The organism is Alistipes sp. UBA6068, assembly GCF_949428155.1.
GTDB classification, from domain to species: domain Bacteria; phylum Bacteroidota; class Bacteroidia; order Bacteroidales; family Rikenellaceae; genus Alistipes; species Alistipes muris.
In genome coordinates this window covers 1-115,343 of sequence record NZ_CASQFS010000008.1, presented here as the reverse complement: position 1 = coordinate 115,343, position 115,343 = coordinate 1, and the positions used below count along the sequence as shown (strand labels likewise).

Here is a 115,343-nt window from a genome sequence, read left to right as displayed (position 1 = left end):
TGGTCGTCGGCAACGTATCGCAGTTGGAGTTCCGGGGCTATACCTACGATTCGCTCCGGCTCGACGGCCGTCTGCGCAACCGCGGGTTCGACGGCCTGGTCACGGCGCGCGACCCCAACCTCGATTTCGATTTCGCCGGAGCCGTCGACTTCAACGGCGCCGTTCCCCATTACGATTTCACGCTCGACCTGCGGCGTGCCGACCTGGCGGCGCTGCACGTCAATCAGCGCGATTCGGTGTCGGTGCTCGCCGCCCGGGTCGAGGCCAACGCCGGAGGGCGGACGCTCGACGACCTGAACGGCGTTATCCGCGTCACCGACGCGTCCTACCGCTACAACGACAAGGTCGTCGAGACCCGCAGCGCCGTGGTCACGGGCGAGAATTCGGCCCACAGCAAGTTCATCGAACTGCGTTCGGACTTCGCCGACGTCACGTTCCGGTCCAAGACCAGCTACCGCACCGTCTTCGAGTACCTGCGCCAGAGCGCCTGGAAATACCTGCCCCTGCTCGGCAAGGAGCGGCGGGGAGCCCGGTCGGCGACGCACGAAACCGCCGTGCCCGACGATTATTCGCTCCTGTCGGTTTATATCCGCGATTTCAATCCTGTGGCCGACGCCGTGTCGTCGGGATTGCAGATTGCCGACGGGTCGTCGTTGCAGCTGCTCTTCAACCCCGCCAGCGACCAGCTTTCGCTCAAGGCCGATTCGGAATTCATCGAGCGCAAGCGGCTGTTGGCTACGCGGCTCAACATCAACGCGTCCAACCGCGGCGATTCGCTCACCGTCTACGGTTCGGCCGAGGACCTCTACGCCGGACCGCTCCACCTGCCCCATTTTTCGGTCATGGGCGGGGCCAAGCAGAACCGCATGCAGCTTTCGACCGGATTCGAGGATTCCCTGCGGCGTTTTTCGGGGTTGGTGAGCGTGCGTGCCGAGGCCGACGACCGGAGCGACGGCGGACGGGTCGTCGACCTGCGGATTCTGCCCTCGCACATCACGCGCGACGACAAGCGGTGGCAGATTTTCGCCAACCGCATTCAGATAGACACCTCCCGCGTGCTTATCGACCGTTTCTTCGTCTCCCACCGCAACCAGAGTCTCCTGCTCGACGGCGTCGCTTCGCGCAGCCGCGACGATTCGCTCACGCTGCGCCTGCACAATTTCGACATCGCCCCTCTCTCGCAGATCGTCGAGCGGATGGGCTACCTGGTCGAGGGGCGCACCAACGGCGGGGCTACCATGAAGTCCGTGCTGCGCGGCGGGGAGTTCCATGCCGACATCGAGGTCGATTCCTTAGAGGTCAACGACATCCCCGGGCCGCCGCTGAGGTTGGTTTCGCGCTGGGACTTCGCCCGCAGCCGCGCCCGCATGACGGTGCTCAACCGGGCCAAGCACGATACGCTCGTGCGGGGGTACTTCGCCCCCGACCGGATGCGCTATTACGCCCGCATGAACGTCGACAGCCTCGACATGGGGTTGCTCGACCCGGTGCTTGCGGGGGTCGTTTCGTCGACACAGGGGGTCGCGTCGGCCGAGCTCGTCGTGCAGGGCGAGCGCCGCAAGGCCGAACTTACCGGGCAGATACGCGCCCGGGGGCTCGCTACGACGGTCGACTTCACGCAGGTGCGCTACCGCGTGCCCGAAGCCGTGCTCGACGTCAGGGGCAACCGTTTCCGGGCCGCGAACGTCCCGGTCTACGACCCCGAGGGCAACCGCGGGCGGCTCGATGTCGACCTCAATCTTCAGCACCTTTCCAACATCGCCTACGACCTGCGGGTGGCGCCCGACGAAATGCTGGTGCTCAACACCACGGCCGACGACAACGACTTCTTCTTCGGGCGCGTCTACGCGTCCGGCATGGCCCGCATCGCGGGCGACAAGGGGCAGGTCAGCATGGACATCGCCGCCCGCACCGACGACGATTCGTTCTTCTCGATGCCGCTTTCCAGCAAGTCCAATATCTCCTACGCCGATTTCGTCGTCTTCGAGAAGCCCGCCGAGGTCGATACGCTCGACAAGGTCATGCGCAAGAAGATGCTGTTCGAGCGGCGCCGCGACCGCAAGGACAAGCAGGACAGCCGCATGAACATCGCCCTTGCGCTCGACGTGCGGCCCAACGTGGAGGTCGAGATCGCCGTGTCGGGCAACGCCGTCCGGGCGCGCGGCGAGGGTACGCTCAACCTCCAGATCGACCCGCGGTCCAACGTTTTCGAGATGTACGGCGACTACACCATCCGCGAGGGTACCTACCAGCTTTCGCTGCAAAATATCATCAACAAGCGCTTCACCATCGAGAACGGTTCCACTATCCAGTGGACCGGGGCGCCGATGAACGCCATGCTCGACATCAATGCCGTCTACAAGGTCAAGGCGTCGCTGCAACCGCTGTTGCAGCAGTTGTTCCAGAACACAGCCGAGAACAAGGCCGGCACCGACCGGTCGGTGCCCGTCGAGTGCGTCATCCACCTCGGCGACCGGCTCTCCAATCCGTCGGTCGGCTTCGAGGTCCATGTGCCTTCGTCCGACCCCGAGACGCAGACGCTGATAGCCAATGCGCTGGCCACGCCCGAATCGACCAACATGCAGTTCCTCTACCTGTTGTTGTTCAACAGCTTCCTGGCCGAGAACAACGCCGCATCGGGTTCCGACATCGGCGCTTCGGTCTCGGCGGCCACGGGGCTGGAGTTCCTCTCCAACCAGTTGAGCAACTGGCTTTCGATGAGCGACTACAACCTGATGATCCGCTACCGGCCCAAGTCGGAGCTGACGGGCGAGGAGGTCGATTTCGGTCTTTCGAAGAGCCTGATCGACGACCGGCTCATCGTCGAGGTCGAGGGCAATTACCTGATAGACAACAAGCAGGCGGTCAACAATTCCGTCTCCAACTTCATGGGCGAGGCCTATGTGACCTATCTCATCGACCGGGCCGGAGCCCTCAAGCTCAAGGCTTTCACCCAGACTATCGACCGTTTCGACGAGAACCAGGGTTTGCAGGAGACCGGCATCGGTGTCTATTATAAGGAGGACTTCAACAATTTCCGCGACCTGCGGCGCCGCGTCCGCGAGCGTTTCACCAACAAGCAGCGGCAGGCCCGCCGTGCCGCGCGCCGCGCCGAAAGGGCGGAACAGGCCGCACGGGCTGCGCGGGAGAACCCGCCCGAGCCGGGGTTCGACGAGGAGCCCATCGAGGAGGACGACATCGAATTCGACAGATAAGGAAAAAACTTAAATAAATTTCACTACGTTATGATTCGTTTTTTGCAGGCTGCCGGGGCGGCGGCCATCAGTGAGGAGACCCGCATGGGGTTGTGGACCTTGTTCGTCAAGGGCGGTTGGTTGATGTGGCCCTTGTTGGTGCTGGGCGGCGTGACGATTTTCATCTTCGTCGAGCGTTTTCTGGCCATCCGCCGCGCTTCGGTCCTCGACATGAATTTCATGAACCGCATCCGCGATTACATTTCCGACGGCAAGATTGCCATCGCCGTGAGCTTGTGCCGCAAGACCGATACCCCCATCGCCCGCATGATAGAGAAGGGCATCGGGCGCATCGGGCGGCCCATGAGCGACGTGCAGACCGCCATCGAGAACGTCGCCAATCTGGAGGTTTCCAAGCTCGAAAACGGCCTGCCGTTCCTGGCCACCATCGCCGGCGGCGCTCCGATGATCGGTTTCCTCGGCACGGTGCTCGGCATGGTCCGCACGTTCATGGACATGTCGGCCGCAGGCGGTACCGTCGACCTCGGACTGCTTTCGAGCGGCATGTACGTCGCCATGGTCACCACGGTCATGGGTCTTATCGTCGGCATCCCTGCTTATTTCGGCTATAATTATCTCGTCGCACGCATCGAGAAGCTCGTGTTCCAGATGGAGGCCAATTCCATCGCGTTCATGGACATTCTCAACCAGCCCGTTCAAAAGTAGTTCGTCATGGCCATCAAACACGGTTCCAAGGTCGACAAGTCGTTTTCGGCTTCGTCCATGACCGATCTCATGTTCCTCTTGCTGTTGTTTCTGTTGATTGCCACAACGCTCATCAACCCCAACGCCTTGAAGCTCATGTTGCCCAAAAGCTCCAACCAGCTCAAGGACAAGGCCGTCACCACGGTCTCCATCCAGCAGGTCGGCACGGCCTACAATTATTACGTCGAGCTGGAGCGGGTCGACGGTTTGCAGGGCGTAGAGCAGGCTTTGCAGTCACGGCTCGAGGGGCAGAAGGAGCCTACCGTGTCGCTGCATTGCGACAAGACGGTGGCTGTCGACGAGGTCGTCAAGGTCATGAATATCGTCAACAGAAACGGGTACCGCCTGATTCTGGCGACAACAGCTAATTAGGCATGTTTCCCGATTCCCGCGACAGGGTGCCCCGGTGGGCGGCGATTGCGGCGTTGGTGTGCTACGCCGCCGGGCTGGCAGCCGCCTTTTGGTGGGTGTCGTTCGGCTTCGCCGTGACGGTCCGGCCCGCCGACACCATCTTCGTCGAGTTCGTCGAGCCGCAGCCCGAGCGGCCCCGGCCCACCGAGGCCGCCGCCGAGCCGAGGACGCACGACGAGCCCTCCAACGTCGAGCGTTCGGCCCAGGTCTCCGGCGACGCGCAGGTTTCCCGCTCGCCCAATCCCCGTGCCCTCTTCAACATGAACAAGAGCGGCACCGAGCCCGCCGATACCGGCAATCCCCACGTGCGCGAGGGGCGGCAGCAGGACGCCGGGCAGGGCCCCGGGTCGAGTTACGAGGGGCTCGATCAGGTCGACAAGGGGTTGCAGGGGCGCGGTCTGGTCGGCAATCTGCCGCGGCCCGCTTATCCCGGCGACCGGAGCGGCAAGATCGTTGTGCGGGTGGTCGTGGGGCCCAAAGGCAACGTCACCAGCGCCGCTTTCGAGCCCAAAGGGTCGACCGTCGGCGACCCTGGGCTTATCGAGGCCGCCCTCGCCGCCGCGCGCAAGGCCCGGTTCACCGAGAGCAGCGCCGCCGTGCAGGGCGGTACGATTACTTATGTTTTCAGCATGCAATGATTTCCGTTATGAAGTTGTTTCGGTTTTTACTCGTTTTCGTCCTTTTGCTCGGAGGGGCTTTTCCCGGCCGGGCTCAGACGCCGTGCGAACAGCCTGCCGAGAAGCAGGGGGCCCGGCTCGTCCTGCCCGTCGCCGCGCATAATTTCGGCGATGTCGCGCGTAAGGGCGGCAGTCTCGTGCACGATTTCGTCTTCCGCAACGAGGGTTCGGCTCCGCTGGTCGTCGTCCGCGTGCTCACTTCGTGTTCGTGTTTCAAGGCCACGTTTCCCAAGCGGCCCGTTCCGCCCGGCGGCGAGGGGATCGTCCGCGTCACTTACGAGCCGCTCAAAAGCGAGCCCGGGACTTTCAGCAAGGTCTTGCAGATTTATTCCAATTCCGTCACGGGTCGCGAGGTGATAACCGTGCAGGGCAATTCCATCGAATAACCATGTCAGTCCTTCTCTTCTCCAATGCCACCGTCCTGCCGATGACAGGCAGTGAGCCGCACACTTTTTGCGGTTCCGTCGGCGTCGTCGGCAACCGCATCGCGCTGGTCTCCGACGACCCCGCGGCCGAAACCGCTTTCCGGCTCGCGCATCCCGACGCCCGGGTCTTCGATTGCCGCGGCAGGCTCCTCATGCCCGGGCTCGTCGACACCCATTGCCACGCCGCCATGACCTTGCAGCGCAGTTATGCCGACGACATCCCCCTCATGGCGTGGCTCCACGACCGTATCTGGCCTTTCGAGGCCCGGCAGACGGCCGACGACGTGGTGCTGGGCATGACCCTCGGCATCGCCGAGATGCTGTTGGGCGGCGTCACGTCGTTCGTCGACATGTATTACTTCGAGAACCGCTGCGTCGAGACGGTCGACAGGCTCGGTATCCGCGCCATGCTCGGGTGCAATTACTTCGACACCAATGTCGAGGAGGTCATGCCGCAGATCGAGGAGGCCGCCCGGCTCGCCGCCGGACGCGACCGCATCCGCATCGCCGTGGCTCCCCACGCGGCTTATACCGTTTCGGCCGACAACCTCACGCGCGGCAAGGCGCTGGCCGATAAGCTCGGCCTGCATCTGATGACCCATATCGCCGAGACGCAGGACGAAACCGCCATTCTGCGCGAGCGTTACGGCACCACTCCGGTCCGTTACCTCGATTCGCTGGGGCTGCTCGACAAGCGGACCATCGGTGCCCACTGCGTGTGGGTCGACGACGAGGAGATAGCCATCCTGGCCGAACGTGGCGTCACCGTGTCGCACAATCCGCAGAGCAACATGAAGATTTCAAGCGGCGTGGCACCCGTGCAGCAGATGCTCCGGGCCGGGGCGCTCGTTACCGTCGCTACCGACGGGCCTTGTTCCAACAACGACCTCGACATGTTCGAGGAGCTGCGCACGGCGGCTTTCTTGCAGAAGTCGGCCACGGCCGACCCGCTCGCGCTGCCCGCTTACGAGGCGTTGCGCATGGCCACGGTCAACGGGGCCCGGGCCATGGGCCGCGAGGGCGAGCTCGGCATCGTGCAGGAGGGGGCTTTGGCCGACCTCATCGTGGTCGATTTGCAGAAACCCCACCTCCAGCCCCTTCACGACGTGGTTTCCAACCTTGTTTATTGCGGCAAGGCGTCCGACGTCGAAACGGTCGTCGTCGACGGGCGCGTGCTCGTCGAGGGGCGGCGGTTGCTCGGGGCCGACCTCCCGCAGCTGTTCCGCGACGTCGACGCTGCCGTCCGCCGGATTATTAATGGATAAAGGCCGTTGCTATCCTGGTTGTCATTCTGAGGAGCTCCTCCCTTTGTCATTCTGAGGAGCCCCTCCCTTTGTCATTCTGAGGAGCGCAGCGACGAAGAATCTATCTTTGAGCAGTCAATCGAAAAAATCATGCAGATTTCCCAAGCCGAATTCAAGTGTTCGTCCGAGCGCATTTCGCAGGTGCCCAAGGACGATTTGCGCGACATCGCCTTCATCGGCCGCAGCAACGTCGGCAAGTCGTCGCTCATCAACATGCTGACCAACCGCACCGGGTTGGCCAAGGTCTCCGGTACGCCGGGCAAGACGCGCTTGGTCAACCATTTCTGCATCGACAGGGCGTGGTACCTCGTCGACCTGCCCGGCTACGGCTATGCCCGCACTTCCAAGACCCAGCGCGGCGAGTTTTCCAAGCTGATTACCGATTACGTTCTGCGGTGCGAAAAGCTCCATTTCCTGTTCGTGCTCGTCGACATCCGGCTCGAGCCGCAGAAAATCGACCTGCGTTTCATCGAGATGCTGGGGCAGAACGGGGTGCCGTTCGGCATCATCTTCACCAAGGCCGACAAGCTCTCGCAGACCCAGGCCCGGCGCAGCGTCGAGCGTTTCCGCGGCGCCCTGGCCGAGCAGTGGGAGGAGTTTCCGCCCATGTTCGTCTCCTCGTCGGCCAAGGGGGCCGGGCGCGAGGAAATCCTCGCGTTCATCGGCCAGTGTCTCGGCGGTTGACCGTTTGTTGAAAAAACTCTCTCGCCGGGGCGTTTTTTCGGTTTTCTTATACTATTTTTGTAACGCTTTTGCACCACTAAACCCAACGATCCGCTATGGCAATCCACAAAATCAAGATTTTCGCGGGCCGCGCATCCGAATACCTGGCCTCCAAAATCGCCGCCAGCTTCGGTACCACGGTCGGCCAGTCCGAGGTGCTCCGGTTCAGCGACGGCGAGTTCCAGCCCTGTTTCAACGAGTCGATACGCGGCTGTACGGTCTTCATCGTCCAGTCGACTTTCCCGCCGACGGACAACCTCATGGAGTTGCTGATGATGGTCGACGCCGCCAAGCGCGCTTCGGCCCACCAGGTCGTCGCCGTGATGCCTTACTTCGGGTGGGCCCGGCAGGACCGCAAGGACCGTCCGCGCGTGCCCATCGGGGCCAAGCTCGTGGCCAACATGCTCAAGGCCGCGGGTGCCGACCGCATCATGACCATGGACCTGCACGCCGACCAGATACAGGGGTTCTTCGACGTGCCCGTCGACGCGCTCTACGCCAGCGGCATCTTCGTGCCTTATATCCGCAGTCTCAATATCGAGGACCTCTCCATCGCCGCGCCCGACATGGGGGGTGCCAAGCGCGCCAACACCTACGCCAAGTTGTTGGGTACGCCCATCATCATTTCGCATAAGGAGCGCGCCAAGGCCAATGTCGTCGGCAAGATGACGGCTATCGGCGAGGTCGAAGGGCGCAACATCCTCATCGTCGACGACATGATCGACACCGCCGGAACCATCTGCATGGCCGCCGACATGCTCATGGCGCGCGGTGCCAAGAGCGTTCGGGCCGCCATCACGCACCCCGTGCTCTCGGGGCCCGCTTACGAGCGCATCAACGACAGCGCCTTGCAGGAAGTCATCGTCACCGATACCATTCCGCTCAATCCCGATAAGAACCTGCATAAGTTCACGGTGCTCACCGTCGCCGACCTCTTCGCCGACGTCATCGAGCGCGTGCATAATTACAAGGAGATTTCCTCCATCTTCTTCAAGTAGGAGGGTTCTCCGCACAATGAAAGAGCCGCTGCTTTTGCAGCGGCTCTTTCGTTACTTCAGCGGGCTGTCCGGTTCGCGGGCCATGACCATGTAGAACATGCGGTCGAGGAACGCCGGGGCGAATTTCTTCACCAAGTGCGTCGCACGCCCTTCGGCTTCCATCAGGCACAGGCGTTTGCGGCGCTGCACGCCCTTGGCGATGATGCGCGCCACTTCGGCCGCCGTCATCATCTTCGCTTCGTTGCGCGGCGTCTCGCCTTGCTGCGTCCCGTCGGCCGTCAGCGCCGAGAAGCGTACGTTCGAGGCCGTGAATCCCGGGCAGGCTATCATCACATGAAGCCCTTTCTTCAGGTTTTCGATGCGCAGCGTCTCCAGGAATCCCGTCATCGCGTACTTCGACGCCGAGTAGCCCGTGCGGCCCGGCAGTCCGTGCAGTCCCGCTACCGACGAGACGCCCACGATCGAGCCTTTCGACGCCTGGAGGTAGGGCAGGGCGTATTTGCAGCAGTTGACCGTGCCCCAGAAGTTCACATCCATCAGCCGGTGCAGTACTTCGAGGTCCACATCGTCGAACAGCGCCCGCATCGAGAGCCCCGCGTTGCAGATGAGTACGTCCACTCCGCCGAATTCGCGTACCGCCGTCGCGATCAGTTCGCGGCATTCTTCCGGTCGGGTCACGTCCGCCCCGCAGTAGGCCGCCTGCCCGCCCCGGGCGCGGATTTCGCCTGCTATGAGTTGCAGTTTCTGTATGTTCCGGGCGCCCATGACCACCCGCGCGCCACGCGCCGCGAATTCGCGGGCCAGCGCTTCGCCGATTCCCGACGAAGCCCCCGTCACTACGACGGTCTTGTTCGTAAAGTCTTTCATTGTGGGTCGTTTATTTCTGTTTGCAGATTGTCGTATGCCAGGCGCACCCCTTCCGGCAGGGTCGGGTCGGTCGCCGCGTGCAGGCCGATTTCGTGGGACATGTGCGTCAGGTAGGCTTCGCGCGGGCCGACACGGCGGATAAGGGCCAGCGCTTCGTCGACGTTGAAGTGCGAATCGTGCGGCGCAAACCGCAGTGCGTTGACTACCAGTACTTCCACGCCTTGCAGCTTCGCGATTTCGCGGTCGTCTATCGTCTTGAAGTCGGTCAGATAGGCCAGTTTCCCGATGCGGTATCCCGTCACCCCGAAGCGCGGCGAGTGGAGCCCGGCTATCGGCACTATCCGCACTCCCTGGACCTCGAACGGCTGCGCCGGGTCGATTTCGTGCAGCGCGATTTCCGGCACTCCGCGGTATTTGTCCTGCGCGAATGCGTAGTCGAAATCCTTGCGCACTACGGCCGCCGCAGCCGGTGCCGCGTAGATGTCGACCCGGTGTACCGTCGGCGGGTAGTCCACGAAGTTGAACGCCCGCACGTCGTCCAGCCCGCCCGTGTGGTCCTTGTGTTCGTGGGTCAGCAGGATGGCATCTATGCGGCGCACGCCCGTGCGGAGCATCTGGGCACGGAAGTCCGGGCCCGCGTCGATGACCAGCCGTTTGCCCCCGGTCTCGACCATCGCCGAGGTCCGCAGGCGGTTGTCGCGCGGGTCTTCCGACCGGCATACTGCGCAGCGGCACCCGATAACCGGCACCCCTTGCGAGGTTCCTGTGCCCAAGAATGTCAGTTTCATAGTTGCAAAGATAAAGATAAAGACGGTTAATTTGTCAAGCGTGCCCCTATTTATCCGTGTTTCCCGGAGCTATCCGCATGGAAATCTGAATTAAAGCAATATCTTTGCACCTTGCGGCGTTGTGTCGTATGCGGGGCTTGTTTTTTGCAGCTCCGGCCGGCAGGTGCCGACAGAGAAGATAAAGAATCGGTCTTATTAATTTGTGCATGATGAATCAGCAAAAGGAGATTCGGCCCGAAAAGTTGTTGTTGCAGACTTACGCCGGTTATGCGCGGCGGGCGGGCGGCGGCCTGGCCCGGTGGTTCCGAGGGATTTCGCCGCGGTTGAAGCGTTGGGTCGCAGGGGCGGTTTGTGTCGTGGTCCTCGGCGTCTTCGCGGTCGTCTACGTGTTGCGGCACCGGCCCGTGGCCGAGATGTTGCCCGTCGTGGCCGTCGAGCCCGTCGTCACGCAGGACGTCAATGTCTACGGCGAGTATGTGGGGCGTATCCGCGCCCAGCAGTTCGTCGAAATCCGCGCCCGCGTCGAGGGTTACCTCGAACGGATGCTCTTCGCCGAGGGTACCTATATTAATAAGGGGCAGACCCTCTTCATCATCGACCCGCAGCTCTACCGTGCCCGCGCCAACCGCGCCCGGGCCCAGCTCAACAAGGCCCGGGCGCAGGCTTTGAAGGCCCAGCGCGACTTGAACCGTATCCGTCCGCTCTACGAGCAGAACGCCGCCAGCCAGCTCGACCTCGACAATGCCGTCGCCGCTTACGAGAGCGCCGCGGCCGACGTCGTCGTTTGCGAGGCCGACCTCACGCAGGCCGAGCTCACGTTGGGTTATACCACCGTCCGGTCGCCGGTGTCGGGTTACATTTCCGAGCGCAACGCCGACATCGGGGCCCTCGTCGGTCCCGGCGGGCAGTCGCTCTTGGCCACCGTCGTCAAGAGCGATACGGTGCGTATCGACTTCAGCATGACGTCGCTCGAATATCTGCGCTCCAAGGCCCGCAACGTCAATCTCGGGCACCGCGATTCCACCCGCACGTGGGACCCCTACATCACCGTCACCCTCGCCGACGGGTCGGCCTATCCCCTGCGCGGACTGGTCGATTTCGCCGACCCGCAGATAGACCCCAAGACCGGGACCTTTTCGGTCCGCGCTGAGATGCCCAATCCCGACCATGTTCTTCTGCCCGGGCAGTTCACGCGCGTCAAGTTGCTGATGGACGTGCGCGAAAACGCCGTCGTCGTGCCCGCCAAGGCGCTGGTCATCGAAAACGGCGGGGCTTACATCTACGTCGTGCGGCCCGACAGCATCGTCGAGAAGCGTTTCGTCGAGACCGGGCCCGAGGTGGGCAACAACACCGTCATCGAGCGCGGTTTGGTGCCCGGCGAATGGATTGTCGTCGAGGGCTTCCACAAGTTGTCGCACGGCATGAAGGTCGAGGCTCTGCCCGCCGAGCCTGCCAAGGTCGATGTCGTCACGGAGGAGGAGTAGGCCATGAAGCGCAATTTCTTCCTCGACCATCCCGTTTTTTCGACGGTCCTTTCCATCGTCATCGTCATCGTCGGGGCCATCGGGCTGTTCCTGCTGCCCGTCGACCAGTATCCGCAGATCGTCCCGCCCGTCGTGCGCATCGCCGCATCGTATCCCGGCGCCGACGCGCAGACCGTCACGCAGGCCGTTGCCACGCCCATCGAGCAGGAGCTCAACGGCACGCCCGGCATGATTTACATGGAGTCGTCGAGTTCCAATTCCGGCGGTTTTTCCGCCACGGTCACTTTCGACATCTCCACCGACCCCGACCTGGCCGCCGTCGACATTCAGAACCGGCTCAAGAAAGCCGAGTCGCGCCTGCCCGCCGAGGTCGTGCAGAACGGCATCACCGTAGAGAAGCAGGCCGCCAGCAAGCTCATGACCATCGTTCTGCTGTCGTCCGACCCCAAGTTCGACGAAATCTACCTCTCCAATTACGCTACGCTCAACGTGCTCGACCTCCTGCGCCGCGTGCCCGGCGTCGGCAGCGTCTCCAACGTCGGCAGCCGTTATTACGCCATGCGCATCTGGGTTCAGCCCGACAAGTTGGCCGACCTCGGGCTCACGGTCAAGGACTTGCAGTCGGTGCTCAAGGACCAGAACCGCGAATCGGCCGCCGGGGTGTTGGGCGAGGCGCCTATCGAGGGTATCGACGTCACCATTCCCATCACCGCGCAGGGGCGTCTGTCGTCGGTCGGCGAGTTCGAGCAGATCGTCGTGCGCGCCAACCCCGACGGGTCGATCATCCGTCTGAAGGACGTCGCGCGGATTTCGCTCGAAGCGTCGTCCTATTCGACCGAAAGCGGCATCGACGGCGGGAATGCCGCCGTGCTCAACATCAACATGCTGCCCGGCGCCAACGCCATGGAGGTCGCCGCCCGGGTCCGCGAGACCATGGAGGAGATCGGGCGGAGTTTCCCCGAGGGCATCAGTTACGCCGTTCCGTTCGACATGACGACTTATATCGCGTCGTCCATCCACCACGTTTACCAGTCGTTGTTCGAGGCGCTGTTGCTGGTCATCCTCGTCGTCTACCTTTCGTTGCAGAGTTGGCGCGCTACGTTGATTCCCGTCGTCGCCGTGCCTATTTCGCTCATCGGTACTTTCGGCGTCATGCTCGCTTTCGGTTTCTCGCTCAACCTGCTGACGCTCTTGGGTTTGATTCTCGCTATCGGCATCGTGGTCGACGACGCCATCGTGGTGGTCGAGAACGTCGACCGCATCATGCACGAGGAGGGTCTCCCGCCTTACGAAGCTACCAAAAAGGCCATGAGCAACCTCAGCGGCGCGTTGATCGCCATGTCGCTGGTGCTCTGCGCCGTCTTCGTTCCCGTGAGTTTCCTGCCCGGCATCACGGGCCAGCTCTACCGGCAGTTCACCATCACCATCGCCGTTTCGGTCATCATTTCCACCGTCGTCGCCCTCACGTTGAGCCCTGTCATGTGCGCGGCGTTCCTCCGGCCCGACAAGGGCGGGCGCAAGAACCGCGTGTTCCGGGCCATCAATTACGCTTTGGCCACGGGCAACCGTTTCTATGGGCGGCTGGTCGCGCAGACCATCCGCAGTTCGCGGCGCATGTTCGCCGTCTTCGGCGTCGCGCTCGTCGGTATCTGGCTCTTGAACGAGTTCGTTCCCAAGAGTTTCATGCCCAAGGAGGACCAGGGTTATTTCACCGTCGAGCTCGAATTGCCCGAGGGGGCTACCATCGAGCGCACACGCGCCGTCACCGAGAGGGCCATTGCGTTCCTGCAAGCCGATCCCGACGTGGGGCACGTGCTCAACGTCACCGGGTCCAGCTCCCGCGTGGGTTCCAACCAGGCGCGCAGCCAGCTCACGGTCATCCTCAAGCCGTGGGACGAGCGTTCGACCGACGGCATCGCCGCCGTCATGGAGCGGGCGCGGCGCGAGTTCTCGCGTTACCCCGAATCCAAGGTCTACCTCTCCACGCCCGCCATTATCCCCGGCCTGGGGTCGTCGGGCGGTTTCGAGATGGTCCTCGAAGCCCGCGGCGACGCCGCCTACGCCGATTTGCAGCGGGCCGTCGATACGCTGATGCGCTATGCCGCCGAGCGGCCCGAGCTCGCCGGGCTGTCGACTTCCATGCAGAACGACATTCCCCAGCTCTACTACGACGTCGACCGCGACAAGGCCCGGTTGCAGGGGGTGCCCATGTCGGACATCTTCTCCACCATGAAGGCCTTCACCGGGTCGCTCTATGTCAACGACTTCAACATGTTCAACCGCATCTACCGCGTCTATATCCAGGCCGAGGCCCCTTACCGGGCCCACCGCGACAACCTGCGGCTCTTTTTCGTCCGCGGGGCCGACGGGGCCATGATTCCCGTCACGGCGCTCGGTACCACCCACTATACCACAGGGGCGGGCAACGTCAAGCGGTTCAACATGTTCTACGCCGCTCCTATCACGGGCGAGGCTGCTTCCGGCTATAGTTCCGGGCAGGCTATGCGCGCGTTGGAGCGTATCGTCCGCGAGCATCTGCCCGAGAACATCGGCATCGAGTGGAGCGGTCTTTCCTACCAGGAGAAGCACGAAAGCGGCAATACGGGGTTGGTTCTCGCCTTGGCGCTGTTGTTCGTCTTCCTGTTCCTCGCCGCTCAGTACGAAAGCTGGTCGGTGCCCGTCGCCGTCATCCTCTCCCTGCCCGTCGCCGGGCTCGGGGCCTATCTGGGCATCTGGGTCTGCGGGCTCGAAAACAACATCTATTTCCAGATCGGTCTGGTCATGTTGGTAGGTCTCGTCGCCAAGAACGCTATTCTGATTGTCGAGTTCGCCAAGGAGGAGGTCGAGAAAGGGCGCGACGCCGTGTCGGCGGCCCTGACCGCCATGCACCTGCGTTTCCGGCCCATCGTCATGACCTCGCTGTCGTTCATCCTCGGCCTGCTGCCGCTGGTCTTCGCGTCGGGTCCCGGCTCTGCCAGCCGCCAGGGCATCGGTACGGGCGTATTCTTCGGCATGCTGGCCGCCATCGGCATCGGCATCATCTTCGTGCCGTTCTTCTTCGTGTGGGTTTATCGGTTGAAAGAAAAATTGAAACGATGAAACGGGTTCTCTCATTTCTCATCCCCTGCGCCGCGCTGTTCGCGGTTTCGTGTTCGGCCGTGCGGCACTGCAAGACCCCCGAGCTCGGATTGCCCGCGGCCATCGTGCCGGGCGCCGTCGATACGCTCACGCTCGCCGACATGGAGTGGTGGCGGTTCTACGGCGACAGCGCGCTTTGCAGCATCATCCGCCGCACGCTCGACCACAACAGGAACATCCGCGCTGCCGCCGCGCACGTCGAGCAGATGCGCCAGCTCTACCGCATCCGCAAGGCCGAGCGCCTGCCGTCGCTGGGCGTCAACGTGCTTGCCGACCACGAGACCAACGATTACTATGGCGAGAGTTCCAAGCTCGACCCCGAATTCGGGCTCAAGGCGACCATCGGCTGGGAGCTCGATTTGTGGGGCAACCTGCGCTGGGCCAAGCGCAAGGGCGAGGCCGAGTGGCTCGCTTCGGTGGAGGACGAGCGCGCCATGCGCATGACCCTCATCGCCGAGGCCGCGTCGGCCTATTTCCGGCTCGTCGCCCTGGACAGCGAGCTGGCCATCGTCCGCCGCACGCTCGAAACGCGCCGCGAGGGGGTCGCCAAGGCCAAACTGCGGTTCGAGGGCGGTCTGACTTCCGAAATCGTCTACCGGCAGGCGCAGGTGGAGTTCGCTTCCACGGCGGCGCTCATTCCCGATTTGGAAAACCGTATCGGCGTCACTCAGAATGCGCTGTGTCTCTTGATGGGGGCTTATCCCGGCGAGGTTGTCCGCCGCCGCGCCGTCGACATGCAGAGTTCGGTTCCCGATTCGCTGCCCGTGGGGTTGCCTTCGCAGCTGTTGCAGCGGCGTCCCGACGTGCGGGCCGCCGAGCAGCGGCTGCGGTCGGCCATGGGGTCGGTCGGCGTGGCCTATGCCGACCGTTTTCCGAGGCTCACCTTCACCTTGCAGGGCGGTTGGGAGAACGACGCGCTCAAAGGATTCTTCCGTTCGCCGTTTTCCTATGTCGCCGGGCAGCTGGCCGCTCCCGTTTTCGCGTTCGGCCGCAAGAAGGCCCGCTACAAGGCCGCTTTGGCCGCCTACGACGAGAGCCGTTTAGGCTACGAGCAGAAAGTGCTGGAGGTCTTCCGGGAGACCGTCGACGCCATTTCGACCTACCGCAAGCTGCGGCAGACTACGGTGCTGAAAATCCATTCGCGCGATGCCGCCCTCAAGTATGTCGAGCTGGCCCGGCTGCAATATCAGTCGGGCAGCATCAATTATATCGACGTGCTCGACGCCCAGCGCCGCTATTTCGATGCGCAGATAGGGCTGAGCAACGCCGTGCGCGATGAAAACCTCGCGCTGGTCCAGCTCTACAAGGCCCTCGGCGGCGGTTGGTAGCCGGTTCCTATGGAAATACAAAAGCGCGCGGCCCTCAAGGCTGCGCGCTTTGCATTCGTCATTCTGAGCGTAGCGAAGAATCTGTTATGCGGGGCAGGCTTGGGAACAGATTCTTAACTGCGCTGCGCTTGTTGACCTCCTCCTTGCATGACATAGCCTGCAAGCAGTCTCTGCGTATGCTGTGAGCGTCGGTTCGTCTTGCCCCTCCTCAGAATGACAGACCGAATTCTCTACTTCTTAGTATCCGCCTTCGATGTTCCAGACGAAGGCCCGGGAGCCCTGCATCTTCGTTGTGGCGTCCATCGCGCGGAACGCGTCCATGAGCGCCGCCACCTGCGAATCGTCCACGATGGCCAGCACGGAGGCGTTCATCGAGGGCCACGCGTGGGTGCCGTAGTGGGGTTCGCCGTCCACCGAGCCGCGGCCTTCGGTCAGGGCCCAGCGCGTGAACCCGCGGATGCCCTGTTCGTCCAATATGCGGTTCACCCGGTCGGTGAGCGCCTGGTTGTATGACAAAAATACTGCTTTCATATATCGTTGCCGTTTTCGCTTCCGCCCGAAGCTGCTTGTCGCAAAACTCCGGGCAGAAGCAAAATTCTTAATTATGAATTGTGAATTCTCAATTGTTCCCGCTCTGTTGTTCGGTGGCCAGCCGGGCCAGTTTTTCGCGCTCTTTGCGCTGTGCGCGGTTCACCATGATGGAGTAGAGCACCGGCACGATGAAGAGCGTCAGGATGGTCGAGAAAGTCAGACCGCCGATGACGGCGATACCCATCGGCTGCCACGTCTCCGAGCCCGCACCCGTGCCGATAGCCAGCGGCAGCATGCCCAGCACCGTGGTGAACGAGGTCATCAGCACCGGACGCAGACGGCTCTTGCCGCCCGCAATCACCGCGTCGAATACCCCCGAGCCGCGTTCGATAAGCAGGTTCATGTAGTCCACCATCACGATACCGTTCTTCGTTACGATACCCACCAGCATGATGGCTCCGATAAGCGCGATGAGCGACAGCGGCGTCGAGGTCATCCACAGCGCAAGGAACACGCCCGTGAATGCGAACGGGATGGTGAACATGATGATGAACGGGAATTTCAGCGACTCGAACTGCGTGGCCATCACAATGTAGACCAGCACCACGATCAGCACGAAGAGCGTCAGCAGGTCGCGGAATGCGTCGCCCTGGTCTTCGACCGTACCGCCGATTTCGAGGTCCACGCCGTCGGGCAGCGGATAGTCCGCAATCATTTCTTCGATTTCGCTTACCACGTCGCCCAGCGCCACGCCTGCACCCAAGGTCGACTGCACGGTGATTACTCGCTGGCGGTTCTCGCGCTGGATTTCCGGCGCCGCGTATTCTTCCTGCACCTTGCCCACTTCCTTGAGCTTCACCGGGCGGCCCTGCATGTTGTAGAGCGTGATGTTCTCCACGTCCTCGACCCGCGTGCGGAACGGTTCGGCGTAGCGGACGATGATGTCGTATTCGTCGCCGTCCTCGCGGTATTTCGAGGCCGTCAGTCCGTCGATGCGGTTGCGCACGGCCGTGGCCGCCGTCGCGCTGTTCATGCCGTAGTAGGCCAGGCGGTCACGGTCGAAGACCACGTTGTATTCGGGCCGCAGGTCGTCGCGCGAGAGCTGTACGTCGCGTGTGCCGTCGAGCGCCGCCAGCTTCTCCTTCAGGTCGTTGGCTATGGCGTTGGTCTGGTCCATGTTGTAGCCGAACACCTTGATGTCGGCCGTCGACGAACCGCTCATGCCGCCGCTCATGCCGCCCGGAGTGACGGTGTACTGGCGTACTTCGGGGATGTTGTCGAGGTCCTTGCGCAGCAGGTCCGAGATGACGAAAATCGAGCGGTCGCGTTCGTCGGTGTCGGTCAGGCGCATGTTGTAGTTGATGATGTGCGAACCCGTCGTCTGCATCGCCGCAAAGGCGTTGTCCGACGAGTTGGCGCCCGCCGAGGCCGATACGATGGTCACTTCCGGATACTTTTCGTAGAGGATGCTGTCTATCTGACGCGCCACCTGCGCCGTGTATTCCATCGAGAGGTTCTGTTCCAGCTTCACGGTCGCCGATATGCGGCTGTTGTCCGCGGGCGGGAAGAATTCGGTCGGCACCTGCGTCACCAGCCCCAGCGACGCCAGGAACAGCGCCATCATGCAGCCGAACGTGATGCGGCGGTGGTGCACTACCCAGTTCAGCGCGCGTGCATAGGCGTTGTCGAGCCATTCCAGCGCACGGTCGATGGGTTTGTAGACGATGCCGATGCCTTTGTAGTCGTGGATGCCGCCCTCCAGCTTGAGCAGGTAGGCCGACATCATCGGCGTCAGCGTGATGGCCGCCGTCGTCGAGACGCAGACCACGATGGTCACGATCCAGCCCAGCTCGCGGAACAGAATGCCCGCCATGCCCGGCACCATCGTCAGCGGCAGGAACACCGCTACCACCACCAGCGTCGTCGCGATGACCGACAGCCAGACTTCGTTGGTCGCATAGATGGCCGCTTCCTTGGGGTTCGAGCCGCGTTCTATGTGGCTCGTGATGTTCTCAAGCACCACAATCGCGTCGTCCACCACCATACCGATGGCTATCGAGAGCGACGAGAGCGAGATGATGTTGAGCGTCGAGCCCGTCGCGAAGAGGTAGATGAACGAGCATATCAGCGACACGGGTATCGTCATGCAGATGATGAACGTCGCGCGCCAGCGGCCCAGGAAAATCATCACCACCAGCACCACGAAGATGAACGCATACATGATCGTCTCCGACAGCGAGCCGATGGCGTCCGTGATTTCCTGCGACGCTTCGTAGATAAGTTCCATCTTCACGTCCTTGGGCAGCGAGCGCTGGATTTCCGGCAGGCGGTTCTGGATTTCGTGAACGATGTTCACCGTGTTCGAGCCCGATTGTTTCTGGAAGATGACGCGCACGCCGCGTTTGCCGTTCACGCGTTCGTCCATCGTGGCTTTTTCCAGCGTGTCGCGGATTTCCGCCACGTCGGTCAGCATGACCGTCCGGCCTCCTGCGTTCGAGACCACCACCTTGCGCAGTTCGTCCGAAAGTTTGAATTCGCCGTCGGCCTTGATGTTGAACGTGTTGTTGCCTATGTCGATGGTGCCGCTCGGGATGTTGACGTTCTCCGCCGCGATAAGTTGGCCCAGTTGTTCCACGGTCAGTCCGTAGGCGTCCAGCTTGGCCGGGTCTACGTTGACTTGGATTTCGCGTTCCGGTGCGCCCACGATCGACACGGCGCCTACGCCGTCCACCCGGTTCAGTACGTTCACCAGCTTGTCGTCCAGTATCTTGTTGAGCGCCGGATAGCTTTCGTCGGCCGTCACCGCCAGCATCATCACCGGAATCATCGACGTCGAGAACTTGAAGATCGTGGGGTAGTCCACGTCGTCGGGCAGCATCGACTGCACGCGCGACACCACGTCGCGGATTTCGTTGGCCCCTTCGTTGAGGTCGGAGCCGTACTCGAATTCCACCGTGATCATCGACACGTTGTCCTGCGACTTGGAGGTGAGTTTCTTCAGGTTGTTGACCGTGTTGAGGTTGTCCTCCAGCACACGGGTTATGTTGGTTTCTATGTCGGCCGCGTTGGCTCCCGGATACATCGTGATGACCGAAATCTGGGGGATTTCGATTTCCGGGTATTGGTCCACGGCCAGGTTCATCAGCGAGTATAGTCCGAAGACTATCACGCCCACGAACAGCAGTATCGTGGAGATGGGTTTGCGGACCGCGCTTTCGTAGATTTTCATAGCGGGGTGGGGTTTAGTCTTGTTTTACGGTCACTTTGGCGCCGTCGTAGAGTTTCGAGAGGGCCGTCACAGCCACTTGTTCGCCCGCTTCCACGCCCGACAGTACGTCGATGCGGTCGCCTATCTGGCGGCCCAGTTTCACGGCACGGCGTTCGGCCACCGAGTCGGAGGTGATTACATAGAGGTAGCGTTCGGCTGTGCCTACCTGTTTTTGCACTGCTACGTCGGGCACCATGATGCCCGGTTTTTCGCCCAGGTCGAAAATCGTGCGGGCGAACATGCCCGGGCGCAGGGTCCGGTTGGCGTTGGGTACGCGTACTTCTACCTTGAACGTGCGGGTCGCAGGGTCGAGCGCAGGGTATATCAGCGACACCGTGCCCGTGAATTTCTTGTCCGGGAATATGTCGACCAGCAACTCTACGGGCATCCCTACCTTCACGTTCGGGAAATATTGTTCCGAGATGTTCACGATTACTTTCAGCGGGTCGATCTGCATCACGTGCAGAATCGGCTGTGCCGCAAACAGGTCGCCCGATTCGTAGTTGCGGGCCGTCACCACGCCCGTTATCGGCGACTTCACCTCGATGTTCTTCTTCAGGTTGGCCACCGCTTCGCGCTGTACGTCCACTTGGGCTTTCGCCTGCTGGATTTGCTGGGCCGAGATGCCGCCCGCCTTGTAAACCGGCAGCAGACGGTTGTAGTCGTCTTCTACGGTCTTGAGCTGTACCCGCGCCTGCGTGTATTGCGTCGGGTCCAGCGTCACCAGCAGCTGGCCCGCCTTTACCTGGTCGCCCACGTCCACCAGGATGCGGGCGATGTGTACGCCCTGCGCCGCCGGGGTGATGTCGTTTTCCTTGTAGGGTTCGATTTCCGACGTGAATTCTTCCGTCAGCCTCACTTCGGCCGCTTCGGCCGCCGCGGTTTTCGTCAGCACGCCTTCGTCCGTCTTCGTTTGCGTCGTCTGCCGGTTCGTGCACGCAGTCAGCGCCGCGGCACCCAGCAGCAGGTACATCAGTCTTTTCATATTTTTCGTTTTGTCGTTTGTTTTCGTTTTACCGTTCCTTTCCCGCTATCCGGTCGTATTCCGCCTTGGCCGACAAGTAGTCGTATATGGCCTGCGAGTAGTTGAGCTGAGCCTGGGTCTGCGCCAGTTGGGCGCTGTTCAGTTCCAGAATCGTGCCTGCTCCCGCACGGTAGCGCGTGTCGGAGATGGAGTAGGCCTTGCGGGCCTGGGCTACGGTCTGTTCCTGCGCGAACATCTTTTCGCGGGCCGTCAGCAGGTCGTTCAGCGCCGATTGCATCTGTACGTTTATCTGTTGTTCGGCATAGGTGCGCTGCAGCGAGATTTGTTTGATTTGGTTCTTTATCTCGCGCGACTTGTTCATCTTCGTCAGCCCCGCAAAAATCGGCACCGACAATTGTACGCCCACGGTGATGGGGTGGGTCCAGAAGAATTTCGCACCGTCCGTCGAGCCCATGCCCATGAAAGGTTCCATGTCGTTTCCGGTGTAGGTCGCCGAGCCGAATGCTCCGAGGGTCGGCAGCCGGTTCGCGTTGGCTACCTTGAGCTGGCGTTGCAACAGTTCCTGTTGCAGTTCCAGTGTCCGCAGGTCGGAATTCTCCGTCACGTCGGCCGTCAGTCCGTCCGTGCCCGCCAGCACCTGGTCGCGCATGCCGTCCAGTTCGCCCTCCACTTCGATTTCAATATCTTCCGGTATCGAAAGGTACATCTTCAGCAGCAGTTTCGCCAGCTTGACCGACGTCTCCGTCTGCAGGATGGTCGGGTGCAGGTTGCTCAGCTGTACCTGCGCGGTCAGCAGGTCGTATTCCGACGCCAGGCCGTTGTCGTATTGCAGTTTCGTGTCGTCCACGGTCCGCTGTACCGTCGCCTGCGATTCGCGCAGTACTTCGAGCGATTGTTCGGCCAGCAGGATGTTGTAGAACGCTTTCTTCACTTCCGCCACCAGCGTGATGCGCGAGCCCCGGGCCGCTTCCACCGCCGCCGCCATCTGCGTGTCGTTCAGCTTCATCGTCCGGTAGATTTGCGGTGCAAAAAGCGGCAGCGACAGGTCGCCCTGCACGGCGAACGTGTTGTCCGCTCCGAACGAGATTCCGCCGCGCATTTCCGACTTGACGATCGAGCGCTGGTAGCTGCCCGACGCCGAGAGCTGCGGCAGCAGGTTGCCCCACGTCTGGCGTTTCACATAGTCGAAGCGTTCGATTTCGAGTTCGGCCACCTTGATGGTCGGGTTCTCGCTCAGCGCAAGGTCCACCGCTTCGCCGAGCGTCAGCCGCATCTGCGCCGCCGCGCCCCACAGGCCCAGCGTCGCAAAGCAGAGTGTCAGAATCGTTTTTTTCATATTTCGTCGTTTTGTCGTTTCAGAAATTCGTCGATGATCTTGAGTCCCTCGGCCGTCGATATGCCCCGGAAGAAGGTGCTCACTATCTGCGTGAAGGCGCTGCGTTCCGAGATTCCCTCGGGCAGCATCATGTCGCGGCGCATCGTTATCGCCGACGCCGTGTAGTAGAGTACCGTGATGGCCAGTTCGATGTTGATGTTGTCGATGAACAGGCCGTCGGCGATGCCTTGGGTCAGCATCGCCCGGAAGTCCTGTCGGTTGCGGTCGGTGCTTTCGTGGAGCAGTCTTTCGTAGACCGCAGGGTAGAATTTGCGGAGGTTTTCCAGCATCCGGCGCGTCGTCTCGGAGTGTTCCATCACCTCGTTCAGCACCAGAAACAGCCGTTCGAGTACGTTGGGGGCTTGCGCGCTCAGGTTTTCCCAGTTCCTGCGGTTCTGCTCGAAGTAGCAGACCATCGCCAGGTAGAGCAGGCTTTCCTTGTCGCCGAAAAGTTCGTAGAGCGTCCGTTTCGAGACGCTCAGCTGGTGGGCGATGTCGTCCATGCGCACGGCTTTGATGCCTTGTGCTACAAGCATCCGCATCGTCTGTTCTATGATTCGTTCTTTTTGCGACATCGTTTCTTCCCTACTTCGGTGTTCTATCTTTCGTTGTCATGTTAAGCGTCAGCGAGGAATCTTTTCCTCTAAATCCCGGCTCTTAGCCGGGCGGGCCGTAGCTTCCCCCTGCGGAGGCCCGTTGTGCTGTCTACGTCCCGAATGTCATTGCGTTCATTCCTCCTGTCATTCTGAGCGCAGCGACGAGGATTCTTCCTTCCCTCTCTCGGACGGGGCGCCTTTCGGTTCCGATTCTTTCCGGCCCGGTTTTCGTTCCGCCGTCCTGTCTCCTCCGTTGTTCTTTTTAATCCGGCCACAAATATAATGACGAAAACCTGCAAAACAAAAAAAGTTTTCTGTTTTTGCAGGTTTTCATCCTATTTCTACATTTCCCCGGAAAAATCCGACAATCGGTCCGAGTAATGAATAGGTCAGTCGTAGCCGTCTTGTCATTCTGAGGAGCCGCAGCACCCGCCGCTCGCGGGTCCGGCTGGGGTGGTCGCTCCATAGGCGCGGGCCGGGCGCCGCACAAGGTGTTGTCCCGCCGTTCTGAAAAGCTACAATTCTTTCAGCGCCAGCCGGACCAGTTCTTCGGTCGTGGCTCCGGGTGCGGTGCGCACTACGGTGCGCAGGGCTTTTTCGGCCGCCGATTTGTTGAATCCCAGCATCGTCAGCGCCGCCAGCGCTTCTTCGGTCTGCGCGGCGGTCGTGCCCGGCAGGGTCTCTCCCGGTTCCAGCCCCGTCAGTTTGCCGCTCAGTTCCACGATGATTTTCTGCGCCGTCTTGAGCCCCAGCCCTTTCACGTTTTTCAGCAGCACCGCGTTGCCCGTCGTGATGATGTTTTGCAGGTCCGCGGGCGAGTAGGTCGACAGAATCGTGCGCGCCGTGTTGCCGCCCACACCCGACACGCCGATGAGCAGCCGGAACAGCTCCCGTTCGGCCCGCGTCGCAAAGCCGTAGAGCACCTGCGCGTCTTCGCGGACTACGTAGTGCACGAACAGTTTCGCTTGCTGCGCACCCTCCAGCGCCGCATAGGTTTCCAGCGATATGTTCAGGTAGTAGCCCACGCCCGCAGCGTCGAGTACCGCATAGGTCGGGGTCAGTTCGGCCACCGGGCCGTTTATGTATTCGTACATGGATTCGTTTTTTACGGGGTTCCGGGCAAAAGTAAAGATTTTTTTTTACCTTTGCATTTCAAGCGGAAAATAATTCATCAAAACAGAAGTACCGATATGAAAAGAATCTTTTTTTCGGCCATGTTCGTTGCGTTGGCGGCCTGCGGTCCGAAGTCGCAGCCTGCCGCTGCGACCGGGGATGCCACCGACGAAGTGAAGTCCTACGACATCGCCTACATCCAGGTCGAGGCCGTCCTGGCCGAGAGCGACCTCTACAAGAAGGAGGGTGCCGCGCTCCAGGAGAAGACCCAGAAGGCGCAGAACAGCTGGGCCCAGCGCGAGAAGAACTTGCAGGCCGAGGCTGCCAAGTTGCAGGAGAAGTACCAGAAGGGGCTCATCACCACCAACGATGCGCAGGCTCAGCAGGAGAGCATCCAGCGCCGTGCCGCTTCGTATCAGAATTCGGCTCAGAAGGAGGCCCGCACGCTCGACGAGGAGAATTTCGTCTTCACCAACCGGGCGCAGGACCTTTTGCAGCGCGCTGTCGACGAAATCAACGCCGACGGGAAGTATAAGCTGATTATCAACGCTTCCGCGCTTATCGACGCCGATACTACGCTCAACATCACCCCCGCCGTCCTCGCCAAGGTCAACGAGCTGTACGCTGCCGACCAGGCCGAGAAAGCCAATAAAAAATAGCGGGTTTTCCGCTTCTTCGCGCTTCGGGCGCGCCGTTTCCGCCGGGTTCTGCCCGGCGGTTTTTCGTATAAAGTGGAAAGTTAAAAGTGAAAGGTGAAATGTCATTCTGAGCACAGCGCAGTTAATATACCGCTTATTCTATTTTGTAGATTCCTCGTCGCTTCGCTCACTCGGAATGACATATTGGATTCTTCACTTCGTTAATTTTTAATTCTTCATTTTTCATTCTTAATTATGCCCCTCCCTCTCTCCTCAAAAAAACTTTCCGGAGCTCCTGTGCAGGGGCTCCGGAAAGAACGTGAAATTCGGTAGGGTGGGTTATTCCGTCACCCGTTCCAGCCACTTCACCATGGCCAGCATCACCAGCATCGACACGCCGCAGACCGTTACGAATACGGCCCACGTCGCCGAGATGGATATGTGTTTGTAGAGAATCGGGCCGATGAACAGCAGGCCGTTGCCCAGCGCCGTCGCGCCGAGCCAGCAGCCCTGCATCAGACCTTGCAGTTTCTGCGGCGCCACTTTCGAGACGAACGACAGACCCAGCGGCGAGATGAAGAGTTCGGCTACCGTCAGTATCAGATAGGTCGCTACCAGCAGCCACGGCGTCACGCGCGCCGAGGCGTCCAGTCCGCCCATCGCTTCCACTTCCGCACGCCCCGGCAGGCCCAGCGAGCCTACGACCATCAGTACGTAGGCCGCCGCCGCGATGCCCATGCCGATGGCTATCTTCATCGGCGTCGAGGGTTCCTTGCCGCGGCTGCGCAGCCACGCGAATATCGCTATCACTATCGGCGTCAGCGCCACTACGCAGATCGGGTTCGCCGATTGGAAGATTTCCGCCGAAATCGGCATGCCGAAGATTTCAAGCCGCGTGTAGTCTTGTGCAAAGAGCGTCAGCGTCAGACCGTTCTGGTGGAACGAGAACCAGAAGAAGATGACCACCGCAAAGACCGCGAACAGCGCATACAGGCGCTGTTTGATTTCGCGCGCATCCTGTCGGATTTCGGCTTTGTCGATTTGCTTCTTTTCCGCCGTTCCCTGCGGGTCGGGCAGGTTTTTCTTGCTCAGTACGAATACTGCCAGCGAGAAGAGCATCGCCACAATCGCTACGCCGAACGCATAGTGGAATCCCGTGTTGAACGCCGTCAGATAGTCTTGCGCGAACGCTCCCAGGTCGGCTGGGGCTCCGTTCAGGCTCACCTGCGACGCCAGTTCCGCAAAGCGGCCGTTCGCCACTTCTTCGGTCATCTTGCCGTTGTTGTAGGCATGGCACAGCGCCGAAAGGTCCGAGTTGTAGAGGTAGCCCTGCGTGCGCAGCCACCAGTTGCGTACGCCCACCGCGGCGAACGGCGCCACCATCGCGCCGATGTTGATGAACATGTAGAAAATCTGGAATCCCGTGTCGCGCAGTTTGGCATATTGTTCGTTGTCGTAGAGCTGGCCCACCAGCGCCTGGAGGTTGCCCTTGAACAGACCGTTGCCGAACGCGATGATCATCAGCGCTCCGATGACCAGCGCCTGCGAGTCGATTTGCGGCATCATCAGCACCGTGTAGCCCAGCGTCATGACCAGTATGCCGGCGATGATCGTCCCCTTGTAGTTGCGCAGCCGGTCGGCTATCAGACCGCCTGCCAGGGCCAGGATGTAGATCGAGGTGTAGAAAAACGAGTAGATTTTGCCCGCCTGCTGGCCGTCGATGCCGAATTTCGACATCAGGAACAGCGTCAGGATGGCCATCATGGTGTAGAAGCCGAAGCGTTCGCCCGTGTTGGCGAGGGCCGCGGCAATCAGACCTTTGGGTTGTTTGAACATGATCCTTGTTTTTGAAGTGAGTAGGACAAATATAGGAAAATTTTTCGTATCTTTAACTTCGTATCTTCGTTGAAGATACTCCCGCTCGGCAAAATGCAAATGAATTTGCTTTTGCGCTCGCTTATTCGTATCTTTGATATGTCCGACAAACTCCTTTCCGCCATGAGCAAAACTTCTTCCCGCCTGCCCGTCGTCGAGCGCGACGAATGGCTCCGGCCCGTCGAGTCCGAAATGAACCTTCGCTGGGAGCGTTACCGCCGCAAGGCCGACGACATCGTGCGTTCGGCCGGGTCGCTCGCCGACTACGCCAACGGTTACCGTTACTTCGGCTGGCAGTGGGACGATACGCTCGACGGGTGGTGGCTGCGCGAGTGGCTGCCCGGGGCGCACGACGTCTACGTGTTCGGCGATTTCAACAATTGGCAGCGTACCGAAATCCGCATGCACCGCGACGCCGCAGGAGTTTGGAGCGCCTTTTTTCCGGCCGCCATGTATCGCGACCGCCTCACGCACGGTTCGCTCTACAAGCTCCACGTCCATGGCAACAACGGGTGGATGGACCGCATCCCCGCTTATGCCCGGCGCGTCGTGCAGGACGACGCCACCAAGAATTATACGGCCCAGTTCTGGGCTCCCGCCGAGCCGTTCGACTGGCAGGGCGATGCGTTCGACGCTTCGCAGATCGGCGACCTGCTCATCTACGAAGCCCACGTCGGTATGGCGCAGGAGTGCGAGGGGGTAGGTACTTACCGCGAGTTCGCCGACAAGATTCTCCCTATAATTAAAAAGGACGGTTACAACGCCGTGCAGCTCATGGCCATCGCCGAGCACCCTTATTATGGGTCGTTCGGTTACCACGTGTCGAGTTTCTTCGCCCCCTCGTCGCGCTTCGGCACTCCCGAGGAGCTCAAGGAGTTGATTCGCCGCGCCCACGAGCTCGGGCTTGCCGTCATCATGGACCTTGTGCACGCCCATTACGTCAAGAATCTTAACGAGGGCATCAACGAGCTCGACGGCACCGACCGTCATTATTCCCTCCCGGGCGAGGCGGGCAACCAGCCTTATTGGGATTCCAAGCTCTTCGATTACGGCAAGCCCGAGGTGCAGCACTTCCTGCTTTCCAACGTCAAATATTGGCTCGACGAGTTCCGTTTCGACGGGTTCCGTTTCGACGGCGTCACTTCGATGCTCTACCACCACCACGGTTATGTCGATTTCGATTGCCGCGAGCGCTTTTTCGATGCCGGGGTCAACACCGATGCCGTCACTTACCTCACGCTCGCCAACCGGCTCGTCCACGAGTTCCGTCCCGCGGCCGTCACCATCGCCGAGGATGTCAGCGGCATGCCCGGCATGTGCATCCCTGTCGCCGACGGCGGCATCGGGTTCGATTATCGGTTGGGGATGGCCATTCCCGACTTCTGGATCCGTTACCTCAAGGAGGTGCCCGACGAGGAGTGGAATATCTGGGAGATGTGGTCCGTCATGACCGGGCGCCTGCCCGAGGTCAAGACGGTCGCTTACGCCGAGTCGCACGACCAGGCGTTGGTCGGCGACAAGACGCTGGCGTTCCGCTTGATGGACAAGGAGATGTACTTCCACATGGACCGTGCGTCCGAGAATCTTGTCATCGACCGCGGTATGGCGCTTCACAAGATGATACGCCTGATGACCATTTCCACGGGCGGGCAGGCTTACCTCAATTTCATGGGCAACGAGTTCGGCCATCCCGAGTGGATCGACTTTCCGCGTGAGGGCAACGGTTGGAGCTATGCCCACGCCCGGAGGCAGTGGTCGCTGGCCGACAACGGGCTGCTGCGTTATTCGTGGTTGGGCGACTTCGACCGCGCCATGATTGCCCTCGTCAAAAAGTACGGGGTTCTTTCCGACGGGTACGCTTGGAACCTCCTGATGGACGAGCAGAACAAGACCATGGTCTTTTCGCACGGGCGGTTGCTGTTCGTTTTCAATTGGCACCCCTCCGCATCAATTCCCGATTACGAGTTGCCCGTGCAGGGGCCCGGGAAGTTCGTGCCCGTCCTCTCGACCGACGAAAAGCGGTTCGGCGGGCAGGAGCGGCAGGATATGTCCGGCGAGCATTTTTCGTTCTCCGCTTCCGACCCCGACGGCGCTCCCCGCATCCGTATCTACAATACCGCCCGCACCGCCACCGTCTTCTTGCAGGAGGAATAAAAAAACCGTGGTGTACACCACGGTTTTTTTATTATAGAAAAATTTGATTAATGAACCTTGTTTGCAATAAAACTTCCGATGGCTTTAATGTCTAATGCAGCACTGAATTTTACTTCAAAACAGCCTACACCGGAAAGCCAGATCTTGAAATCAGCATCCAAATCGAATGTGCCGGCAGTCTCAACTGAATACGAAGTGATTTTCGAGTAGGGAAAAAAACGAAAATCTTGTTTCTTACCTGTCAGTCCCTGAATATCCAATGCGATGATTTTATTGTCGGTGAATACGACTTTGTCGCGTACATTAGTAAATGCCAACTGGATTTTCTCGTCCGGAGCTAAAAACGGCTCGAATATAGTTTTTGCTTCTTCCAAATCAAGAGGCTTGATAACGCTGAACTTAGCAATTAAATCAAGTGCCATATTATATTATACAAGGTGTCGGTTTACTCTTCTTCGGCGGGGATTTCGGCCTGCGGCATGGCAGGCAGCTGGCCCTCGATGGTTTGTTCCTGCAGCGCTTTGGCGTCGTTCGATATTTCCGAGTTGCCTTCGTATGTGCCGCCGCCCATGGCTACCGTGGCCACAAGGCTCAGCACCGCAATCGAGATGGCCATCGTCCACGTGAATTTCTCCAGGAAGTTGGTCGTCTCGCGCACGCCCATCACCTGGTTCGACGCACCGAAATTGGCGGCCATGCCGCTCTTGGGATTCTGCACCAGCACGGCAAGGATGACAAGCACGCTCGCCAGCAGGGTCAGAATGATGCAAATCATAGATAACATATCCGTAGGATTTTAATTATTGTTTTCCGTTTTCGCAATAAGTTCGGCAAAGTAAACACTTTTTTCGGGATTTAGCAAACTTAATTTGCGATAAATCGCCGCCGCCCGGTCCCGCAGACCCTGTGCCAGATAGATTCGGGCCAGTTCTTCCGACACCACTTCTTCGGCGTCGCTCAGTTCGGGTGCCGTGCGGACTTCGGTTTCGGGTTCGCCCTCTTCGGCCACGATGCGCAGGTCGGTTTCTTGCAGGAAGCGGTCTATCAGTTCTTCCGACGGCACCGCCGCAAATACTCCGCCGTCGACCGGGCGTTGGCGCAGCGAGCTTTGGGCCCGCCACGGCGCCATCACTTCCAGCAGCGGGTCGGGGCGGCCCGTGTGGAGTTCGCGCAGTATCCGCACAGGCGCGCACCAGCCGTATTCGGCCACCAGCGCGTTGAGTTCTTCGGGCGTGTAGCTTTCGGCCCCGGAGGGCGTCAGTCCGGTTTTCAGTCGGTCCATCGGTTCGGGCGTTGGTCGGTTACCAGTTCGAGGCCGACGCCATGAAGATGTCGGTCGCTAATTTGTCAACGATTTGCGGTATCAGGTCGCCTTCGACTTCGGTCAGCAGCAGCGTCGAGTCGTAGTCTTCGTAGGCCGTGAAGGTCTTGTTCCACGACGCCGATTCGTCCACCGCGTTGGTGAAGCGTACCTTGATGGTGATGGTCAGGCGGTTCAGTACCGCGTAGTCGTCGCTCGATACCGACGCCGTCGTCGAGGTGTAGTTGACGATTTCGCCCTCGAAAGCGAAGTCGCCCCCCTCGTCCACCTGCATCAGGCGCGTGCGCCGCGAGAAGATGTCCACCAGTGCGTCGGTCATCGTCGAGCTCAGAATCGGCGAAACCATCGTCGCGTTGTTCGGGAAGTAGGCCACCGAAAAGGTCTTGGCGTCGGGCGGTATCGACGCTCCCGACAGCGAGTATTTCACCGTCACGCCGCAGCCCCCGAGCCCCAGCAACAGCGCAAGCGCACAAGTTAAAAAAATATGTTTTTTTGCGATGTTTTTCATGTTTTTCAGTTTCGGTTTGTCGCCTTTTAGTCCCCCTGCGAGGTTCTGACTTTGCTCACGCTCGGCAGAACTCACCTGAGGTGGTTTCTGCTCTCGCTTAATCGCAAAGTTCACCTTTCGCCGGCTTCTTCGATTCCTAATTCCTTGATTTTGCGGTAGAGCGTGCGTTCCGACATGAACAGGTCGCGGGCCGCTTCGCGTCGGCGTCCGTTGTTGCGGCGCAGGGCGCGTACGATTTGTTCGCGTTGCATGTCGGCCTTGGTCATTTCGCGCGGCGGGAAGTCGGTCACGTCTTCGCTCTCGGCATAGACCGGGGCATACGCTTCGTCGGGGCCCGGGCCGTAGGCCGCGCTTTGGGCCACCGACGGCAGCAGCGCCTTGATGTCGGGCGCCGGGTCGGTGCGGTGCAGGGGCGCGCCCTGCATCAGTTCGCCGATCATGCGCTTGAGGTCGTTGATGTCGGCCCGCATGTCGAAAAGCACTTTGTAGAGCAGTTCGCGTTCGGCCGTCATGTTGTCGTCCGGCCGCATCCCTCCCGCCGTCATGGGTGCGCCCGTGGCTTGTTCGGGCAGGTATTTGCTCAGCATCGCCGCCGAAATCACGCGGGTTTGTTCGATGGCCGAAATCTGTTCGGCCACGTTTTTCAGTTGGCGGATGTTGCCCCGCCAGTAGTAGTTCGTCAGCAGTTGCCGTGCTCCGTCGTCGAGCGTGACCGCCGGCATGCGGTATTGCACGGCTACGTCGGAGGCGAATTTGCGGAACAGCAGCGGGATGTCTTCCGGGCGTTCGCGCAGGGCCGGCACCGCTATGGGTACCGTGCCTAAGCGGTAGTAGAGGTCTTCGCGGAACCGTCCCGAAACTATCGCTTGCTGGAGGTCCACATTGGTCGCCGCGACTACCCGGACGTTGGTTTTCTGTACTTTCGACGAGCCCACACGCAGGTATTCGCCCGTCTGAAGCACACGCAGCAGGCGGGCTTGCGTGGAGTGGGGCAGTTCGGCCACTTCGTCCAGGAAGATGGTGCCGCCGTCGGCTTCCTCGAAATAGCCCTTGCGGGCCTCGAAAGCGCCTGTGAAAGCTCCTTTTTCGTGGCCGAACAGTTCCGAGTCGATGGTTCCCTCGGGGATGGCCGCGCAGTTGACGGCTATGTATTTGTTGTGTTTGCGGGCCGAAAAGGCATGGATGATTTGCGGAAAGAATTCCTTGCCCACGCCGCTCTCGCCCGTGACCAGCACCGTCAGGTCTGTCGGCGCCACACGCACGGCGACGTCCAGCGCCCGGTCCAGGAGCGGGGAGGTGCCGATGATGCCGAAGCGTTGTTTGACTGTCGTGAGTTCTGTCATGAGACTGCGGGGGTTAGCGTCCCGACGGCATGTAGCCGTCGTCGGTCGAAATGTGTTCCAGAATCACTTCGTCGCCCTCGCGGCCGAATTTGTCGCACCATTGGCCGAACGCGATGGCTCCCAGCGCAATCAGGGCCGCCGCCAGCGCTATCCAGATGAAGTGGTCGGAGCGTTTCCTCACGCGGACCGTCTGTTCGATGGCCGGGCGCCGCGGCAGCCGGCCGTAGTAGGAGTCGACCAGCGTGTCGTCGCGCTTCGTGCGTTTGGGCAGCGACAGCGATTTGAATTGCGGGTGGGACGATTGTTCCGTGGGCGACGCGAAGTCGGCACGGCCCGAAAAGCGGCGTTCGGCGATAGGCGTCGTGGGCGCTGTCGGTTGGGCTTCCGAGGGTTTCGGTGCCGTAAATGCGGGTTCCGATGCCGGACGGGCCGCAGGAGCCTGTTCCGGTTCGCGGGCGGGTCGGTTGCCGTCGTAGAGGGCTTCGACCGCGGCCGCTGTGACTTTTCCGGTCCGAATGTCGGTTGTGGGCTCGGCCGATACGGCGGCTCCGGCGGTGGGTGCGTCCGATGCAGCTGCTGTGTTTGCCGAAGCTGTGGCCGCCGCGTCCGTAGTTGCCGCCGTCGGTTCGGCGGGCTGCGGAACATAGGTGAACGCGATGGTCTCGTTGGGCCCGGGTTTCAGTACGCCCAGCCCTTCGAGCGGGAATTCGCGCCCCTGCTGAATGGCGTGGCGCACCTCGAACACGAAGCGGTCGATTTCGCCCCCGGCTTCGAGTTCGCTGCTTCCGGCCGCGACGAGCAGCGAGCGCAGCACTCCGTCGTCGCGTTTCAGCAGTTCGGAGAAAAGCACGCTCTGCCCGGGTTCCTTGACGATGAACGCTCCCATCTGGGGGATGATCAGCCGCCTATGCGACCGAAGATATTGTGCGATGACTGGAATCAACATTTGCGGATGGTTTCAGGCTTCAAATTTACCGTTTTTCGCACAAAAAAACAAAATCGGCGGCGCTTTTTCAAAATAACGCGCCTTTTCGTTGGAGGAACCGAAAATAATCGCCTACTTTGCATCTCGAAATCCGGGAGAATCTGGCCGAGCTACTTTGACCCGAAATTTGCAATGTAGACGAGCCGGATCGCAAAACCGCCGTTAAACCGACTTATGAAAGACAAGTATATCGACCTTATCGAACAGTCGTTCGACTTCCCGCAGGACGAGTTCTCCGTCGAGGACAACGAGCTCAATTTCCATGACATTCCGCTCATGGAGCTTATCAAGCAGTACGGTACGCCGCTCAAGATTACCTACCTGCCCAAGATTTCCCAGCAGATCAACCGGGCCAAGCGCATGTTCAACGTGGCGATGGCCAAGGTCGATTACAAGGGGTCGTATAATTATTGTTATTGTACCAAGTCGAGCCATTTCTCGTTCGTCTTGGAGGAGGCCATGAAGAACGACATCCACCTCGAAACTTCGTCGGCCTACGACATCCATATCATCAATGCGCTCTACGACAGCGGCATCCTCGACAAGGACCGTTACATCATCTGCAACGGTTTCAAGCGTCCGCAGTACGTCGAGAATATCGCCCAGCTGGTCAACGACGGTTTCGGAAACACCATTCCCGTCATCGACAACAAGGAGGAGATCGACTTGTTCGAGGACGCTTTCACCAAGAAGTGCAAGGTCGGCATCCGCATCGCCTGCGAGGAGGAGCCCAAGTTCGATTTCTATACTTCGCGCCTGGGTATCCGTTACAACGACATCGTCGATTTCTACAAGGCCAAAATCAAGAACAGCAAGAAGTTCCAGCTTAAAATGCTGCACTTCTTCATCAATACGGGCATCAAGGATACGGCTTATTATTGGAACGAGCTGTCCAAGTGTATGAACGTCTACTGCGAGCTCAAGGCCATCTGCCCGGAGCTCGACAGCCTCAATATCGGTGGCGGATTTCCCATCAAGAACTCGCTCAATTTCGAGTACGACTACGAATATCTGACCGAGGAAATCGTTGCGCAAATCAAGAACATCTGCCAGCGCAACGGCGTCGAAGAGCCCAACATCTTCACTGAGTTCGGTTCCTTCACGGTCGGCGAAAGCGGTGCGGCGCTTTACTCGATTGTCAACCAGAAGCAGCAGAACGACCGCGAGAACTGGTACATGATCGACTCGTCGTTCATCACCACATTGCCCGATACGTGGGGTATCAACCAGCGTTACATCATGTTGGCCGTGAACAATTGGGACAAGGAGTATCAGCGCGTGTTCCTCGGGGGGCTGACTTGCGACAGCGAGGATTTCTACAATTCCGAATGCCATACCAACGCCATCTTCCTGCCCAAGCTCGAAAAGGGCAACCCGCAGTATATCGGTTTCTTCCACACGGGTGCTTACCAGGAATCGCTCGGCGGCTTCGGCGGTATCCAGCATTGTTTGATTCCCGCGCCCAAGCACGTCATTATCGACCGCGACAAGTCCGACAACGAGTATTATACGCGCCTTTTCGCCAAGGAGCAGTCCTACCGTTCGATGCTCCGTATCTTGGGTTATTGACCGAAAGTCAAGGGTGAATAGTTATTTAAGGTGAAAGGTGAAAAGTCAAAGGTGAAAAGTGAAAAGTGTTTTGCCTTTTGCTCCTCTATTTCTCCTTTGGTGTCCTCTGTTATTCTGAGTCTCCCTTCCCTGTCATTCTGAGGAACCCCTGCCATTTTACGAATGCGGAACCTTGCAGAAACCACTCGCGGGCCCGGCTGGGGCGGCGCGCCATAGGCGCAAGCCGGGCTCCGCGCAAAGTTATTGTTGCCACCCCGGACGATAACCGCACCTGATAAATCGCCTGAAAACAGGCCGCGTTTCGGGCATGTCAACAGTCGTTTTTCCGCCGCTTCGCTTGGTTTGGATAAGCTGCGGTTCGGGAAAATGCGAACTTCGTTTGCTTTTCCACTCGCCTTGCGTTATCTTTGCAGATGCAGAAAATGCGTTCCGCCCCAGTAAAATCCGCCGCAGGTTCGGCGTTGCCCGCGGTTCGATTGTCTTTGCGCCTGATAAATTATCGTTATGGGTTTCATACCGTTCACTTTCGTTGACTTCATCGACATCTTGCTGGTGGCGCTGATCATGTTTTGGATTTACCGCATGACCAAGGGCACCAACGCTCCCTATATCTTGTCGGGCATCATCGCCATCTATTTGATGTGGGTGGTGGTCCGGACGCTCAACATGGAGCTGCTCTCTACGATTCTGGGTCAGTTGATTTCGGTGGGCGTCATCGCGCTCATCATCGTCTTCCAGCCCGAGCTGCGGCATTTCCTTCAGATGATCGGTATCCGGCAGAAGCATTTCAATTTCATCACCCGCATCTTCTCGCCCGTCGAGGCACGCCCGCGGACCGACGTGGCGCCCATCGTCGCGGCGTGCCGCGATATGGCCGCAACCAAGACCGGAGCTTTGATAGTCATCGGGTTGCAGAGCGATTTGACGTTGATTGCCGAGGGCGGCATCGCCGTCGACGCCAAGGTCTCGCCCGACCTCCTGCAAAATATCTTCTTCAAGAATGCGCCGTTGCACGACGGGGCGGTGCTGATCCACAACGACCGGGTCATCGCCGCCAAGTGTATCCTGCCCGTCACGCAGAGCGACGTTCCCAAGTCCTACGGTACGCGTCATCGCGCGGCGCTCGGCATGAGCGAGATTTCCGACGCCGTCATCGTGGTCGTTTCCGAGGAGACGGGCGGCATCTCCGTGGCCCAGGGCGGTCAGTTGCGGCGCGACGTCGACCCGTCGCGTTTGCAGCAGATGCTTCAGCGCCATCTGGCACCTGCGCCGCGCCGCCGTTCCCGCAAGGAGGTGGTCGAATAGTTCGGTTGCGATGGTAGGATTTCCGGATTGTTTTTGTATTTTTGCATGATTCCGTGCCGATGAAAAGGTCTGTCATATCGTCGTTGTTCCTCTTCGCCGGGGTCTTTCTCTTCGTCGGCTGCGCCGAGAAGGAGGACCTTTTCGGCAAGCAGAAGTCCACGTTCGTTTCGTTCCTCGAAAAGACGCACCAGCCGCGGCTCATACCCGTGGAGAACCTCGAACCCGGTAGCAGGGAGGGGGTCTACGCTACGTTGGGCGACGCTGTTTACCGTTATATCGACGTCGAAAATTACTACGACCCCGACCGCGAAAACAAGCCGTTGGTGACCGAGGATTCGTGGGTGACTTTGACTTACCGCGCTTATCTTTTCAACAATACGCTTATCAGGGGGTTGCCCGACGGCGGGCTCAACGAGAACAATTTCGCAAGCGTGACACCGCCGTTCTATACCAACGATCCCGCTTTCGAGCCTTATTTCCGGATGGCCGGTCTGACCCCGGGCGCGTGGGATTTCGCTCCGTTGAGCGTCGACATGCGCAATGCCGGGATAATAAAAGGGCTCCGGCTCGCGTTGGTAGGGTGTCGCGAGGGCGACCGCGTGGAGGCTTATATGACTTACAATATGGCTTACGGGGACAAGACTTACCTTTATTTCATCCCCAAGGAAAGCCCCGTCGCTGTCTTTTTCAGCGTCGACAAAGTGGAATGACAACAACCAGAGAATATCCGATGATGCGTTATATCCGTTTGAGTTTGGCCGCCGTGGCCGCCTTGCTGTTGGCCGTTTCGTGTGCCAGGGAGCAGTCCGAATCCTACAATAAGTTGGAGGATCTGTCGTTGGAGGCGTGGATGGCTCAGAACAAGCCCGAGCTGTTGGGCAACAGGCAGGGGTTCGGCAATGCGAGTTATTATATAGAGGTGCTCGACGCGGGCGATTCCGGCGCCAGGCCCGTCAACGATACGGTTTGTTGGGTGCAGTTCGATTTCTCGGGCCGCGATTTGGCGTCGCACGAGATTATCATCACCCGCAGCGCCCGCCAGGCCAAGTTGGCGGGTACGTTCACCAAGTATACCCATTACGTGCCGTTCTACCGTTATTGCGGTACCGGCAACACCGGGTTGCCCGAAGCGACTTATCTGGCCATGCGCAACGAGCAGACGCTGGGCGAAGATTACGTGGCCGATTTCAACCGCAACAATCCCGGGCGCGAAATCGAGTTGCCGTTTTTGTTGCGCGAGGGCGCGCGCGTGGCGCTCTATTGTCCTTCGCGCGTGGTGGGCGACCTGTCGTCCAGCGGCGGTTACGAGGGCGATTTCACCCTCGCCGCAAGCAAGCCCGTGCGGATCGAGATGACCATCTGCGACACGGTCAAGAATCCTTTGCAGGCCGAGGGTTCGGCCGTGGATTCCTATTGTCGCCAGCAGGGCGGTCTGCGGATTTACAGTTCGTCCAAAGAGGCCGCCGACGGGGTCGTGCCCCTGCCGACCGACCCCAAGGATGCCAATCATCCTTACCGGGTGGCCGAGCGGTGGGTCAGCGCCTGCGATTCGCTGCCTCAGCTCTATGTCGATTATCGGTATACGCCCGCCCGGCAGCTCGTCTTCCCCGAGCCCTATGCCGTCGGTGTCGAGCCCTACGCTTCCGAAGCGTCGATGGCGCTTGTCGACCAGCAAATCAACGAGGCTCTGCGCAAACGGTTCCTCGGCGACGATGCGGCGGATTTCCCCGATGCCGTGACCCTCGACGCCGATTCGGTCGGGATGGAGGGCAAGGCCAAAATTTGGTACATAACCCGTTTCCTCGACGGTTTCGTACTCGATACCAATATCGACGAGGTGAAGCAGATTGTCTACGGCGAGGTCAAGACGGCAGGCGAAGCTTTCGAGTACACTCCGGAAAAAGGCGGAGCCGTGCAGGCCTGGTATTATACGGTGCCTAAGCTCAAGTACGGGCAGTGGGCCGCTATCGTGACCGTGTCGACCCACGCCTATGGGGCGCAGGGGCGGCAGGGCAGTACGCAAAGTTCGTCGTCGGGCAGCGGCTATTCGCAGAGCTACTCCGATTATCTGAATCTCCTCAACTATGCCAATGCCTACTATGGCAACGGCTACGGAGGTTATTTCCCGGGTTATTACGGCAATTATCTGGGGGGCATGTACGGCGGCTATGGCAGCTATATGGGCGGCATCGGCAGTGGCGACGGGGACCAATCCGAGACCACGACGACCGTCATTACCGAGGTTCTGCCTTTCACGCCGCTGGTCTTCCAGATATACGTGGAGCCCGCAGAGTGATTTTTCGCCATTTTTCCGTCCGGAAGTTTGGAGGTTCCATAAATTTGCCGTAACTTAGTAGTGCAGTAATAAAAACACTTAAACACTACGGGATATGATCATTACATTCAACGAACTGCGCCGGATCAAGGACCGGCTGCCCAGCGGTAGCTCGCAGCGTATCGCAGACGAGTTGGGAATCGACGTGGAGTCCGTCCGCAACTATTTCGGCGGCAAGCATGAAGCCAAGGAGTGCGTGGGCGTTCATTTCGAGCCCGGGCCCGACGGCGGCGTGGTGACGCTCGACGACACGACTATTCTCGACGTGGCCATGCGTATTCTCGGCGAGCAGAAATAGAGACATATCTTTCTTCAGTGCAGCGCAGTGCCGGATTCCGGGGCTGCGCTTTTTTAATTAAGAATTCAGAATTAAAAATTGAGCAGGGCGGAATGACAACATAGTGAATAGTTAATAGTGAATGGGGAATCATTTTATTCTTTGTCATTCTGAGGAGGTCAGCAAGTGCAGTGCAGTTAAGAATCTGTTACTCGGCATCGTCATTGCGAGGAGCGCAGCGACGCGGCAATCTGAACAAGCGTTGTGACGTTTCTCCCCTCTGTCATTCTGAGCGCAGCGAAGAATCTGCCCCTTGCCTTGTCATTCTGAGGAACCATAGGCGACGAAGAATCTTTTGCCAGCCATGCCTTGTTCTCGCTTTCCTGCCAAAATAGCACGTTGCGCGGACTTCCCGGCGGCCCGAACTGCCACGGGGCTGTCAAATTGGCAGAGTTCGCCCTTTGGTACAACCTTTGATTGACTTACGGTCGTAAAAGCCGATAAAACGGTTCGTATTCATGCGCCTTTTCTCGCTGCGGATAGTCCGCACAAGCACAGAACAGGGCGGCAGGGAACAGGTTACCGGATTAACAGAATTAACAAGCATTCAAATTCACACTTATTATGGCAAAGATTATTGGTATCGACCTTGGCACGACAAATTCCTGCGTGTCGGTCATGGAGGGTAACGAGCCCGTTGTGATTCCCAATTCCGAGGGTCACCGTACAACGCCGTCGGTGGTCGCTTTCACCGACAACGGCGAGCGCAAGGTCGGCGATCCCGCCAAGCGTCAGGCGATTACCAACCCCAAGCGTACGGTCTTCTCCATCAAGCGTTTCATGGGCGAGCGTTACGACCAGGTCGCCTCCGACATCGAGCGTGCGCCTTATTCCATCGTCCGCGGCGATAACAATACGCCCCGCGTCGACATCGACGGGCGCCAGTACACTCCGCAGGAGATTTCGGCCATCATCCTCCAGAAGATGAAGAAGACGGCCGAGGATTACCTCGGGCAGGAGGTCAGCGAGGCCGTCATCACCGTGCCCGCTTACTTCTCCGATTCGCAGCGCCAGGCTACCAAGGAGGCGGGCGAAATCGCCGGTCTCAAGGTCCGCCGTATCATCAACGAGCCTACGGCCGCCGCTTTGGCCTACGGTCTCGACAAGAAGGACAGCGACATGAAAATCGCCGTCTACGACCTCGGCGGCGGTACGTTCGATATTTCGATTCTCGAACTGGGCGACGGCGTCTTCGAGGTCAAGTCGACCAACGGCGACACCCACCTCGGCGGCGACGACTTCGACCACGTGCTCATCGACTACATGGCCGAGGCGTTCAAGGCCGAGCATCAGATCGACCTGCGGCAGGACCCCATGGCGCTGCAGCGTCTGAAGGAGGCCGCCGAAAAGGCCAAAATCGAGCTCTCGTCTTCGACTACGACCGAAATCAACCTGCCTTACATCATGCCCGTCAACGGCATTCCGCAGCACCTCGTCATGTCGCTTACACGTGCCAAGTTCGAGCAGTTGTGCGATCATCTGATTCGTAAGACCGTCGAGCCGTGCAAGCTCGCCTTGCGCGACGCCGGGTTGGACGCTTCGCAAATCGACGAGGTGATTCTCGTCGGCGGTTCGACGCGTATCCCCGCTATCCAGAAAATCGTCGAGGAGTTCTTCGGCAAGGCTCCCAACAAGTCGGTCAACCCCGACGAGGTCGTGGCTATCGGCGCCGCCATCCAGGGCGGTGTGCTCACGGGCGAGGTCAAGGACGTGTTGTTGCTCGACGTTACGCCCCTGTCGCTCGGTATCGAGACTTTGGGCGGCGTGATGACCAAGCTCATCGAGGCCAATACCACCATTCCTACCCGCAAGTCGGAGACTTTCTCCACGGCGGCCGACAACCAGCCTTCGGTCGAAATCAACGTTTGCCAGGGCGAGCGTCCGTTGGCCCGTGATAACAAGTCTATCGGGCGTTTCCACCTCGACGGCATCCCTGCCGCTCCGCGCGGCGTGCCGCAGATCGAGGTTACGTTCGACATCGACGCCAACGGTATTCTCAACGTTTCGGCCAAGGACAAGGGTACCGGCAAGGAGCAGAAAATCCGTATCGAGGCTTCGTCGGGTCTGACCGAGCAGGAAATCCAGCGCATGCGCGACGAGGCCAAGGCCAACGAGGCCAAGGATAAGGAGGAAAAGGAGCGTATCGACAAGATCAACGCCGCCGATTCCAATATCTTCGCTACCGAAAAGCAGCTCAAGGAGTACGGCGACAAGCTGCCTGCCGACAAGAAGTCCGCCATCGAAACGGCGCTCGGCAAGCTCAAGGAAGCCCACAAGAACGCCGACATCGCCGCTATCGACACCGCTATCAACGAGTTGAACGCTGCTTGGCAGGCCGCTTCGCAGGACATCTACGCCCAGCAGCAGGCACAGGGTGCCGCCGGTGCGCAGGGCGCTGGTCAGCAGGCCAATGCTGGTGGTGCTCAGGATGCCGCTGGCAACAACCAGCCCGAGGACGTCGAGTTCGAGGAGGTCAAATAGATTCCGTCCGGGGCGGTTTTCCCTCCGGTGTTTTCAGCGCAGTTCCGTTTCCCGGGACTGCGCTTTTTTAATTAAAAATTAAGAATTCAGAATTAAAAATTGAAAGGTATAAATATCATTTTGAAGTCCGCTTGTTGTTCTGAGGAGGTTATAAGACCGACGAAGAACCGTTTCACCCGTCCGTAGCAACCATTCGCAGGCCTGGCTGGGGCGGTCGCGCTTTAAGCGCGAACCGGGCTCCGCGCAGAATTGTTCTGTCATTCTGAGCGTAGCGAAGAATCTTCTTCCTCGTCACGTCATTGTGAGGGCAGGCACCCGACGTTCGCAGCATTCGCCACAACTGCTCGCAGGCCCGGCCCGGGCTTGCCGCGCGACCGGCCCGGCCGCGCTCCGCGTAAAGTATTTATCATTTTCTTGTCCATCGTCAACTATTCGTTGCCTGCAATTATGAATTGTGAATTGTTTTTCCTATCTTTGGCTTCGCCGAAGATACTCCGCCTCGGCAATACTCAAATAAATTTGGCATTGCCCTCGGCTTTTCGTATCTTTGGCTGCGTCTTAGATACTCACGTTCGGCAAAATGCAAGTAAACTTGCTTTTGCCCTCACTTATTCGTATCTTTGTGCGCTATTAGGCTTTGGAGAGAATAATTACAACAAATAACAAATTCATTTCTTACCGATGCAAAGTAAAGGTTTCATCAAACTCATCGCGGTGCTTCTGGCCCTCGCATGCGTTTACCAGCTCTCGTTCACGTTCAAGACACGGAGCGTAGAGAAGCAGGCGGCCGCCTATGCCGCCCAGTTCCCGCTCGACCGGCAGGCCGAGGCGGAGCAGCATTTCCTGGATTCGGTCCAGAACCTGCCCGTCTACAACGTCGGTTTCAAGCGTTTCACTTACAAGGAGTGCAAGGAGAAGGAGTTGAACCTCGGTCTCGACCTCAAGGGCGGTATGAACGTCATGTTGGAGGTGCAGGTCGAGGACGTTGTCAAGGCGTTGGCCGGCGACAGCCAGAGCGATCCCGCTTTCATGCAGGCTATCGCCGAGGCCGACGAGGCCATGAAGTCGGGCGATTCCAAGGATTATATCGGCGACTTCGTCAAGGCTTACGAGCGTCTGACCAACGGCGGGTCGCTCGCGGCCATCTTCGTCAGCCCCGACCGCAAGGACATTTCGCTCGAAAGTACCAACGCCGATGTCGAGAAGATTCTCAAGCGCGAGACCGAGGCCGCTATCGCCGCTTCGTTCAACGTTTTGCGCAGTCGTATCGACCACTTCGGCGTCACGCAGCCCAATATCATGCGCCTGCCCAATTCGCACCGTATCCTCGTCGAGTTGCCGGGCGTCAAGGAGCCGCAGCGCGTTCGTGATTTGTTGCAGGGTACCGCGTCGTTGGAGTTCTGGACTACTTATAACGCCAACGAGGTGCTGCCGTCGTTGATGACCGCCGACAAGTATCTGCGTTCGGCGTTGGCCGAGGCTGCCGCCGGCGGCGAGAGCGTCAAGGCCGAAGTCGTCGAGAAGCAGAAGAGTGCAGGCGAAGCCGGCGACCTCATTTCCGAAATCGGCGAGACCGCCGAGACTGCGCCCGCCGCGTCGGAGCGTTTCGACCGTGCGCAGAATCCGTTGTTCGCCGTCCTCGACCCGTCGTTCGCTGGCGGGGCCGCCGTGGGTGCCGCTTACAAGGCCGACATGGCTGCCGTCGAGGCTTATCTGAGCGATCCCAAGGTGCGTGAGTTCTTCCCCGCCGACATCGAGTTCAAGTGGGGTGTCAAGGGCGACGACCGCATCGACGGCCGTTATTACCTCTACGCTATCCGCGTCGCCACTTCCGACGGGCGCGCTCCGCTCGACGGGTCGGTCATCACCGAGGCGCGCGAGCAGTATGCCGAGCGCGGTGCTTCGGCCGTCGTGTCGATGACCATGAACGCCGAGGGCGCACAGGAGTGGTCGCGGCTCACAGGCGAGAACATCGGCAAGTGCATCGCCATCGTGCTCGACGGTTACGTTTATTCGGCACCCAATGTCCGCACCAAAATCGACAAGGGTTCTTCCGAGATTTCCGGCGACTTCACCATTCAGGAGGCGCAGGACCTCGCCAACGTCCTCAGTTCCGGTAAGGTGCCCGCACCCGCCAAAATCATCCAGGATACCGTCGTCGGTCCGTCGTTGGGCCAGGAGTCCATCAACGCCGGTATGCTGTCGTTTCTCATCGCTTTCGTCCTCGTCCTGCTCTACATGGGTCTCTTCTACAAGACCGCAGGTTGGATGTCCGACATCGCTTTGTTGACCAACGTCTTCTTGCTCATGGGTATCCTGGTGTCGTTCGGCGCCGTCCTCACCTTGCCCGGTATCGCCGGTATCGTGCTGACGATGGGTATGGCCGTCGACGCCAACGTCATCATCTACGAGCGTATCAAGGAGGAGTTGCGCGGCGGCAAGAGCCTGTCGCTCGCCATCAAGGACGGTTTCTCGAAGGCTTATTCGGCCATCATCGACGGTAACCTCACCACCATCATCACGGGTATCGTGTTGTTCATCTTCGGCAACGGTCCGGTGCAGGGCTTCGCTACGACGTTGATTATCGGTATCATCACTTCGTTCCTCTGCGCCGTCTTCATCACGCGCCTTTTGATCGAATGGATTGTCGCCAAGTGGGGCCATATCTCTTTCTCGCGCAGGTGGTCGGAGAATTTCCTCAATAACACCCATGTCGATTTCATCGCCAAGCGCAAGATCGCCTATATCGTCACCGCCGTTCTGATTCTGCTTTCGTGCGTGTCGTTCGCCGTGCGCGGTCTGAACCTCGGCGCCGAGTTCACGGGCGGCCGTGCTTACGTGGTCCGTTTCGACAAGGCCGTTTCGGCTGAGGAGGTGCGCGGGCGCGTCGAGCAGGCTTTCGCGGCGCAGGCCGATGCCGACGCCGCTTCGGTCAGCTCCGAGGTCAAGCAGTACGGCAACGAGAACCAGATGCGCATCGTCACGCAGTACCGTTTCGACGACACTTCGGACGAGGCTACGGCCGAGGTCGAGCGCATCATCTACGATGCGGTCGCTCCGCTCTACTCCTATGATATTACGTTCGAGCAGTTCCGCAATACGCAGACCGACGTCAACGGTATTCTGAACGCCGACAAAATCGGTCCCTCGATCGCCAAGGACATGACCTGGAATGCCATTTATTCGGTGCTCTTCTCGCTCATCGCCATCGGGCTCTACATCACGTTCCGTTTCAAGCGGTGGCAGTGGGCTACGGGCGCTACCTTGGCTTTGGCCGTCAACGCGTTGTTCATCATCGGTCTGTTCTCCATGTTCTACGGTCTGATGCCGTTCAACCTGGAGGTCAACCAGGCTTTCATCGCCGCCATTCTGACCATCATCGGTTACGCCATCAACGACACGGTGGTCGTGTTCGACCGCATCCGCGAGTTCCTGGGGCTTTACCCGAAACGTACGTTGCGCGAGAACGTCAACAACGCCATCAACTCCACTTTGTCGCGTACCATCAACACTTCGGGTACGACGATCGTGACGTTGTTGGCCATCTTCTTCTTCGGCGGCGAGACCATCCGCGGTTTCATCTTCGCCCTCACGGTCGGTGTCGTCGTCGGTACGGCCGCCACGATTTTCATCGCTACGCCCGTGGCCTACGACTTGATGACCCGTTCGGACAGGAAGAAAGAGGAGAAATAAGATTCGTCACTTTTTCATATTTAAGGTTAGGCGGTGCACCCGGGCGAAAGCCCGGGTGCGCTGTTTTCCGCAGGGGGCAGGGCCATTTTTTGCAGGCCGGGTTTGGCGGTGCGGGCGGATTGCATTATCTTCGCAGAAAAGTTTCGTCATTCATGGAAAATTTGGCAGCCTGGTTGCGGCGTTATGTCTCGCCCGTGTTTCTGGCGTTGTTCGTCGCGGCGTTCATATTTTGGTATATCGCCAAGCTCAGTTATACTTACAGCACCCACCTCGGGGTCCGCGTCGAGGTCGACGGGGTGCCGCTCGAAGTGTCGTGCGTCGTGCAGGGCGTCGGCACCAACCTGTTCGGTTATAAGGTCTACATGAACAAGACCTTGCGCGTCCCGCTTTCGCAGCTCAAGTACAAGCCTTCGCGCGAGGAGGGCCACGAGGGCAAAATCGTCATCGACCCCAAGTCGTTGCAGAACGCTATCGCCGTGCAGTTGAGCGACATCAAGGTGCTTTCGGTCGACGGGGTGCCCGAAATCGACAGGCCGCAGAAGCGATGATCAAGGTGGGTATTACGGGCGGTATCGGCAGCGGCAAGAGCACCGTTTGCGCGTTGTTGGCCGCCAGGGGGGCCGCCGTCTACGATTCGGATGCCGCCGCACGGCGGCTCATGGAGGAGGACGGGTCCCTGCGCGAGGGGCTTGTCGCGCGGTTCGGTGCGGCCGTCTATCGCGACGGGCAGCTCGACCGCAGTTACCTCGCCGGGGTCGTTTTCGGCAATGCGCTTGCGCTCGCCGACCTCAATGCCTTGGTCCATCCCGCCGTTAGGCGCGATTTCGAGGAGTGGGCCGCGCGGCAGACGGGCGATTACGTCGTGTTGGAGAGTGCTATCCTCTTTGAGTCGGGGTTCGATGCGGTCGTGGACCGTACGGTGGCGGTGCTGGCGCCCGCCGAGGTGCGGGTGGAGCGGGCCTGCCGCCGCGACGGAAGCCGTCCCGAAGCCGTGCGGGCCCGTATGGCGGCACAGACCGACGACGATACGCTGTGCCGCCGCGCCGACTTCACGCTGGTCAACATCGTGGAGGAGGAGTTGGAGCCTGCCGTCGACGAGCTCGACCGCCGTTTGCGCCACGAAAACCAAATCCGACAGCATGCGAATTGATTTTTCACAGCCTTGCGTGATGGCGATTCTCAACGCCACGCCCGATTCGTTCTTCGCCGGCAGCCGCACGGCCGACGAGGCGGCCATCGAGCGCAGGGTGCGCGAGTGCCTGGACCAGGGGGCCGATCTGATCGACGTCGGGGGTTATTCTTCGCGTCCGGGGGCCGACGCGGTGGCGCCCGACGAGGAGTGGCGGCGCGTCTCGACGGCGCTCGGCGTGGTGCGGCGGCTCGCCCCGCACATGCCCGTTTCGGTCGATACGTTCCGGGCGTCGGTGGCGGCGCAGGCCGCGGAGCGGTTCGGCGAGGTCATCATCAACGACATTTCGGCCGGAGAGCTCGACCCGGCCATGCCTGCCACCGTGGCGCGGCTGGGCGTACCTTATATAATTATGCACATGAAGGGCGACCCGCAGACCATGCAGACGCTGACCGACTACCGCAGCGACATCGTGACCGAGGTGTGCGGTTATTTCGGGCGTCGGGTCGCGGAGCTGACGGCCGCGGGCATCCGGCGCGGAAACATCGTCCTCGACCCCGGATTCGGATTCGCCAAAACCCTCGAACAAAATTATGAATTGTTGGCCGGACTGCACAAGTTGTGCGCGCTGGGTTTCCCGGTGCTGGCAGGGCTGTCGCGCAAGTCGATGATATACAGGGCGCTCGACGCTTCGCCTGCCGACGCATTGGCCGGAACGGTGGCCCTCGGGTGGGAAGCGCTGCGGCAGGGAGCGACGGTGCTGCGGGTGCACGACGTGCGCGAAGCGGCCGACACGGTCCGTCTTTTCGGGCTGTACGAACAAAACAGAAAACAAGCATGAAAGAAGAACAGACAACCAAGAATCCGGCGGAGTTCTCCGCCGAAGCCGCATCCGGCAGCGCTACCGGACGCCGGCGCCGTTCGCGCGGACGCTCGCGCGGGCATCAGAACGGGCAGAACGCCCAGCAGGCCAGCGCGCAGAGCGCGGGCAGCGCATCGCAGAAAAGCCAGCAGAACGCTGGTCAGCGCGCTCAGCAGAACAGCGGGCGGCCGAACCGCCCGGCACGCGGAACGGCCGCCGGAAACCGCAAGCCGGGCAATCCTGCGGGCCGCAATTCCGCGGGTAGCCGTTCGTGGGGCGATTATATGCGCCAGTTGCTGGTGGTCATCGTCGGTGTGGCACTGACGCTCGCCGCGGCCGGGTTGGTCGAACGGTGGCGCGAGGCCCGGCAGGTGCGAGGCGTTATGCAGCTGGTCAGCGAGGAGCTCAAGGCCAACCGGGCCCTGACCGCAGAAGCCTGCCGCGGCTTCGCCCTGCTCGACGAGTACGGCCGCGACTATAGCCGCATTCCGGCCGATACGCTCGAAAAATACCGTTCCGACGTGGAGCGGGCCGCCGGCTTCGCGCCGCAGAGCGATGCGCTTGAGGTGCTGCGTGCGTCGGGTGCGATGGCGGCCGTGCAGGACAGGCAGCTGCTGTTGGAGGTGCTGGAATGCTACGCGTATCTGGAGCGCTTCGGGGCGGCTGTGAACAACTATAACAGCTTAGAAACGGCCTTGGGCGATTGCTTCGGGCCGGAGACGCTCGACGGCGGGGCGGTGGAACATGTAGACCGCGTGCTCCGGCAGCTCGACGAGCGATACGGCTTCGGACGATGATTCGGGCGACCGACATACGCAAGCGCTTCGGCGAGCTGGAGGTGCTCAAAGGGGTGTCGCTCGAAGTGGCGCGCGGCGAGGTGGTCTCGATAGCGGGAGCCAGCGGCGCGGGCAAGACGACGCTTCTGCAAATATTGGGCACCCTTTCGCGGCCCGATTCGGGGCGGCTGCTCATCGACGGGACCGAGCCTTTCGCCCTGGGCGACAAGGCGCTGTCGCAGTTCCGCAACGAGCGCATCGGCTTCGTTTTCCAGTTCCACCACCTGCTGCCCGAATTCACGGCGTTCGAGAACGTCTGCATCCCGGGCTTCATCGGCCGCCGTCCGCGTGCCGAGGTGGAACGCCGGGCCGACGAGCTGCTGGCGCTGATGGGCCTTTCGGCCCGTCGCGGCCACAAGCCCAGCCAGCTCTCGGGCGGCGAACAGCAGCGGGTGGCCATCGCACGGGCGCTGGTCAACTCGCCTGCGGTGCTGCTGGCCGACGAGCCCTCGGGCAACCTCGATTCGCGCAACCGCGACGAAATCCACAAGCTCTTTTTCGAGCTGCGCGACAAGTTGGGGCAGACTGTCGTCATCGTGACCCACGACGAAAATCTGGCGGCCATGGCCGACCGCCGGATTGTCATGTCCGACGGAAACATACGCTGACGTGGACGGCGAACTGCGCGCGCTGCTCGAACGGCTCTGCGACCGTTACAACCGCCCCGAATTCATCGCGGACGACCCGATTTCGGTGCCGCATGCCTATATGGACCGGGCCGACCGCGAGATAGCGGGTTTCCTGGCGGCGACCATCGCATGGGGCAACCGCAAGTCCATCGTCCGGAGCGCTCACCGGATGATGCGCCTGATGGACGATGCCCCGGCCGACTTCGTCCGCCACGCTTCGGACCGCGAGCTGGCGCAGCTCGACGGCTATGCGCACCGCACGTTCAACGGCAGCGATTTGCGCGACTTCATCCTTGCGCTCCGTTCGTTGGAGGAACGCTTCGGCGGGCTGGGCGCGTTTTTTGAGGAGCGTTACCAGGCGACGGGTTCCATGCCGCAGGTGCTGGCCGAATTCCGGCGCGAATTTTTCGGGTGCCGCCATGCGCCGCGCTGCGAAAAACACCTTTCGTCCATCGACAAGGGGGCGGCCTGCAAGCGCCTGTGCATGTTCCTGCGGTGGATGGTGCGCCGCGACGACCGGGGCGTGGACTTCGGTCTGTGGCGGCGGATTCCCATGTCGGCGCTCTTCCTGCCGCTCGACGTCCATACGGGCGAGGTGGGGCGCGCACTCGGCTTGCTGGGCCGGCGTCAGAACGACTGGCGGGCCGTGGAGGAGATTACCGCCGCGCTCCGCGCATTCGACCCCGACGACCCCGTGCGGTTCGATTTCGCCCTTTTCGGGGCCGGAATAGACAGGAGGATGACCTTGTGACTTCGTTTCGGTTCAAACAGTTCGTTGTCCGGCAGGACCTCAGCCCGATGAAAGTCGGGACGGACGGGGTGTTGCTGGGGGCGTGGGCCACGGTGCGGGCTTCGGACCGGCGGATGCTCGACATCGGTACGGGGACGGGGTTGATCGCGCTGATGCTGGCCCAGCGGGCTCCGCAGGCACGGATTGAGGGCATTGACATCGAGGAGGTGGCCGAAGCCCAGGCCAATGCCGATGCGTCGCCGTGGGGCGGGCGGATCGAGATGGTGCAGGAGAGTGCGCAGACGTTCAGCCCCGGCGGGCGGTTCGACCTGGTCGTCTCCAATCCGCCGTTTTTCGACGGTTCGTTGCCTTGTCCCGACGCCGGGCGCACCGCGGCCCGGCATACGGTGCGGCTTTCGTTCGAGGAGCTGCGCGACGCCGCCGTGCGGTTGCTTGCGCCCGAAGGACGCTTCGCCGTGGTGCTGCCTGCGGATGCGGCGACCCGCTTCATTGCCCTTTGCTGCGGGCTGCTCGACCTTGTTCGCCGTACCGACGTCCGCACGACGCCCCGGCGCCCGGCCAAACGCGTGCTGCTCGAATTCACCCCGGCCGGAGCGGGTCCGGCGCCCGTTCCCGAACGCACGGAGCTGACCGTCGGGACGGGCGAACACGAATGCTATACCCCCGAATACCGGGCGCTGACGCGCGATTTCTACCTCAGATTTTGAACTCTTGCGAAAATTGGCTATATTTGATTTGCAAATACGTTTTGAAAAATTGCCGACTATGAAACGCTTGACAATGGCTTTTGCCTTGCTGCTCAGCACGTTCGGTGCCGCGGCGCAGAATCCGTATATCGCGCTGTTCGGCGCTGCCGAAAGCGCGCAGGGCGCGACCGTCTCCGACCCCCGCACCACGCTGGCGGTCGACGTGGTGGCCGAGTGCGACCGGATCCTTGCGGGCCCCTATGCGCGTTTTGCGCAGAAATATCTGGGTGTGCGTGCTCCGATGACCGACAAGGTGGCATGGACCCTCCGCAGTGCGTCGGTGGCCCTGTTGGCACCGGAAAATCTGTTTGCGGAGGAGGCTCCCGAGGTTTCGGAGCAGCGCGCGGTCGCCCATGCCGTGGCGCACGACGATTTCGCCCGCATCCAGCCCGACAAGGTGACGATGGGGGTGCAGTCGCTCGAAGATGCGGCGCGCAGTGCGGCCAGCACCATTTTTTCGCTGCGGCGCCACCGGCTTGAGCTCATCACGGGCGAAGCGGGGGAGAACGTCTTCGGCGAAGGACTTCGGGCGGCGCTCGACGAAATCGCGCGGCTCGAACAGGAATACCTCGAACTTTTCTTCGGCAAACATGTGGTGACGACCGAAAGCCGCCGTTATGTGGTTTATCCCCAGTCGGATAAGATGCAGTATATCGTCTGCCGTTTCAGTTCGGTCGACGGCCTGCTGCCCGAAACCGACCTCTCGGGCGACATGGTGCTGCTGCAAATCGCCCCGTCGGGGCAGGCTGTCGGAGGAATCGCGGAGGCCGAGTACAAGGAACCTTACGTGGCTTGCCGCATCGCCAACCTCTCGACCTGCACGGTCAGCTGTGCGGGCCGCGAATGCGCACGCACGGTGCTGCCGGTGTTCGAGTTCGGCAAGACGGTGCATGCGGCATTGCCGCGCCGCAAATGACCGGGGCGGACTTCACGTCGCGGATGGTGGCCCTGCTGGCCGCCATGCGGCGCGAGCGCAACGGGGCGGTGGCCGACGAAATGCGCTTTTTCGGCGCGCCCTACGGGCTGAACCTCGGGGTGAGCCTGCCTACGTTGCGCCGGATAGCCCGGGCGCAGGCTCCGGACCACGCTTTCGCCCTCTATCTTTGTTCGCAGGACGTGCGCGAACTGCGGCTTGCGGCGTTCCATATTGCCGAGCCGGAACGGCTGTCGGCCGAAGAACTGCCCCGATGGGGCGCGGCGATTGTCAACTCCGAAGCGGCCGAAGAAGCCGCTTTCGGGCTGTTGAGCCGGGCGGCGGTTTTTTCGTCGTTGTTCGACGAGTGGACCTTTTCTGAAAATCCGTTGCTTGTATACGCCGCGCTGATGGGTGCGGCCCGTCGGTCCGACGCTCCGACTGCATGGGCAGAACGTGCGGCCGAAGCGCTCCAACGCGTAGCAACGGCGACCGAGGAGGGCGGACAGCCCGCCTATGCGGCCCGTCTGACGGCGCAGGGGGCGGCGGCGCTGCTGACCGCCATCGGGTCGCGCGACGAAAAAAACCGGCAGGCGGCAATCCGCGCAGCCGGTTCCGGGGGCGACACCCCGGCCGAACGCTATCTCCGGGACGAGCTGGCGTGGCGTCTTTAGCTCTGTTCGACGCGCTCGGTCTTCTCCAGCTCCTCCGGCACGCCGGCCAGATCGCTGTACCCGATGACGCCGCTGCTCCGCCAGAGGACCTCGCCCCGGCGGAAGAAGATAAGCGTGGGTACCGATGCGATGCGGTAGCGGGCGGTGAATTCGGCGGTGTCGCGGTCGTCGATGTCGACCTTGTAGACGTCGGCCCGGCCGTGCATCTCCTCCTTGAAATGGTCGATGACGGGGTGCATCATCCGGCACGGTCCGCACCAGCTGGCGAAAAAATCGACTAACGTAAGCGCATCGCGCCAGATAATCTTGTCCAAATCCTGCATTTTGAATAATGTGAAAGGTTAAACGTGATAAGTGAAAGGCGGTTTGTTCTTCTGAGGAGCCGCAGGCGACGAAGAATCTGTTTCGTCTTCCACAGCAACCGCTCGCGGGCCCGGCTGGGGCCGGACGCATCTCTGATGCGGGCCGCCGCAGAAAATAATGTATAGTTAATAAGGAATAAATGTCATGTTGAGCGTTCGTCGGTTCACTTCGTTCAGAATGACAAAGAATAAAATGATTCCCCATTCACTATTAACTATTCACTATCTTGTCATTCCGCCCCGCTCAATTTTTAATTCATTTCCGCCCAGGTCATGACGGAATGTTTGTTGCCGGAGAGTTCCTTTTCGACGTAGCTGATGGTCCGGCGGAGTCCCTCGACCAGCGGAGTTCGGGGCGACCAGTCGAGTTCGCGGCGTGCGGCGGCGATGTCGGGCGCGCGGCGCGGGACGTCGTCGGGACGCGCCGGGAGGTGGACGATGCGCGAACGGCTGCCGGTCAGGGCGATGATTTTTTCGGCCAGCGTCCGGATGGGCATCTCGTGGTTGTTGCCGAGGTCGAGCGTGCGGGTCTGTTCGGCGGGCGGGGCTTCCATGAGACGGATCAGCCCGTCGGCCATGTCCTCCACCCAGCAGAAAGCGCGGGTCTGTTCGCCGTTGCCGTTAACGGCGATGTCGCGGTTCTGCAACGCGGCGGCAATCATCTTCATGACCACGCGTTGGTCCATGATGTCGGCGCCGGGTCCGTAGGTGTTGAAGATGCGGGCTATGCGCGTATCGACGCCGAATTCGCTGCGGTAAGCCCGGTGGAGGGCTTCCGCGGCCATCTTGCCTTCGGCCAGCATGCGGTGCGTGGAGCAGCAGTCGCGGCTCTCGGACACGGCGGTGCGGCGGTCGGTGTCGTAAACGCCGCCCGACGACCCGAAAAGCACGCGTGCATGTTCGGTCCGGGCCGTATCGAGTGCATTGATGGAACCTATGATGCTGGTTTTGAGCGATTCGACGGGCAGCGCCTTGTTGTAGCGCACCATCGAGGGCGAGGCCATGTTGTAGATTTCGTCGCATCCGATGCCGAACGCACTGACAATGTTGTGGCGCACGAACCGGAACGAGGGGTGCTGCAAGGCGCCCTTCAGCAGCGGCGAATCGGCCGCATCGCGTATATCCACGCAGAAAACCCGATGGCCCGCTTCCAGCAGGCGCAGACACAGATGGGCCCCGATGAAGCCCGCACCTCCCAATATGACGACTCTTTTTTGCATCGCTTGCTCCTTTTTAGGGGGAGCAGGAGCAAAATCTATTCCATAAAGAGCGCCCGCGGCAGTTCGCCGATGTGGCTGATGGGAACGACCTCGATGCCTTTGGGCCGTTTGATTCCCGGGGCCAGGTAGCCCGAGACGATGATGCGCCTGAAGCCCAGCCGGGCCGCTTCGCCGATGCGCTGTTCGGTGCGGGGGGCGGGGCGTACTTCGCCCGAAAGGCCGATTTCGCCGGCACAGCAGATGCCCGGGCCGACGGGCCGGTCGTAATAGGAGGAGACGACCGCCGCGACGACGGCCAGGTCGAGCCCCGGGTCGGCGACCTTGAACCCGCCCGCGAAGTTGAGAAAGACGTCCTTCTGGAACATTTTGAGCCCGATGCGTTTTTCGACGACAGCCAGCAGCATGCTCATGCGCCGGGCGTCGAACCCGGTGGCGGTACGTTGGGGTGTGCCGTAGGCGGCACCGCTGACCAGCGCCTGCACTTCTATAAGATAAGGCCGCACACCGTCGGCCGAAGCCCCCACGGCAATGCCGCTCAGAGCTTCTTCGTAATGGGTCAGCAGGATTTCGGAGGGGTTGTCGACCCCGCGCAGTCCGCTGTCGAGCATCTCGAAGACACCGATTTCGTAGGTGGCGCCGAAACGGTTCTTGATGCCGCGCAGGATGCGGTAGACGTTGTTGCTGTCGCCCTCGAACTGGAGTACGACGTCGACTATGTGTTCCAGTATCTTGGGTCCGGCAATGGCGCCGTCCTTGGTGATGTGGCCGATGATGAAGATGGACGTGGCGGTCGACTTGGCGTATTTGAGCAGCGTGGCGGCGCATTCGCGGATTTGCGACACGCTGCCCGCCGACGAGTCGAGCAGGTCGGTGTAGATGGTCTGTATGGAGTCGACCACCACGACGTCGGGTTTCTGTTCGGCGATTTGGGCGACGATGTTTTCGAGCAGCGTTTCGGCGTAAATCAGACACTCCTCGTTGTGGATGCCCAGCCGCGACGCGCGCATCTTGATTTGTTCGGCTGATTCTTCGCCCGAGACATAGAGGGTCTTCAACCCGTTGGGCGCCAGCGCAATCTGAAGCGAAAGGGTCGATTTGCCGATGCCCGGTTCGCCGCCTAAGAGGACCAGCGAACCCGGCACCAGTCCGCCGCCCAGGACGCGGTTGATTTCGGGGTTGCCGAGGTCGATGCGCCGCAGGTCGTTCTGGCGGATTTCGCTGACGCGTTGCGGCTTGGCGGTGGGAAGCGGACCTGCCGCCGATGCGGCCGCCGGGCCGCTTTCGCGGGCGATGATCTCCTCCGCGAAAGTGTTCCACTCGCCGCACGCCGGACACTTGCCCAGCCACTTGGGTGCTTCGTGCCCGCAGTTCTTGCAAAAATAGGCTTTCTTGACTTTGGCCATCGCTATTTGATGAAGAACCGATAGATGTCGTTGCCGTTGGCGTAGAGCAGCAGGGCCAGAATCAGCAGCAATCCGATGTATTGCGCTACTTCGAGTACTTTGTCGCTCACCTTGCGGCCCGTAATCATTTCCCAGAAGGTGAAAATCGCATGCCCGCCGTCGAGCCCGGGGATGGGCAGAATGTTCATGACGGCCAGGATGATGGAGAGAAAGGCCGTCTTGGCCCAGAAATCCTGCCAGTTCCAGCTGCCAGGGAAGATGCTGCCGATGGAGAGGAAGCCGCCGACCTCCTTGTAGAGCTCGGTTTTGGGCTGGGCGATGAGCTTGAGCTGCTGCCAGTAGGAGGCGATGGTCCGGCCCGCCTTGCGGAAACCTGCGGGGATGGACTGCCAAAAGGTGTAGTGCCGCGTGCGCGGGGTGTAGGGGTTGAGCGTCAGCACGCCGAGCGTGCCCTCGTCCGAGACGGGGAGGTCCAGCTCGACGGGGGCGCCGTCGCGCAGGAGGGTGAAGCGCAGGGTGTCGCCCGCATGGAGCTTGAGCAGGGCCCGGCTGTCGCGGAATTGCAGCTGTCCGTAGTTTTGGCCGTCGGGGGTGCGGATGGCCACGATTTCGTCGCCCCGTTGCAGGGGAGCCGCACCGGGCGACAGAACGCTGTCGATGATGAAAGGCTGCCAGAGGGCGAAAAGATTTTCGTAGCCGCGCTCCTGCCGCATGGCGATGAGCTCGTTCAAGGGCAGGGTAAGGGCCACCTGCTCGCCGCCGCGTTCGACGACGACCGTGCGGTCGTTCTCGGTAATGAGCAGCGCGTTGAGCACCTCCATCGGGTCGTCGACGGATTGTCCGTCGACCGAAACGAAGCGGTCGCCGTTCTCGAATCCGAGCCGGAGCCCCGTTTCGTTGAACGCGTAGCCCCAGCGGGCGTCGGCGTTGGAGAAGTAGGTGTCGCCCCACGCATAGCAGATGCCGCAGTAGATGGCGATGGCCAGGACGATGTTCATCACGACCCCGGCAATCATGACCAGAAACCGTTGCCAGGCGGGTTTGGCGCGGAACTCCCACGGCTGCACGGGCTGCCGCAGCTGTTCCTTGTCCATGGATTCGTCGATCATGCCGGCGATTTTGACGTAGCCGCCCAGCGGCAGCCAGCCTAAGCCGTATTCGGTGTGGCCGCGGCGGAACTTGAAGAGCGAGAACCACGGGTCGAAGAAGATGTAGAACTTGTCGACCCGGATGCGGAAAAGGCGGGCCATGAAGAAATGGCCGAGTTCGTGAATGCCCACCAAGATGGTGAAGCAGAGGAAAAACTGGATGATTTTGATGGTGAGTTCCATGGTTGCGCTTGCTTACAGATGGAGATATTCGGCCGCCAGCCGCCGCGATTCGGCGTTGGCCGCGGCGTAGTCGTCCAAAGTCGGTGCCGCAGAGAACGCGGCACGCGTGAGGGCGTATTCGATGGCCCGGACGATGTCGGTCCAGCGGCACCGCTCCCCGAGGAACGCCGCCACGGCCACTTCGTTGGAGCCGTTCATCGTGCATGCCGCCGTGCCGCCGCGGCGCAGACAGTCGTAGGCGATGTCGAGCGCGGGATATTTGGTCCGGTCGACTTCGGCGAACGTGAGCTGCGGGTGGGCGAGGAAATCGAAATGTTCCTCGGGACGTACGGCGCGGCGCGGATAGAGCAGGGCGTGACTGATAGGCATCCGCATGTCGGGCGTGCCCAGTTGCGCCTTGATGGCCCCGTCCTCGAATTCGACCATCGAATGGACGATGGACTGCGGGTGGAGCAGGACCGCTATTTTGTCGGCCGGGGTGCCGAACAGCCAGTGGGCTTCGATGACCTCGAACCCTTTGTTGACCAGCGTGGACGAATCTATGGTAATCTTGGCGCCCATCTGCCATTGGGGGTGCCGCAGGGCCTGCCGGACGGTGACGGTTTCGAGTTGTTCGCGCGTGAAGTCGCGCAGGGAGCCGCCGCTGCACGTGATGATAAGCCGCCGCACGGGCGACTGCTCGCCCGCGAGACATTGGAAGATGGCCGAGTGTTCCGAATCAATGGGCAGAATCGGCGCCCGGTGCTCCTGGGCCAGGCGCATGACGACTTCGCCGCCGACGACCAACGATTCCTTGTTGGCCAGGGCGAGTTTCTTGCCGGCGCGCAAGGTTGCGACGGTGGGCGCGAGCCCGGCGTAGCCGACCAGCGCATTGACCACAACGTCCGTGTCGCCCCCGGCGGCCACCTGCGCCACGGCCTCTTCTCCGGCGTAGACCTTGGTGTCGGTATCGGCCAAAGCCGTGCGGAGGGGTTCGCAGCATGTGCTGTCGGCAATGACGACGGTGTCGGCGTCGAACTCGCGGGCCTGTGCTGCAAGCCGTTGCCAGTTACGGTGGGCCGTGAGGATGCGGACCTCGAACGAATCGGGGTTCTCGCGTACGATGTCGAGCGTCTGCTCGCCGATGGACCCGGTGGACCCGAGGATGGCTACCCGCTGGCGTGTCATCAGAAGAGGATGTAGCCTTCGGGGTCGACGGGCTTGCCGTTGTTCCAGAGCTCGAACTCGAAGAGTTCCACTTCGCCGTTGACCACCTCGGAATTGTAGCCGATGACCTCGCCCGAACGGATGCGCTGTCCCTTGGTGACGAGCGACTGCGAGAGGTGGCGGTAGATGGAAAGCAGGCTGTTGGTATGCTGGATTTCGATGATGTGGCCCGTCTCGGGGGTCCAGCGGCTGATGACCACCGTACCTTCGTCGATGGCCGTCACCGGGTCGCCCGCCGCGGCGGCTACCTTGACCCCGAAACGCCCTTCCTTGATGTCGTAGTGGTCGGTGACGATACCGTCGATGGGGGTCACCAGTTCGATGGCGCGGCGCGGCGACTGCGGGGTGATGCCCCCGCCCCCGGCCAGCGAATAGGGTCCGTCGCCCTCCATCTGGATGCGCAGGGCCGAATCGGCGGCCGACGGCTTGACCAGTATCTTGGAGGTGCGCAGGCTGTCGGACGAGATGAAGGTGCGGACCACAGGCATCTTGCCGTCGAGGATCATCGAGATGTTCTCGTTGTAGGTCATCATGTCGGTCAGCACCCGTTCCATCGAATCAATGCGGATGATGTTCTGGATGATGTTCTCGCGCGAACGCCCCGCCTGCGTGCGGTAGCCCGGCAGGAATTCCAGCACCGGGGTGTAGGCGATGAGCGAGAGCAGGAGGATGAACAGCAGCAGGACGAACGACACGAAACCCGCCAGCACGCTTGCGGGCGAAAGATGTATGTGCCACTCCTCGGAATTGTCCGTGGCGTTGAGCATGGTGAAGCGGCGTTTGCGGAAGAAGTCGCGCCAGCGGTCGCGTATGGTCTGGAAAAATTTCATCGTTTAGCGTTGTTTGCCGGGATGCGGGACGTCCGGACCCCCGGGGTTGTTTCCCTGCAAAGTTAATACAACACCCGCGGACTGCCAAATTTTATTTGTCTTCCAGCCAGTTCATGAAGTCGGCCGTGCGCGAACGGCTCACGAATACCTCGAAGTCGGGCCGGGGGTCGAGGGCGACCTTGAGCCTGTTGCTCAGGTGCCTGGAAATGCCCGCGATGGAGCCGATGGAAGCGGTGCAGCTGCGCGAGAGACGGAAGAACTGCCGGGGGTCGACTTGTTCCGAAACGGCGTCGAGCGAGGTGTCGAGAATCAGCCGCCGACCGTCGGAGGTGACCAAATAGGTGTATTTCTCCTCGGCGCAGAAGTAGGCGATTTGTTCGGTGCCGACAACCGTAATCTTGTCGCCTACGCGTACGACGAACCGTTTTTTGTACTCGCGGCCCGCCTGCGCAAGGACGCTTCGCAGCAGTTCCGCATCGGGCGCCGGGTTTTCCGTTTCGAGGGCCCGGCGGCAGCGTTCGACGGCGGCCTGCAACTCCTCGGGGACGATGGGTTTGAGCAGGTAGTCGACGCTGTTGACGCGGAACGCGCGGATGGCGTAGTCGTCGTAGGCGGTGGTGATGACCACCTTGCCGCGCACTTCGGTCCGGGCGAAGATGTCGAAGCACATGCCGTCGGATAGCTGTACGTCCATGAAGATGATGTCGGGACGGTTGGCGGAATCTTGCAACCATTCGACGGTCCCCACCACCGAGCTTTGGACGCCTATGACGCGCAGGTCCGGAAAATGGGTTTCGATAAGGCGCCGGAGGTTGGTCTGGGCGGGGATTTCGTCTTCGACGATCAATACGTTGTACGTTTTCATAACAGAGGAAGTTGTACGCGGAATTCGGTGTCGGTTCGCTCCACAAGGATGGGTGCGCCCGCCGTGTCGAGATATTGTTGGCGGATGTTGCGCAGGCCCACGCCCGTCGATGCGGGGGCGTTCATGCGGAGCTGGAGGTTGTTGCTGACGGTGAGCCGGTCGCCTGCGGCTGCGATGCGGACGTGCAGGGGCTGTTCGGGGCTCACGACGTTGTGTTTGATAGCGTTTTCGATGAGCAGTTGCAGGCAGCAGGGTACGACATAGCGCCGAAGCAGGGGCCGGGGAATGTCGACCTCGACCTCGAATCCCTTGGTGAACCGTTCTTGCAGGAGGTCGATATATTGGCGGGCGAATTCGAGTTCCTCCTCCAGGGGTACCAGCTGTTCGTCGGCTTTTTTGAGCATGTAGCGGTATGTCGCGGCGAGTTTGCGGATGAACGCGCTGGCCCGCTCGGTCTCGTGTTCCTGAACGAGGTAATCGAGGATGTTGAGCGAATTGAACAGGAAGTGGGGGTTGATCTGCTGTTTGAGCCGGTCGTAGTGGAACAGCGCGCGGTGTTTCTTGCCGCGTTCCGAGCGGAGTTCGCGGTGGCTCTCGATGACGTAGACCGCGAGCTGGAGCATGGCGTAGACGACGATGTCGACGAGCAGCACGACGGTATAGAGCCGGAAGAAGTGGCGGGCCGACAGGGCGGCGCCGTTGCCCTGCGGCAGGCCGAAGTAAACGGCGGCCGTGAGCAGGAGGACGAACCCGAGCGTGAAGAGGGCCGAAGCGGCGAGCCGCAGGCCGCGGCGGCGGAAGAGGCGCGCTCGTTGGTTGACGAAGATGATGTTGCCGCAGAACATCGTCATCAGGGCGAGGGTGTTGCCCAGCAGGCGGTAGAATTCGGGATAGATGCCCTGCTGCTCGAAGTAGGGCGAACTGAAAAGGCTGGTGTAGAAGATGCGGAACAGGAGGATGGCGGCGACGCTGACGACGATTTGCCGTGTGGACGGCGACCACTGCATGCGGCGGCTGGTCTGCGGATTGCGCGAGCGGGCGAAAGCGTAGGTCAGCCAGCCTATCAGCTCGGTGACTATGGCTGTCGTGATGGCCGGGGCTGCGATTCCGCATCCGAGCAGCTGCTCGAAGAAGCGGGCGCCGTAGATGCCGAACAGGTAGGCGACGAAGATGCAGATGAGTGCCAGCGTGGCCACCAGTTCGACCCGCAGTCCGCGCCGCACCGAGATGATAAGGATCATCGAGAGGGTCAGCACCGTAAGCGGTACGTCGTCGACGTAATTGAAAATTCGGCTCAGCACCGCCACGGCGACATGCGCCGCCGCAAAAAGGTGGATGACCGCAGGAATGGTTATCGAAGGTCGCTTCATGGTCCGGGATTGTACGAATCCGAATCTAAAATTAGTGTTTTTCGGCGGAAATTCCAAATCCGGCGGTGAAATGGATAAGTTTTTTTAGTCATCTTGCCTTTTGTTGCCTTGTCATTCTGAGCGTCAGCGAAGAATCTTTCTTTTCGCGGAATTAGGAATAGATGTTTAACTGCGTTGCGCTTGTTTTCCTCCTCCTTGCATGGCAGAGACTGCTTGCAGGCTATGCCCATGCTTCGTTCGTCGGTTCGTTCCGCTCAACATGACATTCTGCTGTCATTCTGAGGAAAGGCGGAGCCTTGACGAAGAATCTGCTTCCTTGTTCTCATAATTATTCATTGTATTCGTCCTGCGGAACCGGCCGTTCGTCAGGCGAATCGTGCAGTTCGTCGGCGGGGCGGCGGGGGATTTGCGGATTTTTATATAGTTTTATATACCGAAACCGAAAACTACACGAACCAATGATGAAAAAACCGCGCTTGTCCTTTTGGCAGATATGGAATCTGAGCTTCGGGTTCCTCGGCGTTCAGATCGGTTATTCGTTGCAGAATTCCAATACGTCGACCATCTTCGAGTCGCTGGGCGCCGACCTTTCGCACCTGAGTTATTTCTGGCTCGCGGCACCCGTGGCCGGGCTCGTCATCCAGCCCATCGTCGGGTTGTTCTCCGACGGGACCTGGACCCGCTGGGGGCGCCGCATCCCGTTCATCCTGGGCGGGGCCGTCGTTTCGGCGCTGGCGCTGGCCTTGATGCCCAACGCTCCGTTGCTGTTGGCTTTCGCGCCGCTCGCGATGGGGGCGTTCATCCTGTTGTTCATGGATTTGTCGTTCAACGTGACCATGCAGCCGTTCCGCGCCTTGGTCGCCGACATGCTCGACGATTCGCAGAAGACCAAGGGCTATGTGGTCCAGACGTTCCTCATCAACCTCGGGGCCATCGTCGGGGCTGTGCTGCCGCTCATTCTGACACGTTGCGGCGTCTCCGACGAGGTGGTGCCCGGCCAGGTCGCGCAGCATATCGCGTGGTCATATTATATAGGTGGGGCTATCTTGTTGCTGACGGTGCTTGTCACCGCGTTCAAGACCAAGGAGTATCCGCCCGAGGAGTTCGCCCGCTATAACGACGTGACGGTCGGGGAGACGGTTGAAAAGCCCTCGTTCATGGAGTTGATGCGCAATGTGCCCCGGGTCATGTGGCAGCTCGGCGTCGTGCAGTTCTTTTCATGGGCCGCGCTGTTTCTGATGTGGACCTACCTCAAGCCTGCCATCACCGGCGTGGCGACCGACGGGGGCGTGCTCCTCTCCGAGGGCGAGGCCCAAACGTGGGTCGGCGTGCTCAACGGCACCTATCCCGTGCCTGCCTGCATCGCGTCGCTCTTCATTGCGGGCATCGCGTCCAAGTGGGGCAACAAGTTCGTCTATGCGCTTTGCCTGCTGTGTGGCGCCGCCGGGTTCGTCGGGCTCTGTTTCCTGAGCGACAAATATGCGCTGATGATTCCGATGGCGGGCATCGGCGTGGCGTGGGCCGGCATCCTGGCCATGCCCTATGCCATCCTCTCGCAGTCCGTCGAGGCGCGCCGGATGGGGGTCTACATGGGTATCTTCAACTTCACCATCACGGTGCCGCAGATCGTCGTCGGACTGACGGGCGGTCTGATCGTGAAGTATCTGTTCGGCGGACAGCCGTTGGCCATGATTGCGCTGGCCGGAGTCTTCATGTTGCTGGCCGCCGTGTCGGTGGGTTTCGTCCGCGAAAAATAGTTATCATCCTATGATTACCTGCTGTATCTTCGATTTGGACGGGGTTATAGTCGACACCGCCAAGTATCACTACCTTGCCTGGGCCGCATTGGCCCGTGAGTTGGGTTTCGAGTTCACGCCCGAGCAGGGCGAAGCCACCAAGGGCGTCAGCCGCATGGCGTCGCTCGACATCGTGCTGCGTGCCGGAGGGTTGGAAGAGCGTTTCACACCCGAGGAAAAGGAGCGCCTGGCCGCCGAGAAGAATGCCCGTTATCTGGAGTACATAGGCCGTATGACCGCCGACGAGGTGCTGCCGGGCGTCCTGCCGTTCTTGCAGGAGCTCAAGGCCCGTGGGGTCAAAGTGGTGCTGGGTTCCGCGTCGAAGAACGCCGGGGTCATCCTCGACCGCTGTGGCCTGCGTCCCTTGTTCGACCACATCGTCGACGGCACGCTCGTGAGCAAGGCCAAGCCCGACCCCGAAGTTTTCGCCAAGGGGGCCGAACTGGCCGGCGAAGCGCCCGCCGCGTGCGTGGTCTTCGAGGATGCCGCGGCAGGCATCGAAGCCGCCACGCGCGCCGGCATGCGTTCGGTGGGGGTGGGCGGCAGTCCGCTGCTCTGCAAGGCCACCATGCAGCTGCCCACCTTCGAGGGCTTCACGCTGGAGATGTTACGCAACCAAATTGACTAATTCCGATATGAACCAGTTTATCAAGACCGACCCGTGGTTGCTCGTCGAGGAGCGTTTCGACCCGGCCCGCGTCAAGTCGTCCGAATCGCTCTTCGCGCTGGGCAACGGCGTGATGGGCGGCCGGGCCAATTTCGAGGAGCCCTATTCGGGCGAATCGCTCCAAGGCAACTACATAGGCGCCATTTACTATCCCGACAAGACGCGTGTGGGGTGGTGGAAGAACGGTTATCCCGAATACTTCGCCAAGGTGCTCAATTCGGCGTTTTGGATCGGCGTGGGGGTGGAAGTCGACGGCGAGCCGCTCGACCTGGCCCGCGTCGAGGTGCTCGCGTTCCGCCGCGAGCTGGACATGCGGCGTTCGGTGCTCACGCGGCGGATGACCGTGCGGATGCCGTCGGGCGTGGAGGTCGAGGCTGAAATCGTGCGTTTCCTCTCGTTGCAGCGCCGCGAGTTGGGCGTCATCCGTTATGCGGTGCGGCCCCTCAATAAGGCGGCCGAAATCACTTTCGCGCCGTTCATCGACGCCGACGTGCGCAACACCGACGCCAACTACGACGAGAAGTTCTGGGAGCCCGTGGCTACCGACGGCGACGCCGTGCAGAGCCGCACCAAGAAAAGCGGCTTCGACGTGGCATGGGCCCAGCGCGTGGTGCTCGACGGCGCCGAGTTCCGGTGCGATACCAAGCCCGAGCGGGTCTGCCATTCGGCTTCCGTTCGCCGCGAAGCGGGCGAGTGGGCTGTCCTTTATAAATATGCGGGCATCTGTTCGTCGCTCAACCACAAGTCCGGGGAGTTGATGGCCGCCGCGCGCGGGGTAGCGGCCGACGGTGCCGCCGCCGGGTTCGACGCCCTGCTCAAAGAGCAGGAGACCGCGTGGGCCGCCCGCTGGCATAGTTGCGACATCGAAATCGGGGGCGACGATGCCGCCCAGCAGGGTATCCGCTTCTGCATCTTCATGTTGCTGCAAACCTACACAGGCGTCGATACGCGCCTGAACATCGGCCCCAAGGGCTTCACGGGCGAGAAGTACGGCGGCGTGACCTATTGGGACACCGAGGCCTACTGCCTGCCGTTCTACATGGCGACGGCCGGGCCGCAGGTGGCGCGCGAGTTGCTCGTCTACCGTTACAACCAGCTCGACAAGGCCATCGAGAACGCCGCCAAGTTGGGTTTCCACAGCGGGGCTGCGCTCTATCCCATGGTCACCATCAACGGCGAGGAGTGCCACAACGAGTGGGAGATCACTTTCGAGGAGATCCACCGCAACGGCGCCATCGCCTACGCCATCTTCAATTATATCCGTTACACGGGCGATAAAAACTACCTGGCCGAGGGCGGTGCCGAAGTGCTGCTGTCGATAGCCCGTTTCTGGGCTCAGCGCATCACCTGGTCCGAAGCCCGCAAGCAGTATGTCATGCTGGGCGTGACGGGTCCCAACGAGTACGAAAACAACGTCAACAACAACTGGTACACCTCCTACATCGCCTGCTGGTGCCTGCGCTATGCGGCCGAGGCGGTCGCGTGGGTGCGGGAGAACAGCCCCGAAGCCTACGCCGCCATCTGCGCGAAGCGCTCGTTCGACGAGCAGGCCGAGACGGCCAAGTGGCTCGAAATCGACCGCAACATGTACTTGGGCGAGGACCGCGAACTGGGCATCTTCCTCCAGCAGGACGGTTATCTGGACAAGGAGCAGGTGCTCGTCAAGGACCTCGACCCCGCGGAGCGGCCCATCAATCAGAAATGGTCGTGGGACCGCATCCTGCGTTCGTGTTTCATCAAGCAGGCCGATGTGCTGCAAGGGCTCTATCTGTTCCGCGACAGGTTCGACGAGGGTACGCTGCGCCGCAACTTCGATTTCTACGAAGCCCGCACGGTGCACGAATCGTCGTTGTCGCCCTGCGTCCATACGATTCTCGCCGCCCAGCTGGGGTTGATGGACAAGGCCTACGAACTTTATCTGCGCACGGCGCGTCTCGACCTCGACGATTACAACCGCGAGGTCGAGGAGGGCTGCCACGTCACCTCCATGGCCGGTTCGTGGCTGGCCGTGGTCGAGGGTTTCGGCGGCATGCGCATCGTCGACGGCGTGCTGTCGCTGGAGCCCCGTCTGCCCGAGGCATGGCAGCGGCTGGCGTTCCGCATCGACTACCGGGGCCGGGTGCTCTCGGTCGAAGCGACGCACGACCGCGCCATTGTTTCCTGCGAGGGCGAGCCCGTCGAAATCCTGCTTTGCGGCGAACGGCTGAAAGTCGACGGCCGGACCGAGCGTTCTATGAAATAAACGATACAATCCAACAACCTATTATTCACTAACACAAACGGCTTTATGCGAAAAATTCTGGCTATGTGTTTGGGTGTCATGATTTTATGTGTCTGCACCCCCCCCCTCGCGCTCGCCCGGCAGGGCAGTTACGAGGTCAAAGGCGTCGTCGTCGACGCTTCCGGCAATCCGGTCATCGGAGCCACCGTGGTGGAGCTGGGAACCACCAACGGTACGTCGACCGATTTCAACGGGCAGTACGTGCTGTCCGTCAAGGACGGTAATTCCGCCGTCCAAATCAGTTTCATCGGCTATAAGAACTTGGAGCGCGTCGCTTCGTCGGCCGACTTGGCACGCGTGGTGCTCGAGGAGGACCTCATGTCGCTCGACGAGGTGGTGGTCATCGGTTACGGCGCCGTCAAGAAGAACGACATGACCGGTTCGGTCATCGCCGTCAAGGCCGAGGAAGTCAACCGCGGTGCCCTTACTTCGCCGCAGGAACTCTTGCGCGGCAAGGTGCCGGGCGTGAACATCGTCTCGGGCAACGGAGCTCCCGGCGCAGGTGCCGAAATCCGCATCCGCGGCGGCGCATCGCTCTCGGCGAGCAACAACCCGCTGATCGTCATCGACGGCGTACCCGTGGCCAACGACGCAGGCCCGGGCATGTCCAACGGACTGGCGATGGTCAACCCCAACGACATCGCTTCGTTCACCGTTCTGAAGGACGCTTCGGCCACGGCCATCTACGGTTCGCGCGCATCGAACGGCGTCATCCTCATCACCACCAAGAAAGGCGAGGGCGGCAAGCCCCGCGTCTCCTACAACGGCAGCGTCTCGGTCAAGCATAACCACAAGACCATGGAGATGATGAACGCCGCCCAGTTCAAGGAGTATATTCTCGGCACCTATCCCGACTTGGCCGACAAGTCTTCGGCACTCTTCGGCACGGCCGACACCGATTGGCAGGACCTCATCTACAAGGTCGGCATCGCCACCGACCACAACGTGTCGGTCTACGGTTCGGCGCTTCAGAACAAGTTGCCTTACCGCGCATCGGTCGGCTACACCTACGACGGCGGTACGCTCAAAACGTCGGACAACCAGCGTGTGACCGTCGACCTCAACCTGTCGCCCAAGTTCTTCAAGGACCATCTGACGGTCAACCTCAACGCCAAGGGTATCTACAACCGCGGCAATTATGCCGACGGCGGTGCCATCGGCGCGGCGGTCTACTTCGACCCCACGCAGGACCCCTACCACCGGACCGCCGACGGGGCCGTCGACTACGCCACCAACAACGGTTATTTCAACTGGGAGAGCAACCTGGCCGACACCAGCCCGCTGTCGTTGCTCTACGACAAGTGGGACGGCAACCATTCGTACCGTGCGCTGGGCAACCTCCAGTTCGACTATAAGGTCCACGGGCTCGAAGAGCTGAGTTTCAACCTCAACCTCGGTCTCGACATCACCACCACCTCGGGCGACAAGGGCAACAATCCCGGTTCGATCATGGCCAACCGCGACGGCGACAAAGACTACAAGGGTTTCGGCCGCTTCGAGGACTACAAGAACCTCCACCGCAACCAGTTGCTTGAGTTCTACGCCAATTACGCCAAGGAGTGGGGCATCCACAACTTCAGCGCCATGGCCGGTTATTCGTGGGCCGAGAACTACGCTTCGACCGATTCGCACTTCTACGGCCGCATCGCGCCCACCGAGGAGACCCGTCCGTGGGATTCCAAGCTCATCAACTTCACCCATTCGGCTTACCAGGACGTGTTGGTATCGTTCTACGGCCGTCTGAACTATTCTATCGACTCGCGTTACCTCTTCACTTTCACCATGCGTGCCGACGGTTCGTCGCGTTTCGTGGGCGACAACCGCTGGGGTTACTTCCCCTCGGCCGCCGCCGCGTGGAACATCGCGCAGGAGAAATTCCTCAGGGATTCCGACGTGGTGTCGGCCCTCAAGCTGCGTTTGGGCTGGGGCGTCACGGGCCAGCAGGACTTCGACGACCGCTACGCGGCCCGTTCGTATGCCGAAATCTCGAAAGACCCCGCCACGCAGTATCCGTTGGGTCCCGACGAGTGGTATTTCCCGCTCAAGCCCCATGAATACAACGAAAGTCTGAAGTGGGAGGAGACGACCACTTACAACGTCGGTCTCGACTTCGGGTTCCTCAACGGCCGCATCAACGGTTCGGTCGATGCCTATTACCGCAAGACCGACGACATGCTTTCGCGCGTGGCCGTGCCGCTGGGCGGCAACTTCTCGAACTACGTCTATCAGAACATCGGTTCGATGAAGAACAAGGGCGTCGAGGTTTCGCTCAACTTCGTGCCCGTGCAGACCAAGGACTGGCACCTCAGCATCGGGTTGAACGGTACGTTCCAGAACACCGAAATCACGGCCCTGCCTTCGGATGCCATCGACGTGGGCGGTGCCGGCGGCGGTACGGGCAACACGGCCCAGCGCCATGTGGTCGGTTATGCGCCCTATACCTTCTACCTGTGGCAGCAGGTCTACGACGCCGACGGCAACGCCGTTGAAAACGCCTTGGTGGACCGCGACGGCGACGGCCAGATCACCAACGCCGACCGTTACATGACCAACAAGAGCCCCAACCCCGACTTCTACTACGGTATCAACCTCAAGCTGACCTACAAGAACTGGGACTTCGGTTTCAACGGTCACGGTACGGTGGGCAACTACATGTTCAACGACGTCATGCGCCGTTCGGCCACGTCGTACTACCGCGATCTGATCGGTAAGGGCTTTCTGACCAACACGCAGCCCGTTGCTTCGCGCTACGGCTTCACGTCGAGCGCTTCGACGCCCCAGTGTCTGTCGGACCTCTTCCTCGAGGATGCGTCGTTCTTCCGCATGGACGACATCAACTTGGGCTACACGTTCCGTAACGTGGCCAAGCAGGGGCTGTCCATTCGCGTGGCCGCAGGCGTGCAGAACGTCTTCGTGCTGACGAAATACAGCGGCCTCGACCCCGAAGTGTCGGTGGCCGGTGGTATCGACGGCAACGTCTACCCGCGTCCGCGCATCTATAGCCTGCGCGTAGGCATCAACTTTTAATCCGAGGAGTTCACGACCATGAAAAAACATATTTTATTCGCATTTTGCGCGGCTCTGTCGTTCACCTCTTGTCTGGGCGACCTCGAACAGAACCCGCTTTCGGATACGACCGTTCCCAACGGCGAAATCTACTCCAATCCCGTTTTGCGCAAGGGCCAGCTGGCCAAGATCTACGGCGGTTTCACCCTCGTCGGACAGTCCGGCGCAGGCAATGCCGACATCCAGGTCGGCGACGCCGGATCTTCGGAGTTCCTGCGTGCATGGTGGTCCATCCAGACGCTCTCGACCGACGAGGCCCACTGCGTCTGGGGCGACGCTTGGGTCAAGGAGATTTGCAACGACACCTGGACCTCGACCAAGAACGACGCCATCTATGCGGCTTACACGCGTGGCATGATGATGATTTCGTATGCCAACGAGTTTTTGCGCAACACCAACGACGGCGACCCCGAGGTGGCGACCGAGCGTGCCGAGGTCCGCTTCCTGCGTGCTTACGCTTACTGGGTGTTGCTCGATTGCTTCGGTAACCCGCCTTTCGTCCTCGAAACCGAGGCCGTGGGTGCCGCCAAGCCCAAGCAGACCGATCCCGTGGCGCTTTTCGGTTGGCTCAAGGCCGAGTTGGAGGAGCTGACCGGGGAGAATTCCCACCTCAAGGCTCCGCATACGCAGGTCTATCCGCGCATCGACAAGGGTGCCGCCTACGGTCTGCTGGCCCGTCTGTGCCTGAACCACAAGACTTATCTGGGCAAGGAGGACAACGCCATCTATACCGAGGCCATGGATGCCGCCAAGGAGGTGATCGCCGCCTATGAGTTGGCCGACCACTACGAAGCGCTCTTCATGGGCGACAACGGCGAGAACCCCGATGCGCGCAAGGAAATTGTCTACGCTTCGTGCTACGACGCCACCAAAACCCAGTCCTACGGCGGTGCCACTTATCTGATCGCCGCCAGCCAGGGCAATCTCAAGGACGGCGACAACCTGCGGCTCGGTACGTCGGAAGCGTGGGCGGGTCTGGTCACTTCGACGCAGTTCGTGTCCAACCTCGTAGGACAGGGCCAGACCGACGCGGCCGAGACGGGCAAGGAGCCCGAATTCACCTCGGTCGACAACCGCGCGCTCGTGTCGCTCCGTTTCTCCGACAGCAAGGAGATGAACGGTTCCGACTTCACCGCCGGCTGGCATGTCTGGAAATTCAACAACAACCGTTTCCTCGACCCCAATACCGATTACTCGAAACTCGAGTTGTTCGTCTCCATCGACTTCCCGATGATTCGCGCGGCCGAAATGTACCTCGCCTATGCCGAGGCCAAGGCCCGCATCGACGGCGGTTCGACTTCCGATGCTGCGGCCGTGGGTTATGTCGCTGACATCCAGAAGCGCGCGGGTATCTCGCAGACTTCGGGTCCGGTGACGCTCGACAACATTTTCACCGAGCTCACCCGCGAGTTCTATTGGGAGGGCTTCCGCCGTACGACGCTCATCCGCTTCGACCGCTTCACGTCGGGCAACTACCTGTGGCCGTTCAAGGGCGGCGTCGCATCGGGTCAGGCGCTCGCCGACCACCTCAAGCTCTTCCCCATTCCGTCCGACGACCTGCTGGTCAACGGCAATCTGGTGCAGAACCCCGGTTATTAGTGTTCAACTCCAAACATTGCAAACGATGAAATTTCTCAGATACATATCCTGCGCTGCGGCGGCGTTGTCGCTGCTGGCGTGCCAGGAGGTCGACAAGACCTGCGCCCTGGCGCCCGATGCGGTCGTTGCGCCCGTGCTGGACGAACATTCCGACATCCTCGTCGACGCCGACAACCTCTCGTCGGAGGTCACTTTCACGTGGCGTGCCGCCGATTACGGTTATCCGGCCGCCGTGGCCTATTCGCTCTACTGCGTCTACGGCGAGGAGGAGCCCTACCAGGTAGGCGAATCCGCCACCACTTCCTATACCCTCAGCAAGGAGACGCTCAACAACGCGTTGGTCAACAGCAAGGGGCTGAACGTGCCTGCCGACGAGACTTCGACGGTCTTCTTCTACGTCGTGTCGTCGATTTCGACCGCCCAGGAGAGCGCCTATATCAAGAAGTCGAACGTCATCGCGCTCGACATCACCACCGTCAAGTCGACTTCGGCGTCGTGGATACGCCGTCCGCTCTACGTGCCCGGCGGGCATCAGGGGTGGTCGCCCGCAACGGCTCCCGTGCTGTGGGAGACGGCCGAGAACAGCGATGTTTACGAGGGTCCGGTCTACCTGGTTCCGGCCGGTGCTGCGGCCAAGGTCTGTGAGTTCAAGTTCACCGACACTCCGGGATGGGACGGCGGCAACTTCGGCAACAGTCTCGATGCGCTCGGGAACAGCGGCGGGTCGGGCAACCTGAGCGTGGCGCCCGGTACCTACTGGGTCAAGGTGACCCTCACTTCCGACCACTCGACCGGAAGCGCCAAGCTGACCCCGATTACCGCCATCAGCGTGGTCGGTGCTTACAATAGTTGGGCCGATGACGACGTCGAGCTGAGGCTCGCCGGACTGCCCGCCGCACCCGTGGATGCTGAAGACCCCGGGTATCCGGCTTATGAGGCTGCGCACAATGCCGCCGTCAACGCTCAGATTTGGGAGTGCACGATTCCTGCTTTCACGGGCGGCGAGTTCAAGTTCCGCCTGAACCACGCGTGGGCCGACAGCTGGGGCGGCGACAACCTCGACCATATCAACTATAACGGCGGCAACTGCTCGACCACTTTGACGGGCAACGTGCGTTTCGCCATCGACTTCCACGGCGACATCGCCGCGTTGGCCGAGGATACGACCAACCCGTCGCCCGTGTCGGCTGTCGTTGCGAAAGTCGAATAACCATCGGCCGGGCCGGCGGTGCCTTCGGGTTGCCGCCGGCCTTCCAAACCCTAAAAAACAGACAATATCATGAAAATTCTGAAATATATCTTGTCGGCCGCCGCGTTGCTTTCGCTGGCCGCGGCTTGCAGCCACGACCCCGAGGAGATGACCGTGGGGTCGGCCGATCCCGTCATCGCTCCGCACAGCGCCGTGACGGTCAACAACGCTACTGCGGACGAGACTTTCACCTTGGTGTGGTCGCCCGCCAGGTTCGGGGCGTCCGTGGGGGTCGGGTACACCGTCTCGGCCAAGTCGGGCGCAGGCGAGTACGTCGTTCTGGGTACGACCGAAGCCTGCTTCTTCTCGACGACCAATGCCGCGTTGTTCGATGCCGTGGGCATCACCCTGACAGGTTCCTACGACGTGACTTTCAGCGTCGAGGCTCTCTCGGCCGCAGGTGATGCTCGCATGGCGCAGCCCCGGGCGGTGCATTTCGTCTACGACAAGAAGACCTACCTGCATCTGATCGGTTCGTACAACAACTGGGCTACCAACGCTTCCATGTCGCGCGTGTTGCAGGGCGAGGACGGCATCTTCCGCGGATTCGTCTTCTTCCCGGCCGACGGCGAGTTCAAGTTCGCGTCGCAGCCCAACTGGGACGGCACCAACTACGGTGCGGGCGAAGAAGCCGGTACGATTTCGACCGACGGGGTTGCCAAGAACATTTCCGCCGCCGCCAACCTCTACTACGTCACGGCCGACATCGACAAGCTGGTTTTTACGATGGAGCCGGTGACGGTATCGGTGGCTCTTGGCGACCGCGATGAAAAGATGGTCTACAATGCCGCCGACAAGACGTGGGTGGCCATCGCCGACGTCAGCGAGGGCGAGAGCTATACGCTCAAGTTCAGCGGCGTCGACGGGCTCGCCCTCGGCGGCGAGGAAAAGAACCTCGAATTCGGCGGCCAGTCCCTCGCGACGGCTGCGGGCGGAATCGTCAGCTTCAAGCTCTCGATTTTCGATTATCCCTATTCCGTGGCCGTGGGCGAGGTGACCGAGGATGCCGGAAAGCTCTACGTGGCCCATTCGGTCAACGGCTGGAATTACTTCGAGGCCCCGGCGCTCACGTTGCTTGAGGAGGGCAAGTTCTACGGGCTCATGAACTTCGTCGGCGCCGCGTCGCCCGAGGTGTTGCTCGCGCGCTTGCAGTCGCCGCTGGGTACGCAGTACGGCGGTACGGCCGCTGCGCTGGAGACTTTCGCCGGCGGGGCCGAAGCTACGCCGATTGCCGCCACGGCAGGTTTGCGCTTCTATGTCGCCGACCTCTCGGACGAAACGACCCAAGTGCTCTATGACACCGAAATCACTGCCGCCGCCGTCCTGCCCAAGGGGGCCGATGCTCCCGTTGAAATGACAGCCGACGGCGCGGGTAAATGGACGCTGACCCACGAGTTCGAGAAGCCCGGCAAGATTTCGATTCAGCTCAACGGCGGCACGATTACGTGCGGCGGCACCGATTATCCGGCCGTGTTGGGCGGCAGTTGCGGCAGTCTCGTGCTCGACGGCGCCATGCTCAACATGGCCAAGGGCGAACACGAGCTCGTGCTCGACTTGACTACTTCGCCCATGACCCTCTCCATCGACGGCAGTACGGCCGACCCGGTGCTCTTCCCCGAGACTATCGGCGTGACGGGCGACTTCGGCGACATCGACTGGAAGGCCGATGCGGCTCCGCAGCTGGCCGGCGACATCGAGACCGGCAAATATTGGGGCTATGTCTCGATGTACGGGCTGACCCACGGTTTCAAGTTCACCTACGGAGCCACTTGGGTTCCCGGCCAGGCTGTCGAGGGTGCCGACAACGAATTTACGCTCGGTGCAGGCGACAACATGATGATCGCCGACGGTCTCTACCGCTGGGATGTCGACCTCGACGCCATGACCGCCAAAGCTACGCCGCTCACTAAAGTCGGCCTGATCGGCAGCGCTTTCGGTGCCGACGGCTGGTCCGACGACCAGGTGGAGTTGGTGCGCGACGCCGCGGACGGTCTCTACAAGGCGGCGGGCGTCACCTTCGTCGACGGCGTCATCAAGGTGCGTTTCAACGGTGAATGGACGTATAGTCTCGGCGGCGCGTTGGACAACATGGTTCACAACGGTGCCGATGTGACCGTCACGGCCGGTAAGTTCGACCTTGCGCTCGACCTGACCCACACGCCCCACAAGCTGACTTTGACGGCGGCCGAATAGGCGCCCCGTTCTTTGACCGGCGTGCCCTGACCGGCACGCCGGTTTCTACTATCCTAACCGAATATTCTGCCATGCTACGTTATTTCCTGCTTTGTGCCGCCTTGCTGGCGGCGGCCTGCAACTCCGACAAACCGGGCGGCATCCCCGGTCCCTCTCCCGAACCTTCCGGCAAGGACATCGTCGACCAGGTGTCGCAGTACGACGCGCGGTCTTTCGACGGCGAGAAGCGCGCCGGGGTCTTCTACGAAATCTATGTCCGTTCGTTCGCCGACAGCGACGGCGACGGCATCGGCGACCTGAACGGCGTCACGGCCAAACTCGATTATCTCGACGACCTGGGCGTGGCGGGCATCTGGCTGCTGCCCATCTACACCTGCGATTCGGAGCACGGCTACGACGTCATCGACTACACGGCCGTCAATCCCGACTACGGCACGCTTGCCGACCTCGAAAACCTCGTCGCCGAGGCTCATAAGCGTAAAATCCGCATCATCCTCGACTTCGTGCCCAACCACACGTCGCATTATTGCCCGTGGTTCGTCGAGGCCTGCAAGAGCGAGACGAATCCCTACCGCAGTTTCTACCACTTTTCCCAGACCGCCAAACCGGGGTGGATCGCCGTGCCGTCGGGTACGACCGACTGGTTCTATCAGGGCGTCTTCGACCGTTCGATGCCCGACCTCAACTACGGTCCCGCCGCTTCGTGCGAGCAGAGCGGTGCGTTCGTCGCGCTGACCGACGCCGCCAAGTTCTGGGTCGGCAAGGGGGTCGACGGCTTCCGGCTCGACGCCGTGAAGCACATCTACGACAGCGATACTTCGGACGAGAATCCCACGTGGCTGGGTAAGTTCTATTCCGAGCTCAACGCCCATTTCCAGGGCAAATCGGCTCTCGGGTTCAAGGACATCTACATGGTAGGGGAGTGCTGGATGGCCACCGAGCAGATGGCTGGGTATTACAGGGGACTGCCTGCGCTGTTCGACTTCACAGCGTGGGCCGACCGCCTGCTCTACGCCCTCAAGAACGACCACGCCAAGTGGTTCCCCAAGGACATGATCGCCGAGCGCGAGGTTTTTGCGGCCGAGCGCCCCGATTTCATCCAGGCCACCAAGCTCTCCAACCACGACGAGAGCCGCGCCCGCACCGAGGTCGGAGGTTCGCACGCCGTCTCGCTCCAGCGCTGCAAGATGGCTGCGGCCGTGTTGCTCACGTCGGTGGGTTCGCCTTATATCTACTACGGCGAGGAGCTCGGTTTCTTCGGCGACAAGACCGAAAAGGGCGGCGACCGCAACGTGCGCGAGCCGATGCTCTGGAAGCCCAAGGCCGAGGATGCGGAGCGGCCGACCTGGATTTCGTCGACCAAGAACACCGACACGGGCGTGGGCAGCGTGGCCGTGCAGGCCGAAAGCGCCGCGTCGCTCTACAACGTCTATCGCAAGTTCATGCGCCTGCGCAACACCTATCCCGCGTTGGCCGAGGGCGCCATCGAGCTGCCCGAGTGGTTCGACGACGCTTCGTCGGCCGACAAGCAGGTGATGGCTTTCTACCGCACGGCCGGAAGCGAGAAGCTGCTGGTCGTGCACAACGTCTCCGCCACGCAGTGCAGCTATGCGTTCAAGGGGGCTGTCGCAGCTCCCGTGGCCGACATGAACGGTGTGGCGCTCTCTTCGCAGGGCGACAGCCATACGCTCACGATGCCGCCTTATTCTTCGATTATCCTGGAAATGCAGTCCCGATGAAACGTTTCGTCTTTTTGTTGGCCGCCGCCGCGCTGGCGTGCGGCTGCCGCAGCCGGGTTTTCCCGGATTTGCCCGCTGCCGGAAATGCGCAGCCCGTCGTCCCCGCCTTGTTGCAGGCGGGTGAAAACCGTTTGTTGCTGACCGATTACTTCCCGCAGTGGGAGCAGGCCGATTCGGTCACTTCCGCAGCGCTGGAGGTGGTTCCGGCCGCCGATGACTGGTCGGAGTTCGTCGTTACGGCGCCCGAGGGGCCGTTCGTCGCCACGTTCGAGGCGTGGACCGGGGGGCGTGCTCTCTCCGTGGCTGCGCTCGGCGGACCGAGGTCCGAAGCGTGGGCATTCAGCGAGGGGTGCGGCGGCCGGAAAGTGTTCGTGAAAACTTCGCAGGAACCCCGCAAGGCGGTGGCTTTGTGGCAGAACTGCCGTCTGCCCGACAAGGCGGTGACCCTCTCGGACGACGGGTTGACCGTCCGCATTCCGGCCGCCGCCCGCGCCGCCGGACGTTCGTGGCTGCGGATTTTCGCCGTGGCCGACGATGCCCGCTTCAACGATCTGCTGATTCCGTTGGCCGACGGCCGCCCCGTGACCGATGCGGCGCAGCTCACGCGCCACGACAAACAGGCGCAGGTGCTCTACTCGTTGATGATCGACCGCTTCGAGAACGGCGACCCCTCCAACGATGCGCCGTTGCGGCGTCCCGACGTGCTGCCGCAGGTCGATTACCAGGGTGGTGACCTGCGCGGCATCGCGCAGCGCATCGAATCCGGATTCTTCGATTCGCTCGGCGTCACGACGCTCTGGATTTCGCCCGTCACGCAGAACCCGCGCGACGCGTGGGGGCTCAACAAGGAGCCGTTCACCCGTTTTTCGGGCTACCACGGCTACTGGCCCATCCATACCACCCGCGTCGACGACCGTTTCGGCACCTCCGACGACCTCCATGCGCTGCTCGCCGTCGCTCATGCGCACGGGATGAATGTCATCCTCGACTACGTGGCCAACCACCTGCACATCCATTCGCCCGTCTTGCAGGCGCATCCCGACTGGGTGACGCCCCTCTATCTGCCCGACGGCCGCAAGAACCTCGAGCTGTGGGACGACGAGCGGCTGACTACGTGGTTCGACGAGCACATTCCCACGCTCGACCTCGAGCGGCCCGAGGTGTGCGGCCCGATGACCGATTCGGCGCTCTACTGGGTCGCCGAATACGATCTCGACGGCTTCCGCCACGACGCCTGCAAGCACATCCCCGAGAATTACTGGCGCATGCTCACCCGCAAGATGAAGCAGCGCTTTCCTGACCGCGACCTGTGGCAGATAGGCGAGACTTACGGTTCGCCCGAGCTGATAGGTTCCTACGTGCGCAGCGGCATGATCGACGCGCAGTTCGATTTCAACGTCTACCATACGGCGCTCGACGTCCTCACGCGGGGCCGTTCGGTGCGGCACCTGGCCGCCGTCGCGGAGCAGTCGCTCGCCGCCTACGGCGCCCACCATACGATGGGCAACATCACGGGCAACCACGACAAGGCCCGTTTGATTTCGCTGGCCGGGGGCGCCCTCTCGCCCGATGAGAACCACAAGGCGGCCGGATGGACGCGCGAAGTGGGCGTGGGCGACAGCATCGGTTACCGCAAGCTGGCTTTGATTCAGGCGCTCAACTGCACCCTTCCCGGCGTGCCCTGCATCTACCAGGGCGACGAGTACGGCGAACCGGGGGCCAACGACCCCGACAACCGCCGGATGATGCGTTTCGACGGTTATTCGCCCCGCGAGCAGGCGCAGCGCGAGCTGACCCGCGCGTTGGTCGGCCTGCGCCGCACGTCGATGCCGCTTCTCTACGGCGACATGACGACCCTCGCGCTGACCGACGAGGTGTGGATTTTCGCCCGCGCCTACATGGGCGAGTTCGTCATCGTCGCGCTCAATACGGGCAACCGCCCGCAGCAGGCCGAGTGCATTCTGCCCGCCCGCTTCGATGAAAATCGAAAATTAAAAGCTAACTTTGGAGCCGCTTTCGGCTTCCGGCCCGACGGTCGTCTTTGCGTAGAGCTCCCGGCCGCCGGATTCGAGATACTGACCGAAACAAAATAAGACTATGAAACGACTTTTCAACCTGCTGTTCGCGGCGCTGCTTCTGGCCGCTTCCTGCACTTCCCGTCCCCAGGCTCCTGCCGAGTGGGCCGGCAGCACCGTACTCTACGAAATGAACGTGCGCCAGTTCACCCCCGAGGGCACTTTCGCCGCCGCCGAACGGCAGCTGCCCCGCCTGCGCGAGCTGGGCGTCGACATCGTGTGGCTCATGCCCGTCTATCCCATCGGCGAAAAGGGCCGCAAGGGGTCGCTGGGTTCCTACTACGCCATCCGCGACTACCGCGCCATCAACCCCGAGTTCGGTACGATGGCCGATTTCGAGCGGTTCCTCGACCGCGCCCACAAGCTGGGCATGCGCGTCATCCTCGACTATGTGGCCAACCACACCTCGCCCGACCATGCGTGGGTGACGGAGATGCCCTCCGAGTGGTACGTGCGCGATTCGACCGGAGTTCCCGTCGTACAGTACGACTGGACCGACATAGCCAAGCTCAACTACGCCACGCCCGCCGTGCGCGAGGCTATGTTCGACGTGCTGAAGTTCTGGACCGACAAGGGCGTCGACGGCTTCCGCTGCGATGCCGCCAAGGAGATGCCCGACGACTTCTGGACCGATGCTTTCGTGCGCCTGCGCGCCGTGCGCCCCGATCTGTTCCTGCTGGCCGAGGCCGAGGGTCCGCAGTTCCATGCCGACGGCTTCGACGCCACCTATGCCTGGGAGCTGCACCATCTGCTCAACGCCATCGCCCGGGGCGACAAGTCGGCCGCCGATCTGCGTGCATACCTTCAGGCCGATAGCGAGCGTTACCCCGCCTCGGCTCACCGGATGATGTTCACCTCCAACCACGACGAAAATTCGTGGGCCGGCACCGAGTTCGAGCGCATGGGCGATGCCGCCGCAACGATGGCCGCGCTGACCTACGTGTTGCCGCAGAGCCTGCCGCTCATCTACACCGGCCAGGAAATCGGCTACGACCATCGGTTCGCTTTCTTCGAGAAAGACCCCGTCCCGGCGTGGGAGCCCAACCGGTGGACGGCGTTCTATACGAAGCTTAATGCCCTGCGTCATGACAATCCCGCGTTGGCAAGCGGTGCCGCTGGCGGCGAAATGGCTTACATGGGCGGTGCCGTCAGCGATTTGATGGCCTTCACACGTACGGCGGGCGACAACAAGGTGGTCTGCTTGTTCAACCTCTCGGCCAGGCAGCAGCCCGTCATTCCGACCGTCGAGGTCGGCGGCGAGTACACCGACGCCATGACCGGAGCGAAACGCACGATCGTCCCCGGCGAGGAGTTCGCCCTCGGTCCGTGGGAATACCTGATATTGGTCAATTAAAAATGAAAAATTAAGAATTAAAAATCGCGATGCCGCTCCGAATTTCGTATATCCCAGGGCGACAAAAACGATTTTTAATTCTTAATTTTTAATTCTCGATTTTTTATGCTGCATCCCGATTGGAGTTACCGTTCCGTCCTTTATGAAATGAACGTGCGCCAGCTCACCCACGAGGGTACGTTGCGCGCGGCCGCCGCCCGGCTCGCTTTTCTGCGCGACCTGGGCATCGACGCCGTGTGGCTCATGCCCGTCTATCCCATCGGCGAGGAGGGCCGCAAGGGGTCGTTGGGGTCGTACTATTCGATTCGCGATTACTGCGCCGTCAACTCCGAGTTGGGGACTTTGGAGGATTTCGACGCGTTCGTGACCGAGGCGCACAGGCTCGGCATGAAGGTGTTGTTGGACTGGGTGGCCAATCATACCGCGCGCGATGCCCGTTGGATTACGGAGCACCCCGATTTCTACGTCTACGACGACCAGGGGCGTCCCGCCGTGCCGTGGGACTGGACCGATACGGCCAAGCTCGACTATTCCAACCCCGCGGTGTGGGATGCGCAGGCCGAAGCGATGGAATTCTGGTTGCGGGAACATCATGTCGACGGTTTCCGCTGCGACATGGCCATGCTGGTGCCCGTGGAGTTCTGGAACACCACCGTCCGGCGGCTCAGGCGGACGAAGCCCGACCTTTTCATGCTCGCCGAGGCCGAGGAGACCAACCTCTTCGAGGAGGGGGCGTTCGACGCCTGCTATGCGTGGGAAATGCACCACCTGATGGTCGACGTGGCGCAGCAGCGAACCCGCGTCACCGCGTTGCGCGACTACATCTATGCCGACCGCGAGCGTTATCCCCGTTCGGCCATGCGGCTGGCTTTCACCTCGAACCACGACGAGAATTCGTGGTCGGGTTCGGAGTTCGACCGCTTCGGCGACGCCCGCGAGGCGATGGCCGTCTTCTCGTTCGTCGTGCCGCGCGGCCTGCCGCTCGTCTACACCGGGCAGGAGGTCGGTTACGACCATGCGTTCGCCTTTTTCGACCGCGACCCCATTCCGGTCTACGAGCTCAACGGCTTCACCCGTTTCTATCGGCGTCTCACAAAGTTGCGGCACGAAAACGCCGCCTTGGCGGCCGGGGAGACGGGCGGCGAGATGGTCGAAATCCGCAACAACGCCGAGGATTGCCTGATGACGCTGGTGCGTGAGACGCCCGACAACCGCGTCGTCGCCATCATGAACCTGTCGCCCTATGCCATCCGCGCCGAGTACGCCACCGGTATCTACGCCGGACGCTACACCGACGCGATGACCGGGGCCGAATATAACCTTCCGGAGTGGGTCGCCGAGGACATGGCGCCCTGGAGTTACCGGATTCTGACCCGATAAAACTTATGAAACTTCTTCGTTTTCTCATATTTCTGGTGTGTATGGCGGCGATTTCCTGCAACAGCGTTCCGCAGTTCGACCCCCGGTCGGTCGGCGATGCCGGGGCCCGCGTGGCCCGCGTCGAGCCCCTTTCGTGGTGGGTGGGCATGCGTACGCCGCTCCAGCTGCTCGTCAACGGCGAGCGCATCGCCGAATGCGCCGTCCGCGTCGAGGGACCGCAGGGCGTGCGCGTCGCTGGCGTCCACAAGGCCGACAGCCCGAATTACCTGTTCGTCGACATAGAGGTCGATGCCAAAGCGGTTCCCGGTACCCGTTACTTGGTCTTTTCGCGCGGCGGGGAGAGCTTCAAGGTCGCTTACGAGTTCGCCGCGCGCCGCGACGGTTCGGCCGACCGCAGGAGCTTCACCACGGCCGATATGATTTACCTGCTGATGCCCGACCGTTTCGCCAACGGCGACCCTTCGATAGATTCGACGCCCGACACGGCCGAGCAGGCCGACCGCAGCGCTTTCTTCGGACGGCACGGCGGTGACTTGCAGGGGATGATCGACCGCCTCGACTATATCGCCGGGCTGGGTGCCACGGCCGTCTGGGCCACGCCCTTGCTGCTCGACAACGAGCCCGCCGCGTCGTACCACGGCTACGCCTGCGCCGACTACTACCGCATCGACCCGCGTTTCGGTACGAACGACCTCTACCGCGACTATGCGGCCGCCTGCCACCGCCGCGGGCTCAAGGTCATCATGGACATCGTGACGAACCATTGCGGCGCGGCCCATTGGTGGATGGCCGACCTGCCCTTCGCCGATTGGGTGCACCGTTTCCCCGAGTACACGCAGACCAACAACCTCTTTTCGGCCAACATGGACCCCAACGCTTCGCAGTACGACCTGCGGGTGCAGGAGGGCGGTTGGTTCGACCGCATGATGCCCGACATGAACCTCGACAATCCGTTCCTGCTGCGCTATTTCCAGCAGTGGGCCGTGTGGTGGGTCGAGTTCGCCGACCTCGACGGGTTGCGCGTCGATACCTATCCCTACAACGAAAAGGGCCCCATGAGCGAGTGGTGCGCCGCCGTGCTGCGTGAGTATCCCAATCTCAATATCGTCGGCGAGTGCTGGACGGCCGACGTGCCCCAGCTCGCCTATTGGCAGGGCGGCAACCCCAACCGCGATGGCTTCGATTCGCACCTGCCGTCCATCATGGACTTTCCCCTGCGCGATGCCATCTGCGCCGCGCTGCCCTCCGATTCGCTCCGTTGGGGCGAGGGAATGATTCGGGTCTACAACGCCTTGTCCGACGACTTCGTCTACCACGACCTTTCGCGCATGATGATTTTCGCGGGCAACCACGACACCGAGCGCGTGGCCGACTTGGTGCGCGGCGACGTCGGGCGGGCCAAAATCGCCATGACCTTGCTGGCTACGATGCGCGGCATCCCTCAGATCTTCGCGGGCGACGAGCTGCTGTTCCGCTCCGCCGACCTCTCGCAGGGCCACGGCGGACTGCGCGTCGACTTCCCCGGCGGCTGGGCCGGCGATGCGGTCGATCTGTTCGACCCTGCACAGCGCAAGGGGGCCGCGGCCGAGCTTTACGAGCACACGAGCCGCCTGTTCAACTGGCGCAAGACCAAGCCCGTCATCCATTCAGGGCGGACGCTCCATTTCGCCGCGCGCGACAACACCTATGCCTATTTCCGTTACGACGATACCGATGCTGTTTTCGTCTTCGTCAACAATTCGCGTGGCCGCAAGGCGGTGCCATGGTCGCACTACGCCGAAATCGCGCAGTCGCTCTCCGTGCAGGGGCGCGACGTGCTGACCGGAGAGCAGGTCACGGTGAGCGATTCTACCTTCGTTCCGGCACGCTCGGCGTTGGTGGTCGAATTTCGCCGCAACGGACGCAAATAGGCCGTCCGGTCGCGGTTCTTGTTAAAAAGCGTCCGTTCGGGGCGCTTTTTTTGCAGGGTTTTTCGTATCTTCGCTCAGAATATGAAACGTTTTATCCTTATAGTGCTGCTGGCGGCCGTCTCCGCGACGGTCGGCGCGCGTACGTGGAAGCCCGGCGAGGTGCCCAACGTGCAGCTTGCCGACAGGACCCGCTATGTCTCCAACCCCGACGGAATTCTTTCGGACGAGGCTGTGGCCCGGATCGATTCGGTGTGTGCCGCGCTGCGGGCGCAGGGGCTTGCGCAGGTGGCTGTGGCGGCGCTCGACGACATCGAGGGCGGCGACCCCTTTACCTTCGCCATGCAGCTGTTCGGCAGTTGGGGCGTGGGTCGCAAGGATGTCGACAACGGACTGGGGATTTTGCTAGTCGAGCGCCTGCACGAAATCCGTTTCGTCACAGGACCGGGCCTGGAGGGCGTCTTGCCCGATGCCCTCTGCAAGCGGATTCAGCTCAATTTCATGCTGCCTTATTTCCGCGAGGACAACTACGACGCAGGCATGGTGGCGGGGGTCGAGGCCGTGGCCGAATTGCTTCGTAACGGTGAGCTCGACTTCGGCCCCGAGCCGGAGGAGGAAGAATTGCCGCTTTGGCTGACTTTGTTGATTCTCTGCACTCTTGGGGGAATGCTTGTGTTGGTGCTGGTCTTGCTTGACAGCCAAAGCAGGCGTTGTCCCCGGTGCAGGAAACGCACGCTGGAGCTGCGCGACAAACAGGTGCTGTCCGTCACGCCGCGTTACGAGCAGATCGAATATACGTTCGTCTGCTCCAATTGCGGCAAGGTCGTCAAGCGCAGCGTCCGCAATTCGCGCGGCAACGGTTTCGGCAGCGGGCCTTTCATCGGCGGTTTCGGCGGAGGGCTCGGCGGCGGCTTCGGAAGCGGAGCGGGCGGTTCGTTCGGAGGTGGTTTCGGCGGCGGTTCGTTCGGCGGGGGCGGCGCAGGTTCAAGGTGGTAGGCAATATAGAATACACAAATACGATAAGCGCAATGAAAAAATGGATTTGGATTGCCGTGGCGGCCGTGGTCGTGCTCGGCGCATTCTGGTTTTACCGGACTTACAACGGTTTCGTCCGCATGGACGAGGAGGTGAAAACCGCCTGGGCGCAGGTCGAGACGCAGTACCAGCGCCGTTCGGACCTGATTCCCAACTTGGTCAATACGGTCAAGGGCTATGCCGCCCACGAGCGTGAAACGCTCGAAGGGGTGGTCGAGGCCCGTGCCAAGGCTACGTCGGTCAATCTTTCGGTCGACGAGCTCACGCCCGAGACCATGGCCCGGTTCCAGCAGGCGCAGGAGGGTGTGCGTTCGGCTTTGGGCCGGCTGCTCGTGGTCGCCGAGCGTTATCCCGACCTCAAGGCCAACCAGAATTTCCAGGAGTTGCAGGCGCAGTTGGAGGGCACCGAAAACCGCATCGCCGTGGCACGCGAGCGTTTCAATACGACGGTTCGGGGTTACAACGTTGCCGTGCGCAGGTTCCCCGCCGTCATCGTCGCTAGGATGTTCGGTTTCGGCGAGAAGCCTTACTTCACGGCCGATGCCGCCGCCGCACAGGCGCCCGTCGTGGAGTTTTAGGCGCGGTCGCCCGACAGGTTCCAGCCGTCTGTAATTGTTACAGACGGCTTTTTTCTTCGGCCGAGCCTGCTTCCACGTTTCGGTGGCGGAACGCCTTGCCCGTTCGGAAGCGATAGCTCAGCGACAGTTGGTAGGTGCGGCTGTTCCAGGTTTGGACGGCGTCGACATGGCGCACGAAGCCGTCGCCACGGGCTCCGATTTTCTGAACCGGTGGGGCTATGGGGTTGCGGACCGTGAAAGCAACCGTGAAATTGTCGCCAAAGCGTTTCTTGATGCCTGCGTCGGTGAAGTGCATCTCTTCGACCCAGCAGTTGCCCAGCACCACGCGGCTCTGGTAGCGGTAGGAGAGGTCGATGTAGAACTTCGCCGGGAGCGTGAAGGTCATCGAGGCGCTCGCGTAGCCGAAATTGTAGTGTTCTTCGGGGCTGTTCCGGCCGATGCGCTGGCCTTGGCGGATGTAGGTTCCGTTGAGGTTGACCGACCACCAGCGGGTCGGCTGCAGCGGGATGCTGGCCGAAGCGTAGTAGCTTTTCGTCGTGTCGAAGTTGACCCACACGATTTGCAGCATGTCGGGGTTGGTCGGGTCGGGCTGTATGGTCTGCTGGATTTCGTCGGTCTGGACCGTCACGCCGCCCGTGAGCGTATATTTGTGGGCCAGCACCAGGGTCAGGCTTACATCGTGTTTGTAGGAGGGTTCGAGTTCCGGGTTGCCCGTCTGATAGGTGTAGTCCGAAATCTGCACGCGCTGCGGATTGAGACACCAGAAGCGCGGCCGTCCGATGGTGCGGGCATACTGGCCGATGAGCGAGTAGGCGCCGTCGCGGGTGAGCGCATAGGAGACGCTGGCGTTGGGGAAGAGCGAAAAATAGTCCTGCCGGGTGCCGTCGTTCTTGCCCGCCGTGCGGGTGTATTCGCCGCGCAGTCCGGCCACCGCGCTCCAGCGGCCGAGATTCGCCGCAATAATGCCGTAGACCGCCGCGATATGTTCCGTGTAGTCGAGCCGGAAGCTGTGGGCCTCGTCGCGCAGCCATGTTTCGGCCGGGCGGTATTCGTAGAGCGCATGGTTGCGCATGTCGTTGTAGGTGTACTTGGCTCCGGTCCGCAGCGTCCATTTCGGGCCGAAATGCTTGTCGAGGGCCAGCGAGGCGGTCGCAACGTTGTAGTGCGCCGTTGAGCGGTTGCGGTAGAGCGAATCGAGCGTGCCGCCGGGCGAGGCGATGCGGCTGGAATTGTCGTTGCCCGAATCCGAGGTGCGGAGGTTGTAGTCGGCCAGCAGCTTGAGGGTCGAGCCCGCGGTGTCGAGCTTGAAGATGTAGTTGAACGTCGCCGAAAGGTTGTTCTGCCGGTTGTGGGCGTCGTAGCGGCTCTCGGTGCGGGTCGGGATGCCGGCGGCCGTGAAATCGGTGTGGGTGTCGTTGATGCCCGGTTCGTTGGTGCGCCAGTAGTCGGCTTCGAGCCCGATGCTGTGCTTCGGGGTCAGTTCGCAGATGCCGCCCGCCTTGAATCCGTAGTTGCGCGGACGCTCTTTGGTGCGCGAGTGCGATTCGAGCCGGGTGTCGCCTGCCGTATAGCGGGTCAGTTCGTCGGAGAGGAACGTGGCGTTTTGCAGATGGCCCCAGGCATTGGCGTAGAAGTCGAAGCGTTCCGAATGGTGGTTGACGCTGGCTTGCGGCTTCAGCCCATGGCTCCATTCGCCCGCTTGGGCGGCCAGCGATACCGAGCCTTCGGTGCCCTGTTCGCGGCGCTTGCGGAGGGTGATGCGGATGACGCCGCCCGACGAATCGGCGTCGTAGTCGGCCCCGGCCATCGGGATGACCTCGATTTTCTGGATGTCTTCGGCCCGCAGCGATTGGAGGTAGCTCAGCAGCTGGTCGGGTTCCATGCGCAGTTCGCGGTCGTTGACGTAGACTTTCGAGCCCGATTTGCCGTTGATCGAAATCTTGTCGCCGTCCATCCAGATGCCCGGTGCCAGCTTGAGCGCTTCGATGCCGTCCCGGCCGAGCATCGCCGGAGTGTTGGCTACGTCGACCACGAAGCGGTCGGCTTCGCGGCGGATAAGCTGGGCGCTTACCACCACGTCGTCGATTTGCGTGGCGGCGGCGCTGAGTGTCAGGTCGCCCAGGTCGGTCGGCGATTCGATGCGCACTTCGCGTTCCAGCGGCTCGAATCCAATGAACCGGATGGAGAGGGTGTAGTCGCCCGCCGGAACTTTCAGCGCGAAGCGGCCCTCGGTGTCGGTCGCCGTGCCTGCGGTTTGCTGCCCGTCCTGCAACAGAACCACCGTCGCGAATTCCACGGCGTCGCCCTGCTGTGTCACCACACGGCCCGTGGCAGGGTAGTTTTGCGCCCCGAGGGCCCGCAGAACGGTCATTATTACAATCACGATGAAGGCGGCCAGTTTTTTCATATCTTTTGTTGTTGATTATTTTCTGTTCGTTATATCTCGACAGTGCAAAGATATGATAAAATAATTATACTATGCAATACAAAGTACTTGATTTTTGCGAAAATTTTCGATACCTATTTATATAAAGTTAATTAATCGGTGCCGTTGTTCGTCGGGGCGGGGGCCTGCCGCTCTTCGGGCATGTGCGGGAAATTACGAGAAAACGCGGCGGCCCGGCGGTTATTCCGGGAAAAATTCCTACTTTTGCACGATATTGAACCGAACTTCCTTTGCCCGAACGTTATGTTGAGTGCTTTATATTATCTGTTTCTGGTGGCTCTGTGCACGGTCTTCATGCTTTTGTCGGCCGTCGCGCTGGTCGTATGCTGGCCGTTCGACAAGGCGCGCCGCGCGGTCCACGAACTTTCGCGCGTGTTGGTCCGCATCTTCTTTTTCATTCCGCCGTTCTGGCGGCAGCGGGTCATCGGCCGCGAGTACGCCGACCGGAGCAAAAGCTATGTCATCGTGCTGAACCACAACACGGTAATCGACATCCCGGCGCTTTACTGCATCCCGCTCAATTTCCGGTGGGTTTCCAAGCGCGAGATTTTCAAGGTGCCTTTCTTCGGGCAGTTCCTCGTGCTGCACGGTGACATCTGCATAGACCGCGGGCGTGCCGCCGAAGCCAAGGAGCAGATGGTGTGCGAGGGGTGCAAATGGATTCGCCGCGGCGCTTCGGTGGCGGTGTTCCCCGAGGGTACGCGTTCCAAGGACGGCGAGATACACCGTTTCAAAACCGGGGCTTTCGCCTTGGCCAAGGAGGCCGGGGTGGGGATTCTGCCCGTGGTGCTGGACGGGACTGCTACGCTCATCAGGAAGAATTTCCTTTTCAACTGGCGCAACCGCATCACCGTGCGCGTGTTGCCGCCCGTCGAAGCCGCGGCGGTCGCCGCAACCGAGGTCCACGAGCTGGCACAGCAGGTCTACGACGACATGGCGGCCGCCCTGGCGGAAATTAAAAATGAAAAATTAAAAATGAAAAATTGAATTTCGCCCTATCCCGGTCGGTTCCGGTTGGTCGGGTCTCGATTTTTAATTCTTCATTCTTAATTTTTAATTCGATATTATGGCAGATTTACTTACCAATAATTCCCCCGAAAACTACGGCGACGACGCCATCGTGACCCTTTCGCCGCGCGAGCACATCCGCCTGCGGCCCGGTATGTATATCGGTAAGCTGGGCGACGGTTCGCAGGCCGACGACGGTATCTACGTCCTCATCAAGGAGGTGGTCGACAACTCCGTCGACGAGTTCATCATGGGCGCCGGGCACCAGGTCGACATCACCATCGAGGACCGTGTCGTGACGGTCCGCGACTACGGGCGCGGCATCCCCCTCAAGTCGCTTTCGGCGGCCGTCTCCGAAATGAATACGGGTGGCAAGTACGGCGGTTCGGCGTTCAAGAAGACCGTGGGTCTCAACGGCGTCGGCGTCAAGGCCGTCAACATGCTTTCGTCCGAGTTCGAGGCCCGGTCGGTGCGCGACGGCGAGGCCCGCACCGTCACCTTCGCCAAGGGGTTGGAGCAGAGCGACCGCTGGGAGTCGGGCGTCGGCGAGCCCAACGGTACGCTGATTCGGTTCCGGGTCGACGAGGAGGTGTTCGGTCCCTACGATTACAACCTCGAATACGTCGAGCAGCTCGTCCGCAACTATACCTACCTCAATCTGGGGCTCACGTTCAATTTCAACGGCACGGCCTACGTCTCCAAGAACGGTCTGCTGGACCTCTTGAACGAGAACATGACCGAGGACCCGCTCTATGCCCCGGTCCATCTGTCGGGCGACGACATCGAGATTGCCATCACCCACGGCACGGGCTACGGCGAGAATTACTATTCGTTCGTCAACGGCCAGTACACTTCGCAGGGCGGTACCCACCAGGCGGCGTTCCGCGAGGCCATCGCCAAGACCGTCAAGGAGTTTTTCCGCAAGGACTACGACCCGCTCGACATCCGCACCTCCATCATCGCCGCCATTTCGGTCAAGGTCACCGACCCCGTCTTCGAGTCGCAGACCAAAATCAAGCTCGGTTCCAAGGAGATAGAGCCCGGGGTTTCGATGCGCAACTTCGTTATGGATTTCCTCACCAAGCACCTCGACGACTATCTCCACAAGCACCCCGAGACGGCGCAGATTCTTCAGAAGAAAATCGTCGAGAACGAGAAGGAGCGCAAGGCCATTTCGGGCATCCAGAAAAAGGCGCGCGAGACCGCCAAAAAGGTGTCGCTCAACAACCGCAAGCTGCGCGACTGCAAGATTCACCGCACCGACAAGAGCGAGTTGGCCGAGCGGTCGATGATTTTCATCACCGAGGGCAATTCGGCGTCGGGTTCCATCACCAAGTCGCGCGACGTGCGTACGCAGGCCGTTTTCTCGCTGCGCGGCAAGCCGCTCAACTGCTTCGGGCTCACCAAGAAGGTGGTCTACGAAAACGAGGAGTTCAACCTCTTGCAGGCGGCGCTCAACATCGAGGAGGAGATCGACAACCTGCGTTACGAAAAGGTCGTCATCGCCACCGATGCCGATGTCGACGGCATGCACATCCGGTTGCTCATTACCACGTTCTTCCTCCAGTTCTTTCCCGACGTCATCCGCCGCGGCCACCTCTATATCTTGCAGACCCCGCTGTTCCGCGTCCGTAACAAGAAGGAGACCCATTATTGTTATTCGGAGGAGGAGCGGCTCAAGGCGCTCAAGCAGTGCGGCGCCAACGCCGAAATCACGCGTTTCAAAGGTCTGGGCGAGATTTCGCCCGACGAGTTCCGCGAATTCATCGGCGAGGGGATGCGGCTCGACCGGGTGCGCATCACCAAGGACGACCCCATCCACGACCTGCTGGAGTTCTACATGGGCAAGAACACCTTCGAGCGGCAGGGCTTCATCATCGACAACCTGCGCATCGAGGAAGACCTCGTGGAGGAAGACCTGATGATTAATTAAGAATTCACCATAATTCAGAATTGATGTCTCAAGATAAAGATAGAATCCATCCCGAAGAGGAGTTCAACGGGGAGCCCGCGGCGTCCGGAACCGTCGGCGACGGGGCTGCCGAAGCACCCGCCGGCGCATCCGATGCGGACGATGCCGAAGCGCCTGCCGCCCCGGCCAGGAGCGGCAAGTACGACCGTCTGACGCAGGAGGAGGGCGGGGTGCGCAAGCTCACGGGCATGTACAAGAACTGGTTTCTCGATTACGCATCGTATGTCATCCTCGAACGTGCCGTACCCCATGTCGAGGACGGTCTGAAGCCCGTGCAGCGGCGTATTCTCCACGCCATGAAGACCGTCGACGACGGCCGCTACAACAAGGTGGCCAACATCGTCGGGCAGACCATGCAGTACCATCCCCACGGCGACGCTTCCATCAAGGATGCCCTCGTGCAGCTGGGGCAGAAAGAGCTGCTGATAGACTGCCAGGGCAACTGGGGCAACATCCTCACGGGCGACGAGGCCGCCGCAGGCCGTTACATCGAGGCGCGTCTGTCGAAATTCGCCCTCGACGTGGTCTTCAACAAGAAGACCACCGAGTGGATGCGTTCCTACGACGGCCGCAACGAGGAGCCTGTGACGCTGCCCATCAAGTTCCCGCTGCTGTTGGCCCAGGGGTCGGACGGCATCGCTGTGGGCTTGGCGTCGAAGATTCTGCCGCACAACTTCAACGAGCTTATCGACGCCTGCATCGCCCATCTGGAGGGGCGCGACTTCGAGCTCTATCCCGATTTCCCCACGGGCGGCACGGCCGACGTGAGCCGTTACAACGACGGTCTGCGGGGCGGGGCGGTCAAGGTTCGGGCGCGCATCTCGAAAATCGACAAGCGCACCCTCGCCATCACCGAAATACCCTATACCACCACCACCGAATCCATCAAGGAGTCGATTATCAAGGCCAACGAAAAGGGCAAAATCAAGATCCGCAAGGTCGACGACAACACGGCCGACAAGGTCGAAATCGTCATCCAGGTGGCTCCCGACGAATCGTCGGACAAGACCATCGACGCGCTCTACGCCTTTACCGACTGCGAGGTCTCCATCTCGCCCAACGCCTGCGTCATCTGGGAGGAGAAGCCCCATTTCCTCGGGGTGCGGGAGATTCTGCGCCGTTCGGCCGACCACACCAAGTGGCTCTTGGGCCGCGAGCTCGAAATCCGGCTCGGCGAGCTGAACGAGGCTTGGCACGCTGCGTCGCTCGAACGCATCTTCATCGAAAACAAGCTCTACCAGCTTATCGAGGGGTGCAAGACCCGCGAAGCGGCCTATGCCGCTGTCGACAAGGGGCTGGCGCCGTTCAAGAAGCTGCTGCGCCGCGAGGTGACCATCGACGACGTGCAGCGGCTCACCGAACTGCGATTCATCCGCATTTCGCGCTACGACACCGAAAAGGCCGACAACGAGATCAAGCAGATCGAGGAGCAGATAGCGCAGACCAAGCACGACATCGAGCACCTCACGGCCTACGCCGTGGCCTACTACCGCCGCATCCGCGAGAAATACGGCGCCGGCCACGAACGCCGCACCGAACTGCGCGAGTTCGATTCCATCGAGGCTACGAAAGTCGCCGTCACGAACGCCAAGCTCTACGTCGACCGTGCCGAGGGTTTCTTCGGCATCGGCAAGTCGATGAAGGACGCCGAGTTCGTCTGCGACTGCTCGGACATCGACGACGTCATCGTCTTCACCAAGGACGGCCGCTACGTCATCACCAAGGTCTCGGACAAGGCGTTCTTCGACAAGGGCATCTACTACATCGGCGTCTTCAAGCGCAACGACGAGCGGACCATCTACAACGTGCTCTACCGCGACGGCCGCAACGGTCCGATTCTGATGAAGCGCTGCGCCATCAAGTCCGTCACGCGCGACAAGGAGTACGACATGACCAAGGGGACGCCGCGCAGCGAGATTCTCTACATGTCGGTCAACCCCAACGGCGAGGCCGAGGTGCTGAAGGTCTACTTCAAGCCCCGTCCGCGGCTCAAGAAGGTGATCGTCGACCTCGATTTCTCGACCCTCGCCATCAAGGGGCGCCAGAGCCAGGGCAACCTCTTCTCGCGCTACGGCATCCACAAAATCGTCTTGAAGGAGCGCGGCGTCTCGACGCTCGGCGGCCAGAGCGTCTGGTTCGACGAGGACGTGCGGCGGCTCAACGCCGACGGGCGCGGCAAGCTCCTCGGCGAGTTCAAGGGCGACGACAAGCTGATTGTCTGGACCTCCAGGAACCAATATTATATTACCGGTTACGACCTCGCCCAGCACTTCCCCGACGAGACCGTGCGCGTCGACCGCTTCGAGGCCGGACGCGTTTACAGCGTCTGCTACTTCGACCGCGCGCAGGGTTATTATTATATGAAGCGTTTCACGGCCGAAGCCACCGACAAGTTGCAGTTCTTCCTCGACGAGGAGGGGCAGTCCGACTTCGTCTGCGTCACCGACCGCGCGGGCGCCCGCCTGGAGATAACCTACAAGGGGGCCCATGCTTCGCGCCCGGCCGACGAAATCGACGTCGACGGGTTCGTGGGGGTCAAGAGCCACCGCGCCAAGGGCAAGCGGCTGACTACTTTCGAGGTCGCGTCGCTGCGGTTCATCGAGCCCGCGCTTCCTCCGCAGCCCGAACCCGGGCCGGACGACGAGGAGACGGCCGCGGCGGATTTCGACCTTGCCGAAGATGCCGGGCTTGCCGGTGAGGGGCCGGAAGATTCCGAGGTTTCGGCGCCGCAGGCCGGTGCTGCACAGGCGTCGGTCTCCGACGAAGTGGCTTTCGAGGTCGAACGGCCCCGCGGCGATGCCGACGAGGTGATCGACCCCGAGCAGTTGGATTTGTTCTGACTTCCGACGGTTATGCGTCCGCTTTTCTTGGTCGGGTACATGGGTTGCGGCAAGAGCACCCTTGCGCGCAAGATTGCGCGGCGGCTCGGCGTGGAGGCGGTCGATACCGACCGGGCGGTGGAGGAGCGGGAGGGGGCGACCGTCGCCGACATCTTCCGCTACGAGGGCGAGCAGCGTTTCCGCGAGGTCGAGCGCGAAGTGCTCGAACGGCTGATCGCCGACCCCGCGACGAGGGTGGTTTCCACGGGCGGAGGGCTTCCGCTGTGGCGCGACAACATGGCCCGGATGAACGAAGCCGGAACAACGGTCTACCTGCGGCGCTCCGCCGAGCAGATCGCGCGGCGCCTTTCGCCCTACGGACGGCAGAAGCGGCCCCGCCTGCGGGGTTTGTCTGACGGCGAGTTGGTCGGCTTCATGGCCCGCGACATCGCCGAGCGCGAACCCTGCTATGCACAGGCCCGGTGGGTGTTCGACTGCGACGCCTTGTCGGACGACGAAGTGGCGGAAAACATATTAAGCAAAATTAAAAATGAAAAATGAAGAATGAAAAATCGGCCCCGGCGGCGTTTCGGACTTCATCGGCAGGGTCCCCGGTTCTGGCTGGTACGTTCTGCGGATTCCGACCCTTGCGGCCGAAAGATTTTTAATTTTTCATTCTCGATTTTTAATTATGAATAGCGCTCCCATAGCCATCTACGATTCGGGGCTGGGCGGTCTGACCGTCTGGCGCGAGGTGCGGCGTGCGCTGCCCGGCGAATCGCTCCTCTACCTGGGCGACGGTAAGAACTGCCCCTACGGGTCGCGGCCGCGCGAGGAGATTGTCCGGCTCGCTGACGAGGCGGTCGCCGCGTTGGTCGCCCGGGGGTGCAAGCTCGTGGTCGTCGCCTGCAATACCGCTACGGCCGCCGCCATCGACTTCCTGCGCGGGAAATACGCTCCCATGCCCATCGTCGGTATGGAGCCTGCCGTCAAGCCCGCCTGTCTGGCCACCCGCAGCGGGGTGGTGGGGGTGCTGGCCACCGAGCGCAGTCTCGACGGCGACTTGTTCCGCCGCACGGCCGCGCTCTACGGCAGGGGCATCGAGGTCGTCACGGCTCCCGGCCGGGGATTCGTCGAGTTGGTCGAGAGCGACCGCGAAGCGACGCCCGAAGCCGAGGAGTGTGTGCGCCGGGCCGTCGAGCCCATGTTGGAGCGCGGCGCCGACCAGATTGTGCTGGGGTGTACGCATTATCCGTTCCTGCTGCCCGTGTTGGAGCGCATCGTCGCGGGGCGCGGCGTCTCCATCGTCGACCCGTCGCCCGCCGTCGCCCGGCGCGTCGCCGAGTTGCTCGACCGCTACGGGCTTCGGGCCGCCGCGGACCATGTGCCCGCTTGCGAGTTCCTCACTTTCGCCGACGAAGCCTACCGTTCGCGCCTGGAACTGAAAGCGATGGGTTCGCGCGGCTGATTCCCTCCGGCAGATTTCGGGCGCCGCAGGTCCGGAAATCCGAAAATTTTTGCTACCTTCGCTCGGTCGAATTCTCAGTCAGGTCATGGCATCCCGAAACACCACCACTTCGCCCAATGCACGGCAGCGGGTTCAGCGGAGCAACACCGACAGCATCCGCTGGATCGTCGGCTTGTTGCTGCTCTGCGTCGGGGTGTTCGCCGCCGTGGCGCTCTTTTCTTCGTTTTTTTGTTGGGAGGCCGACCAGAGTATCCTCCGCAAGTCGAGCGAGGAGCCCGAGTTGTTCCGCGAGACGGTCCGCAACTGGTGCGGCGGCACAGGGGCCCGGCTGGGCATCTTGCTGGTCGACCGTTCGCTGGGCGTCTGCGGCATCCTGGTGCCCGTCGTGCTGATGCTCGTGGGCATCCGCATCATCCGCCAGCGCCCCATGCTGCTCAACCACTCGGTGCTCGCGTTGTGCCTGGTCATGATTCTCGGTTCGCTGACCCTGGGTTTCGTGGCCGGAACCCGCGGCAGTCTCTGTTGTTCGACCGGATGGGGCGGTGCTTTCGGCATCGCCGTGGCCGAGTTGCTGAGCGGCCGCATCGGTACTTTCGGAACGGTCATTCTGCTGTTGGTGTGCTGGATTCTGGTCGGCGTTTTCATCAACCGCAATTTCATCAATACGGTCAATTCTGCCGGACAAGCCGTGGTCGGCCGCGGCGAGCGGCTCGTCGAAAGTTTCCGGCAGAAGGTCGCTTCGTCCGCGCAGTCCGACAACGAGGAGTTTTTCTACGATACGCCCCTGCCGCCTGCGCAGCCCGTGCAAACCCCTGCTCCTGCGCAGAATCCTGTGCCGCAGGAGGAGGAACCGTGGTTCGATGTTCCGCAGGAGGAGCCCGCTTACCAGCAGGAGGAAGCCCCCTATACGATTCCGCCGCGCACCGAACCGGTGGCGGCCCGGCGGTATGCCGAACCCGTCTCTGCCGAGCCGCGGCGTGCGTCCGTGGCCGAGATGCCCGAGGAGAGCGACGATCCGTTCACCGAAATCGTGCGCAATGCGCCCGCCGAGCCGGAGGAGGTGCCCGAGGAGCCTGCCGGGCCCGTTCTTGTGGCCGGGGACGATGAGTTCCTCGAATTCGACCTTTCGCGCAAGGGCCGTGTCGTCATGGGCCGTGGCGGATTGGTCGAGCTCGACCAGCCTGCGGTGCCCAAGCCCGTGGTCCACGGACCGTTCACCGAAATAACGATGGCGGCCAAGCAGGCGCCTGCCGCCGAACCGGAGCCCGTCGAGGAGGAGCCGCAGAATCCCGGCGAACCCTACCTTGTGACCGTGCCCAAGACCGCGCAGCCGGTACAGCCTGCGTCGTCCGAAGTTCCGGCCGAGGGAGTGGTGGTCACGGTCGAAACCAACCGCGCCCGGCTGGTCGACGAAAAGGCCATTCCGACCGACAGCTACGACCCGCTCAAGGACCTGATCCACTACCGCAAACCCGCCGTGACGCTGCTCGAAGACTATGTTTCCGATTCGGAGGTAAGCAGCGAAGAGATTTTCGAGAACAAGTCGCGCATCGAGGAGACTCTCAAGTATTTCGGCATCCCTATCCAGCGCATCAAGGCGACGGTGGGCCCCACGGTCACACTCTACGAGATCGTGCAGGCGCAGGGGGTCAAGATTTCCAAAATCCAGGGTCTCGAAAACGACATTGCCCAGAGCCTCAAGGCGTTGGGTATCCGCATCATTGCCCCCATCCCCGGCAAGGGAACCATCGGCATCGAGGTGCCCAACCGCGACAAGCAGGTCGTGTCGATGTATTCGGCCGTGCGGTCGGTGCGTTTCCAGGAGTCCAAGGCCGAGCTCCCGGTGGTCATCGGGCGCACGATTCAGAACGAGAACTACGTGTTCGACCTCGCCAAGATGCCCCACTTGCTCGTCGCGGGTGCTACCGGACAGGGTAAGTCGGTGGGGCTGAACGCTATTATCACGTCGTTGCTCTACCGCAAGCATCCGGCACAGCTCAAGTTCGTGATGATCGACCCCAAGATGGTCGAATTCTCGCTCTACGCCAAGCTCGAACGCCATTTCCTCGCCAAGATGGAGTCGGAGGAGAAGGCCATCATCACCGACCCGATGAAGGCGGTCTACACGCTCAATTCGCTTTGCATCGAGATGGACAACCGTTTGGAGCTGTGCAGCCAGGCCGGAGCGCGCAACATCGTCGAGTACAACGAGAAGTTCACGGCCCGGCGGCTCAATCCCGAGAAAGGCCACCGCTATCTGCCTTACATCGTCGTCATCGTCGACGAGTTCGCCGACCTTATCATGATGGCGCGCGAGGTCGAGCGGCCCGTCATGCGGCTGGCCCAGAAAGCCCGCGCCGTGGGTATCCACCTTATCATCGCCACGCAGCGTCCCGACGTCAAGGTCATTACCGGAGGTATCAAGGCCAATTTCCCGGCCCGTATCGCTTTCCGCGTCATGCAGATGATCGACTCGCGGACCATCATCGACCAGCCCGGCGCCAACCAGCTCATCGGCCGCGGCGACATGCTTTTCTCCAAGGACGGCGAGTTGACGCGTATTCAGTGCGCGTTGGTCGAGACGCGCGAGGTCGAGCGTATCGTCGAGTACATTTCCAAGCAGCAGGGTTATACCGCGCCTTATCTGTTGCCCGACTACGTGCCCGAGGGGGGCGAGAGCGGGATGGGCAGCGAGGAGGCTTCGGCTCCGGTCAAGTACGACGTGCTTTTCGCGGGTATCGCGCGCGGCGCCGTGGAGAGCGGTTCTATTTCCACGTCGATGATCCAGCGCAATTACGAGGTGGGTTTCAACCGCGCCGGGCGTATCATGATGCAGCTCGAACGGGCCGGCATCGTCGGGCGGCAAATCGGCGCCAAGCCCCGCGAAATCCTCTACCACGACCTCCCGTCGCTCGAAGCCAAGTTGCAGGAGCTGGGGGTGTTCTGACCGGATTTTGCCGCTCCGAGCGAATTTTGTCATTCTGAGCGTCAGCGAAGAACCTAATTTTGCACCTATGAAAAAAGCCGTTGTTTGTTTGTTGGGCGTCGTCTGTATGTTGTTGCCGCCGGCCGTGCTGGCGCAGAGCCGGGCTGAAGAGGTCGTGGCGGCGCTCTCGGCGCAGATGCGTGCGCTCGAAGGGTACGAAATCGGTTTCGAGGTGGCGATGGGGGAGTATCGGGGTACGGGTTCTTATTTCGTCTCGGGCGACAGTTATTACCTTGTCATGGGCGATAACGAGGTTTTCGCCGACGGCAGCACCCGTTTCGAGGTCAGCAACAGCCGCAGGGAAATCATCGTCGGAGAGACGGACGCCGCCAGCCGCAGCCTGCTCGACAATCCGGTCCGGGCGTTCGATTTTCTGGACAGCGAATATGTACCCTCGCTGTTGTGGGAGCGCGACGGCGCGACGGCCGTGCAGCTGACACCCGCGGCCGGGAGCGGTGTTCCGACAGGCAATATTACGCTTGTTGTCACGACGGCATCCCTCCGTCCGCAGTCCATCGTCTACGACTTCGACGGCGGGCAGGTTACGGTGCGGATTCTTCGGTTCGGGCCGTTCGCCGGGCCGCTCCGCACTTTCGACCGCGCCGCCTATCCCGACTACGAGTGGATCGACTTCCGGTAAGCAAGCCCGAGGCTTGTCTTACCGAATCGCACGGAAAATTTTGTTTTTTGCCGGCTTTCCTTTATCTTCGTCGAAAATTCATCATTTTTTGCCTATGGAACAATAACATCCGAGGACATATAAACAAAAGGCGTTAGCTTGTATTTCGGGATTCTGAAACTTCCACTTATCACGAATGTCCCCGAAGGAATAAAGTTTGACGCCCATGCTGTATCCCAGCGTGGGCTTTATTCCGTTGTTCGGGGACAAGGTTGTGGAAGACCGCAGAATCCGGCATCTTGCGAAGAAGTCCGCGCTTTTTGTTTGTCCGTATCTTCCGATTCGAGGACTTCGGAAATAATCATCACGAACAAACAAACTCGAAAAATGAAAAAACTTTTAATCTTGGCTTGCTGCGCCGTTTGCCTTGCTTCCTGCGGTTCAATCAAGCGTGTCATCATGCCCCGGGCCGTCAACACGATTGATACGGCTCCGCTGGCCGACCTGAATCTCGAACGTTCGGATTACGAAATTCTCAATACGCTTACAGCCGAGGCCACGGTCGTTTATTCCTACGACAGGGACGGTTCCAAAACCGAAATCGTCGATTCCGACGGCGACTTTTCGATGCAGTTCACGACCGGCAAGTTCGGCCTGGCCTGCAAGCATAGCGGCATTCTGAGACTGGGGTATCTGCAAAACGATTACGCAGGAACGACTACCGACATCACGCAGCCCGAGGTTGTTGTCCGTCGGGTGGCTCTCTATCGACTGGTCAATCTGGCGCGCGAGTACGGCGCCGATGCGGTCATCGAGCCGACCATTTCCACGAATGTCGAGCAGACCGGTACGCGCAGTATCACTTACAAGTCGACCGTTACTGCTAAGATCATCAAACTTAAAACGGACCGTTAGCCATGAAGAAAGTCTTTTGGATTGCGGGTGCCGCCATGCTGCTGGGCTTGGCTTCGTGCGCCTCCGTGAAGAACTTCGTCGCTCCCGGTCCTCGGATCATTAACCTGGCGCTCACGGAGGAGCCGCAGGCCAACCGTTATGTCGAACTCGACTACGGCGTCCGGCTCAACGTGCGCGATGCGCGTTCCAACAGCCGTGTGCTTCAGAAGTACGACGCCAGTGCCACCACGCTTCCGCAGGTGCAGACCGACCCCGAAATCGTATCGTTCGTTTCGGAGAGCACGCGCCGTTATATGCGCACGATGGGTTTCAACCTCGATTCCGACGTTGCGACCGACTACATGCTGACGCTTTCGGTCCGCGAGTTCAACCTCGGTTTCCTTTCGGGAGTGGGTTGGTCGGGTACTGTCCAGCTGAATGTCGAGGTCCACGATCAGGATCGCAAGTTGGTCTATCCCAGCGTTGTGGCCGTAGGCCGTGCCAGCCTCGGCGGCAGCGGCAATGATTTTCTTGCGGGGGCCAGGGCCTTGAATACGGCCTATGCCAATGCGTTGAAGGACATCGACTGGGACCGGATTGCTTTCTTCCTCAAGCGGGCCGCTTCGCCGGCTCTCGAAAAGAACAAGCAGGTGACCGGAGCCGGCAATACGGCGCTCGAATCGACCGTCATCCGGTGGTATGTCGATTCGACGCCCAAGGGTGCCGATGTCTCGACCCGCATCGTTTCGTCGACTTCCGAGGTGAAGAACACCAATCAGAACTACGTGGGTTCTACGCCCTACGAGACCACCGAGACGTTCGACGTCAAGGGGCTGACATTCAATAATTCAGGAAACGTGCAGATCGAGGTCGTCTGCGAGAAGCCGGGTTACATCGCGCAGAAGAAGCGTTTCAATCTGCGGCAGGCCATCGAGCAGAAGGAGATTTCCACCAAGTTCAACCTCGTGAAGGAGGAGTAGCTTTTTCATCCGCCATAAGGTCTGTACGACCTGTCCGCGGTTTTGTTTTCCCCGACACCCTGTCGGGGAATTTTTTTTGTGCCGTCAAACGGGCTGAAAAGTGCCGAAAAACGGGTGTTGCCGGAAAAATATCTTTCCGCGAAGCGTATTTTTGCGGCGCAAAATTGCTCAGAACGAAAATAAATCGTATTTTTGTTCGTTGAATACTATGAAATTCCAGAACCCGAAATGTTGACTGAAGAAGAAAAGAATGCCGGGTTGGTGGGGCGCATCATCCCCATCAACATCGAGGAGCAGATGAAGTCGGCCTACATCGACTATTCGATGTCGGTCATCGTCTCCCGTGCCTTGCCCGACGTGCGCGACGGTCTGAAGCCCGTGCACCGGCGCATCCTCTACGATATGAGTGCGGAGTTGAACCTCTATTCCGACAAGCCCACGCGTAAGTCGGCGCGTATCGTCGGCGACGTGCTGGGTAAGTTCCACCCCCACGGCGACGGTTCGGTCTACGACGCCATGGTGCGTCTGGCCCAGGAGTGGTCGATGCGTTATCCGCTCGTCGACGGCCAGGGTAACTTCGGTTCGATGGACGGCGATTCGCCTGCGGCCATGCGTTATACCGAGGCCCGCATGCGCAAGATTACCGACGAGGTGATGGCCGACATCGACAAGGAGACCATCGACTGGACGCTCAACTTCGACGACACCATCGACGAGCCTACGGTCCTGCCTACGAAGATTCCCCTGTTGATTGTCAACGGCGCCAGCGGTATCGCCGTCGGTATGGCCACCAACATGGCTCCGCACAACCTCTCCGAGGTCGTCGACGCCTGCTGTGCCTATGTCGACAATCCCGAAATCACGGGCGAGGAGCTCCTGGACTACGTCAAGGGCCCCGACTTCCCCACGGGCGGCATCATCTACGGTTACGAGGGGGTCAAGGAGGCCATGCTCACGGGCCGCGGCCGCGTCGTCATGCGCGCCAAGACCGAAATCGAGCATACGCCCAGCGGCCGCGAGTGCATCGTCATCACTGAAATTCCCTATATGATCAATAAGGCGGAGATGATCAAGAAAATCGCCGACATGATCAACGACAAGAAGATCGAGGGTATTTCCTATATCAACGACGAGTCCGACCGCAACGGCCTGCGTATCATCGTCATCCTCAAGCAGGATGCCGTCGCCAGCGTCGTGCTCAATACGTTGTTCAAGAATACGCCGTTGCAGACGTCGTTCGCCGTCAACAACATCGCGTTGGTCAACGGGCGGCCGCAGCTGCTCTCCATGCGCGAGCTCATCAAGCACTTCATCGACCACCGCCACGACGTCGTCGTGCGCCGCACGCGTTTCGACAAGCGCAAGGCCGAGGAGCGCTTGCATATCGTGCAGGGTCTGTTGATCGCGCAGGACAACATCGACGAAATCGTGCAGATCATCCGTTCGTCGCAGACTCCCGACGCCGCCAAGCAGACCATGATCGAGCGCTTCGACCTCTCCGACATCCAGGCTTCGGCCATCATCGAGATGCGTCTGCGCGCCCTCACCGGGTTGGAGCACGGCAAGCTCATCGCCGAGCGCGACGAGTTGATGAAGCTCATCGCCCATTTGCAGGAGGTGCTCGAAAACGAATCGTTGCAGTTCCGGATTATCAAGGACGAGTTGTTGGAGATGAAGGCCAAGTACGGCGACGAGCGGCGTTCCGAAATCGTCTACGCTTCCGAGGAGTTCAACCCCGAGGATTTCTATGCCGACGACGACATGGTCATCACCATTTCGCACATGGGTTATATCAAGCGTACGCCGTTGGCCGAGTACCGCACGCAGCATCGCGGCGGCGTCGGCGCCAAGGGCAGCGCTACGCGCGACGAGGACTTCATCGAGCACATCTACGTCGCGTCGATGCACAATACCATGTTGTTCTTCACCGAGAAGGGGCGTTGCTATTGGCTCAAGGTCTACGAGATTCCCGAGGGGGCGCGTTCGTCCAAGGGGCGTGCCATCCAGAACGTCATCCGCATCGAGCCCGACGATAAGGTGCGCGCTTATATCAACGTCAAGCGGCTCGACGACCAGGAGTATGTCGACAGCAACTACATCATCATGTGTACCAAGGACGGTACCATCAAGAAGACCAAGTTGGAGGCTTATTCGCGGCCGCGGCAGAATGGCGTCAACGCCATCGTCATCCGCGAGGGCGACCAGCTCATCGAGGCCAAGCTCACCAGCGGGTCGGCCGAGGTGATGATCGCCGCCAAGGAGGGCAAGGCCATCCGGTTCAACGAAGCTACGGTGCGGCCTATCGGGCGCGTCGGCGCCGGTGTGCGCGGTATTTCGCTCGAGGGCGACGACGAGGTGGTCGGTATGATTTGCATCGAGCCCGACGACAAGCGCGACGTGTTGGTGCTCAGCGAGAACGGTTACGGCAAGCGTACCGACCTCGACGAGTACCGCATCACCAACCGCGGCGGCAAGGGCGTGAAGACCATCAACATTACCGAGAAGACCGGCAAGTTGATTGCCATTCAGTCCGTCACCGACGAGAACGACCTGATGATCATCAACCGTTCGGGTCTCACCATCCGTACTTCCGTCGGGCAGATTCGCCTGGCCGGGCGTGCTACGCAGGGCGTGCGCATCATCAACCTCCGCGAGGGCGACGCCATCGCTTCGGTCATGGCCGTGCCCGCTTCCGACGAGGAGCCCGAAACGGCCGAGGGCCAGCAGCCTGCCGAGGGCGGTGTTCCCGAATCCGGTGCGGCTCCCGCGGCCGAGGGTCAGCAGCCCGCCGAGGAATAGTCTCATACCTATGTAAAACCTTAAATTCCATACTTATGAAAAAAACGATTTGGATGGCTTTTGCAGCGTTGATGCTGGCAGCTCCCGTTGCGAACGCCCAGAAAGTGAACGAATCGGCTTTCCGCTCCAAGATCGAAAAGAGCAATGCCGACATCGCCGACGCCAAGAAGAACGGCAAGGCTTCGACGTGGATCAACCGCGGCAAGGCGTTCTACGAGGCGGCTGCCGAGCCTACCAAGAACCTCTTCCCCAACATGGACGCCCCGATGCTCAAGTTGGCCGTCGGCGAGCCGAAAGCGGTGAGTGCGGCCGAAATCGGCGGGCAGCCCTGCGAGGCGTGGGAGTATCCCTATTTCACGGTCTATATCCGCAACGGTAAGGTCGCTACCTGGAAGCAGACCCGCCAGATTGTCGACAACGCCGTTCCGCAGGCTATCGAGGCTTACAACAAGGCTTACGAAATCGACCCCAAGGCGGGCGACAAGGTCAAGGCCGGGCTCAAGCAGGTCAGCGATTATTGTTCGATGGCCGGCAATGCCGAGCTCGACCTGGGCAATTCCGCGGCTGCTGCCGACGCTTACATGCAGGCTTTCGAGGCGCAGTCCGGTCCCGCTTACGGGCAGGCCGACCCCGTGCTGCTCTACTATGCGGGTTACCTGCGTACGTTCGACGGCGCTAACCACCCCGAATCGTTCGCGCTCGGTTCCGAGTACCTCAACATGGCGCTCGACCGGGGTTATACCGACGAGGAGGGCAATATCTATTATTACCTCTTCCACAGTTATTACGGTCAGAAGGACAACGATCCCGCTTTCGTGACGCGCGCCAAGGATGCGTTGCTCACCGGTATCGAGAAGTTCCCCAAGAACGAGCGGATTCTCGAAGGGCTGATGCAGCTCTACACTTCGGAGCCCAACGTCGGCGACCCGGCCGATTTGGTGGCCATGATCGAGAGCGCCATCGCCGAGAATCCCGAGAATATCGACTTGTGGTTCAGCCGCGGCCGTACGTTCTTCGCGTTGAAGAACTACGACGAGAGCATCGCTTCGTTCGCCAAGGTCGTGGAGTTGCAGCCCGAGATGTTCGAGGGTTATTATTTCCTCGGTTACATGTACACGGTCAAGGGCGACGCCATGAACGACGCCATCGGTAAGAACACTTACAACAGCCAGTCGGCTTACGATGCCGACCAGAAGGCCGTGACCGAGGTTTACCTCGCCGCCGTGCCTTATTTCGAGAAGGCGCACCAGCTCAAGCCCGACCACTTCGAGACGATTCAGTTGCTCAAGCAGCTTTGCTTCCGTCTGCGCGACGAGGAGGGCATCATGGACAAGTACAACACTTACAACACTTTGTTCCAGCAGGCCCAGGCCAATCAGTAGGCCGTCCGGCCGTTTGTTAGAAAGGCTGTCCCGATTGTCGGGACAGCCTTTTCGTTTCGGGGCGTCGTAGGGTGGTTTTTCATACGCCGCGCAGGCGCGGCCGTTTTTGCGGGTATGGCGCTGGTCGGTGGCGCGGCCGTTTCTGTGGCCCAAAAAATTTCCTTATCGCGCAATCCGGCCCGAAGCACTGCCGCCCACCAGGGCATCGACTTCTTCGACCGTCATACGGTTGTAGTCGCCCGGTACGGTGTTCTTCAGCGCGCAGGCCGCGGCTCCGAAGTCCAGCGCCTGTTGGGGCGTGCGGCCCGCATGCAGGCTGTATATGATGCCGCCCACGAACGCGTCGCCCACGCCTACGCAGTCGACCACAGGTTCGATTTCGTAGACCCGCGTCGTCAGCAGGCGCCCCTCGGTGCTGAGGGTGCCCGATACGGTATGGTGGTTGGCGTTGAGTACGTTGCGCAGGGCGAATACCGCCATGCGGCAGTTCGGGAAGCGTGCCGCCGTCTCCCGGGCTGCCGCTTCGTAGTCCGCCGGGTCGAGTTTGTCGTTTGCTTCGCGGTTTTTCAGCGTCGGGACGCCGATGCCCGCTACCGTGGCGTATTCGTCGTCCGTGCCGAAAAGGACGTCGCATTCGCCCATCATCGGCACAAGCACTTCGCGGGCCGTCTTGCCGTAGCGCCACAGGTTTTTGCGGTAGTTGATGTCGCACGAGACCGTCAGCCCCAGCCGGCGCGCCGCGCCGATGGCTTCGGCGCACACTTCGGCCGTGTCGGCGCTCACAGCCGCCGCAATGCCCGACCAGTGGAACCAGCCCGCATCGCGGAACGTCTCCTCCCAGTCGATCATCCCCGGCCGCAGCGCGTCGAACGACGAGCCCGCCCGGTCGTAGACCACCTGCGAGGAGCGGATGGACGCCGCCTTTTCCATGTAGTAGAGCCCCATGCGGTCGCCGCCGCGGACTATGCGGCCCGTCTCCACGCCGTTGCGGCGCAGGTCTTCGACGGCCGCCGTCGCTATCTTGTTGGCGGGCAGGCACGTGACGAATTCGCTGCGGACGCCGTAGTTGGCCAGCGACACCGCTACGTTGGCTTCGCTGCCCCCGAAGGTGACTTCGTAGACGGGGCTTTGGTCGAAACGGCGGTTCGCGGGCGGCGTCAGCCGGAGCATGATTTCGCCGAAGGTGACTATTTTTCGGGTGTTTTCCATTTTCTCGGTGCCTTTTTGCGGCAAGACCCGGGAGCGGGTCCCGGGCCTCGTCGTCTCTTCGGTGGTCGGTTTTCGTCAGCGGACTATGCGTACTTCGAGGGGTGTTTGCAGCGCGGCCGCCGCTTCGGCCGTGGTCGCGGTCCAATGGTCCATGCCGTCCACACCGCCTTTGCTCCAGCCCGAGCCTGCGTAGTAGACCAGCGGTTGGCCGTCGGCCGCCGTCTTCACGGCCAGCGCATGGCCCAGCGTGTCGGGCAGGATTTCGGCGCCCGGCAGTACGATGGCCAGATAGATGTCGCCGTCGCTCGCCGGGTCGGCCGAATCCGAAGCCGCTTCGCGCAGCGCGAACCAGCCCTCGCCCTGCGCGAACGCCTTGACGTCGTGGCGTACCACGCCCGCGGCTATCGGCAGTTCGGCGGCTCCCGTGTAGCGGTTTTCCATCCGCGAGAAGCGCGATCCCGCGTCCAGCGATATGGTCTTGACCAGCGACACTTGTTTGCCGTCCACGTCGAACGGCGCGTAGGTCAGTTCCACCGTCGTGCGGATGGGGCCGTTGTCGAGGGTGCGCTGCGCGGCGTAGTTGTGGCCCATCATCCAGAACTTGCCGCCCGCGAACGGCAGCGAGGCTCCCGAGCCCAGCGTCACGCCCACTTTGTAGCAGTCCATGCCGTCGCCGTAGTCGTGGTGATAGTGGCCGCGGGCATAGCGTTCGTCGATTACCAGGCGGTCGGTCGACTTCACCCATACGTCGATGCCCGGGGTGATGAGTTTCTCGGGCGAGGTCTCAAGCGCCGGGCCGTAGAGCCGGTAGGCTACCTTGTCGTTTTCCCATGCGTAGTCATCGTAGCGTTCGGGTACCTGGCGGCCGTAGGCTTTCGACGGGTAGGCTTCGCGTTCGCCCTCGGCGACGGTGAAGCGCAGCGTCTGCCCGGCTTCGGCGTCGGTCTGGAATATCAGCGCCTGCGGTTTTTCGTGCCCGGCGTAGATCACCTGCGAGGGTATCTGCTTGCCCTCCGCGTCCGTTACCACGACCGTTTCCGGCTTTACGCCCCGCAGTTCCGTCCACGCGATTTCCACGGTCTGCGCTTCGCGGGCATGCTGCGTCGGGTTGCTTACTTCGATCTGCACGCTCTGCGCACAGGATGCGAGCGCCAGCAGGGCGGCGCCCGGAATGATTTTGCGAATCATGATGTTGAATCTGTTTGCGTTGGTTGTACTGCAAAATTACGTACTTTTTCGCTTCCGTGCCAACCCGAAAGACAAATTAATATATCGGACTGGCAAATATTATACTTAATTTGGTAATTTTTCGCATTGGCGTTTCCCGATAATGTGCTAATTTTACATTCCGAAAACCGCGTAGAAATCCAAACCGAAATACCTATCATGAAACAGTTCAACGACGACAACTTCCTGTTGCAGACGCGTGCCGCCGAAAGGCTCTACCACGAGCACGCCGCCAAGATGCCGATCATCGACTACCATTGCCACCTCATTCCCGGGTACGTGGCCTCGAACCACCGCTTCGACAACCTGTCGAAAATCTGGCTGGAGGGCGACCATTACAAGTGGCGCGCCATGCGTACCAACGGCGTCGACGAGCGGTTCTGCACGGGTAAGGATACTTCCGACTGGGAGAAGTTCGAGAAGTGGGCCGAGACGGTTCCTTATACCATGCGCAACCCCTTGTACCACTGGACCCACCTGGAGCTCAAGACGGCGTTCGGCGTCACCGACCTGCTCTGCCCGCAGACCGCGCGCAAGATTTACGACGAGTGCACCGAGAAGTTGCAGAAGCCCGAGTTCTTCGCCCGCGGTCTGATGCAGCACTACAACGTCGAGGTCGTCTGCACCACCGACGACCCCGTCGATTCGCTGGAGCACCATATCAAGGTCGCCGAGGACGGTTTCGCCGTGCGGATGCTGCCCACATGGCGTCCCGACAAGGCCATGGCCGTCGAGGTGCCCGCCAATTTCCGCGCTTACATCGAGAAGCTCTCCGAGGTCTCGGGCGTCGAAATCCGCAAGTTCTCCGACGTCATCGACGCCCTGCGCGTGCGTCACAAGTTCTTCGAGCAGGTGGGCTGCCGCCTTTCGGACCACGGCATCGAGGAGTTCTACGCCGAGGATTACACGCAGGCCGAAATCGACGCTATCTTTAATAAGGTGTTCGGCGGTACGGAGCTATCGCGTGAGGAAATCCGCAAGTTCAAGACGGCCATGATGGTCGAATTCGCCGTCATGGACCACGAGACGGGTTGGACCCAGCAGTTCCACTACGGCGCCATCCGCGACAACAATTCGCGCATGTTCCGTCAGTTGGGTCCCGACACCGGGTTCGATTCCATCGGCGACTTCACCGTGGGCAAGGCCATGTCCAAGTTCTTCGACATGCTCGACCGCAACGACAAGCTCACCAAGACCATCATCTACAACCTCAATCCCCGCGACAACGAGCTCGTCGCTACCATGCTCGGCAACTTCCAGGACGGCCGTTACGGCGCCGGGAAGATCCAGTTCGGTTCGGGTTGGTGGTTCCTCGACCAGAAGGACGGCATGGAGAAGCAGATGAACGCCCTTTCGACGCTGGGTCTCTTGAGCCGTTTCGTCGGCATGCTCACCGATTCGCGGTCGTTCCTCTCGTACCCGCGCCACGAGTATTTCCGCCGTACGCTCTGCAACCTGTTGGGCAACGACATCGAGCAGGGTCTGTTGCCCGCGTCGGAAATCGAGTTCATCGGCCGCGAAATCGTCGAGGGCGTATGTTACCGCAATGCCAAGAATTATTTCCAATTTTAATCAATCGTCAATAACCCTATGAAAATCGTCACTTTGGGTGAAATCATGCTGCGCCTTTCGACGCCCGGCAACACCCGTTTCGTTCAGTCCGATTCGTTCGACGTCGTCTACGGCGGCGGCGAGGCCAATGTGGCCGTCAGCTGCGCCAACTACGGTCACGACGCCTATTTCGTTTCCAAGCTGCCCAAGCACGAAATCGGTCAGTCGGCTGTCAACGCACTGCGCAAATACGGTGTCAGGACCGATTTCATCGCCCGCGGCGGCGACCGCGTAGGTATCTATTACCTCGAAACGGGTGCTTCGATGCGTCCCTCGAAGGTCATCTACGACCGCGCCCACTCGGCCATCGCCGAGGCCGACGCTGCCGATTTCGATTTCGACGCCATCATGGAGGGAGCCCAGTGGTTCCATTGGTCGGGCATCACGCCGGCCATCTCCGACAAGGCCGCCGAGCTCACCCGCCTGGCCTGCGAGGCTGCCAAGCGCCACGGCGTCACGGTTTCGGTCGACCTCAATTTCCGCAAGAAGCTCTGGACCAAGGAGAAGGCCCAGTCCATCATGCGTCCTCTGATGCAGTACGTCGACGTCTGCATCGGTAACGAGGAGGACGCTGAGCTGTGTCTCGGTTTCAAGCCCGACGCCAACGTCGAGGGCGGCGAGACCAACGCCGAGGGTTACAAGGGCATCTTCCGTCAGATGGCCGAGACGTTCGGGTTCAAGTACGTCATTTCGACCTTGCGCGAATCGTTCTCCGCTACGCACAACGGGTGGAAAGCCATGATTTACAACGGCCAGGAGTTCTACGAGTCGAAGCGTTACGACATCGATCCCATCATCGACCGCGTCGGCGGCGGCGATTCGTTCTCCGGCGGTATCATCCACGGTCTGCTGACCAAGCCCACGCAGGGCGAGGCCCTCGAGTTCGCCGTGGCCGCTTCGGCGTTGAAGCACACCATCAACGGCGACTTCAACCTCGTTTCGGTCGAGGAGGTCGAATCCTTGGCCGGCGGCAACGCCAACGGGCGCGTACAGCGTTAGAAATTAAAAATTCGGTTGTCCGGCTGATTCGCGGTGCAGCTCATGGAGTTGCACCGCGGGTTCCGCAGACCGCAGCCGCATAGTTGAATTCCGATTGGAAATTTTCGGTCGTCATTCTTCTGTTTCGGAGCCTTTGACTTCATTCAGAATGGCACCGCGTTGAAAACCGGAAATTCACTTTTCACTCTTCACCTTTCACTTTATAAAAAATGGCAAGATTCAATAAGTCTCAGGTCATGGAAGCCATCGGCAAGACCGGTATGGTTCCCGTGTTCTATCATGCCGACGCCGAGATCGCCAAGCAGGTTCTCAAGGCTTGTTACGAGGGCGGTGTGCGTGCTTTCGAGTTCACCAACCGCGGCGACTTCGCTTCGGAGGTCTTCATCGAGTTGGTGAAGTTCGCCGCCAAGGAGTGCCCCGACATGGTGTTGGGCATCGGTTCCATCGTCGACGCGCCCACAGCTGCCCTCTATATGCAGTACGGCGCTAATTTCGTCGTCGGCCCTTACCTTAATCCCGACGTCGCCAAGGTTTGCAACCGCCACCTCGTGCCTTATACGCCCGGGTGCGGTTCCGTCACCGAAATCGGTACGGCGCAGGAGTTGGGCTGCGACCTCACCAAGGTCTTCCCCGCTGGCAACGTCGGCGGTCCGTCGTTCGTCAAGAACGTCAAGGCGCCGCTGCCGTGGTCCAATATCATGGCTACGGGCGCCGTCGAGCCCACCGAGGAGAACCTCACCGCGTGGTTCAAGGCCGGCGTCTTCTGCGTCGGCATGGGTTCGCAGCTCTTCCCCAAGGAGGCCATCGCCGCCAAGGAGTGGAAGGCCATCACCGAGAAATGCCGCTTCGCCCTCGGCATCATCGCCGCCGTAAGGGGTAAATAGGGTAGACGGGGACTTTCCGCGTCCCGACAGCAGGGGCGCGGAAGTTCTTCGCCGCGCGGCTGCCGCCGTCCCGATTCAACCGAAACTTTTAACCGGAAATCTTAAATGACTGATATCAAGAAAAACATGACGAACTGGCGTTGGTGGATGTGCCTGCTTTTGTTCGTCGCCACCACGGTCAATTACCTCGACCGTCAGGTGCTTTCGCTCACCTGGAAGGACTTCATCGCCCCCGAGTTCCATTGGACCGATTCCGATTACGGTACCATCACGGGTTTCTTCTCCATCTTCTACGCCGTCGCCTGCCTTTTCGCGGGTAAGTTCGTCGATTGGATGGGTACCAAGAAAGGTTACCTTTGGGCCATCGGCATCTGGTCGTTCGGCGCCTGTCTCCACGCCGTTTGCGGTTGGGCCACCATGCACATCGAGGGTTACGCTTCGCTCGAAGCCATGCGCGCCGTCGAGTACGGCACCGAGGCTGCCATAGCCATCGCCACCGTCAGCGTCTGGTTGTTCCTCGTCTGCCGCGCCATCCTCGCCCTCGGCGAAGCCGGCAACTTCCCCGCCGCCATCAAGGTCACCGCCGAGTATTTCCCCAAGAAGGACCGTGCATTCGCCACGTCGCTCTTCAACGCCGGGGCTTCGGTCGGGGCGCTCGTCGCTCCGCTCTCCATTCCCGTCCTCGCTTCGGCTTGGGGTTGGGAGATGGCTTTCATCATCATCGGCGCCCTCGGTTTCGTGTGGATGTTCTTTTGGATTTTCATGTACGACAAGCCCCGCGAATCCCGGTTCGTCAACCAGGCCGAGCTCGATTACATGTTGCAGGACGAGGCCGGGCAGCCCGCCGAGACCAAGTCCGCAGACGACGAAAAGGCCATTCCGTTCATCCGTTGCTTCGGTTACAAGCAGACCTGGTCGTTCATCGTCGGCAAGTTCTTCACCGACGGCGTGTGGTGGTTCTACCTCTTCTGGGCTCCGGCCTACTTCTCCGAGTGCGGTTATTCGATGGAGACTACCACCGGTAAGATGCTCGTTTTCGTGCTCTACCTCATCGTCACCGTCATCTCCATCGGCGGCGGTTACCTGCCTAAGTTCTTCGTCGAGCAGAAGCGTATGGAGCCTTATTCGGGCCGTATGCTCGCTATGTTGATTTTCGCTTTCTTCCCTTTGCTGGCGTTGTTCGCACAGCCGTTGCAGGGTCTTTCCGTCTGGTTCCCCGCCGTCATCATCGGTATCGCGGGCGCCGGGCACCAGGCTTGGTCGGCCAACCTCTTTTCCACCATCGGCGACATGTTCCCCAAGTCGACCATCGCCACCATCACGGGCATCGGCGCCATGGCCGGGGGTATCGGTTCGTTCCTCATCAACAAGGGGGCCGGTATGTTGTTCGATTATTCCGCCGCCCAGGGCGAGGCGTTCTCGTTCTTCGGGTTCAGCGGCAAGCCCGCAGGTTACATGATCGTCTTCTGCATCTGCGCCGTGGCTTACCTGTTCGCGTGGTTCATCATGAAGAGCCTCGTGCCCAAGTACAAACCTATCGTGTTGAAGTAATCTCAAATCAATTGCAATGATCAAGCAGCTCAATAAGTCTGCCGTCTCCAAGCCGGAGCGGCCCGTCAGAATCCTCCAGTTCGGCGAGGGCAATTTCCTGCGTGCGTTCGTCGACTGGCAGATCGACATCGCCAACGAGAAGGGCGTCATGAATTCGGGCGTGGCCATCTGCCAGCCCATCCTCGACCCCGAGCACAAGGTGCTCGGCATGATCGACATGCTCCATAAGCAGGACAACCTCTACCACGTCTACCTGGAGGGTATCGAGAACAAGCAGCCCAAGAAGGACGTGCGGCTCGTCAAGAGCGTCATGGATTCGTTCAATCCCTATGTCGATTATGCGAAGTACGAGCAGTATTTCCTCTCGCCCGAGTTGAAGATCACCATCTCCAACACCACCGAGGCCGGTATCCGTTACGAGGAGGGCGACGACCTCACGGCCTGCCCGCCCAAGTCGTACCCCGCCAAGATGACCGCCTTGCTTTACAAGCGTTTCAAGCACTTCGGCGGCGACCCCTCCAAGGGGCTTTGCATCATCTGCTGCGAGCTCATCGAGAACAACGGTTCCACGCTCCACGAGTACGTCATCAGGCACGCCGAGTATAACAAGTTGGGGCAGGATTTCATCGACTGGGTCGAGCAGAACTGCCACTTCTGCGATACGCTCGTCGACCGCATCGTCCCCGGGTTCCCGCGCGACACCATCAACGAGATCAAGGAGGAGTTAGGTTTCGACGACAATCTCGTCGTCAAGGCCGAGTTGTACCACCTCTGGGCTATCGGCGGTCCCGGTTACAAGGAGGTCATGAAGGAGCTGCCGCTCGACAAGGCAGGTCTGCACGTCATCTTCATGCCCTCTATCAAGCAGTTCCGCGACAAGAAGGTGCGCATTCTCAACGGGTCGCACACCGGCATGGTGCCCATCGCCTTGCAGATGGGTTGCGAGACCGTCATGGACGCGTTCAATACGCCCGCTATCGAGAAGTTCATCAACGACATGGTCGCCGAGGAGGTGATTCCCATGATCGAGGAGGACCAGGCCGAGCTGAAGCGGTTCGCCGCCGGGATTCTGGAGCGTTTCTACAACCCCTATATCAAGCACATGCTCAAGTCCATTTCGCTCAATTCGCTGTCGAAATGGGAGGCCCGCAATTATCCCACCGTCAAGGACAATTGGTTCAAGGCCAAGCGCGTGGCTCAGCACGAGTGTTTCACGTTCGCCGCGTTGTTGTCGCTCTACGGTCCCGAAAGCGGGTTCCAGCCCGACGATACGCAGGAGTTCGTCGATTTCATTCGTAAGAACTGGAATCCCGCCGACTTGGAGGCCACCGTCGCGAAGATCGTGAAAGAAAGCGGTATCTTCACCGTCGATTTCTCCGAGGTGCCGGGCTTCGTTCCCGCCGTCGCCGCTTACCTCGCCGACATCCGCGGACTGGGTATGGCCAAGGCGTTGGACAAGTTCCTCAGCAAGTAGACCCATCGTTCATCCGGGGCGGGTGTTCTTCGCAGGAAGAGCGTGCCCGCCCCTTTTTTCGAGTATAGAGCCATGAAACGGTTTCTGAAAATCAACGCCGCGGACAACGTCGCCGTGGCCCTCGCCGACAACCTTTGGGCCGGCGAGTCGTTCGACGTCGACGGCGTGCAGGTCACCCTGCGCGAGACCGTCGCCCGCGGTCATAAGTTCGCCTTGCGCGACATCGCCGAGGGCGAGAACATCGTCAAGTACGGTTATCCCATCGGCCACGCTGCCGAGCCGATTCCTGCCGGTGCGTGGATTCATTCCCACAACCTCAAAACCAACCTCCGCGACGACTTGGAGTACGCCTATGCGCCCAAGGTCTACGAGGTCGGTTATCCCAAGAGCGACGCCAAGGTCATGGGTTACCTCCGCAAGGACGGTACGATGGGCATCCGCAACGAGTTGTGGATCGTCCCCTCGGTCGGGTGCGTCAACGGGCAGGCGCAGGCCATCGCCGAGCGCGTCAAGGCCGAGTGCGATTGTTCGCACCTCGACGACGTGCGGGTCTATACCCATAATTACGGTTGTTCGCAGTTGGGTGACGACCACGCCAATACACAGCGGGCCCTCGCCGCTTTGATCAAGCATCCCAATGCCGGGGCGGTCCTCGTCCTGGGTCTCGGGTGCGAGAACAACCAGGTTTCGGCCCTCAAGGAGACCATCGGCGAGTGGGACGCCGAGCGCGTGAAGTTCCTCATCGCCCAGGAGGTCGAGGACGAAATCGCCGCAGGTTTCGAGATTTGCCGCGAGCTCGTCGAGAAGACCCGCGCCGACAGGCGCCGGCCGTTGCCGCTTTCCTGCCTCCGCGTGGGGCTCAAGTGCGGCGGTTCCGACGGTTTTTCGGGCATCACGGCCAATCCGCTCGTCGGGCTTTTCTCCGATTGGCTCATCGCGCAGGGCGGCACCACCGTGCTGACCGAGGTGCCCGAGATGTTCGGCGCCGAAACCATCCTCATGGACCGCGCCGAGAGCCGGCAGGTTTTCGACCGGACGGTCTGCCTGATCAACGATTTCAAGGGTTATTTCCGCAAGTTCGACCAGCCCATCTACGAGAATCCCTCGCCCGGCAACAAGAAGGGCGGCATCACCACGCTCGAAGAGAAGTCGTTGGGGTGCGTGCAGAAAGGCGGTGCCCAGCAGGTCGTCGACGTGCTCAAGTACACGCAGCCCATTTGCAGGCAGGGGCTCAACCTCTTGCAGGCTCCGGGCAACGACCTCGTCGCCGCTTCGGCCCTCGCCTTGTCGGGGTGCCAGCTCGTGTTGTTCACCACCGGGCGCGGTACGCCGTTCGGGGCTTTCGTGCCGACGATGAAGATTTCGACCAATACGCAGCTCTCGAAATTCAAGTCCAATTGGATCGACTTCAACGCCGGAACGCTCGTCGAGGACGAGGAGCCGCAGGCCGTCCTGGAGCGTTTCATCGCCAAGGTTCTCGCCACGGCCAACGGCGAGCACCTGCTCCACGAGAAGACCGGGTTCAAGGAAATCGCCATCTTCAAGACGGGCGTTACCTTGTAATTAAAAATGAAAAATTAAGAATTGAAAATCGTCCTTTTCGCAGTATCGTGTCATTCTGAGCGTCAGCGAAGAATCTTTGTAAAATGAAACGAATCCTCCTTTTCTTCGCTTTGCTGTGCGGCTGTTGCGTTGCGGCGCAGGAGAAGTTAGTGTATGTCGTCGACTGCAACGGCGGCGGGGATTTCACCTCCGTGCAGGCGTGTTTCGATGCGTTGCCTTCCAAGCCCGCAGCGTGGCGCACCGTGCGCATCATGCCCGGTACTTACCGCGAGAAAGTCACCTTGGACGTCTACAAGGACAAGGTCCGAATCGTCGGCGTGGGCGGTCGCGACAGCGTGCGCATCGTTTGGAGCGACTTCTCGGGCAAGGTCGTCGACGGTTACGAACTGACCACCTACGATAGTTATACCATGTCCCTCCAGGCCGACGACGTGTGGCTCGAAGGGCTCACCGTCGCCAACGACGCCGGCAGGGTGGGGCAGGCCGTGGCGCTCGAAACCCGCGGCGACCGCATCTTGGTGAGCGACTGCGCGCTTGTCGGCGACCAGGATACGTTCTTCACCAAGGGGTATGTTTCGCGCGTCCATGTCGTCGATACGTATATCGAGGGTACCACCGATTTCATCTTCGGTCCCTCCATCGTCCTGTTCGACGGCTGTACGATCCATTGCAAGGCCGACAGCTACATTACAGCCGCATCGACCACCGAGCGCAACAAGTACGGCTATGTCTTCCGCGATTGCCGCGTGACGGCCGCCGACGGCGTGACGAAAGTCTACCTCGGGCGGCCTTGGAAATCCACCGCACGCACCGTGTGGCTTCGGTGCGAGTTTCCCGCCGCCATCCGCCCCGAGGGGTGGCACAACTGGCGCGACCCCGCCCGCGAGCGCACTTCGTTCTACGCCGAGTGGCGCTGCTGCGGCCCCGGTGCCGACCGCAGCCGCCGCGTGGCGTGGTCGCACGAGCTCTCCGACGACGAGGCCGCCGACTACACGCCCGAGCATATTTTCGCCAAAAAGACCGGTTCCGAGCAGTTCCGCAGCGACTGGACGGGCCGTTTCCAATCCATCGACCTATGAAAAAACTCTTTTTGCTTTTCGGCCTTTTTTCGGCCGCTGCCGTTTCGGCACAGACTGTCTGGACGCCCGATTTGGGCAACGGCAAGTACAAGAATCCCGTGCTCTACGCCGATTATTCCGACCCCGACGTCACCCGCACGGGCGACGATTTCTGGATGACTTCCTCGTCGTTCAACTGTGCCCCGGGGTTGCAGATTCTCCATTCGACCGATTTGGTGAACTGGGAAATCGTCAACACCGTCTTCACCCAGCAGCCGCCCTACGACCATTTCGACAAGCCCCGCCACGGCGAGGGGGTCTGGGCGCCTTCCATCCGCTTCCACGACGGTTGGTACTATATCTATTGGGGCAATCCCTACGTCGGCATCTACATGACCAAAACGCAGGACCCGCGCGGCGAGTGGTCGGAACCTCTCCTCATCAAGAAGGTGCTGGGCATCATCGACACCTGCCCTTTGTGGGACGACGACGGTAAGGCCTATCTGGTCCACGGTTGGGCCGGGTCGTGCGCCGGGTTGAAAAGCGTGTTGAGCGTCTGCGAAATGACGCCCGACGGCGAGCGGCTCATCGGCGAGGACGTTCTGATTTTCGACGGCCACGGCGACCATCCCACCGTCGAGGGTCCCAAGTTCTACAAGCGCAACGGCTGGTATTACGTCTTCGCTCCCGCGGGCGGCGTCAAGCCCGGCTGGCAGATCGTCCTGCGTTCCAAGTCGCCTTGGGGCCCCTACGAGTGCCGTACCGTGCTCCACCAGGGCAATACCAAGACTCCCGGCCCCCACCAGGGCGGTTTGGTCGACGACGTCGAGGGCAATTCGTGGTTCGTCCACTTCGTCGACATGTATGCCTACGGGCGGGTCGTTCATCTTCAGCCCGTCACGTGGTCCGACGACGACTGGTGCATCGTCGGCGTCGACCGCAACGGCGACGGCATCGGCGAGCCCGTCGATACTTTCCGCAAGCCTGCTTCCCGCGTCAAAAGCGCCGTCCGCACGCCTGCCGACAGCGACGAGTTCGACGGCCGCAGGCTCGGGCTGCAATGGCAGTGGCATGCCAATCCCCAGCTCGGTTGGTACTTCCCCAACCCCTCCGACGGCGAGCTTCGCCTTTATTGCCGCAACCGCCCCGAGGGTTGGCGCAACCTCTCCGACAACGGCAATCTGCTCTTGCAGAAAATCAACGCCCCGACCTATACCGCCACTACGAAGCTCCGTTTCCATCCCTCCTACGAGGGCGACCGCGCCGGGTTGATTGTCATGGGCCACGATTATGCCACCATTGGGCTGCGTTATGCCGACGGCAGGCTCTTCGTCGAGCGGACCACCTGCAAGCGCGCCATGAAAAAGGGCGCTCCCGAGACTGCCGACGCTTCGCAGCCGTTCGCCGCTTCGGGCGAGCCCGTCGACGTGTGGTTCCGGTGTCGTTTCGAGCAGCAGTGGAACGACGACACTACGCCGCGGCTGGTTTGCAGACTTTCGTTCAGCACCGACGGCAAGCGCTTCCGCGAGTTGGGCGACGCTTTCACCGCCGAGGCCGGGCATTGGATCGGCGCCAAGGTCGGTTACTTCGCCGATGCCCAGGTCCATAAGAACGATGCCGGGTGGATCGACGTCGATTGGTTCCGCACTTCCAAATAGTCCGGTTCCGACATTCAAAACAAAGCCAGCTTCCGAATCGGAGACTGGCTTTGTTTTTCGGGTGTTGTTCGGTGGTGGCTCTACCCGTCGGAAATTTTTATTGTGAATTGTGAATTGTGAATTGTGAATTGTGAATTGTGAATTGTGAATTGTGAATTGTGAATTGTGAATTGTGA

At 60.9% G+C, this 115,343-nt stretch carries 88 protein-coding genes (1 of these 88 running past the window's edge); 62 read left to right on the top strand and 26 right to left on the bottom strand.

All coding sequences use genetic code 11. The annotated features are described in order from the left end of the window. The 8 genes from QVG21_RS06340 to QVG21_RS06305 form a co-directional block, all read left to right on the top strand. Nucleotides 1–3,215 carry the 3' portion of a translocation/assembly module TamB domain-containing protein gene (locus tag QVG21_RS06340; RefSeq protein WP_325362719.1) on the top strand. The gene continues 1,360 nt to the left of window position 1, outside the view, so the window shows 3,215 of its 4,575 coding nt (coding positions 1,361–4,575); its start codon lies beyond the left edge, outside the window; it ends in the stop codon at nt 3,213–3,215. Nucleotides 3,216–3,245: 30 nt separating this feature from the next. Then, a complete protein-coding gene (locus QVG21_RS06335; protein ID WP_251215002.1) occupies nt 3,246–3,920 on the top strand; it encodes a MotA/TolQ/ExbB proton channel family protein in 675 nt (224 codons plus the stop codon). Between the two features lie 6 nt (nt 3,921–3,926). Continuing rightward, nucleotides 3,927–4,331, top strand: coding sequence for an ExbD/TolR family protein (locus QVG21_RS06330; RefSeq protein WP_251215001.1), 405 nt, complete (start codon nt 3,927–3,929; stop codon nt 4,329–4,331). A gap of 2 nt (nt 4,332–4,333) precedes the next feature. Beyond that, the gene (locus tag QVG21_RS06325) at nt 4,334–5,008 is read left to right on the top strand and encodes a TonB family protein (RefSeq protein ID WP_287923163.1); all 675 of its coding nucleotides are present in this window, start codon (nt 4,334–4,336) and stop codon (nt 5,006–5,008) included. A gap of 8 nt (nt 5,009–5,016) precedes the next feature. Then, a complete protein-coding gene (locus QVG21_RS06320; RefSeq protein WP_287923162.1) occupies nt 5,017–5,433 on the top strand; it encodes a DUF1573 domain-containing protein in 417 nt (138 codons plus the stop codon). Nucleotides 5,434–5,435: 2 nt separating this feature from the next. After that, a complete protein-coding gene (locus QVG21_RS06315) occupies nt 5,436–6,737 on the top strand; it encodes an amidohydrolase (RefSeq protein ID WP_287923159.1) in 1,302 nt (433 codons plus the stop codon). 129 nt (nt 6,738–6,866) lie between these two features. Continuing rightward, nucleotides 6,867–7,460, top strand: a complete 594-nt coding sequence (yihA, locus tag QVG21_RS06310) for a ribosome biogenesis GTP-binding protein YihA/YsxC (RefSeq protein ID WP_287923157.1) — start codon at nt 6,867–6,869, stop codon at nt 7,458–7,460. 95 nt (nt 7,461–7,555) lie between these two features. Continuing rightward, a complete protein-coding gene (locus QVG21_RS06305) occupies nt 7,556–8,497 on the top strand; it encodes a ribose-phosphate diphosphokinase (RefSeq protein ID WP_287923154.1) in 942 nt (313 codons plus the stop codon). 51 nt (nt 8,498–8,548) lie between these two features. Here the strand turns inward: QVG21_RS06305 and QVG21_RS06300 are convergent, their stop codons facing one another. Together QVG21_RS06300 and QVG21_RS06295 are read right to left on the bottom strand one after the other, a co-directional pair. Then, entirely contained in the window at nt 8,549–9,364 is an 816-nt protein-coding gene (locus QVG21_RS06300) for an SDR family oxidoreductase (RefSeq protein WP_251214995.1), read from the bottom strand. Then, nucleotides 9,361–10,152 (bottom strand): MBL fold metallo-hydrolase, encoded by a 792-nt coding sequence (locus tag QVG21_RS06295; protein WP_287923150.1) that lies wholly within the window; start codon nt 10,150–10,152, stop codon nt 9,361–9,363. Before QVG21_RS06295 ends, QVG21_RS06300 begins: the two co-directional genes overlap by 4 nt. A 206-nt stretch (nt 10,153–10,358) precedes the next feature. On the opposite strand from QVG21_RS06295, the gene QVG21_RS06290 reads away from it, so the two are divergent. The 3 genes from QVG21_RS06290 to QVG21_RS06280 are packed head-to-tail and all read left to right on the top strand — an operon-like array spanning nt 10,359 to nt 16,102. Beyond that, nucleotides 10,359–11,636, top strand: a complete 1,278-nt coding sequence (locus tag QVG21_RS06290) for an efflux RND transporter periplasmic adaptor subunit (protein ID WP_287923147.1) — start codon at nt 10,359–10,361, stop codon at nt 11,634–11,636. Nucleotides 11,637–11,639: 3 nt separating this feature from the next. After that, a complete protein-coding gene (locus QVG21_RS06285) occupies nt 11,640–14,735 on the top strand; it encodes an efflux RND transporter permease subunit (protein ID WP_287923144.1) in 3,096 nt (1,031 codons plus the stop codon). Beyond that, a complete protein-coding gene (locus QVG21_RS06280) occupies nt 14,732–16,102 on the top strand; it encodes a TolC family protein (RefSeq protein WP_287923142.1) in 1,371 nt (456 codons plus the stop codon). The genes QVG21_RS06285 and QVG21_RS06280 overlap by 4 nt, the downstream gene beginning before the upstream one ends. A gap of 237 nt (nt 16,103–16,339) precedes the next feature. Here QVG21_RS06280 and QVG21_RS06275 read toward each other — a convergent pair whose 3' ends face one another. The 6 genes from QVG21_RS06275 to ruvA form a co-directional block, all read right to left on the bottom strand. Further along, the gene (locus QVG21_RS06275) at nt 16,340–16,633 is read right to left on the bottom strand and encodes a PG0541 family transporter-associated protein (protein ID WP_251214988.1); all 294 of its coding nucleotides are present in this window, start codon (nt 16,631–16,633) and stop codon (nt 16,340–16,342) included. Nucleotides 16,634–16,721: 88 nt separating this feature from the next. Next, nucleotides 16,722–19,862: an efflux RND transporter permease subunit gene (locus tag QVG21_RS06270; protein ID WP_287923138.1), complete on the bottom strand. Its 3,141-nt coding sequence runs from the start codon at nt 19,860–19,862 to the stop codon at nt 16,722–16,724. A gap of 13 nt (nt 19,863–19,875) precedes the next feature. Beyond that, a complete protein-coding gene (locus QVG21_RS06265) occupies nt 19,876–20,886 on the bottom strand; it encodes an efflux RND transporter periplasmic adaptor subunit (protein ID WP_287923135.1) in 1,011 nt (336 codons plus the stop codon). Between the two features lie 28 nt (nt 20,887–20,914). Beyond that, on the bottom strand, nt 20,915–22,222 hold the full coding sequence (locus QVG21_RS06260) for a TolC family protein (RefSeq protein WP_251214985.1): 1,308 nt from the start codon (nt 22,220–22,222) through the stop codon (nt 20,915–20,917). Continuing rightward, on the bottom strand, nt 22,219–22,803 hold the full coding sequence (locus QVG21_RS06255; protein WP_502871762.1) for a TetR/AcrR family transcriptional regulator: 585 nt from the start codon (nt 22,801–22,803) through the stop codon (nt 22,219–22,221). The genes QVG21_RS06260 and QVG21_RS06255 overlap by 4 nt, the downstream gene beginning before the upstream one ends. Nucleotides 22,804–23,372: 569 nt before the next feature. Next, nucleotides 23,373–23,951, bottom strand: a complete 579-nt coding sequence (ruvA, locus tag QVG21_RS06250) for a Holliday junction branch migration protein RuvA (RefSeq protein WP_287923128.1) — start codon at nt 23,949–23,951, stop codon at nt 23,373–23,375. A 96-nt stretch (nt 23,952–24,047) separates the two neighbouring features. On the opposite strand from ruvA, the gene QVG21_RS06245 reads away from it, so the two are divergent. Continuing rightward, nucleotides 24,048–24,629, top strand: a complete 582-nt coding sequence (locus QVG21_RS06245) for an OmpH/Skp family outer membrane protein (protein ID WP_287923126.1) — start codon at nt 24,048–24,050, stop codon at nt 24,627–24,629. 318 nt (nt 24,630–24,947) lie between these two features. Here QVG21_RS06245 and QVG21_RS06240 read toward each other — a convergent pair whose 3' ends face one another. After that, complete coding sequence (locus QVG21_RS06240; RefSeq protein WP_287923124.1) at nt 24,948–26,444, bottom strand: peptide MFS transporter; 1,497 nt, start codon at nt 26,442–26,444, stop codon at nt 24,948–24,950. 162 nt (nt 26,445–26,606) lie between these two features. On the opposite strand from QVG21_RS06240, the gene QVG21_RS06235 reads away from it, so the two are divergent. Next, entirely contained in the window at nt 26,607–28,637 is a 2,031-nt protein-coding gene (locus tag QVG21_RS06235) for an alpha-amylase family glycosyl hydrolase (RefSeq protein ID WP_287923211.1), read from the top strand. A 47-nt stretch (nt 28,638–28,684) separates the two neighbouring features. Here QVG21_RS06235 and QVG21_RS06230 read toward each other — a convergent pair whose 3' ends face one another. The 6 genes from QVG21_RS06230 to QVG21_RS06205 all read right to left on the bottom strand — a co-directional run bounded on the left by QVG21_RS06230 (nt 28,685) and on the right by QVG21_RS06205 (nt 32,755). Further along, entirely contained in the window at nt 28,685–29,059 is a 375-nt protein-coding gene (locus QVG21_RS06230; RefSeq protein WP_287923121.1) for a PH domain-containing protein, read from the bottom strand. 23 nt (nt 29,060–29,082) lie between these two features. Beyond that, nucleotides 29,083–29,421: a preprotein translocase subunit SecG gene (gene secG, locus QVG21_RS06225; protein ID WP_287923119.1), complete on the bottom strand. Its 339-nt coding sequence runs from the start codon at nt 29,419–29,421 to the stop codon at nt 29,083–29,085. Nucleotides 29,422–29,433: 12 nt separating this feature from the next. After that, nucleotides 29,434–29,919 (bottom strand): hypothetical protein, encoded by a 486-nt coding sequence (locus tag QVG21_RS06220; protein ID WP_251214978.1) that lies wholly within the window; start codon nt 29,917–29,919, stop codon nt 29,434–29,436. 19 nt (nt 29,920–29,938) lie between these two features. Beyond that, nucleotides 29,939–30,466, bottom strand: a complete 528-nt coding sequence (locus QVG21_RS06215) for an LptE family protein (RefSeq protein ID WP_251214977.1) — start codon at nt 30,464–30,466, stop codon at nt 29,939–29,941. Between the two features lie 110 nt (nt 30,467–30,576). Further along, nucleotides 30,577–31,809: a sigma-54 interaction domain-containing protein gene (locus tag QVG21_RS06210; RefSeq protein ID WP_287923116.1), complete on the bottom strand. Its 1,233-nt coding sequence runs from the start codon at nt 31,807–31,809 to the stop codon at nt 30,577–30,579. A gap of 13 nt (nt 31,810–31,822) precedes the next feature. Continuing rightward, the gene (locus tag QVG21_RS06205; RefSeq protein WP_287923114.1) at nt 31,823–32,755 is read right to left on the bottom strand and encodes a hypothetical protein; all 933 of its coding nucleotides are present in this window, start codon (nt 32,753–32,755) and stop codon (nt 31,823–31,825) included. 213 nt (nt 32,756–32,968) lie between these two features. Between QVG21_RS06205 and QVG21_RS06200 the strand changes: the two genes are divergently transcribed. The 16 genes from QVG21_RS06200 (at nt 32,969) to QVG21_RS06125 (ending at nt 51,054) form a co-directional block, all read left to right on the top strand. Further along, nucleotides 32,969–34,363, top strand: coding sequence for a type III PLP-dependent enzyme domain-containing protein (locus tag QVG21_RS06200; RefSeq protein WP_251214974.1), 1,395 nt, complete (start codon nt 32,969–32,971; stop codon nt 34,361–34,363). Nucleotides 34,364–34,867: 504 nt separating this feature from the next. Continuing rightward, nucleotides 34,868–35,668 (top strand): diadenylate cyclase CdaA, encoded by an 801-nt coding sequence (gene cdaA, locus QVG21_RS06195; protein ID WP_287923112.1) that lies wholly within the window; start codon nt 34,868–34,870, stop codon nt 35,666–35,668. Nucleotides 35,669–35,727: 59 nt separating this feature from the next. Beyond that, nucleotides 35,728–36,378 carry an FKBP-type peptidyl-prolyl cis-trans isomerase gene (locus tag QVG21_RS06190; protein ID WP_287923110.1) on the top strand — a complete coding sequence of 217 codons (651 nt, stop codon included), beginning with the start codon at nt 35,728–35,730 and terminating at the stop codon, nt 36,376–36,378. Next, entirely contained in the window at nt 36,375–37,964 is a 1,590-nt protein-coding gene (locus QVG21_RS06185; protein WP_287923108.1) for a hypothetical protein, read from the top strand. The genes QVG21_RS06190 and QVG21_RS06185 overlap by 4 nt, the downstream gene beginning before the upstream one ends. Nucleotides 37,965–38,058: 94 nt before the next feature. Beyond that, nucleotides 38,059–38,301 carry a DNA-binding protein gene (locus QVG21_RS06180; RefSeq protein ID WP_251214970.1) on the top strand — a complete coding sequence of 81 codons (243 nt, stop codon included), beginning with the start codon at nt 38,059–38,061 and terminating at the stop codon, nt 38,299–38,301. 603 nt (nt 38,302–38,904) lie between these two features. After that, complete coding sequence (dnaK, locus tag QVG21_RS06175) at nt 38,905–40,821, top strand: molecular chaperone DnaK (protein WP_287923106.1); 1,917 nt, start codon at nt 38,905–38,907, stop codon at nt 40,819–40,821. A 681-nt stretch (nt 40,822–41,502) separates the two neighbouring features. Further along, nucleotides 41,503–44,514 (top strand): protein translocase subunit SecDF, encoded by a 3,012-nt coding sequence (gene secDF / locus QVG21_RS06170; protein ID WP_287923104.1) that lies wholly within the window; start codon nt 41,503–41,505, stop codon nt 44,512–44,514. 152 nt (nt 44,515–44,666) lie between these two features. Continuing rightward, a complete protein-coding gene (locus tag QVG21_RS06165) occupies nt 44,667–45,062 on the top strand; it encodes a hypothetical protein (protein ID WP_287923102.1) in 396 nt (131 codons plus the stop codon). Continuing rightward, nucleotides 45,059–45,664 (top strand): dephospho-CoA kinase, encoded by a 606-nt coding sequence (gene coaE, locus QVG21_RS06160; RefSeq protein WP_287923100.1) that lies wholly within the window; start codon nt 45,059–45,061, stop codon nt 45,662–45,664. Before QVG21_RS06165 ends, coaE begins: the two co-directional genes overlap by 4 nt. After that, entirely contained in the window at nt 45,654–46,484 is an 831-nt protein-coding gene (gene folP / locus QVG21_RS06155; RefSeq protein ID WP_502871761.1) for a dihydropteroate synthase, read from the top strand. The genes coaE and folP overlap by 11 nt, the downstream gene beginning before the upstream one ends. Next, nucleotides 46,481–47,302, top strand: a complete 822-nt coding sequence (locus tag QVG21_RS06150) for a hypothetical protein (protein WP_287923098.1) — start codon at nt 46,481–46,483, stop codon at nt 47,300–47,302. The genes folP and QVG21_RS06150 overlap by 4 nt, the downstream gene beginning before the upstream one ends. Next, nucleotides 47,299–47,949: an ABC transporter ATP-binding protein gene (locus tag QVG21_RS06145; protein WP_251214897.1), complete on the top strand. Its 651-nt coding sequence runs from the start codon at nt 47,299–47,301 to the stop codon at nt 47,947–47,949. Before QVG21_RS06150 ends, QVG21_RS06145 begins: the two co-directional genes overlap by 4 nt. 1 nt (nt 47,950) lies before the next feature. Further along, nucleotides 47,951–48,721, top strand: coding sequence for a TIGR02757 family protein (locus QVG21_RS06140; protein WP_287923095.1), 771 nt, complete (start codon nt 47,951–47,953; stop codon nt 48,719–48,721). Between the two features lie 47 nt (nt 48,722–48,768). Then, nucleotides 48,769–49,428, top strand: coding sequence for a tRNA1(Val) (adenine(37)-N6)-methyltransferase (locus QVG21_RS06135; protein WP_287923093.1), 660 nt, complete (start codon nt 48,769–48,771; stop codon nt 49,426–49,428). A gap of 58 nt (nt 49,429–49,486) precedes the next feature. Beyond that, nucleotides 49,487–50,383 (top strand): DUF4831 family protein, encoded by an 897-nt coding sequence (locus QVG21_RS06130; RefSeq protein ID WP_287923091.1) that lies wholly within the window; start codon nt 49,487–49,489, stop codon nt 50,381–50,383. Beyond that, complete coding sequence (locus QVG21_RS06125; RefSeq protein ID WP_287923089.1) at nt 50,380–51,054, top strand: DNA alkylation repair protein; 675 nt, start codon at nt 50,380–50,382, stop codon at nt 51,052–51,054. The genes QVG21_RS06130 and QVG21_RS06125 overlap by 4 nt, the downstream gene beginning before the upstream one ends. Here the strand turns inward: QVG21_RS06125 and QVG21_RS06120 are convergent. The 8 genes from QVG21_RS06120 to QVG21_RS06085 all read right to left on the bottom strand — a co-directional run bounded on the left by QVG21_RS06120 (nt 51,051) and on the right by QVG21_RS06085 (nt 59,641). Further along, nucleotides 51,051–51,377, bottom strand: a complete 327-nt coding sequence (locus QVG21_RS06120) for a thioredoxin family protein (RefSeq protein ID WP_287923087.1) — start codon at nt 51,375–51,377, stop codon at nt 51,051–51,053. The genes QVG21_RS06125 and QVG21_RS06120 overlap by 4 nt on opposite strands. 290 nt (nt 51,378–51,667) lie before the next feature. Further along, entirely contained in the window at nt 51,668–52,636 is a 969-nt protein-coding gene (locus QVG21_RS06115) for an NAD-dependent epimerase/dehydratase family protein (protein ID WP_287923086.1), read from the bottom strand. A 35-nt stretch (nt 52,637–52,671) separates the two neighbouring features. After that, on the bottom strand, nt 52,672–54,039 hold the full coding sequence (gene radA / locus QVG21_RS06110) for a DNA repair protein RadA (RefSeq protein ID WP_251214890.1): 1,368 nt from the start codon (nt 54,037–54,039) through the stop codon (nt 52,672–52,674). 2 nt (nt 54,040–54,041) lie between these two features. Beyond that, nucleotides 54,042–55,370 (bottom strand): RIP metalloprotease RseP, encoded by a 1,329-nt coding sequence (gene rseP, locus QVG21_RS06105; RefSeq protein ID WP_287923084.1) that lies wholly within the window; start codon nt 55,368–55,370, stop codon nt 54,042–54,044. Between the two features lie 12 nt (nt 55,371–55,382). After that, on the bottom strand, nt 55,383–56,537 hold the full coding sequence (gene dxr / locus QVG21_RS06100; RefSeq protein WP_287923083.1) for a 1-deoxy-D-xylulose-5-phosphate reductoisomerase: 1,155 nt from the start codon (nt 56,535–56,537) through the stop codon (nt 55,383–55,385). After that, complete coding sequence (locus QVG21_RS06095) at nt 56,537–57,406, bottom strand: murein hydrolase activator EnvC family protein (RefSeq protein ID WP_287923082.1); 870 nt, start codon at nt 57,404–57,406, stop codon at nt 56,537–56,539. Before QVG21_RS06095 ends, dxr begins: the two co-directional genes overlap by 1 nt. A 91-nt stretch (nt 57,407–57,497) precedes the next feature. Then, the gene (locus QVG21_RS06090) at nt 57,498–58,271 is read right to left on the bottom strand and encodes a LytR/AlgR family response regulator transcription factor (protein ID WP_287923080.1); all 774 of its coding nucleotides are present in this window, start codon (nt 58,269–58,271) and stop codon (nt 57,498–57,500) included. Then, the gene (locus QVG21_RS06085) at nt 58,268–59,641 is read right to left on the bottom strand and encodes a sensor histidine kinase (RefSeq protein ID WP_287923078.1); all 1,374 of its coding nucleotides are present in this window, start codon (nt 59,639–59,641) and stop codon (nt 58,268–58,270) included. The genes QVG21_RS06090 and QVG21_RS06085 overlap by 4 nt, the downstream gene beginning before the upstream one ends. Before the next feature lie 461 nt (nt 59,642–60,102). On the opposite strand from QVG21_RS06085, the gene QVG21_RS06080 reads away from it, so the two are divergent. From QVG21_RS06080 to QVG21_RS06015, 14 genes are all read left to right on the top strand, one after another. Continuing rightward, nucleotides 60,103–61,398, top strand: a complete 1,296-nt coding sequence (locus tag QVG21_RS06080; RefSeq protein ID WP_287923205.1) for an MFS transporter — start codon at nt 60,103–60,105, stop codon at nt 61,396–61,398. A gap of 10 nt (nt 61,399–61,408) precedes the next feature. Beyond that, nucleotides 61,409–62,065: a beta-phosphoglucomutase gene (pgmB, locus tag QVG21_RS06075; protein ID WP_251214884.1), complete on the top strand. Its 657-nt coding sequence runs from the start codon at nt 61,409–61,411 to the stop codon at nt 62,063–62,065. Nucleotides 62,066–62,072: 7 nt separating this feature from the next. Further along, nucleotides 62,073–64,346, top strand: coding sequence for a family 65 glycosyl hydrolase domain-containing protein (locus QVG21_RS06070; RefSeq protein ID WP_287923076.1), 2,274 nt, complete (start codon nt 62,073–62,075; stop codon nt 64,344–64,346). A gap of 45 nt (nt 64,347–64,391) precedes the next feature. Beyond that, nucleotides 64,392–67,412 (top strand): SusC/RagA family TonB-linked outer membrane protein, encoded by a 3,021-nt coding sequence (locus QVG21_RS06065; protein ID WP_287923074.1) that lies wholly within the window; start codon nt 64,392–64,394, stop codon nt 67,410–67,412. An 18-nt stretch (nt 67,413–67,430) separates the two neighbouring features. Further along, nucleotides 67,431–69,050, top strand: coding sequence for a RagB/SusD family nutrient uptake outer membrane protein (locus QVG21_RS06060; protein WP_287923072.1), 1,620 nt, complete (start codon nt 67,431–67,433; stop codon nt 69,048–69,050). Between the two features lie 25 nt (nt 69,051–69,075). Beyond that, nucleotides 69,076–70,260 carry a SusE domain-containing protein gene (locus QVG21_RS06055; protein WP_287923070.1) on the top strand — a complete coding sequence of 395 codons (1,185 nt, stop codon included), beginning with the start codon at nt 69,076–69,078 and terminating at the stop codon, nt 70,258–70,260. A gap of 69 nt (nt 70,261–70,329) precedes the next feature. Then, nucleotides 70,330–72,492 carry a SusF/SusE family carbohydrate-binding protein gene (locus QVG21_RS06050; RefSeq protein ID WP_287923068.1) on the top strand — a complete coding sequence of 721 codons (2,163 nt, stop codon included), beginning with the start codon at nt 70,330–70,332 and terminating at the stop codon, nt 72,490–72,492. 71 nt (nt 72,493–72,563) lie between these two features. After that, nucleotides 72,564–74,231 (top strand): alpha-amylase family glycosyl hydrolase, encoded by a 1,668-nt coding sequence (locus QVG21_RS06045; protein ID WP_287923066.1) that lies wholly within the window; start codon nt 72,564–72,566, stop codon nt 74,229–74,231. Next, nucleotides 74,228–76,324 (top strand): alpha-amylase family glycosyl hydrolase, encoded by a 2,097-nt coding sequence (locus QVG21_RS06040; protein ID WP_287923065.1) that lies wholly within the window; start codon nt 74,228–74,230, stop codon nt 76,322–76,324. The genes QVG21_RS06045 and QVG21_RS06040 overlap by 4 nt, the downstream gene beginning before the upstream one ends. Before the next feature lie 4 nt (nt 76,325–76,328). Continuing rightward, nucleotides 76,329–77,660: an alpha-amylase family glycosyl hydrolase gene (locus QVG21_RS06035; protein ID WP_287923063.1), complete on the top strand. Its 1,332-nt coding sequence runs from the start codon at nt 76,329–76,331 to the stop codon at nt 77,658–77,660. A 105-nt stretch (nt 77,661–77,765) separates the two neighbouring features. Beyond that, nucleotides 77,766–79,040 carry an alpha-amylase family glycosyl hydrolase gene (locus QVG21_RS06030; protein ID WP_287923061.1) on the top strand — a complete coding sequence of 425 codons (1,275 nt, stop codon included), beginning with the start codon at nt 77,766–77,768 and terminating at the stop codon, nt 79,038–79,040. Between the two features lie 5 nt (nt 79,041–79,045). Beyond that, nucleotides 79,046–80,950, top strand: a complete 1,905-nt coding sequence (locus QVG21_RS06025) for a glycoside hydrolase family 13 protein (protein ID WP_287923059.1) — start codon at nt 79,046–79,048, stop codon at nt 80,948–80,950. Nucleotides 80,951–81,031: 81 nt separating this feature from the next. Then, nucleotides 81,032–81,943, top strand: a complete 912-nt coding sequence (locus tag QVG21_RS06020) for a TPM domain-containing protein (RefSeq protein WP_287923057.1) — start codon at nt 81,032–81,034, stop codon at nt 81,941–81,943. Nucleotides 81,944–81,975: 32 nt separating this feature from the next. Continuing rightward, the gene (locus QVG21_RS06015; RefSeq protein ID WP_287923055.1) at nt 81,976–82,560 is read left to right on the top strand and encodes a LemA family protein; all 585 of its coding nucleotides are present in this window, start codon (nt 81,976–81,978) and stop codon (nt 82,558–82,560) included. 37 nt (nt 82,561–82,597) lie between these two features. On the opposite strand, the gene QVG21_RS06010 is transcribed toward QVG21_RS06015, so the two are convergent. Continuing rightward, nucleotides 82,598–84,967 (bottom strand): TonB-dependent receptor, encoded by a 2,370-nt coding sequence (locus QVG21_RS06010; protein WP_287923053.1) that lies wholly within the window; start codon nt 84,965–84,967, stop codon nt 82,598–82,600. 282 nt (nt 84,968–85,249) lie between these two features. Between QVG21_RS06010 and QVG21_RS06005 the strand changes: the two genes are divergently transcribed. The 11 genes from QVG21_RS06005 to QVG21_RS05955 all read left to right on the top strand — a co-directional run bounded on the left by QVG21_RS06005 (nt 85,250) and on the right by QVG21_RS05955 (nt 101,933). Beyond that, entirely contained in the window at nt 85,250–85,993 is a 744-nt protein-coding gene (locus tag QVG21_RS06005; RefSeq protein ID WP_287923051.1) for a lysophospholipid acyltransferase family protein, read from the top strand. A 79-nt stretch (nt 85,994–86,072) separates the two neighbouring features. Then, on the top strand, nt 86,073–87,947 hold the full coding sequence (locus tag QVG21_RS06000; protein ID WP_287923049.1) for a DNA topoisomerase IV subunit B: 1,875 nt from the start codon (nt 86,073–86,075) through the stop codon (nt 87,945–87,947). A gap of 23 nt (nt 87,948–87,970) precedes the next feature. Then, on the top strand, nt 87,971–90,826 hold the full coding sequence (locus QVG21_RS05995; RefSeq protein WP_287923048.1) for a DNA gyrase/topoisomerase IV subunit A: 2,856 nt from the start codon (nt 87,971–87,973) through the stop codon (nt 90,824–90,826). Between the two features lie 12 nt (nt 90,827–90,838). Further along, a complete protein-coding gene (locus tag QVG21_RS05990) occupies nt 90,839–91,366 on the top strand; it encodes a shikimate kinase (RefSeq protein ID WP_287923047.1) in 528 nt (175 codons plus the stop codon). A 130-nt stretch (nt 91,367–91,496) separates the two neighbouring features. After that, nucleotides 91,497–92,273, top strand: a complete 777-nt coding sequence (gene murI / locus QVG21_RS05985) for a glutamate racemase (protein WP_287923046.1) — start codon at nt 91,497–91,499, stop codon at nt 92,271–92,273. A gap of 85 nt (nt 92,274–92,358) precedes the next feature. Further along, the gene (locus QVG21_RS05980) at nt 92,359–95,220 is read left to right on the top strand and encodes an FtsK/SpoIIIE family DNA translocase (RefSeq protein ID WP_287923044.1); all 2,862 of its coding nucleotides are present in this window, start codon (nt 92,359–92,361) and stop codon (nt 95,218–95,220) included. A gap of 67 nt (nt 95,221–95,287) precedes the next feature. Further along, nucleotides 95,288–95,899, top strand: coding sequence for a LolA family protein (locus QVG21_RS05975; RefSeq protein ID WP_287923042.1), 612 nt, complete (start codon nt 95,288–95,290; stop codon nt 95,897–95,899). 366 nt (nt 95,900–96,265) lie between these two features. Then, a complete protein-coding gene (locus QVG21_RS05970) occupies nt 96,266–96,793 on the top strand; it encodes a hypothetical protein (protein ID WP_251214863.1) in 528 nt (175 codons plus the stop codon). Nucleotides 96,794–96,795: 2 nt separating this feature from the next. Continuing rightward, nucleotides 96,796–97,752, top strand: a complete 957-nt coding sequence (locus QVG21_RS05965; RefSeq protein ID WP_287923041.1) for a YajG family lipoprotein — start codon at nt 96,796–96,798, stop codon at nt 97,750–97,752. A gap of 228 nt (nt 97,753–97,980) precedes the next feature. Then, entirely contained in the window at nt 97,981–100,551 is a 2,571-nt protein-coding gene (gene gyrA / locus QVG21_RS05960) for a DNA gyrase subunit A (protein ID WP_287923039.1), read from the top strand. 35 nt (nt 100,552–100,586) lie between these two features. Continuing rightward, nucleotides 100,587–101,933, top strand: coding sequence for a tetratricopeptide repeat protein (locus tag QVG21_RS05955; protein WP_251214860.1), 1,347 nt, complete (start codon nt 100,587–100,589; stop codon nt 101,931–101,933). Between the two features lie 162 nt (nt 101,934–102,095). On the opposite strand, the gene QVG21_RS05950 is transcribed toward QVG21_RS05955, so the two are convergent. Then, complete coding sequence (locus QVG21_RS05950; RefSeq protein WP_287923036.1) at nt 102,096–103,142, bottom strand: sugar kinase; 1,047 nt, start codon at nt 103,140–103,142, stop codon at nt 102,096–102,098. A gap of 75 nt (nt 103,143–103,217) precedes the next feature. Further along, complete coding sequence (locus tag QVG21_RS05945; protein WP_287923034.1) at nt 103,218–104,330, bottom strand: BT3233 family polysaccharide utilization protein; 1,113 nt, start codon at nt 104,328–104,330, stop codon at nt 103,218–103,220. Between the two features lie 198 nt (nt 104,331–104,528). Here QVG21_RS05945 and uxaC point away from each other — a divergent pair, with 198 nt between their 5' ends. From uxaC to QVG21_RS05905, 8 genes are all read left to right on the top strand, one after another. Then, nucleotides 104,529–105,941 (top strand): glucuronate isomerase, encoded by a 1,413-nt coding sequence (gene uxaC, locus QVG21_RS05940; RefSeq protein WP_287923032.1) that lies wholly within the window; start codon nt 104,529–104,531, stop codon nt 105,939–105,941. 18 nt (nt 105,942–105,959) lie between these two features. Next, entirely contained in the window at nt 105,960–106,979 is a 1,020-nt protein-coding gene (locus QVG21_RS05935; protein WP_251214856.1) for a sugar kinase, read from the top strand. A 209-nt stretch (nt 106,980–107,188) separates the two neighbouring features. Then, nucleotides 107,189–107,863 (top strand): bifunctional 4-hydroxy-2-oxoglutarate aldolase/2-dehydro-3-deoxy-phosphogluconate aldolase, encoded by a 675-nt coding sequence (locus QVG21_RS05930; RefSeq protein ID WP_287923030.1) that lies wholly within the window; start codon nt 107,189–107,191, stop codon nt 107,861–107,863. A 105-nt stretch (nt 107,864–107,968) separates the two neighbouring features. Continuing rightward, on the top strand, nt 107,969–109,414 hold the full coding sequence (locus QVG21_RS05925; protein ID WP_251214854.1) for an MFS transporter: 1,446 nt from the start codon (nt 107,969–107,971) through the stop codon (nt 109,412–109,414). Nucleotides 109,415–109,430: 16 nt separating this feature from the next. Then, complete coding sequence (locus tag QVG21_RS05920) at nt 109,431–110,888, top strand: tagaturonate reductase (protein ID WP_287923028.1); 1,458 nt, start codon at nt 109,431–109,433, stop codon at nt 110,886–110,888. 72 nt (nt 110,889–110,960) lie between these two features. Further along, nucleotides 110,961–112,451, top strand: coding sequence for a UxaA family hydrolase (locus QVG21_RS05915; RefSeq protein WP_287923027.1), 1,491 nt, complete (start codon nt 110,961–110,963; stop codon nt 112,449–112,451). 83 nt (nt 112,452–112,534) lie between these two features. Then, entirely contained in the window at nt 112,535–113,530 is a 996-nt protein-coding gene (locus tag QVG21_RS05910; RefSeq protein WP_287923026.1) for a pectinesterase family protein, read from the top strand. Then, nucleotides 113,527–115,167 carry a glycoside hydrolase family 43 protein gene (locus QVG21_RS05905; RefSeq protein ID WP_287923024.1) on the top strand — a complete coding sequence of 547 codons (1,641 nt, stop codon included), beginning with the start codon at nt 113,527–113,529 and terminating at the stop codon, nt 115,165–115,167. The genes QVG21_RS05910 and QVG21_RS05905 overlap by 4 nt, the downstream gene beginning before the upstream one ends. Nucleotides 115,168–115,343 lie beyond the last annotated feature (176 nt).

Coding starts and splice junctions, on each gene's coding strand:
- QVG21_RS06335 (WP_251215002.1), top strand. CDS start 3,246: ATGATTCGTTTTTTGCAGGCTGCCGGGGCGGCGGCCATCAGTGAGGAG.
- QVG21_RS06330 (WP_251215001.1), top strand. CDS start 3,927: ATGGCCATCAAACACGGTTCCAAGGTCGACAAGTCGTTTTCGGCTTCG.
- QVG21_RS06325 (WP_287923163.1), top strand. CDS start 4,334: ATGTTTCCCGATTCCCGCGACAGGGTGCCCCGGTGGGCGGCGATTGCG.
- QVG21_RS06320 (WP_287923162.1), top strand. CDS start 5,017: ATGAAGTTGTTTCGGTTTTTACTCGTTTTCGTCCTTTTGCTCGGAGGG.
- QVG21_RS06315 (WP_287923159.1), top strand. CDS start 5,436: ATGTCAGTCCTTCTCTTCTCCAATGCCACCGTCCTGCCGATGACAGGC.
- yihA (WP_287923157.1), top strand. CDS start 6,867: ATGCAGATTTCCCAAGCCGAATTCAAGTGTTCGTCCGAGCGCATTTCG.
- QVG21_RS06305 (WP_287923154.1), top strand. CDS start 7,556: ATGGCAATCCACAAAATCAAGATTTTCGCGGGCCGCGCATCCGAATAC.
- QVG21_RS06300 (WP_251214995.1), bottom strand. CDS start 9,364: ATGAAAGACTTTACGAACAAGACCGTCGTAGTGACGGGGGCTTCGTCG.
- QVG21_RS06295 (WP_287923150.1), bottom strand. CDS start 10,152: ATGAAACTGACATTCTTGGGCACAGGAACCTCGCAAGGGGTGCCGGTT.
- QVG21_RS06290 (WP_287923147.1), top strand. CDS start 10,359: ATGATGAATCAGCAAAAGGAGATTCGGCCCGAAAAGTTGTTGTTGCAG.
- QVG21_RS06285 (WP_287923144.1), top strand. CDS start 11,640: ATGAAGCGCAATTTCTTCCTCGACCATCCCGTTTTTTCGACGGTCCTT.
- QVG21_RS06280 (WP_287923142.1), top strand. CDS start 14,732: ATGAAACGGGTTCTCTCATTTCTCATCCCCTGCGCCGCGCTGTTCGCG.
- QVG21_RS06275 (WP_251214988.1), bottom strand. CDS start 16,633: ATGAAAGCAGTATTTTTGTCATACAACCAGGCGCTCACCGACCGGGTG.
- QVG21_RS06270 (WP_287923138.1), bottom strand. CDS start 19,862: ATGAAAATCTACGAAAGCGCGGTCCGCAAACCCATCTCCACGATACTG.
- QVG21_RS06265 (WP_287923135.1), bottom strand. CDS start 20,886: ATGAAAAGACTGATGTACCTGCTGCTGGGTGCCGCGGCGCTGACTGCG.
- QVG21_RS06260 (WP_251214985.1), bottom strand. CDS start 22,222: ATGAAAAAAACGATTCTGACACTCTGCTTTGCGACGCTGGGCCTGTGG.
- QVG21_RS06255 (WP_502871762.1), bottom strand. CDS start 22,803: ATGCGGATGCTTGTAGCACAAGGCATCAAAGCCGTGCGCATGGACGAC.
- ruvA (WP_287923128.1), bottom strand. CDS start 23,951: ATGTACGAATACATAAACGGCCCGGTGGCCGAACTGACCCCGACCTAT.
- QVG21_RS06245 (WP_287923126.1), top strand. CDS start 24,048: ATGAAAAGAATCTTTTTTTCGGCCATGTTCGTTGCGTTGGCGGCCTGC.
- QVG21_RS06240 (WP_287923124.1), bottom strand. CDS start 26,444: ATGTTCAAACAACCCAAAGGTCTGATTGCCGCGGCCCTCGCCAACACG.
- QVG21_RS06235 (WP_287923211.1), top strand. CDS start 26,607: ATGAGCAAAACTTCTTCCCGCCTGCCCGTCGTCGAGCGCGACGAATGG.
- QVG21_RS06230 (WP_287923121.1), bottom strand. CDS start 29,059: ATGGCACTTGATTTAATTGCTAAGTTCAGCGTTATCAAGCCTCTTGAT.
- secG (WP_287923119.1), bottom strand. CDS start 29,421: ATGTTATCTATGATTTGCATCATTCTGACCCTGCTGGCGAGCGTGCTT.
- QVG21_RS06220 (WP_251214978.1), bottom strand. CDS start 29,919: ATGGACCGACTGAAAACCGGACTGACGCCCTCCGGGGCCGAAAGCTAC.
- QVG21_RS06215 (WP_251214977.1), bottom strand. CDS start 30,466: ATGAAAAACATCGCAAAAAAACATATTTTTTTAACTTGTGCGCTTGCG.
- QVG21_RS06210 (WP_287923116.1), bottom strand. CDS start 31,809: ATGACAGAACTCACGACAGTCAAACAACGCTTCGGCATCATCGGCACC.
- QVG21_RS06205 (WP_287923114.1), bottom strand. CDS start 32,755: ATGTTGATTCCAGTCATCGCACAATATCTTCGGTCGCATAGGCGGCTG.
- QVG21_RS06200 (WP_251214974.1), top strand. CDS start 32,969: ATGAAAGACAAGTATATCGACCTTATCGAACAGTCGTTCGACTTCCCG.
- cdaA (WP_287923112.1), top strand. CDS start 34,868: ATGGGTTTCATACCGTTCACTTTCGTTGACTTCATCGACATCTTGCTG.
- QVG21_RS06190 (WP_287923110.1), top strand. CDS start 35,728: ATGAAAAGGTCTGTCATATCGTCGTTGTTCCTCTTCGCCGGGGTCTTT.
- QVG21_RS06185 (WP_287923108.1), top strand. CDS start 36,375: ATGACAACAACCAGAGAATATCCGATGATGCGTTATATCCGTTTGAGT.
- QVG21_RS06180 (WP_251214970.1), top strand. CDS start 38,059: ATGATCATTACATTCAACGAACTGCGCCGGATCAAGGACCGGCTGCCC.
- dnaK (WP_287923106.1), top strand. CDS start 38,905: ATGGCAAAGATTATTGGTATCGACCTTGGCACGACAAATTCCTGCGTG.
- secDF (WP_287923104.1), top strand. CDS start 41,503: ATGCAAAGTAAAGGTTTCATCAAACTCATCGCGGTGCTTCTGGCCCTC.
- QVG21_RS06165 (WP_287923102.1), top strand. CDS start 44,667: ATGGAAAATTTGGCAGCCTGGTTGCGGCGTTATGTCTCGCCCGTGTTT.
- coaE (WP_287923100.1), top strand. CDS start 45,059: ATGATCAAGGTGGGTATTACGGGCGGTATCGGCAGCGGCAAGAGCACC.
- folP (WP_502871761.1), top strand. CDS start 45,654: ATGCGAATTGATTTTTCACAGCCTTGCGTGATGGCGATTCTCAACGCC.
- QVG21_RS06150 (WP_287923098.1), top strand. CDS start 46,481: ATGAAAGAAGAACAGACAACCAAGAATCCGGCGGAGTTCTCCGCCGAA.
- QVG21_RS06145 (WP_251214897.1), top strand. CDS start 47,299: ATGATTCGGGCGACCGACATACGCAAGCGCTTCGGCGAGCTGGAGGTG.
- QVG21_RS06135 (WP_287923093.1), top strand. CDS start 48,769: ATGAAAGTCGGGACGGACGGGGTGTTGCTGGGGGCGTGGGCCACGGTG.
- QVG21_RS06130 (WP_287923091.1), top strand. CDS start 49,487: ATGAAACGCTTGACAATGGCTTTTGCCTTGCTGCTCAGCACGTTCGGT.
- QVG21_RS06125 (WP_287923089.1), top strand. CDS start 50,380: ATGACCGGGGCGGACTTCACGTCGCGGATGGTGGCCCTGCTGGCCGCC.
- QVG21_RS06120 (WP_287923087.1), bottom strand. CDS start 51,377: ATGCAGGATTTGGACAAGATTATCTGGCGCGATGCGCTTACGTTAGTC.
- QVG21_RS06115 (WP_287923086.1), bottom strand. CDS start 52,636: ATGCAAAAAAGAGTCGTCATATTGGGAGGTGCGGGCTTCATCGGGGCC.
- radA (WP_251214890.1), bottom strand. CDS start 54,039: ATGGCCAAAGTCAAGAAAGCCTATTTTTGCAAGAACTGCGGGCACGAA.
- rseP (WP_287923084.1), bottom strand. CDS start 55,370: ATGGAACTCACCATCAAAATCATCCAGTTTTTCCTCTGCTTCACCATC.
- dxr (WP_287923083.1), bottom strand. CDS start 56,537: ATGACACGCCAGCGGGTAGCCATCCTCGGGTCCACCGGGTCCATCGGC.
- QVG21_RS06095 (WP_287923082.1), bottom strand. CDS start 57,406: ATGAAATTTTTCCAGACCATACGCGACCGCTGGCGCGACTTCTTCCGC.
- QVG21_RS06090 (WP_287923080.1), bottom strand. CDS start 58,271: ATGAAAACGTACAACGTATTGATCGTCGAAGACGAAATCCCCGCCCAG.
- QVG21_RS06085 (WP_287923078.1), bottom strand. CDS start 59,641: ATGAAGCGACCTTCGATAACCATTCCTGCGGTCATCCACCTTTTTGCG.
- QVG21_RS06080 (WP_287923205.1), top strand. CDS start 60,103: ATGAAAAAACCGCGCTTGTCCTTTTGGCAGATATGGAATCTGAGCTTC.
- pgmB (WP_251214884.1), top strand. CDS start 61,409: ATGATTACCTGCTGTATCTTCGATTTGGACGGGGTTATAGTCGACACC.
- QVG21_RS06070 (WP_287923076.1), top strand. CDS start 62,073: ATGAACCAGTTTATCAAGACCGACCCGTGGTTGCTCGTCGAGGAGCGT.
- QVG21_RS06065 (WP_287923074.1), top strand. CDS start 64,392: ATGCGAAAAATTCTGGCTATGTGTTTGGGTGTCATGATTTTATGTGTC.
- QVG21_RS06060 (WP_287923072.1), top strand. CDS start 67,431: ATGAAAAAACATATTTTATTCGCATTTTGCGCGGCTCTGTCGTTCACC.
- QVG21_RS06055 (WP_287923070.1), top strand. CDS start 69,076: ATGAAATTTCTCAGATACATATCCTGCGCTGCGGCGGCGTTGTCGCTG.
- QVG21_RS06050 (WP_287923068.1), top strand. CDS start 70,330: ATGAAAATTCTGAAATATATCTTGTCGGCCGCCGCGTTGCTTTCGCTG.
- QVG21_RS06045 (WP_287923066.1), top strand. CDS start 72,564: ATGCTACGTTATTTCCTGCTTTGTGCCGCCTTGCTGGCGGCGGCCTGC.
- QVG21_RS06040 (WP_287923065.1), top strand. CDS start 74,228: ATGAAACGTTTCGTCTTTTTGTTGGCCGCCGCCGCGCTGGCGTGCGGC.
- QVG21_RS06035 (WP_287923063.1), top strand. CDS start 76,329: ATGAAACGACTTTTCAACCTGCTGTTCGCGGCGCTGCTTCTGGCCGCT.
- QVG21_RS06030 (WP_287923061.1), top strand. CDS start 77,766: ATGCTGCATCCCGATTGGAGTTACCGTTCCGTCCTTTATGAAATGAAC.
- QVG21_RS06025 (WP_287923059.1), top strand. CDS start 79,046: ATGAAACTTCTTCGTTTTCTCATATTTCTGGTGTGTATGGCGGCGATT.
- QVG21_RS06020 (WP_287923057.1), top strand. CDS start 81,032: ATGAAACGTTTTATCCTTATAGTGCTGCTGGCGGCCGTCTCCGCGACG.
- QVG21_RS06015 (WP_287923055.1), top strand. CDS start 81,976: ATGAAAAAATGGATTTGGATTGCCGTGGCGGCCGTGGTCGTGCTCGGC.
- QVG21_RS06010 (WP_287923053.1), bottom strand. CDS start 84,967: ATGAAAAAACTGGCCGCCTTCATCGTGATTGTAATAATGACCGTTCTG.
- QVG21_RS06005 (WP_287923051.1), top strand. CDS start 85,250: ATGTTGAGTGCTTTATATTATCTGTTTCTGGTGGCTCTGTGCACGGTC.
- QVG21_RS06000 (WP_287923049.1), top strand. CDS start 86,073: ATGGCAGATTTACTTACCAATAATTCCCCCGAAAACTACGGCGACGAC.
- QVG21_RS05995 (WP_287923048.1), top strand. CDS start 87,971: ATGTCTCAAGATAAAGATAGAATCCATCCCGAAGAGGAGTTCAACGGG.
- QVG21_RS05990 (WP_287923047.1), top strand. CDS start 90,839: ATGCGTCCGCTTTTCTTGGTCGGGTACATGGGTTGCGGCAAGAGCACC.
- murI (WP_287923046.1), top strand. CDS start 91,497: ATGAATAGCGCTCCCATAGCCATCTACGATTCGGGGCTGGGCGGTCTG.
- QVG21_RS05980 (WP_287923044.1), top strand. CDS start 92,359: ATGGCATCCCGAAACACCACCACTTCGCCCAATGCACGGCAGCGGGTT.
- QVG21_RS05975 (WP_287923042.1), top strand. CDS start 95,288: ATGAAAAAAGCCGTTGTTTGTTTGTTGGGCGTCGTCTGTATGTTGTTG.
- QVG21_RS05970 (WP_251214863.1), top strand. CDS start 96,266: ATGAAAAAACTTTTAATCTTGGCTTGCTGCGCCGTTTGCCTTGCTTCC.
- QVG21_RS05965 (WP_287923041.1), top strand. CDS start 96,796: ATGAAGAAAGTCTTTTGGATTGCGGGTGCCGCCATGCTGCTGGGCTTG.
- gyrA (WP_287923039.1), top strand. CDS start 97,981: ATGTTGACTGAAGAAGAAAAGAATGCCGGGTTGGTGGGGCGCATCATC.
- QVG21_RS05955 (WP_251214860.1), top strand. CDS start 100,587: ATGAAAAAAACGATTTGGATGGCTTTTGCAGCGTTGATGCTGGCAGCT.
- QVG21_RS05950 (WP_287923036.1), bottom strand. CDS start 103,142: ATGGAAAACACCCGAAAAATAGTCACCTTCGGCGAAATCATGCTCCGG.
- QVG21_RS05945 (WP_287923034.1), bottom strand. CDS start 104,330: ATGATTCGCAAAATCATTCCGGGCGCCGCCCTGCTGGCGCTCGCATCC.
- uxaC (WP_287923032.1), top strand. CDS start 104,529: ATGAAACAGTTCAACGACGACAACTTCCTGTTGCAGACGCGTGCCGCC.
- QVG21_RS05935 (WP_251214856.1), top strand. CDS start 105,960: ATGAAAATCGTCACTTTGGGTGAAATCATGCTGCGCCTTTCGACGCCC.
- QVG21_RS05930 (WP_287923030.1), top strand. CDS start 107,189: ATGGCAAGATTCAATAAGTCTCAGGTCATGGAAGCCATCGGCAAGACC.
- QVG21_RS05925 (WP_251214854.1), top strand. CDS start 107,969: ATGACTGATATCAAGAAAAACATGACGAACTGGCGTTGGTGGATGTGC.
- QVG21_RS05920 (WP_287923028.1), top strand. CDS start 109,431: ATGATCAAGCAGCTCAATAAGTCTGCCGTCTCCAAGCCGGAGCGGCCC.
- QVG21_RS05915 (WP_287923027.1), top strand. CDS start 110,961: ATGAAACGGTTTCTGAAAATCAACGCCGCGGACAACGTCGCCGTGGCC.
- QVG21_RS05910 (WP_287923026.1), top strand. CDS start 112,535: ATGAAACGAATCCTCCTTTTCTTCGCTTTGCTGTGCGGCTGTTGCGTT.
- QVG21_RS05905 (WP_287923024.1), top strand. CDS start 113,527: ATGAAAAAACTCTTTTTGCTTTTCGGCCTTTTTTCGGCCGCTGCCGTT.